The 115,343-nt window shown below is 71.4% G+C and carries 71 protein-coding genes and 2 pseudogenes (1 of these 73 cut by a window edge); 30 read left to right on the top strand and 43 right to left on the bottom strand.

Going from position 1 to position 115,343, the window contains the following annotated elements:
- On the bottom strand, window positions 1-752 hold the 5' portion of the coding sequence (locus tag IOD16_RS22215; RefSeq protein WP_201435974.1) for an HAD-IIIC family phosphatase. 274 nt of this gene lie to the left of the window's left edge; the window shows 752 of its 1,026 coding nt (coding positions 1-752); its start codon is at window positions 750-752; its stop codon lies beyond the left edge, outside the window.
- Between the two features lie 49 nt (window positions 753-801).
- Window positions 802-1,656, bottom strand: a complete 855-nt coding sequence (locus IOD16_RS22220) for a 3-hydroxyacyl-CoA dehydrogenase family protein (protein WP_201435975.1) — start codon at window positions 1,654-1,656, stop codon at window positions 802-804.
- A gap of 987 nt (window positions 1,657-2,643) precedes the next feature.
- Between IOD16_RS22220 and IOD16_RS22225 the strand changes: the two genes are divergently transcribed.
- A complete protein-coding gene (locus IOD16_RS22225; protein ID WP_201435976.1) occupies window positions 2,644-3,384 on the top strand; it encodes a methyltransferase in 741 nt (246 codons plus the stop codon).
- Window positions 3,385-3,506: 122 nt separating this feature from the next.
- Here IOD16_RS22225 and IOD16_RS22230 read toward each other — a convergent pair whose 3' ends face one another.
- Window positions 3,507-6,188 carry a hypothetical protein gene (locus tag IOD16_RS22230; RefSeq protein WP_201435977.1) on the bottom strand — a complete coding sequence of 894 codons (2,682 nt, stop codon included), beginning with the start codon at window positions 6,186-6,188 and terminating at the stop codon, window positions 3,507-3,509.
- Between the two features lie 117 nt (window positions 6,189-6,305).
- On the bottom strand, window positions 6,306-6,884 hold the full coding sequence (locus tag IOD16_RS22235) for a hypothetical protein (RefSeq protein WP_236594277.1): 579 nt from the start codon (window positions 6,882-6,884) through the stop codon (window positions 6,306-6,308).
- A gap of 182 nt (window positions 6,885-7,066) precedes the next feature.
- On the opposite strand from IOD16_RS22235, the gene IOD16_RS22240 reads away from it, so the two are divergent.
- The 3 genes from IOD16_RS22240 to IOD16_RS22250 all read left to right on the top strand — a co-directional run bounded on the left by IOD16_RS22240 (window position 7,067) and on the right by IOD16_RS22250 (window position 10,845).
- Complete coding sequence (locus IOD16_RS22240) at window positions 7,067-7,648, top strand: TetR/AcrR family transcriptional regulator (RefSeq protein WP_201435978.1); 582 nt, start codon at window positions 7,067-7,069, stop codon at window positions 7,646-7,648.
- Between the two features lie 264 nt (window positions 7,649-7,912).
- Window positions 7,913-9,247 carry an NAD(P)/FAD-dependent oxidoreductase gene (locus IOD16_RS22245; RefSeq protein WP_123747168.1) on the top strand — a complete coding sequence of 445 codons (1,335 nt, stop codon included), beginning with the start codon at window positions 7,913-7,915 and terminating at the stop codon, window positions 9,245-9,247.
- Window positions 9,244-10,845, top strand: a complete 1,602-nt coding sequence (locus tag IOD16_RS22250) for an aminotransferase class I/II-fold pyridoxal phosphate-dependent enzyme (RefSeq protein ID WP_201435979.1) — start codon at window positions 9,244-9,246, stop codon at window positions 10,843-10,845. Before IOD16_RS22245 ends, IOD16_RS22250 begins: the two co-directional genes overlap by 4 nt.
- Window positions 10,846-10,944: 99 nt before the next feature.
- On the opposite strand, the gene IOD16_RS22255 is transcribed toward IOD16_RS22250, so the two are convergent.
- The 3 genes from IOD16_RS22255 to IOD16_RS22265 form a co-directional block, all read right to left on the bottom strand.
- Entirely contained in the window at window positions 10,945-11,931 is a 987-nt protein-coding gene (locus IOD16_RS22255; protein ID WP_236594278.1) for a LacI family DNA-binding transcriptional regulator, read from the bottom strand.
- A 492-nt stretch (window positions 11,932-12,423) separates the two neighbouring features.
- Complete coding sequence (locus tag IOD16_RS22260; protein WP_170185357.1) at window positions 12,424-13,767, bottom strand: cellulose binding domain-containing protein; 1,344 nt, start codon at window positions 13,765-13,767, stop codon at window positions 12,424-12,426.
- 38 nt (window positions 13,768-13,805) lie between these two features.
- On the bottom strand, window positions 13,806-15,161 hold the full coding sequence (locus IOD16_RS22265) for an extracellular catalytic domain type 1 short-chain-length polyhydroxyalkanoate depolymerase (RefSeq protein ID WP_201435981.1): 1,356 nt from the start codon (window positions 15,159-15,161) through the stop codon (window positions 13,806-13,808).
- 299 nt (window positions 15,162-15,460) lie between these two features.
- Between IOD16_RS22265 and IOD16_RS22270 the strand changes: the two genes are divergently transcribed.
- The gene (locus IOD16_RS22270; protein WP_201435982.1) at window positions 15,461-16,453 is read left to right on the top strand and encodes a PaaX family transcriptional regulator; all 993 of its coding nucleotides are present in this window, start codon (window positions 15,461-15,463) and stop codon (window positions 16,451-16,453) included.
- Between the two features lie 32 nt (window positions 16,454-16,485).
- On the opposite strand, the gene IOD16_RS22275 is transcribed toward IOD16_RS22270, so the two are convergent.
- The 5 genes from IOD16_RS22275 to IOD16_RS22295 form a co-directional block, all read right to left on the bottom strand.
- Complete coding sequence (locus IOD16_RS22275) at window positions 16,486-18,033, bottom strand: glycoside hydrolase family 43 protein (protein WP_201435983.1); 1,548 nt, start codon at window positions 18,031-18,033, stop codon at window positions 16,486-16,488.
- 24 nt (window positions 18,034-18,057) lie between these two features.
- Window positions 18,058-18,906 (bottom strand): carbohydrate ABC transporter permease, encoded by an 849-nt coding sequence (locus tag IOD16_RS22280; RefSeq protein WP_123747162.1) that lies wholly within the window; start codon window positions 18,904-18,906, stop codon window positions 18,058-18,060.
- Window positions 18,903-19,856 (bottom strand): carbohydrate ABC transporter permease, encoded by a 954-nt coding sequence (locus IOD16_RS22285; RefSeq protein ID WP_170185356.1) that lies wholly within the window; start codon window positions 19,854-19,856, stop codon window positions 18,903-18,905. The genes IOD16_RS22280 and IOD16_RS22285 overlap by 4 nt, the downstream gene beginning before the upstream one ends.
- On the bottom strand, window positions 19,853-21,118 hold the full coding sequence (locus IOD16_RS22290) for an extracellular solute-binding protein (RefSeq protein WP_201435984.1): 1,266 nt from the start codon (window positions 21,116-21,118) through the stop codon (window positions 19,853-19,855). Before IOD16_RS22290 ends, IOD16_RS22285 begins: the two co-directional genes overlap by 4 nt.
- Window positions 21,119-21,445: 327 nt before the next feature.
- Window positions 21,446-22,828: a glycoside hydrolase family 43 protein gene (locus IOD16_RS22295; RefSeq protein ID WP_123747160.1), complete on the bottom strand. Its 1,383-nt coding sequence runs from the start codon at window positions 22,826-22,828 to the stop codon at window positions 21,446-21,448.
- An 833-nt stretch (window positions 22,829-23,661) separates the two neighbouring features.
- Between IOD16_RS22295 and IOD16_RS22300 the strand changes: the two genes are divergently transcribed.
- The 3 genes from IOD16_RS22300 (at window position 23,662) to IOD16_RS22315 (ending at window position 29,130) form a co-directional block, all read left to right on the top strand.
- Window positions 23,662-25,050 (top strand): endo-1,4-beta-xylanase, encoded by a 1,389-nt coding sequence (locus IOD16_RS22300; protein ID WP_236595208.1) that lies wholly within the window; start codon window positions 23,662-23,664, stop codon window positions 25,048-25,050.
- A gap of 149 nt (window positions 25,051-25,199) precedes the next feature.
- Window positions 25,200-27,314, top strand: coding sequence for a family 43 glycosylhydrolase (locus IOD16_RS22310; RefSeq protein ID WP_236594279.1), 2,115 nt, complete (start codon window positions 25,200-25,202; stop codon window positions 27,312-27,314).
- 451 nt (window positions 27,315-27,765) lie between these two features.
- Window positions 27,766-29,130: an endo-1,4-beta-xylanase gene (locus IOD16_RS22315; RefSeq protein WP_201435985.1), complete on the top strand. Its 1,365-nt coding sequence runs from the start codon at window positions 27,766-27,768 to the stop codon at window positions 29,128-29,130.
- 52 nt (window positions 29,131-29,182) lie between these two features.
- On the opposite strand, the gene IOD16_RS22320 is transcribed toward IOD16_RS22315, so the two are convergent.
- The 8 genes from IOD16_RS22320 to IOD16_RS22355 form a co-directional block, all read right to left on the bottom strand.
- Window positions 29,183-31,918, bottom strand: a complete 2,736-nt coding sequence (locus IOD16_RS22320; RefSeq protein ID WP_201435986.1) for a beta-L-arabinofuranosidase domain-containing protein — start codon at window positions 31,916-31,918, stop codon at window positions 29,183-29,185.
- Between the two features lie 700 nt (window positions 31,919-32,618).
- Complete coding sequence (locus IOD16_RS22325) at window positions 32,619-33,626, bottom strand: sugar phosphate isomerase/epimerase family protein (RefSeq protein ID WP_201435987.1); 1,008 nt, start codon at window positions 33,624-33,626, stop codon at window positions 32,619-32,621.
- A gap of 12 nt (window positions 33,627-33,638) precedes the next feature.
- Window positions 33,639-34,778, bottom strand: a complete 1,140-nt coding sequence (locus tag IOD16_RS22330; protein ID WP_201441505.1) for a Gfo/Idh/MocA family protein — start codon at window positions 34,776-34,778, stop codon at window positions 33,639-33,641.
- A 39-nt stretch (window positions 34,779-34,817) separates the two neighbouring features.
- Window positions 34,818-35,852 (bottom strand): substrate-binding domain-containing protein, encoded by a 1,035-nt coding sequence (locus IOD16_RS22335; RefSeq protein WP_201435988.1) that lies wholly within the window; start codon window positions 35,850-35,852, stop codon window positions 34,818-34,820.
- A 37-nt stretch (window positions 35,853-35,889) separates the two neighbouring features.
- The gene (locus tag IOD16_RS22340; RefSeq protein WP_201435989.1) at window positions 35,890-36,909 is read right to left on the bottom strand and encodes an ABC transporter permease; all 1,020 of its coding nucleotides are present in this window, start codon (window positions 36,907-36,909) and stop codon (window positions 35,890-35,892) included.
- A complete protein-coding gene (locus IOD16_RS22345; RefSeq protein WP_201435990.1) occupies window positions 36,906-38,420 on the bottom strand; it encodes a sugar ABC transporter ATP-binding protein in 1,515 nt (504 codons plus the stop codon). The genes IOD16_RS22340 and IOD16_RS22345 overlap by 4 nt, the downstream gene beginning before the upstream one ends.
- Complete coding sequence (locus tag IOD16_RS22350; RefSeq protein WP_123747150.1) at window positions 38,417-39,703, bottom strand: ROK family transcriptional regulator; 1,287 nt, start codon at window positions 39,701-39,703, stop codon at window positions 38,417-38,419. Before IOD16_RS22350 ends, IOD16_RS22345 begins: the two co-directional genes overlap by 4 nt.
- Window positions 39,704-39,801: 98 nt before the next feature.
- Complete coding sequence (locus tag IOD16_RS22355; RefSeq protein ID WP_201435991.1) at window positions 39,802-45,186, bottom strand: ThuA domain-containing protein; 5,385 nt, start codon at window positions 45,184-45,186, stop codon at window positions 39,802-39,804.
- Between the two features lie 769 nt (window positions 45,187-45,955).
- On the opposite strand from IOD16_RS22355, the gene IOD16_RS22360 reads away from it, so the two are divergent.
- The gene (locus tag IOD16_RS22360) at window positions 45,956-46,213 is read left to right on the top strand and encodes a hypothetical protein (RefSeq protein WP_123747148.1); all 258 of its coding nucleotides are present in this window, start codon (window positions 45,956-45,958) and stop codon (window positions 46,211-46,213) included.
- Window positions 46,214-46,430: 217 nt separating this feature from the next.
- Entirely contained in the window at window positions 46,431-46,994 is a 564-nt protein-coding gene (locus tag IOD16_RS22365; protein WP_123747147.1) for a DJ-1/PfpI family protein, read from the top strand.
- 51 nt (window positions 46,995-47,045) lie between these two features.
- Here the strand turns inward: IOD16_RS22365 and IOD16_RS22370 are convergent, their stop codons facing one another.
- Complete coding sequence (locus IOD16_RS22370) at window positions 47,046-49,739, bottom strand: RICIN domain-containing protein (RefSeq protein ID WP_201435992.1); 2,694 nt, start codon at window positions 49,737-49,739, stop codon at window positions 47,046-47,048.
- Between the two features lie 517 nt (window positions 49,740-50,256).
- Between IOD16_RS22370 and IOD16_RS22375 the strand changes: the two genes are divergently transcribed.
- Window positions 50,257-53,139 (top strand): glycosyl hydrolase family 95 catalytic domain-containing protein, encoded by a 2,883-nt coding sequence (locus IOD16_RS22375; protein ID WP_201435993.1) that lies wholly within the window; start codon window positions 50,257-50,259, stop codon window positions 53,137-53,139.
- A 144-nt stretch (window positions 53,140-53,283) separates the two neighbouring features.
- Here the strand turns inward: IOD16_RS22375 and IOD16_RS22380 are convergent, their stop codons facing one another.
- The 4 genes from IOD16_RS22380 to IOD16_RS22395 all read right to left on the bottom strand — a co-directional run bounded on the left by IOD16_RS22380 (window position 53,284) and on the right by IOD16_RS22395 (window position 60,154).
- Entirely contained in the window at window positions 53,284-54,624 is a 1,341-nt protein-coding gene (locus IOD16_RS22380) for a glycoside hydrolase family 6 protein (protein ID WP_201435994.1), read from the bottom strand.
- Window positions 54,625-54,637: 13 nt separating this feature from the next.
- Window positions 54,638-56,422 (bottom strand): glycoside hydrolase family 6 protein, encoded by a 1,785-nt coding sequence (locus IOD16_RS22385; protein WP_201435995.1) that lies wholly within the window; start codon window positions 56,420-56,422, stop codon window positions 54,638-54,640.
- A gap of 450 nt (window positions 56,423-56,872) precedes the next feature.
- Window positions 56,873-58,345, bottom strand: a complete 1,473-nt coding sequence (locus IOD16_RS22390; RefSeq protein ID WP_201435996.1) for a glycoside hydrolase family 43 protein — start codon at window positions 58,343-58,345, stop codon at window positions 56,873-56,875.
- Between the two features lie 162 nt (window positions 58,346-58,507).
- The gene (locus tag IOD16_RS22395; protein ID WP_201435997.1) at window positions 58,508-60,154 is read right to left on the bottom strand and encodes a glycoside hydrolase family 27 protein; all 1,647 of its coding nucleotides are present in this window, start codon (window positions 60,152-60,154) and stop codon (window positions 58,508-58,510) included.
- A gap of 691 nt (window positions 60,155-60,845) precedes the next feature.
- Between IOD16_RS22395 and IOD16_RS40515 the strand changes: the two genes are divergently transcribed.
- Window positions 60,846-62,345, top strand: coding sequence for an endo-1,4-beta-xylanase (locus IOD16_RS40515; RefSeq protein WP_236594280.1), 1,500 nt, complete (start codon window positions 60,846-60,848; stop codon window positions 62,343-62,345).
- A 145-nt stretch (window positions 62,346-62,490) separates the two neighbouring features.
- Here IOD16_RS40515 and IOD16_RS22405 read toward each other — a convergent pair whose 3' ends face one another.
- The 9 genes from IOD16_RS22405 to IOD16_RS22445 all read right to left on the bottom strand — a co-directional run bounded on the left by IOD16_RS22405 (window position 62,491) and on the right by IOD16_RS22445 (window position 74,758).
- Window positions 62,491-63,615 carry a ricin-type beta-trefoil lectin domain protein gene (locus IOD16_RS22405; RefSeq protein ID WP_236594281.1) on the bottom strand — a complete coding sequence of 375 codons (1,125 nt, stop codon included), beginning with the start codon at window positions 63,613-63,615 and terminating at the stop codon, window positions 62,491-62,493.
- Between the two features lie 76 nt (window positions 63,616-63,691).
- Entirely contained in the window at window positions 63,692-65,131 is a 1,440-nt protein-coding gene (locus tag IOD16_RS22410; RefSeq protein ID WP_201441508.1) for an arabinofuranosidase catalytic domain-containing protein, read from the bottom strand.
- Between the two features lie 280 nt (window positions 65,132-65,411).
- Window positions 65,412-67,235: an alpha-galactosidase gene (locus IOD16_RS22415; protein ID WP_201435998.1), complete on the bottom strand. Its 1,824-nt coding sequence runs from the start codon at window positions 67,233-67,235 to the stop codon at window positions 65,412-65,414.
- A 209-nt stretch (window positions 67,236-67,444) separates the two neighbouring features.
- Window positions 67,445-69,802, bottom strand: a complete 2,358-nt coding sequence (locus IOD16_RS22420) for a ricin-type beta-trefoil lectin domain protein (RefSeq protein WP_201435999.1) — start codon at window positions 69,800-69,802, stop codon at window positions 67,445-67,447.
- 241 nt (window positions 69,803-70,043) lie between these two features.
- Complete coding sequence (locus IOD16_RS22425; RefSeq protein WP_236594282.1) at window positions 70,044-70,424, bottom strand: L-rhamnose mutarotase; 381 nt, start codon at window positions 70,422-70,424, stop codon at window positions 70,044-70,046.
- A 56-nt stretch (window positions 70,425-70,480) separates the two neighbouring features.
- Window positions 70,481-71,671: a mandelate racemase/muconate lactonizing enzyme family protein gene (locus IOD16_RS22430; protein WP_201436000.1), complete on the bottom strand. Its 1,191-nt coding sequence runs from the start codon at window positions 71,669-71,671 to the stop codon at window positions 70,481-70,483.
- A gap of 1 nt (window position 71,672) precedes the next feature.
- Entirely contained in the window at window positions 71,673-72,500 is an 828-nt protein-coding gene (locus tag IOD16_RS22435) for a carbohydrate ABC transporter permease (RefSeq protein WP_201436001.1), read from the bottom strand.
- On the bottom strand, window positions 72,500-73,459 hold the full coding sequence (locus IOD16_RS22440) for a carbohydrate ABC transporter permease (RefSeq protein WP_236594283.1): 960 nt from the start codon (window positions 73,457-73,459) through the stop codon (window positions 72,500-72,502). Before IOD16_RS22440 ends, IOD16_RS22435 begins: the two co-directional genes overlap by 1 nt.
- 30 nt (window positions 73,460-73,489) lie before the next feature.
- A complete protein-coding gene (locus IOD16_RS22445) occupies window positions 73,490-74,758 on the bottom strand; it encodes an ABC transporter substrate-binding protein (protein WP_201436002.1) in 1,269 nt (422 codons plus the stop codon).
- Window positions 74,759-74,909: 151 nt separating this feature from the next.
- Here IOD16_RS22445 and IOD16_RS22450 point away from each other — a divergent pair, with 151 nt between their 5' ends.
- A complete protein-coding gene (locus tag IOD16_RS22450) occupies window positions 74,910-75,683 on the top strand; it encodes a FadR/GntR family transcriptional regulator (RefSeq protein ID WP_201436003.1) in 774 nt (257 codons plus the stop codon).
- A gap of 515 nt (window positions 75,684-76,198) precedes the next feature.
- The gene (locus IOD16_RS22455; RefSeq protein WP_201436004.1) at window positions 76,199-77,254 is read left to right on the top strand and encodes a LacI family DNA-binding transcriptional regulator; all 1,056 of its coding nucleotides are present in this window, start codon (window positions 76,199-76,201) and stop codon (window positions 77,252-77,254) included.
- Between the two features lie 30 nt (window positions 77,255-77,284).
- Here IOD16_RS22455 and IOD16_RS22460 read toward each other — a convergent pair whose 3' ends face one another.
- The 8 genes and pseudogenes from IOD16_RS22460 to IOD16_RS22495 all read right to left on the bottom strand — a co-directional run bounded on the left by IOD16_RS22460 (window position 77,285) and on the right by IOD16_RS22495 (window position 89,334).
- Window positions 77,285-78,667, bottom strand: coding sequence for an alkaline phosphatase family protein (locus IOD16_RS22460; RefSeq protein WP_201436005.1), 1,383 nt, complete (start codon window positions 78,665-78,667; stop codon window positions 77,285-77,287).
- A gap of 100 nt (window positions 78,668-78,767) precedes the next feature.
- The gene (locus tag IOD16_RS22465) at window positions 78,768-79,622 is read right to left on the bottom strand and encodes a TatD family hydrolase (protein WP_201436006.1); all 855 of its coding nucleotides are present in this window, start codon (window positions 79,620-79,622) and stop codon (window positions 78,768-78,770) included.
- Window positions 79,622-80,950 (bottom strand): EboA domain-containing protein, encoded by a 1,329-nt coding sequence (locus tag IOD16_RS22470; RefSeq protein WP_201436007.1) that lies wholly within the window; start codon window positions 80,948-80,950, stop codon window positions 79,622-79,624. Before IOD16_RS22470 ends, IOD16_RS22465 begins: the two co-directional genes overlap by 1 nt.
- On the bottom strand, window positions 80,947-81,726 hold the full coding sequence (locus tag IOD16_RS22475) for an SCO3242 family prenyltransferase (protein ID WP_201436008.1): 780 nt from the start codon (window positions 81,724-81,726) through the stop codon (window positions 80,947-80,949). Before IOD16_RS22475 ends, IOD16_RS22470 begins: the two co-directional genes overlap by 4 nt.
- Window positions 81,723-82,868, bottom strand: coding sequence for an inositol-3-phosphate synthase (locus tag IOD16_RS22480; RefSeq protein ID WP_201436009.1), 1,146 nt, complete (start codon window positions 82,866-82,868; stop codon window positions 81,723-81,725). The genes IOD16_RS22475 and IOD16_RS22480 overlap by 4 nt, the downstream gene beginning before the upstream one ends.
- A 438-nt stretch (window positions 82,869-83,306) precedes the next feature.
- Window positions 83,307-84,518: pseudogene (locus IOD16_RS40520) on the bottom strand (RICIN domain-containing protein); the annotation flags it as partial.
- A gap of 172 nt (window positions 84,519-84,690) precedes the next feature.
- Window positions 84,691-86,388 (bottom strand): ThuA domain-containing protein, encoded by a 1,698-nt coding sequence (locus IOD16_RS22490; protein ID WP_201436010.1) that lies wholly within the window; start codon window positions 86,386-86,388, stop codon window positions 84,691-84,693.
- Window positions 86,389-86,514: 126 nt separating this feature from the next.
- On the bottom strand, window positions 86,515-89,334 hold the full coding sequence (locus IOD16_RS22495; protein ID WP_201436011.1) for a PQQ-dependent sugar dehydrogenase: 2,820 nt from the start codon (window positions 89,332-89,334) through the stop codon (window positions 86,515-86,517).
- Window positions 89,335-90,324: 990 nt separating this feature from the next.
- On the opposite strand from IOD16_RS22495, the gene IOD16_RS22500 reads away from it, so the two are divergent.
- The 7 genes from IOD16_RS22500 to IOD16_RS22530 all read left to right on the top strand — a co-directional run bounded on the left by IOD16_RS22500 (window position 90,325) and on the right by IOD16_RS22530 (window position 102,773).
- Window positions 90,325-93,183, top strand: a complete 2,859-nt coding sequence (locus tag IOD16_RS22500; RefSeq protein WP_201436012.1) for a glycosyl hydrolase family 95 catalytic domain-containing protein — start codon at window positions 90,325-90,327, stop codon at window positions 93,181-93,183.
- Between the two features lie 151 nt (window positions 93,184-93,334).
- Window positions 93,335-94,228, top strand: a complete 894-nt coding sequence (locus IOD16_RS22505) for an amidohydrolase family protein (RefSeq protein ID WP_201436013.1) — start codon at window positions 93,335-93,337, stop codon at window positions 94,226-94,228.
- Window positions 94,225-95,505, top strand: coding sequence for a nickel-dependent lactate racemase (gene larA / locus IOD16_RS22510; RefSeq protein ID WP_201436014.1), 1,281 nt, complete (start codon window positions 94,225-94,227; stop codon window positions 95,503-95,505). The genes IOD16_RS22505 and larA overlap by 4 nt, the downstream gene beginning before the upstream one ends.
- Before the next feature lie 358 nt (window positions 95,506-95,863).
- Window positions 95,864-96,637: a FadR/GntR family transcriptional regulator gene (locus IOD16_RS22515; protein ID WP_236594284.1), complete on the top strand. Its 774-nt coding sequence runs from the start codon at window positions 95,864-95,866 to the stop codon at window positions 96,635-96,637.
- A gap of 561 nt (window positions 96,638-97,198) precedes the next feature.
- Window positions 97,199-100,618 (top strand): ThuA domain-containing protein, encoded by a 3,420-nt coding sequence (locus tag IOD16_RS22520; RefSeq protein WP_236595209.1) that lies wholly within the window; start codon window positions 97,199-97,201, stop codon window positions 100,616-100,618.
- 86 nt (window positions 100,619-100,704) lie between these two features.
- Window positions 100,705-101,394 carry a hypothetical protein gene (locus IOD16_RS22525; protein ID WP_201436016.1) on the top strand — a complete coding sequence of 230 codons (690 nt, stop codon included), beginning with the start codon at window positions 100,705-100,707 and terminating at the stop codon, window positions 101,392-101,394.
- 53 nt (window positions 101,395-101,447) lie between these two features.
- Window positions 101,448-102,773, top strand: a complete 1,326-nt coding sequence (locus IOD16_RS22530) for a ricin-type beta-trefoil lectin domain protein (RefSeq protein WP_236594285.1) — start codon at window positions 101,448-101,450, stop codon at window positions 102,771-102,773.
- A 141-nt stretch (window positions 102,774-102,914) separates the two neighbouring features.
- Here IOD16_RS22530 and IOD16_RS22535 read toward each other — a convergent pair whose 3' ends face one another.
- Window positions 102,915-105,794 carry a glycoside hydrolase family 3 protein gene (locus IOD16_RS22535; protein WP_201436017.1) on the bottom strand — a complete coding sequence of 960 codons (2,880 nt, stop codon included), beginning with the start codon at window positions 105,792-105,794 and terminating at the stop codon, window positions 102,915-102,917.
- Between the two features lie 197 nt (window positions 105,795-105,991).
- Between IOD16_RS22535 and IOD16_RS22540 the strand changes: the two genes are divergently transcribed.
- From IOD16_RS22540 to IOD16_RS22575, 9 genes and pseudogenes are all read left to right on the top strand, one after another.
- Complete coding sequence (locus tag IOD16_RS22540) at window positions 105,992-107,671, top strand: extracellular solute-binding protein (protein ID WP_201436018.1); 1,680 nt, start codon at window positions 105,992-105,994, stop codon at window positions 107,669-107,671.
- Window positions 107,668-108,615 (top strand): ABC transporter permease, encoded by a 948-nt coding sequence (locus IOD16_RS22545; RefSeq protein ID WP_201436019.1) that lies wholly within the window; start codon window positions 107,668-107,670, stop codon window positions 108,613-108,615. Before IOD16_RS22540 ends, IOD16_RS22545 begins: the two co-directional genes overlap by 4 nt.
- The gene (locus IOD16_RS22550) at window positions 108,612-109,589 is read left to right on the top strand and encodes a carbohydrate ABC transporter permease (protein WP_123747115.1); all 978 of its coding nucleotides are present in this window, start codon (window positions 108,612-108,614) and stop codon (window positions 109,587-109,589) included. The genes IOD16_RS22545 and IOD16_RS22550 overlap by 4 nt, the downstream gene beginning before the upstream one ends.
- Window positions 109,590-109,658: 69 nt before the next feature.
- On the top strand, window positions 109,659-110,699 hold the full coding sequence (locus IOD16_RS22555; protein ID WP_201436020.1) for a LacI family DNA-binding transcriptional regulator: 1,041 nt from the start codon (window positions 109,659-109,661) through the stop codon (window positions 110,697-110,699).
- Window positions 110,700-110,779: 80 nt separating this feature from the next.
- Window positions 110,780-110,959 (top strand): hypothetical protein, encoded by a 180-nt coding sequence (locus tag IOD16_RS22560; protein ID WP_201436021.1) that lies wholly within the window; start codon window positions 110,780-110,782, stop codon window positions 110,957-110,959.
- A complete protein-coding gene (locus IOD16_RS22565; protein ID WP_201436022.1) occupies window positions 110,956-112,917 on the top strand; it encodes a beta-galactosidase in 1,962 nt (653 codons plus the stop codon). Before IOD16_RS22560 ends, IOD16_RS22565 begins: the two co-directional genes overlap by 4 nt.
- Window positions 112,918-113,001: 84 nt before the next feature.
- Window positions 113,002-114,501, top strand: coding sequence for a glycoside hydrolase family 43 protein (locus IOD16_RS22570; RefSeq protein WP_201436023.1), 1,500 nt, complete (start codon window positions 113,002-113,004; stop codon window positions 114,499-114,501).
- Between the two features lie 30 nt (window positions 114,502-114,531).
- A pseudogene (locus IOD16_RS41545) lies at window positions 114,532-114,645 on the top strand (hypothetical protein); the annotation flags it as partial.
- Window positions 114,640-115,281, top strand: a complete 642-nt coding sequence (locus IOD16_RS22575) for a hypothetical protein (protein ID WP_442978130.1) — start codon at window positions 114,640-114,642, stop codon at window positions 115,279-115,281. The pseudogene IOD16_RS41545 and the gene IOD16_RS22575, both read left to right, overlap by 6 nt.
- The last annotated feature ends 62 nt before the right edge of the window (window positions 115,282-115,343 follow it).

Raw genomic sequence — 115,343 nt, forward strand, 5'->3', positions numbered from 1 at the left:
CGGTCGTCCCGCTTCTCCACCAGCGCCATGCCGATCTTGCCGTACGAGCCGTAGCGGTCGGTCAGCTCGCACACCCACAGGTCGTGGTCCGGGTCGCGCATCAGCTCGTCGAGCTGCTCGTAGGAGTACTGGATGCCGGTGGAGTTCAGCTGGTTGGTGCGCTCGGTCAGCTCTTCGAGGCGCAGCAGGTCGTCGTCCTTGGCCCGGGAGATGGCGAAGATCATGCCGAGGCCGCCGAGGAACTCGTCCGCGGGACCCCGGTGGTCGAGCTCGGCCTCGTGGCGCGCCTGGTCCTCCAGGTACATGAGCCGGCGCCGGCTCGCGTCCTCGGTGACCACCTTGGGGTTCAGGCGGGGCATGGACAGCACGGTGTGCAGCTGCGCCGAGTCGACCGTCTCGACCTCGGGGTGGGCGAAGGCCACCTCGTCGCGCTCGAACGGCTGGTCGTCCACGAACATGATCGTGTCGATGCCGATGTTGAGCTTCTCGCGGATCGCGGCGACGGAGCTGGACTTGCTGTTCCAGTTGATCTGCGGGTACAGGAAGTACTCGGCGAGGCCGAGGCCCTCCAGCACGCGCATCGCGTCGTCGTGGTTGTTCTTGCTGGCGACCGACTGGAGGACGCCGCGGGCGTCCAGGGTCTTGACCAGGTCCACCACGCCGTCGCGCGGGACGAGCTCGTCGCCCGCCGACAGCGTGCCGTGCCACAGCGTGTCGTCGAGGTCCCACACGACGCACTTGACCATCTTCATGAATCGACGTCCCCCAGAGTGATCACTGCCTGTGCCGTTCCCGCGCGGATCAGTGCTGCGCGTACGTGTAGAACCCCTGGCCGCTCTTCCGGCCGAGGAGCCCGGCGGCGACCATCTTCTTCAGCGTCGGGCAGCAGCGGAACTTGCTGTCCTGGTACTCCTCGTAGAGCACGTTCAGCGAGTTGACGACGGTGTCCAGCCCGATGAGGTCGGCGGTCTCCAGCGGACCCATCCGGTGCCCGTAGCCGAGCTTGAAGATCGCGTCGACCTGCTCGGGCTCGGCCACGCCGTCGTGCACCAGGAAGGCCGCCTCGTTCATGAAGAGGTGCGACAACCGGTTGGACACGAAGCCGGGCATGTCGTTGACCACGATGGACCGCTTGCCCAGCGAGCCGACGAACTCCTCGGCCCGCTTGATCGTGTCGTCGGAGGTGTGGAAGCCGCGCACGACCTCCGCGCACTCCAGCAGCGGCACGGGGTTCATGAAGTGGATGCCCACGACGTCGGCGGGTCGGGCCGTGCGGGCGGCGAGCTTGGTGATGGAGATGCAGCTCGTGTTCGCGGCGATCTTCACGTCCTCGCCGCAGACCTCGCGCAGCCGGAGGTACAGCCGCTCCTTCGCGGCCAGGTCCTCCACGATGTTCTCGACGATCCAGTCGGCTTCGGCGAGGTCGCCCAGGTCCGCGGTGAAGCGGATGCGGCCCAGGACCTCGTCGGCTTTCCACGAGCCCGCGGTCGGGGACATCATCCGGAACTTCCGGACCAGCCCGCGGGCGTCCCGGGGAGCCGCGGCCAGCACGTCGGGATCGTGGTCGGTCAGGATGACGTCATAACCGTTGGCGGCGCACGTGATGGCCACGTCCTTGCCCATCACGCCCGCGCCGATGACCCCTACTGTCGCCATGCCCCGGTCGCCCCCGCTAACGAAGAGTGCGCGCAGTGCGCGCGAACGTCCACACATTCTTTTTTCGCGCACGCCGCCCGCCGACGTCGTGCCGAGAACCGGCCGGGCGTCGAAAACAAGCTTCGTACTCGATTGAACCGTCCTTCGGATGCGCGCACCCGAAGAATCAGCCGCAGCCCGCCCGAACCATGCGAGATCAACCCCTACTGACCCTTTCGGCCAGGAGGAGGCTTTCACTACGCCGTTTGCGCGCTACGTCCGGTTCGTACCTTCCGTGCCAGGGACGATACACAGAACGCCGTAGCTGCGTAAAGGTTTCACCAAGGCTACGGAAAGTAGCAGGGTGATCGCGCGGCGTGCCCGACCCGAACATTCCCGTACCTACCGGGAAGTAAAGCCCGAAAACGGGCCGCAGCGCGTTGTCGATCTTGATCGGGGTTAGGACCACCCGCGTGGACTGGACATTCCGGTGCCCACAAGGAATTTCCCGGATCCGTGGAAGCCTCGCATTCGAGCCGGCACAGCCCCTCTCGACCGGCCCGACACCAGAACGGCAGACACCCCGCCCGACCTCATCAAGAGTGGCCTGACCAGCACAAACACTGCCGACTGGACCGACGCCGCACCGCCTCCCCCGCCGACGCGCCACCCACCTGGAGCCCCTTATAGCGGACGACCGCCGCCCTTCTCCGGTGTTTGACAAGAATTTTTCGCGAAGTTAAGAGCGGGTCAAGGGAACCGCCGCCGATCGGTCCCCGACCCGACGGATAGCGGCTGGTCACTACGCGGTGCCGCATCCGGATGATGTCGTCTCAAATGGTAGAAGATTCAACCTGGATGCTGAATCCCGCACCTGTCGGTGCGCGGTCGATACCGCCGGACAATCCATCCGGTGACGGGGTCGAACGCACCCTTGTCGACCTAGGTGGCAACGTCTAACATGCGTCGTTCCGCCTCGACGAAACCACCGACCAGCAAGGAACGACCGTGGACAGAACGTTTGCCGAAGATGTCGGCGACTGGCTGGTCGCCCAAGCCGACGATCTCCTCCAGGTCGGCGGCACGAAACAACTCATGGGGCTCGACTGGACCGTTCTGCCGGAAGTGTGGCCGCCCGATCCCGCGACCGAGGTGTTCACCTCCGCGCTCCCGTTCGGCCCCGGCACGCGCTTCCTGGAAATCGGCTGCGGCGCCGGCGTGACGAGCGTGATGGCCGCCAGGAACGGGTGCGAGCGCGTCGTCGCGGCCGACATCAACCCGGCCGCCGTCGCCAACACCGAGCTGAACGCCAAGGCCCACGGCGTCGGGGACCGGGTGGAGGCGCTGACGAGCGACCTGTTCCACGAGTTCGCGCCGACGGACGTGTTCGACCTGATCGTCTCCAACCCGCCGCTCGTCCGGGCCCGCGAGGACCGCGCCTACGACCGGCCGATCGAGCGGTCGGTGTTCGACCCGGGCTACGGCATCCACCAGCGGTTCTTCGACGAGGTGAAGCCGCACCTCGCCGAGGACGGGCGGATCTTCATGAACACCAGCGACACGATGGGCGACCCGAAGTCGATCGTGGCGCTCGCCGTGCGCATGGGCTTCGCCGTGCGCAAGCACCACTCGAACCGGATCGAGATCCCCGGCTCGCTGATCGGTTGGACCCCGGCGGTCGCCGCCGCCGCGGACGAGCACGGCCTGGTCCACATCGACTCGTCGATCTACGAGTTCCAGCTGATCTGACGGCCGACCGTCCACTGTGGTCAGGACGGGTCGCGCGCGGTGTCCCCGGACGACGCGCGGTGCCCCGGAACGACCGGTGGCCCGCGGACGAAATCGTCCGCGGGCCACCGGTCACGTCCGGGTCAGCCGGCCGGGCCGTCGGTGACCGTGCCGAAGACCGTGGTGCCGATCGAGCCCGGGGTGCGGGTCGCGAGGTCGAAGCGGATCCGCTCGGTGGGCTCGACCTCCGCGTCGGCCACCGTCAGCACGGACACGTCCACGCTCACCTGCCCGCGCTGGAAGTAGGCGGTCACCCCCAACCCGGTGGAGGACAGCGGCCGGGAGGGCAGCGGTTCCTCTCGGGACACGCGTTGGCGGAACCACACCTCGTCGACGTCCGTGGTGGACAGTTCGACGCCGCCCGGTGCGATCGGCCGGCCGGCGACCGTGACGTTCGAGTCGGCGACCGAGGACAGCGTCACCCGCCACGTCAGCGTGCCGCCCTCGGCGACCTCGCCGACGACCGGGGTGGCGGTGACGGTCGGCTCGGGGTCGTCGTTCGGCACGGTCAACCGGTCCGTGTAGCGGCCGACGACCGCGCCCTTCACCGCCTTGGCCAGGACCACCCGCTTGGCGCCGAAGCTCCAGCGGGTGTTCCCGGTGACCTGCACCGGGATCGCGACCTCGTGCTGCCCGGGCTCGATCGCCACCAGCTGCTCGGTGTACGCGCCGTCCTCGCCCTGGACGAGCACCCGCACGGAGCCCGCGCCGTCACCGGTGACCGAGACCGGGAAGTGGACGGTCCGCGTGCCGGAGTCGCCTTCCTCCACGGTCAGCGCGCCCACGTCGACGCGCGGCAGCGCCACCGGGCGCGGGTCCGGCAGGCCGGGCGCCCAGCCGTGGGCGTCGATGAGCCACGCCTCCCCGGAGTCCCCGTGCGGGACGAGTTCCAGCTCGGCGACGCGGCGCAGGTCGATCCCGCGCGCCGGCAGCGGCACGCGGACCTCCTGCGCCCACCGGGCGGAGAGCCGCTCGGTGGCGGGCAGGCCGTCCAGCGCCACCGTCCCCAGCTGCGCGCGCCGCCCGGCGGCGTCGGTGACGGCCACGTCGAAGCGGTTGGCGGTGGTGTTCGGCGGCACGGCCAGCCTCAGCGCCAGGTGCCTCGACCCCGCCAGGGACACCGGCGCACCGGGGCGCACGGTCGAGGACTGGCCGTCGGCGGTCCACCGCAGGGCCACGGCGAACCGGCCGGACTCCGGCACCACGCGGTTGAACCGGACGAAGTGCGGTGACGGGCGGGCGGCGGCCGGGTCGACGCAAGCCGCCGCCGCGTCGGCCGAGACCTGCGCGCACACCCGCGCGGACCCGCTCGCCGACGTCGTCTCGTCGGGCACGACGAACGGTGAGCGCGCGCCGCCGACGGCGTGGGCGAGCACGCGCGCCGGGTCGGCCGAGGGCGCGCGGACGCCCGAGCCGTCGAGCAGGGGCAGCACCCGCCGGTCTCCCGCCACGAACAACCGCGCCGCGGCGGCGATGTAGGTCGCGCCCGCGTTCTGCTGCTGCTCGGCCGTGAGGCGGGTGGGCGTGCCCGGCGAGCACACCGCGTCGGTCCACGTGACGGGGAAGTCGTCGTTGGCCGGCGCCTCCGCCTGACCGGGCGTCCACTCGGTGTTGAAGAAGTTGTGGTTCGCGCCGACGACGTACAGCGCGCTGTGCAGCGCCGCTCCCCGGCTCACGCCGCGAGTGCCGTCCACGGACAGCTGGCCCTGGAGGTCGGACACGTCGCCGTCGCAGCCGGGCAGGATGGTCGCCGACGGGACGTCCGGCGCGGGGTTGTGCCCGAAGATCGTCGGGCCGATGAGCAAGGTGCCCTTGACGGTCCAGCGCACCGGATCACCTTGGGGCGGCGGGGAAACGCTGTCGACCGCGGCCCGGTTGACGCCCTCGCCGCCACGCGAGTGGCCGACCAGGAACACGGCGCCCAGGTCGGCGACGGGCGCGGCGCGGACGACCTCGGGCGCGGCGGCCCGACCGGCGCCCGCCCAGTCGGCCCACCTCGCCAGGTGGGCGCGGACCAGTGCCGAGCGCGCGCCGGCGCCCGACTCGACGTCCAGCGTGTCCTGGGCGTTGACGGAGTTGGCCGACACGGACACCGTCACGTAGCCCTGCGAGGCGAGCAGCCGCTGCGCCTGGAGGTAGCCGCGGTGGCTCGGCACCGGCTCGGCGGGCGCCGGGCAGGGCCACTCCAGCAGGACCTGGGTCCCGTTGTAGCAGGTGACGTGCCTGCCGTGCAGGAACAGCGCCAGCGGTCGCCTGCCCGGCGCGCCGGTCGGCGCGACGACCACGGCCCGCATCTCCAGCGGCACCGCGTAGCCGGGCGCGGTGATCGGGTCGAGCTCGTACTCCCCGGTGCGCGTGGCGAACGGGCCGGGCTTGCCGGGATCGACCTCGCCGGCGGGCGACAACGCGGGTGGCTCGCCGATCGACGCGGTCGACGCGGGCGCGGGCTCCTCCGCGTCCAGCCGTCGGCCCGAGACCCGCACCTGGAGCTCGTCGACGTCGTCGAACCCCGCCCCGGGCAAGGTGTACGTGCGCAGGTCGGCGGACGTGCCGGGCACGCCCAGCAACCGGTCGCCCTCCCAGAACTCGACCGCGGCGCCGCCGGGCGGCACCGGGGCGGGCGCGGTCCACGTCAGCCCCGCACCGGTGATCGCCCACCCCGCGGGCGGCGACGGGTCCGCCGGTCGCGCCTGGGCCGGCGCGGCGACCGGCAGGACGAGAGCCGCCACCGTCAACGCGGGTAACAAGAGTCTGATCGAGCGCATGAGCGATCCCCCTGAATCGACCGACGTGCGACCAGTTCTAGTGGTGGCGGACGGGGCCCCACAAGCGTTGGCGAAACTGTTGCGGGCCGTTCGCCCCGACAGTGCCCGAAAGTCCCTTCACCTCGCAGCGGCCGCGCGGAGGTGCAGGCGGATCGCCGAGATCAGGAAGAAGACGCCGCCCACGGCCGCGTAACCGGCGATGGCGGTGAGCGACGCGTCGGCGCCGCCGGCCTGCAGGACGAAGGTCGAGCCGGCGACGGCGGACAGGCCGCCGCTGAGGATCATCGCCCACTGGCCGCCGAGCCGGCGGCGCTGGATCGCGACGACCAGCTGCACGATGCCGGCGGTGATCGCCCAGGCGCCCCACACCCGCAGCACGCTCGGGATGTCGGAGGTGGCGGCGACGGCCACGCCGATGCCGGCGAGCAGGCTCAGCGCCATGTTGGCGTACAGCGGCGCGCGGGGTCGTGCGGAGCCCGAGGAGCGGAAGTCGACCACGGCGGCGGCGACGTCGAACAGCGGGTAGACCACCAGCAGCGCGATGCCGAACGGGGTGAGCGCGGACGCGGTGAGGGCCAGCAGGCCGGTCCAGACGATGGCGAAGCCGAACCGGGCGTAGTAGAGGGTCCGCAGCCCGTCGGCGCCTCCGGTGGTCTCGGTGGCGACGGGGGTGGCGGCTTCGGTGGAACTGGACATCAGGTCCCTCTTCCGGTGATCGGGGCGGTGGCGGGACGACTGCCCCGGCGACCGCAAGTAGACAGAACGATCGGTACACCCAGAGCGTGCGGCACGCCCGCCGCGCCTGTCAAGACCGACCGTTCTATCTGCTAGCCTCGGTCAGGGAGCGCGAAGGTCAGAGATCCCGGAGGGCTGGGGAAATGTCGGAAGCACGAGCGCGACTGCTCGGCACGGCCAGCGCGCTGTTCTACGCCGAAGGACTCCACTCGGTCGGCATCGACCGCATCATCGCCGCCGCCGGGGTGACCCGGGCCACGCTGTACCGGCACTTCCCGGGCAAGGACGACCTCGTGGTCGCCTACCTGACCCAGGGCGACGAGGCGATCCGCGCGCGAACGGACGCCGCGCGGAGCCGGGACTCGTCCCCCGAGGACGTCGTCCGCGCCGTCGGGCGGTCCATCGCCGACGACATCCGCCGCCCCGGCTTCCGGGGCTGCGCGTTCCTCAACGCCGCCGCCGAGTACCCCGACCCGACCCACCCGGTCCACCGGGCGGTCCTCAGGCACCGGCAGTGGTTCCAGGCCACGATCACCGAACTCCTCGCCGCCACCGGGGAAACCGACCCGGAACCCGCCGCCCGCCACTTCGTCATGCTGCGGGACGGCGCGATGGCCGCCGGCTGCCTGACCGACCCGGAGCCGATCTGCGAGACGTTCCTGCGCGGGATCGAAGAACTGCTCGAACACCTCGGTCACGGCCGTCGGCAACCGCATCCGTCCTGATCGGCGACACCCGGACCGACTGCTTCCCGAAATTATTTCGAATACGCGGGAGGTGAGCGACCCTCTCGACGTCCCGGAGCACTCCGGAACGCCGCCGCAATTGCGCCGGTGAACTGCGGGAACCGCAGGACGGCGCCTCGCACCGCCTTCACCGCATTGATCCCGCGAGCCCATGTCCGAAACCGATGGGCGGTGTCGCGCGCGCCGGGGGGCGCTCGACCGTTCGGCCCTGTACAGGGGGTGGACGTGCGGTTGGATGATCGCATGTACAACGCCATTGTCGTAGGTGGCCGGTGCGCCGGGGCGGCGGTCGGGACGCACCTGGCCCGCCGCGGGCTCCGGGTATTGGTCGTGGACCGGTCGACATTTCCCAGCGACGTCCTCTCCACACATTTCGTGTGGCCGCACGGAGCCTCCTACCTGAATCGGCTGGGGGTGCTGGACCAGATCAAGGCCGTGACCCCCGGGCACACCCACGTCACCATGGTCAACAATGGCCTCCCGTTACGCGGCAGCGTGCCCGAGGAATTGTTGCGCAACCAATTCCGCTTACTGCACGACGACGACCGCGGCATCACCACGGAATACTTCTCGGTCCGCCGGCACGTGCTCGACAAGATCCTGGTCGACAACGCGGTGCGGGCCGGCGTCGAATTCCGCGAGGGCTACACCGTCAAGGAGCTCCTGCGCGACGAGGACGGGACCGTCGTCGGCATCGAGGGCCGGGACGGCACGGTCGAGCACGCCCAGGTGGTGATCGGCGCCGACGGGCGCAACTCCTTCGTCGCCCGCGCGCTCGGGATCGGGAAGTTCGACGAGCGGCCGAGGTGCACCTACGCCTACTGGAGCTACTTCAGCGGCATCCCCGACGCCGAGGCGCAGCTCCACCGGCGGGGCAGGCTGGGGATGGCGATGGCCTCGACCAACCACGGGCAGACCATGGTGCTGACGTGGGGGCCGAGCGAGTGGGCCGAGCGGTTCCGGGCCGACGTGGAGGGCAACTTCCACCGGGCGCTCGGGCTGATCAGCGAAGAGGCGGCGGACACCGTGGCGCGGGCGCGGCGGGAGGAGCGCTTCTACGGGACGCTCGACCAGGCCGCCTACCTGAGGCAGTTGCACGGGCCCGGCTGGGTGCTGGTGGGCGACGCCGAGTCGTTCAAGGACCAGTGCACGGCGCTGGGGATCACCCACGCCCTGCGCGACGCGGAACTGGCCGCCGAGGCGATCGGCCGGTGGCTCGGCGGTGAGACCGACCGCGACACCGCCATGGCCGGGTACGCGGCCAAGCGGCGCAGCCAGACCGCCGCGGCCTACTACGACTACGTGTGCACGCTCGCGGAGATGAAGCCGCTGCGGCACGACGAGCTCCAGCTGTTCGCGATCCTGCGCGGCAACCAGGCCGAGATCGACCGCTTCATCGCCACCCACGTCGACGTGGCGCCGGTCTCGGAGTTCTTCGATCCCTCCAACGTGTTCCTGCTCAACGACACGGCCAAGGAGTCCTCGCGCGACCACAGCGCGTTCGCCGACTTCGAGGCGACCTACCGCGAGCACCAGCGCAACCCGTTCTCGCTCGCAGCGGCGGAGGCCACCCGATGACCGGCGTCCTGGCACACGAGCGCGAGGACGGCGAGGTCGTCGCGTCGCTGATCGCCGCCGCCGACACGGCCGGCGCCGACCCGCTCGCCGCGGCCAAGGCGGTCGCCGAGGCCGCGCGCGAGGTCTCGGACATGATGCGGAACTGGGCGTCGCACATCCCGTGGGAGGACCTGGAGGAGCTCGACACCCTCCCGCCCGACGAGGTCGTCCGCTTCTTCGCGGAGGACTACCCGGCGGTCCGGGCCGACCTGGAGCCGATGTGGGAGCCGGCGACCACGGCCGCGCCCGCGATCGACCCCGACGAGGACTACGCGCTCGACAAGAACGCCTACGACTTCTTCCGGCCCGTCGGGGCCAACCTGCTCGGCCGGACCGAGGAGTTCCACGGCTGGGTGGAAGCACGCCGGCGCACCGAGACCTGGCAGTACTCCCGGGTCCTGGAGGCGGCGCCCGGCGGGGTCGCCACCATCACCAACGACCTGAGCAAACCCGCCCGGGGCATCAACTTCAACTCCCAGGACTACCTGTCGTTCAACGCGCACCCGGAGATCCGGGAGGCGGCGGTCAGGGCGATGCGCGACTTCGGCCCGCACAGCGCCGGGTCGCCGATGGTGCTGGGCAACACCCGCATCTCCGACGAGCTGGAGGCCGCCCTCGGGGAGCTGGTCGGCCTGGAACACGTGACGCTGTTCTCGAACGGGTGGTCGGCGGGGTTCGGCGCCGTCACCGGCCTGGTCCGCCAGGAGGACCACATCCTCATCGACCGCCTCGCCCACTCCTGCCTGCAGACGGGGGCGCGCGCGGCGACCAGGAACATCACCCGCTACACCCACCTCGACGTCGAGGCCGTGCGCGCCCACCTGGCACGGATCCGCGCCGCCGACACCCACAACGGCATCATGGTCATCACCGACGGCCTGTTCTCGGTGGACTCCGACTGGCCGGACGTCGCCGCCCTTCAGGAGGTCTGCCACGCCTACGACGCGACGCTGCTCGTCGACGTCGCCCACGACCTCGGCTCGATGGGCCCCGGCGGCACCGGTGTGCTGGGCATGCAGGACGTGCTGGGCAAGGTCGACCTGGTGATGGGCGCGTTCTCCAAGACCTTCGCCTCCAACGGCGGCTTCGTCGCGGCCAGGTCGCCCGCGGTGAAGCAGTACATCAAGATGTTCGCCGGGTCGCACTTCTTCTCCAACGCCCTGTCGCCCATGCAGACCGCGGTGGTGCTCCAAGCGGCCCGGATCATCCGCACCGACGAGGGCGAGGCCCTGCGCGGGCGGCTGTTCTCCGCCATCCACGCCCTGCGCGACGAGCTGACGACGCGCGGGTTGACCTGCATGGGCTCGCCGAGCCCGATCGTGCCGGTGCTGATCGGCAACGAGAAGCTCGCGCGGACCGTCAACCGGCTGCTGTTCGACCGGGGGGTGCTCGCGTTCATGGTCGAGTTCCCGGTCACCCCGACCGGCGCCTCGCGCTTCCGGTTGCAGGTGCAGGCCGCGCACGAGCCGGCACAGGCGCGGGAAGCGGCCCGCATCATCGACGAGGCCCTGCGCGACGCGAAGGCGTACCTGTCCAGCGCGTTCGGCAACTCGTTCTAGTGGGTCGGGCGCCCGCGGCGGTCGCGAGCGCCCTCCCCCGCCGCGGGTCCCGGGGACGCGGTCAGGCAGGCCCGCACCGTCGAGCAGGCCCGCGCCGGCTCAGCTCGACGGTGGCCGGACGCTGTCCCTCGGCACCAGCGTCGGGCTGGACGCGCGGCGGATCTCGTCTACCGGGTTCCCGTCGATCTGGGTGATCAGGAGGTCGAGGGCGTCGCGGGCCACCTCGGCGAAGTCCGGCCGGACGGTGGTCAGCGGCGGGATGAAGTACGCGGCCTCGGGCACGTCGTCGAAGCCGACCACGCTCACGTCGTGGGGAACCCGCCTGCCGCGCTCGCTCATCGCCCGGAGGATGCCGAGCGCCAGGTGGTCGTTGGCCGCGAAGATCGCCGTCACCTCGGGCATCCGCGCCAGCACCTGGCCCGCCCGGTACCCGGAAGCGGCGCTCCAGTCGGCGGACATGATCGGCGGCACCTCCGCGCCCACGGCCTCCAGCGCCGACCGCCAGCCCTCGATCCGGCCGGCGCTGTCGAACCAGTCCGGCGGTCCCGAGACGTGCCACACCGTGCGGTGGCCCGCCTGCAACAGGTGGGCGGTGGCGGCGAACGCGCCCGCCACCTGGTCCACCGTCACCAGCGGGGTCGAGCGCTCGGCGTCGCCGTCGACCATCACCAGCGGCACGCCGGGCGACACGGCGTCGACCGCGTCGTGGGCCGACGCGGTCGGCGCGATCACGACGATCCCCGCCACCCGCTGGTCGCGGTGCCGCTCCAGGGCCGTGGTGATCGACTCGCGGTCCAGCACGTCCACGCGGTGCGCGGTCACCACGAACCCGGCCTCGACCGCCACCTGCTCGAACGCCGCCAGCAGCGAGACCGGTCCGCAGAGGGTCGTGTTCTGCGCCACCACGCCGATCAGCTGCGAGCGGCCCGTCACCAGTGCCCGGGCGGCCCGGTTCGGGCGGTAGCCCAACTCGTCGATCGCCGCCTGGACCCGTGAGCGCGTCTGCTCCTGGACGTACGGGTGCCCGTTGAGCACGCGCGACACCGTTTGGTGCGAAACCCCGGCGAGCCGGGCGACGTCGGCCATCGCGGGCGCGCTGGATGTCCTGTTCCCCACTAATGTCCCATCTGCGCAGAACCGGCCGCGACGCCCACGACAGCGGGCACCGCGGGACCGGACCGCGGACGGCCGTGGGCCGCCACGGCGAGTCGGGCGCGGGTCGGTGGTCGAGACGGGCACGCCGGAAGCGACCACGCTCATCGGAGATCGGTGCCGAGCAGTCGACATCGGGGCCGATCGACAATGATCAGCAAGTCAATGTAGCCATATTTCAACCGGCCGGTCAACGCGCCCGCACGCTAAATATCGGGGTGCCGGTTTTAGCTCCGCGAAGTGGTCCGCAAGTGTTTCGCAGCCACTGCGGAAGGCGAGCCGACTTCGGCCCTTTGGGGCCGCTTTTCCATTCATGCGAGCCCGGAACGCCGCCGTGCGGCAATGGCCCGCACGGCAAGAGGCGGCCCGGAGAACCGGGCCGCCTCGTCGTGCCGGATCGCGCGCGGGTCGCCCCGGCGGTCGCGGTCAGGCGGTCGTGCAGGTGGCGTTGCCGAGGGTGTAGGTGGCGGGTTCGGCGGTGTTGCCGGTGTGGGTGGCCTGGAAGCCGATCCCCACCGACGCGCCGGGGGCGATGGTCGCGTTGTAGGACACGTTGCGGGCGGACACCTGCCCGGACGTCGGCGAGTAGGTCGCGTTCCAGCCGGAGGTGATGGTCTGGCCGGCCGCGAGGGTGAAGGTCAGGGTCCAGCCGTTGACGGCGGTGGTCCCGGTGTTGGTGATGGTGATGTCGGCGGTCAGGCCGGTGTTCCAGGCGTTGGTCGTGTTGGTGACGCGGCACGCGCCCGGTTCCGGTTGGCCAGTGGTGGTGGTGGTGGTCGTCGTCGTCGTGGTGGATGTGGTGGTGGTCGTGGTCGACGTGGTGGTCGTGGTCGTGGGACCGCTTTGGAACTGGGTGAAGAACCGCCACGTCTCGGCGGGCAACCAGGTCCGGGAACCGCTGTCCCCGGTGGCGCCGTCCTGCGGGGCGGCGATGTGGCCCTCGTCGAACGCCGCCCACACCACCGGGTAGCCCTCGCGGCACCCCGAGTAGGTCGTGATCACGTGGGTCAGGCTGCCCTGCGCCGGTTCGCGCGGGCTCTGGGCGGCGCAACCGTTGTTGGCGACGAAGCGGTCGCGCATCGACCGGCCTCCCGCGATCCCCAGCACGTTGTCCCGGAGGCCGTGCGCCGCGAAGTAGGCGATGGGCCGGGTGCCTCCGCTGCACCCGCTGAGCTGGCCCACGGCGTAGACCGCGACCGCGCGGAAGACGTCCGGCCGGGCGCAGGCGACGGCGTAGCTCATGGCCGCGCCGTAGCTGAAGCCCAGGGCGAAGCGCTGGGTGGTGTCGACGCAGAGGCCGGCGTCGAGCTGCCGGTTGATGTCGTCGACGAGCGTGATGTCCTCGCCGCCGTTGTTGGCCCACCCGTTGTTCAGACCCTGGGGCGCGACGAAGATGGTGCTGTTGTCGGCCAGGCGTTGCAGCCCGTAGTAGGCCCAGACGTCCGTCTGCACGGTCCGGCCGGTGGCGACGTCGGTGGCCGAGCCGTTCAGCCAGTGGAAGCCGAAGACCACCCGGTACGGCCGGTTCACATCGTAGTTGTCCGGCACCCGCAGGATGTAGCTGCGGGACTTGCCGCTGCTCTGGATCGCGATCGTGCCGCTGCGTAGCGACGGCGCCTTCCCGCAGCCGGCGGTCGCCGCGGCGGCGGTGACCTCCGCGGCCGAGGCGCGCTCGCCGAGGTCACCGCTCAGCACGGTGCCGACGGAGGCCACGACGAGCAGCGCCGCCGCCGCGACCGAACCCAGGATCGACCTGCGCCTCGTGGTCACACGACTCTCCTCGTTGTCGGGCCGGGACCGCCCGGCGCTCAGGACGTGGCGCACGGCGTGCCGTTCAGGGTGAAGGACGTCGCCTTGGCGGCGTTGCCGTTGTGGGTGGCCTGGAAACCGATGCCGATCGAGGCGTTGGGCCCGATCGTGGGGTTGTAGGCGACGTTGCGCGCGGTCACCTGCCCGGACGTGGGCGAGTAGGTGGCGCTCCAGCCGGAGGTGATGGTCTGCCCGCTCGGCAGGGTGAAGGCCAGCGACCAGCCGTTGATCGTGGTGGCGCCGGTGTTGGTGATCGTGAGGTTCTCGGTGAGGCCGGTGTTCCAGGCGTTGACCGTGCCGGTGACGCGGCACGAGCCCGAGCCGCCCGGCGTCGTCGTGGTCGTGGTGGTGGTCGTCGTCGTGGTCGACGTTGACGTGGAGGTGGACGTGGAGGTGGTGGTGCTGGTCGGGTCGCCGGGTCGGTCCAGGCCGAAGAACGCGACGGCCTGGGCCGCCATGCCACCGGCGGGCAGGGTGTGACCGGCGCCCTGGATGCTGTACGCCTCGACCCGGGTGGTGCCGGAGGCGTCGTTGTAGCGGCGCCGGTTCCAGTTCGCCTGCGGGGTGTCGGTGGACGACGGCGTCTGGCTCAGCCCGAACACGTCGGTCCACTGCTCGATGCTCTCCTGCAGCAGCGCGTACGGCACGAGGGTGTCGTTCGTGCCGTGCCAGAGCTGGACGCGCGGTCGGACGCCGGTGTAGCCGGGGTAGACCTGGCGCACCGCGTCACCCCACTGCTGCGGTGTGCGGTTCGCTCCCCCGTTGCCCGTGCACTTGCTGCTGCCCGGCGGGTAGTCGGCGGCGTTGGCGAAGCAGTTGAACGGCACGCCCATGAACGCCGCGCCCGCCTTGAACACGTCCGGGTACAGGGCGAGCATGTGGTTGGTCATCATGCCGCCGGAGGACGACCCGGTGGCGTAGACGCGGTTCGGGTCACCGCCGTAGCGCTGCTGGACGTAGTTCACCATCGACACGATGGACACCGGGTCGCTGCCGCCGCCGCGCCGCTTGGCCGCGTCGGACCAGGTGTCGAAGCACTTGCCGAACCCGGCCTGCTGCTCGGCGCTGGGGTAGATGACGACGAACCCGTGCCGGTCGGCCAGCGAGGCGAACTCGCTGCCCGAGTAGAAGCCGGGGCCGGTGCCGCCGCAGCCGTGCATGGCCACCACGATCCCGGGGTTGGCCGGGCGGGCGTCGGGCACGTAGACGTGCATCCGCATCCCACCGGGGTTGGAGCCGAAGTTGGTGACCTCGGTCAGCGACGCCGCCGAAGCGGGGGTGGAGGCGACGGAGACGAGGCCGGCCACGACCAGTGAGGTCGCGGCGGCGAGTAGCAGACTCGGTTTGACCTTCATGCGCTTGACTCCTTTGTTTCGCGCACGGCCGGACGGGGTGTTGGCGGCGGGCCGGTGCGACCCGCGGTGCGGCGGCGGAGATCCACGCGTGGACGTGTCCGGCGGTTGACCAGCCGGGTGCGGTCGAGCGCACGGGTCTCGGCCGGTCGGATCCCGTCCCTAACGTGTGACAGTTAGCCTGCCGCGCGGACAGGAAACTGTCAATCGACTGTCTCGACCGCGGGCGTGGCCCGTGCGGTGGATCCGCGCCCGATTAGGGTCGGTGGCGACGACCTGTCCGAGCCACCGCCGGAGCCGCCGTGACCAGCCCGTACGACATCGAGGAGATCTTCCCGGACGACGCGGTCCGGCTCCCCCGGCGGCAGTCCGGCAACTCGCCCCAGGGCCTGGCGGTGACCCTGCTGGCCGACTACACCCTGCGGACCGGGGCCTGGCTGCCGTCGGGCGCGATCGTGGCGCTGCTCGCCGAGGCGGGCGTCAGCCACGCCGGCGCGCGCACCACCATCAGCAGGCTCGCCCGGCGCGGCGTCCTCGAAGGCAGCAGGCAGGGCCGCAACAGCTCCTACCGGCTCACCCCGCCCGCCGCGCTCAACCTGGCCGCCGGCGGCCGGTCGATCGTCGCCGCCGCGGCCGCCGACGAGCCCTGGGACCACCGGTGGACGTTGATCGCGTTCTCACTACCGCAGGACGAGGTCGCGCAACGCCGCGAGCTGCGCAGCCGGCTGCGCTGGTACGGCTGCGCGCCCCTCTACGACGGCCTCTGGATCTCGCCCCACGACATCACCGAGAAGACCAGGGCGCAGCTGGTCGAGCTCGCCTTCGGCACCATGACCATGTTCCGCGCCCGCCACGTCGACCTCGGCGACGAAACCGGCCGCAACCCCCTCGACGCCTGGGACACGACCGCCATCGCCCGCCACTACGACGCCTTCATCCGGCGCTGGCGCCCGCTGCTGCCCGACATCCGCGCCTCCCGGATCACCGGGATGGAGGCGGTCCGCGCCCGCACCGAGGTCATGGACACCTACCGCCGCCTGCCCATCCTCGACCCGAGGCTGCCCCTCGAACTGCTGCCCCCGGGATGGCTGCGCGCCCCCGCCCGCGACCTGTTCGCCGCCGTCTACGACGGCCTGGCCGGCCAGGCCCAGGACCACGTGCGGGCCGTGGCGGGCCGGTTCACCACCGACCCGCTCACCGACGTGCAGGCGCACACCGTCGCGGACATGCTCGCCGGCCTGCGAGGCGCCGGGGAACCGACCACCGACCGCGCCGGATCACCCACCGGGAGCTGACCGCGCCGACGCCCTGCCCGACGGCGGGGCGGTCAGGGTCCGGCGACGTCGAGAGGACCGTGGTCGAACCAGTCGAACCAGGCGGTGCCCTCGGTGACGTACATGCCGATCACCCGGCCCGTGAAGCCGGTGGCGACCTCCGTCGACAGGTACCGGCCGTCCAGCTCGGCCAGCGGCTCCGGGTCCTCGCCGACGTGGAAGGCGAGGTAGTCCGGCGCGGCGACGTGCAGGCCCGCGGGTTCCTCCCCCTCCGGCCACCGCCTGGCCGAGCGGGTGGTGATCGCGAGGGTCACCGGTCCCGGAGGCACGGAGCGGGTGGCCACGACCTGGCGCAGGGGGCCGATGCGGGCGATCACCGCGGCCTGCCCGTCGGCCACCTCCAGGTCGTAGTGGTGGCCTTCGTCCAAGCGCGCCGACAGGCCGGCGCGACCAGCGGCGGGGTCCAGCAGGACGGCGGTCCGGCTCTCGACGTGCTGCTGCCGCCGGCCGACGAAGGTGCAGCCCGGCCGGTCCAGCGTCGAGCCGGTGGCGTGCAGCGCGAGCCACCCGGGCCGTTGCGCCAGGGACCACGAGCCGTCCGCCCGTGAGCGCGGCGAGATCCACCGCGGGTCGAGGTCGGGTGCGTCGAAGTCGTCCCGCCGCGGCGCCGCGACCGGGGTGCGCGCACCGGCCGGCGCCGGCGCCCTCAGGTCGACGGGTGCGACCCGGGGCCAGCCGTCCTCCCACTGCACCGGGGTGAGGAACGTTTCCCGGCCCAGGACGTGGAACTTGGGGCTGTACCCGACGGGGCGGGTGGCCAGCAGCACCATCCACCACTCGCCACCCGGTGTGGTGACGAGGTCGGCGTGGCCGGTGCTCTGGACCGGCCGGCTCGTGCTCCGGTGCGACAGGACCGGGTTGACCGGCGCCGGCTCCCACGGACCTCGCGGCGAGCGGGCCCGCGCCATGGCCACGGTGTGGCCGCGCTCGGTGCCGCCCTCCGCGATCATCAGGTACCACCACTCGCCGACCCGGTAGAGGTGGGGCGCCTCCGGCCACTGCAACCCGGTGCCCGCCCAGGCGGGCTCCGGTCCTTCCAGCACCTCCCCCGCCTCGGGGTCGATGCGGGCGATCTGCACACCGTGGAAGTCCGGACCGTGGGCCCCGGCGAAGGAGCACCAGCAGTTGCCGTCGTCGTCCCACGCCAGGTCGGGGTCGATGCCGGGCAGGTCGATCCACACCGGGTCCGACCAGGGGCCTTCGGGCCGCTCGGCGGTGACGATGAAGTTGCCGCCGTGCGACACGTTCGTGGTGATCAGCCAGAAGCGGCCGTCGTGGTGCCGGATCGTGGGCGCGTAGATGCCGTCGGACGCCATCGCGTCGGCCGGCAGCGGGAGCTGCGACGGGCGGTCGAGGACGTTGCCGATCTGCCGCCAGCCCACCAGGTCGCGGCTGTGGAAGATCGGCACGCCCGGGAAGTACTCGAAGCTGGAGCACACGAGGTAGTAGTCCTCGCCGACCCGGCACACGCTGGGGTCGGGGTGGAACCCGGGGATCACGGGGTTGTCGTAGAACGACGCCTCGGAGGGCGATGAGGTCATGGTTTCCCTTGTTGTGCGAGGGCTTCAGCCCTTGAAGGCGCCTTCGAGGATGCCCGCGACCATCCGGCGCCCGACCACGACGAACAGCACGACCAACGGGATCGTGGCGAGGAAGGAGCCGGACATGGCCAGGCCGAGGTCGACGTCGAGGCTGTTCTGCAGCGCCTTGATGGCGATCTGGGCGGTGTAGCGCTCGGGGGACTTGAGCACGATGAACGGCCAGAGGAAGTCGTTCCACGCGGTGATGAACCCGAACAGGCCGAGCACGAACGCGGCCGGGCGCACGATCGGGAACGCGATGCGCCAGAACACCTGCGCGGTGCTCGCGCCGTCGATGCGGGCCGCTTGCATCAGCTCGTCGCTGATCGTGGCCGAGATGTGCTGGCGCATCCAGAAGATGCCGAACGCGCTCGCCAGACCGGGCACGATCAACGCCTGGAGGGTGTCGACCCAGCCCAGCTCGGACATGATCATGTACTGCGGGATGACGGAGAGCTGCGTCGGCACCGTCATGGTGAGCACGACGACCACGAACAGGGCGTTGCGGCCGGGGAAGCGCAGCTTGGCGAAGGCGAACCCGGCCAGCGAGCACAGCACCGCCTGGCCGACGCCGATGGCGGTGGCCACGGCGAGGCTGTTGAGCAGCGACTGCACGAACGGCACCGTGTCCAGGACCAGGCCGGCGAGGTGGAAGAAGTTGCCGCCGGGCACGACCTCGGGCGGCATCTCCGTCGCGGTCGCCGTGTCGGTGGTGGCGACGATGAACATCCAGTACAGCGGGAACAGGCAGACCACGGTGGCCGCGGACAGCAGGAGGTAGGTCCACCAGCGGACCCGGCCGGGGCCCCGGCCGCGCGTCGAGGTGCTCGTCATCGGTCCGCCTTGATCCGGGTGGACAGCACGAAGTTGATCGCGGCGATCGCCACGACCATGACGAACAGCGCGACGCCGATCGCCGAGCCGTAGCCGAACTCGAACTGCCCGAAGCCCTGCTCGTAGAGGAACAGCGTCAACGTCTGGCACTGGCGCACCGCACCGCACGTCAGCCCGGAGCCGGTCAGCAGCGGCTCGGTGAAGATCTGCAGACCGCCGATGGTGGAGGTGACCACGGTGAAGATGATCACCGGCCGCAGCGACGGCACGGTGATGTGCCGGAAGCGCTGCCACGGCCCCGCGCCGTCGATGGCGGCGGCCTCGAACACCGACCGGGGCACCGATTGCAGCGAGGCGAGGTAGAGCAGCGTGGTGTAGCCGAACCACCGCCAGGTCACCATCGTGGCGATGAGGACGTGACTGCCCCAAGTGGACTGGACGAAGTCCACCGGCTCGATCCCGACCAGTCCGAGCAGCCAGTTGAGCAGCCCGTAGTCGCGGTCGAACAGCTGCGCGAAGACGACGGCCGTGGCCGCCACCGAGGTGATGTACGGGACCAGCACCGACATCCGGAAGAACAGCGCGAACCGCAGCCGGGCGTGGTTGAGCACGTGCGCCAGCACCAGGGCCAGCAACAGCTGGGGCACGGTGGACAACGCCCAGATGCTGACCGTGTTGCCCGCGGCGTTCCAGAACCGCGGGTCGGCGAACATGCGGGTGAAGTTGTCCGTGCCGATGAACACCTGGTCGCCGATGGGGTTCCAGTCGAACAGGGCCACGTAGAAGGTGAAGAGGAGGGGGAACAGCCCGAACACCCCGAACAGCACGAAGAACGGGGCGATGTAGGCGTACGGCGACAGGCGCTCGGCCAGCCCCCTGCCCCTCGGGGAGGCAGGGGGCGGCAGTGCCGCCGACGGCGCCGGGGTGAGCGTGGCGGTCACGGTGGTCACTCGCCGATGGCGGTCTTGATGTTGCGCACCGCGTCGTCCCACGCGGTGGCCGGGTCGCCACCCGCCTGCTCGACGTTGGTGATGGCGTCGAGGAACTCCTGGCCGATGGCGGCGCTGTCCGGGCCGATGTAGAACGGCTTGAGGCCCAGCAGCGAGTCGGTGTAGATCTTGCCGGTCGGCGCGTCGGAGAAGAACGGGTCCTTGCCGTCGGTGAGCTTGGCGTCCTGGTAGACCGAGGGCGTGGAGGGCAGGGCGCCGACGCGGGTGAAGTGCTCCAGCTGCCCCTCGGGCGACTGCATCTCCTTGATGTAGTTCCAGGCGGCCTGCGGGTTCTTCGCGCCCTTGGGGATGGCCAGGTAGCTGCCGCCCCAGTTGCCGGCGGCGCCGGGGATCTTGGCGATGTCCCACTTGCCCTTGGTGTCCGGGGCGGTGCTGCGGATGCTGTTGAGCATCCACGACGGCGCGGACACCGCGGCGTACGCGCCCTGGCCCATGCCGGCGCTCCACGCGCTCTCGAACGAGGACTGCCCGGCGGTGATCCCGGAGGTGGCCGCCTTGATGCCGAGGTCGAACGCCGCCTTCACCTGCGGGTTGGTGCTGTAGACCAGCTTGCGGTCCGCGCTGTAGTACTTCTCCGACACCTGGTTGACCGCCTGGTAGAACACGCTGGTCGCCGCGTTGTCGGTGAACGCCTTGCCGGTGGTCTGCTTGTAGCGCTTGCCGGTCTCGATGAACGCGTCCCACGTCGGCCACAGCGCGCTCACGGCCTCGCGGTCGGTGGGCAGCCCGGCGGCGGCGAACAGGTCGGTCCGGTACGCCACGGCCATGCCGCCGACGTCGGTGGGGACCCCCAGGACCTCACCGTCCTTGGCGACGCTCTGCTTCCACACCCAGTCCAGGTAGTCGCCCTTGATGTCGTCGGCGCCCAGCGTCCGCAGGTCCACGAAGTTCTGCGGCTGGTCCACGAACTGCGGCAGGTTGTCGCCCTGGATCAGCACCAGGTCCGGCACCTTCCCGCCGGCCAGCGCGGTGGTCAACGACTGGGCGGTCTCGGTGGAGGTGCCCACCTCGGTCAGCTTGATCTGGACGTCCGGGTGCTTCGCCTGGTAAGCGTCGACGGTCAGCTTCTGGTTGATGGCCGAGAACGACCAGAACTCGAAGGACTTGCCGTCCCCTTCCCCGCCGCCTCCGGTGCCGGGTGTGCACGCGGTGAGGAGGGCCAGGACCGCGGCGGCGCTGAGCAGGGGCAAGCGGAGTTTCACGACGCTTCTCCAAGGTGTGCGATAACAGGCGGCACCGCCACCGTGCGGTTGGCCACCGCAGGCAGGCGATCGCGTGAATCGGGCCGAGCCCCGCCGCACCGTGCGGCCGAAAGTTTCGGTCTCAGTTCCGATTGTTAGCGCTCACGACAGTAAGCTGTGTCACAGGAGCCGTCAAGAACCGTTGCCCTGCCCGAGATCCCTCGAGCACAACCTCCCTCAGTGGACTATCGGCAACACACTTTGTGAACGCGAACTATCTAAGGTCGTCGAGCGGTGTCGGCCGCGGTGGCGGGTCCCTGCGGGCCGCCACCGCGACCACCGCGCCTGCTACGCGGTGAACTGCCACCAGTTGAGGTTGAACAAGTAGCCGCTGCCGCCGGTGAACCGCAGGTAGAGGTCGTGGGTGCCTGTCGCGCCGCTGATCGGGCAGGAGACCGTGGTCCAGTTCTGCCAGCCTCCGGTGGCCGAGACGCCGCAGCGACCCACCACCGTGCCGCTCGGACCGTCCAGCCGGACCTCGACGGTGCCGCCGGCGCCGGCCGAGGCGACCCGTGCGCTGAACGTCCTCGCGCCCGAGCCGAAGGCGGCGCCCTTCACCTTGGTGTAGTCGCCGTTCTCGATCCAGCCCACGTTCATCCCGCCCTCGGAGGACGGTTCCGTCTCGATGCCCGAACCCCAGGCGATCGTCTCGGCTTCCTGGCGGACGAAGGGGTTGAGCGTGCCCGCCTGCGGAGCTCCGCCGGTGGTCATGGTGATGGTCGGGATCGTGCCGTCGGCGTTGTAGGTGAACCTCTCCACCGCCACGGAGCGGGTGAACCCGCCGCCGCCGGACAGGGCGCCGTTGTGGTAGAAGAAGTAGGAGCTGCCCTTGAAGTCGACGATCCCGGCGTGGTTGGTGAAGCTCGCGCCCTGGGTGGGCATCACCGTGCCCCGGTAGGTCCACGGCCCGGTGGGGCTGGTCGCGGTCGAGTAGGCGATGAACTCCGAGCAGCACTTCGCCGCGAACACGTTGTAGTACAGGCCGTTGCGCTTGTAGACCCAGGGGCCTTCCTCGTAGAGGGTGGGCCTCGCGGCGTCACCCGCGCGGGAGCCGAAACCGGCCGTGGTGAGCGGGATCTGGGTGGGGCTGCCGGAGAAGGAGGTCATGTCGGCGTTGAGCCGCACGTACCAGAGGTTCGGGTTGCCCCAGTAGAGGTACGCCTGGCCGTTGTCGTCGATGAAGACCGTCGGGTCGATCTCGCCGTTCTCCACCAGCGGGCGGCCGATCGCGTCGCGGAACGGGCCGGTGGGGTTGTCGGCGACGCCCACGCCGATCGCCATCCGACCGGTGGCGCGGTTGACCACGGGCACGTACCAGTAGAACTTGCCGTTGCGCTGGATCGCCTGCCCGGCCCACGCGTCCTTGCTCGCCCAGGAGAAGGTGCCCACGTTCATCGGCGAGCCGTGGTCGGTCCAGTTCACCATGTCGTCGGAGGACCAGACGCGCCACTCCTTCATCGTGAACCAGGTGGAGCCGTCCTCGTCATGCCCGGTGTAGAGGTACACGCGTCCGTTGTGGACCAGGGGAGCCGGGTCGGCGGTGTAGATGTGCTGCACGATCGGGTTGTCCGCCTTGGCCAGCGCGGGCGCGAGGGCCAGGGCGCAGAGGACCGCGGTGAGCAGCGCGCCCACCCGTCGCGCGAGCGCCGAGAGGGACCACGTCGATTTCACAAGAACCTCCGGAGGTGCATCGGTCGGCGGCGCGGGTGGGGCACGGCGCTCTTCGGCGTCGTCGGCAGGGGACGTCGAACCGGGACGGCGGGCACGCGAGGGCGGTCCGGCGGCCGGGTGTGCCGCCGGACCGCGGTGACGGCGCTCGGCGCCATCGGGCTTCGTCGCATCGGCGTCCCCACGTCGTCGTCGGCGGCGCTCACCACGGCGCTCAGCCGGGCGGGTCACGCCCGGGGCGGAGCGGCCTTGGATCTCCCGCCATGTAACTACGCGTTCTCGGCGCCGTCAAAGCTAAAATGTGAGCGCTAACTTTAGCACTCTGCCTCCGTTCAGACCAAAAGCCTTACCGCCCCATTCTCAGCGGCGTTCCGCGAGCTAAAGATGTTTGCGTTAACTTTAGCAAGGGTCGGCAAATATGCTGTCGAACGGCATTCGAACTGACCAGACCCCCGTGACGACTCGACCGAATCGCGGGCCGACTCACTCCCACCTCGACACCGCGCCCTACCTGCACGAAACTTTTTCGTAACGCCTTGACCGAGCGTGTGTCATCCTTCACAGTCGGAGAGGCACGGCGCGCGTTCACCGCGACAACCACGGCACCTCATTGCCAGCCCATTTGCACTGACGTTGTCCCAGCCCGTAGTTGTTAGCGTTAACAGATCTTCGGACGGGCGTCGGCCAGTACCCCTCCCACCGCGGCACAAGACACGCGGTGTGCTGATCCGTGAGGACCCGTGATGAATCATTCGATACGAGCGGTCAATCGGCCGACGCCCGCGCGTCGACCGAGAACAACGGCGTTGCTGCTCGTCGTAGGACTCGTCGCCACCATGATGACGGTGGCGTTCGACGGCCTGGCCCTGGCGGGCACGACGCTGGGCGCCTCGGCCGCGGAGAAGGGCCGGTACTTCGGTGCCGCCATCGCGGCCGGGAAGCTCGGTGACAGCACCTACACGACCATCCTGAACCGCGAGTTCAACCAGGTCACCGCCGAGAACGAGATGAAGATGGACGCGACCGAGCCCAACCAGGGCCAGTTCACGTTCACCAACGGCGACCGGATCGTCAACCACGCCATCAGCCGCGGCATGAAGGTGCGCGGCCACACCCTGGCTTGGCACTCCCAGCAACCGGGCTGGATGCAGCGCATGGAGGGTTCGGCGCTGCGCCAGGCCATGCTGAACCACGTCACCCGGGTCGCCACCTACTACCGGGGCAAGATCCACTCCTGGGACGTGGTGAACGAGGCCTTCGCCGACGGTTCCGGCGGCGGGCGTCGTGACTCCAACCTGCAGCGCACCGGCAACGACTGGATCGAAGCCGCCTTCCGCGCCGCCCGCGCCGCCGACCCCGCCGCGAAGCTCTGCTACAACGACTACAACACCGACGGCGTCAACGCCAAGAGCACCGGCATCTACAACATGGTGCGCGACTTCAAAGCCCGCGGCGTCCCCATCGACTGCGTCGGCTTCCAGTCCCACCTGACCAACTCCGCCCCGTCGGACTACCAGGCCAACCTCCAGCGCTTCGCCGACCTCGGCGTCGACGTCCAGATCACCGAACTGGACATCTCCGGCTCGAACCAGGCCAACGCCTACGCCGCCGTCACCCGCGCCTGCCTCGCCGTCGCCCGCTGCACCGGCATCACCGTCTGGGGCATCCGCGACAGCGACTCCTGGCGCACCGGCCAGAACCCCCTGCTCTTCGACAGCAGCGGCAACAAGAAGGCCGCCTACACCTCCGTCCTCAACGCCCTCAACGAGGGTTCCAACCCCCAGCCCGGGGTCATCGACACGACCGCCTGGTACGTGCTGGTGAACCGCAACAGCGGCAAGGCGTTGGACGTCTACAACCTGGCCACGAACGACGGCGCCCGCATCACCCAGTGGGCGCGCAACGACGGCAACCAGCAGCAGTGGCAGTTCGTCGACTCCGGCGGCGGCTACTACCGGGTGAAGTCGAGGCTGTCGGGCAAGGTGCTGGACGTCTACAACTTCTCCACCGCCGACGGCGCCAACATCGTGCAGTGGGCCGACGGCAACGGCACCAACCAGCAGTTCCGCGCGGTCGACTCGAGCGGCTACGTCAGGTTGGTCAACCGCAACAGCGGCAAGGCCGTGGAAGTGCAGGGCGCGTCCACCGCCGACGGCGGCAACGTCGTGCAGTACAGCGACTGGGGCGGCGCCAACCAGCAGTGGCAACTCGTCCGCGTCGGGTGAGCACGCCACCCGCCACGACGCCCGACCGACCCGGCACGGGTCTGCCGACCCGGCCCTGTCCACCCCGCTGACCGGTTCCGGAGCCCTCGCACGCCGTGCGGGGGCTCCGGCCGTAACGCCGCTGGAAGAGCGGCGGGTAAGGAGCTGTCATGTCTGTCCCCGATCAACTCCCACGGCGCCTCGCGCGCAGACGTGGCCGGTTGTCGCGGATGGCCGCGGTGCTGGCCGCGGTCGTGCTCGGAGGTGTGATGGTCGTCTTCAGCTCGGCGACCAGCTCGGCGGCGACCGTCGACACCAACGCGTGGTACGTGCTGGTCAACCGCAACAGCGGCAAGGCGCTCGACGTCTACAACTTCGCCACCAACGACGGCGGTCGCATCACCCAGTGGACCCGCGGTGACGGCGCCAACCAGCAGTGGCAGTTCGTCGACTCCGGCGGAGGCTACTACCGGCTCAAGTCCAAGCACTCCGGCAAGGTGCTGGACGTCTCGAACTTCTCCACCGCCGACGGCGGCGCGATCGTGCAGTGGGCCGACGGCAACGGCACCAACCAGCAGTTCCGCCTCGCCGACTCCGACGGCGGTCACGTCCGGCTGATCAACCGCAACAGCAACAAGGCCGTCGAGGTCCAGAACGCCGCCACCAACGACGGCGCGAACATCGTCCAGTACAGCGACTGGGGCGGCGCGAACCAGCAGTGGCAGCTCGTCCGCATCGACGGCGGCGGCACCACCACGACGACCACCACCACGACCTCGCAGCAACCGGGCGGGCAGTACACCAACCCCGTGGTGTGGCAGGACTTCGCCGACGTCGAGGTCATCCGGGTCGGGGACGCGTACTACATGACCGCGTCGACCATGCACTACTCCCCCGGCGCGCCGATCCTGCGCTCCTACGACCTGGTCAACTGGGAGTTCGCCGGCCACTCGGTGCCGTCCCTGGACTTCGGCACGAAGTACGACCTGACCAACGGCCAGCGGGCCTACGTCAACGGCATCTGGGCGTCGACGCTGCAGTACCGGCCGAGCAACAAGACCTACTACTGGGCCGGGTGCATCGACTTCAACGACACCTACATCTACACCGCGACCAGCGTCGAGGGGCCGTGGAACCGGCACGCCCAGCTCGACAACTGCTACTACGACGCGGGCATGCTCATCGACGACAACGACACGATGTACGTCGCGTACGGCAACAGCACCATCAGCGTCGCCCAGCTGTCCGCCGACGGGCGCAGCCAGGTCCGCGCGCAGCAGGTCTTCCAGACCCCCTCGAACATCGGGACGCTGGAGGGCGCGAGGTTCTACAAGCGCAACGGCAGCTACTACATCTGGCTGACCCGGCCCGCCAACGGCCAGTACGTGCTCAAGTCGGACAACGGACCGTTCGGCCCGTACACCGTGCGGCAGGTGCTGCTCGACCTGCCCGGCCCGATCTCCGGCGGCGGCGTGCCCCACCAGGGCGGCCTGGTCCAGACCCAGACCGGGTCCTGGTACTACATGTCGTTCGTGGACGCCTACCCCGGCGGCCGGGTGCCCGCGCTCGCCCCGATCACCTGGACCTCCGACGGCTGGCCGACCCTCCAGACGGTCAACGGCCGCTGGGGCGTGAACTACCCCTCGCCGCTGCCGACCCGGGCGGTCAAACCCCTCACCGGCACCGACACCTTCGCCGGCACCGCCCTCGGCCCGCAGTGGGAGTGGAACCACGACCCGGACACCTCGAAGTACTCGGTGAACAACGGTCTGACGTTGCAGACGGCCACGGTCACCAACGACCTCTACGCCGCCCGCAACACCCTCACCCACCGCATCCAAGGACCCACGTCCACGGCCACCATCGAGCTGGACTACAGCACCATGCGCGACGGCGACCGGTCGGGCCTGGCGATGCTGCGCCAGTCGTCGGCCTGGATCGGCGTCAAGCGCGACAACGGCCAGACCCGCGTGTCCATGACCAACGGCCTGGCCATGGACGGCAGCTGGCGCACCACCAGCACCGGTAGCGAGGCCGCGAGCGCCGCGGTCAGCGGGGGCCGGATCTGGCTGCGGATCAACGCCGACATCCAACCGGGCTCCAACCGGGTCGCCCGCTTCTCCTACAGCACCGACGGCGTGAACTTCACCTCGCTCGGACCGACGTTCACGCTCAACAACGCCTGGCAGTTCTTCATGGGCTACCGCTTCGGCATCTTCAACCACGCCACCCAGTCCCTGGGCGGGGCGGTGACCGTCCGCAAGTTCGCCCTGACCACTCCCTGACCCTGGGGAGCAGCACCGTCCCGAGTGGCGGTCCCGGCACGGCCATCCGGCCTACCGGGGCCGCCACTTCTCGTTGCGGCAGAGAGAAATTTGCGAATCTTCTTTCGAATAGTTTCGATACTTTGTCGCCGCAGACCTCCGGGCGGGGAGGCGGAACCCCAGGGTTGGTTGAACCGCTTCACCAGCTCTCATCTGCGGTTTCACCTGCTTGACCGGAACCGATCTCACGCGGTCCGGCCACCCGTCGAGGCTGAACAGGACCACATCGACCGTCGGAGGCAGGCCTTGATAGCGCGAACAGTTTCGGTTAATACTCCTAAAGATTTCAGTTTGCCCGACCGGAGGCGTCGGAACTGCCCGACGCCCGACACCGAGCGCGCCGCAGGCCGCTCGAACCCGATCCGTCCTCCTCCACCCGCGTGGCGCGGGTGCTCCCCAGAAAGCCCCGAACATGACGCTGACAGCGAAGTCAGTCGCACGGGCCGCCCTCGTGTCGACCCTGCTCGCCGCGACCGCGGGCGCCGCCCTGCTGGCCGCCTCCCCCGCCAACGGCGCCGCCTCCACCCTCGCCGCCGCCGCCCAGCAGAGCGGCCGCTACTTCGGCACCGCCGTCGCCGCCAACAAACTCGGAGACTCCACCTACGTCGGCATCCTCAACCGTGAGTTCGACATGGTCACGGCCGAGAACGAGATGAAGATGGACGCCACCGAACCCAACCAGAACCAGTTCAGCTACAGCAACGGCGACCGCATCGTCAACCACGCCCGCAACCAGGGCAAACGAGTCCGCGGCCACGCCCTGGCCTGGCACTCCCAGCAACCCGGCTGGATGCAGAACATGTCCGGCACCTCCCTGCGCAACGCCATGCTCAACCACGTCACCCAGGTCGCCACCTACTACCGCGGCAAGATCTACGCCTGGGACGTCGTCAACGAGGCCTACGCCGACGGCAGCTCCGGCGGCCGACGCGACTCCAACCTGCAGCGCACCGGCAACGACTGGATCGAAGCCGCCTTCCGCGCCGCCCGCGCCGCCGACCCGAACGCCAAGCTCTGCTACAACGACTACAACACCGACAACTGGTCACACGCCAAGACCCAGGGCGTCTACCGCATGGTCCAGGACTTCAAGTCCCGCGGCGTCCCCATCGACTGCGTCGGCTTCCAGGCCCACTTCAACAGCGGCAACCCCGTCCCCTCCAACTACCACACCACCCTGCAGAACTTCGCCGCCCTCGGCGTCGACGTCCAGATCACCGAACTCGACATCGAAGGCTCCGGCAGCAGCCAGGCCCAGCAATACCAAGGCGTCGTCCAAGCCTGCCTCGCCGTCACCCGCTGCACCGGCATCACCGTCTGGGGCATCCGCGACAGCGACTCCTGGCGCGCCTCCGGCACCCCCCTGCTCTTCGACGGCTCCGGCAACAAGAAAGCCGCCTACACCTCCACGCTGAACGCCCTCAACAACGCCGCCACCACCGGCCCCACCACCACCACGACCTCCACCGACCCCACCGGACCCACCACCACCACCACGCCGCAGAACCCCGGCGGCTGCACCGCGACCTACACCGAAGGCCAGAAGTGGAGCGACCGCTTCAACGGCCAGGTCACCGTCACCGGCACCGACAACTGGACCGTCACCGTCACCGTCACCTCACCCCAACGCATCATCGCCACCTGGAACACCACCGCCACCTGGGACACCGCCAACGTCATGACCGCACGCCCCAACGGCAACGGCAACACCTTCGGCTTCACCATCCAACACGGCGGCAACTGGAACTGGCCCACCCTCTCCTGCCGCATCGGCTGAACCGGAACGGCGACCCGCCCGGGGGTTCCGGGCGGGTCGCCGCGCCAATGGCTCAGATGAAGCGCCAGAGGTGGTCGTTGGTGCCGTTGTCGTCCCAAAGGACGATCTGCGCGCCCCGCGCGGTGGAGGCCCCGTTGACACCGAGCACGCGCCCGCCGTTGCCGCACTGGATGCGGAAGTAGCCCCCCGAGCCGTAGCGCAGCCGCCACTTGTGGTCGTTGGTGCCGTTGTCGGCCCACTGGAGCACCCGGGCGCCGTTGGCGTTGGCGGCGTTCTCGACACCGAGAACCTTGCCGCTGTTGGAGTTGCGCAGCCGGAAGTAGCCGTCGGGGTCCACCACGGCGGTCCAGAGGTGGTCGGCGGTGCCGCTGTCGTCCCACTGCACGGCCAGGCCGCCGTCCGCGGTCGACATGTCCTGCACGCCCAGGACCAGGCCGCTGGCGAGGTTCTGGACCCGGCGGGCGCCGGCGGGCACGAACCGCCAGCGGTTGTCGGCGGTCCCGTTGTCCGGGTCCTGCACGGCCTGGGCGCCCGCCGCCGTGGAGCCGTTGAGGATGCCCAGCAGCTTGCCGCTGTTGCCGTTGCGCAGCTTGTGCGTGCCGTCGCCGTTGTCGACGACCGTCCACTTGTGGTCGGCCGCACCGGTGTTGCTCCACTGCAGGACGCGGGCGTTGTCCGCGGTGGACGCGTTCTCCACGCCGAGGACCTTGCCGCTGTTGCGGTTGCGCAGCCGCACGGCGCTGCCGTCGGTGAGCAGCTCCCAGCTGTGGTCGGCCGTCCCGGTGTTGTTCCACTGCACGGCCAGGCCGCCGTCCGCGGTCGACATGTCCTGCACGCCCAGGACCAGCCCGGTGGCCGCGTTGACCAGCCGGTAGCCGGCGTCCGAGCCGCCACCGCCGCCGTTGGTGCTCCAGTAGACGGTGTAGTTGTAGCCGTGGGCGTCGTAGAACGGCCCGAGGTTGACGGTCGCGCCGTCGGCGCGGGCGGTGAACGCCAGGCCCGACGTGCCGGTGCGGGTGATCGAGGCGGTGTCCAGCGCGGGCAGCCTGCTCAGGGCGGTGTTGCCGTAGTTGCCCGCCAGCACGACCGGGCCGTAGGTGATCGCGGCGACGGCGGAGTTGTCGTTGGCGGGTTGCACCACGACCCGCATCGGCAGGCGGAGGGTCACCGCGTCGCCGGCGGCCCACGTCCGGGTCAGGGCGGCGTAGGTGCCGGGCGTCGTGGCGACGTCCTGCGCGACCCCGTTGACGCTGATCGTCGCGCCGGTGGTCCAGGCCGGGATGCGCAGGCGCATCGTCCACGACCCGCTCGCGTTGCCGGTCACGGTCAGCGTGGTGGTGTCGGAGGCCGGGTAGCTCGTGGTCTGCGTGACGGTGATCCCCCGCTGCGCCCAGGTCAGCACCGACGGCGTGTACAGGTTCACCGTCAGCGTGGTGCCGTTCTGGAAGTAGATGGAGTTCGCCAGCGAGGTGTTGACCTCCAGCGCGGTCCCCTGGCAGCACCAGAACGTGCCGTAGTCGGTGCTCCAGTTGCCGCCGCCCCAGGCCGGTCCGGTGTTGCCGCGCCGGTGGCCCGGGTTGAGGCCGGTGAAGTAGCAGATGTGGCCGTGCGGGTCGGCCGTGTTCTGCTGGCCGAGGAGGTGGTTGAGCAGGGCGCGCTCGTAGAAGTCGAAGTACGAGGCGCGGTTCGGGTCGAGCAGCCACAGCTCACGGGTCAGCTTGAGCATGTTGTAGGTGTTGCACGCCTCGGCCGTGTCGGTGTTGAGGTAGGCGGCGATGGCGTTGGGCGCGCGGAAGTGCTCGGCCTGGCTGTTGCCGCCGATGACGTAGGTGTGCGCGCCCACCGTGATGTTCCACGCGTTCGACGCGATGTCGCGGTAGCGGGTCGTGCCCGTGGCCTTGTACTCGCGCGCGGCGCCGATCCACTTCGGCACCTGCGTGTTGGCGTGCAGCCCGCTGAGCCGGTCCTGGTTGGCGGCCAGCGGGTCGAAGACGGAGGCGTGGTCGAACCGCTGCGCCGCCGCGAGCCAGCGCGAGTCGCCGGTCTGCTGGTAGAGGTCGGCCAGCACGGCGTTCATGCCGCCGAACTCGGTGCCCAGCACGCGCTGCATCTGGCTGTAGGACAGCCTGGCGGTGCGCCAGTCCACCCAGCCCGCGAACCGCAGCAGCACGTCGCGCGCCTGCGTGCTGCCGATGTGCCGCCACACGTCCAGCAGACCCGCCAGGGTCTTGTGCAGCGAGTAGTACGACACGGACTTGGGCGAGCCCGCCTCCATCGCGTCGAAGTCCGACTCCGGGAACCCGGACAGGTAGCCGGTGTTGAACCCGGCCGCCGCGTTGTTCGCCTGGCACTTGGCCAGCTCGGCGACCATGTAGTTGGCCCGGTCCCGGGACGTGGTGTCGCCGAGCACCGCCCACGCCTGCGCCCAGGCGCTGAGGAAGTGGCCCTGGCTGTGGGTGCGGAAGGGGAAGTTCGGCGCTTCCCAGCCGCCCAGCGCCGCCGCGCCGTTGGTGGACAGCCGGTGGTTGGCGCGGAAGTTGTAGAGCAGCCGGTCGACGTCGACGAACCGCAGGTACGACAGCGTCCGGCTCTGGTTCTCCATCCACCGGCCGGGGCTCAGGCGCACCTCGCCCAGGTCGAACGGCTGGGCGGAGACACCGAGGTCGCCGCGGACCGGCGGCACCGTCGCCGCGACCGCGGACCCCGAGGTCAGGCCGGGCACGGTCGTCGCGACGGCCGCGACGCCGACGGCTTGCAGCAGCGTGCGACGGCTCAGGGGTGACGACATGAGCTCTCCAGTGAGTTGGGGGGTCGACCGGCCGGGACGTCGTGCCGAGGGCACGGCGGGGCGACCGGCAGGGACCTGTCGGCGGAGGGAGATCGGGCACGGCGGGGCGGCGCGTGAGGAGCGCCGGGGTCCGACGACCGCGGGCAGTCAGCGGTCAGGCGGTCACGACGTGCGGAGGCGGTGGGGATCGCGCTGCGACGGCGACGACCCGCGCCGTGCCGGAACGTGAGCGATGTGCCTTGTGCGTCGCATCGAAGTCCCCATCGTCGTCGTTGACGGGCGGTCCTGCCGGCGGATGCGTGACCGAGTGGGCCCGGTGGCCCGGCTGTCAGCACAGTAGCCATCGCCGGAGCGGGGCGTCAACGCTGCGGAGCGGCTAAATGTTCACGCTCACTTTAGCGACCGCCGGGCATCCGATCGGGCAAACTCGTTCAATGCTGGCTATTTGCCGAGGATCTCCGCCACAGGCCGAGCCTGAGACCGACGGCCGGCACCCCTTCCGGGTTGACTTGTGTGAGCGTGAACATCAGGATCGGTGAGGCGAATGCCTCCGGCGGCGCGAGGGGCGGCCGGTTGTCGTCCCGCGGTCCGCGCGGGCCCGCCGCCACCGGGCGGGGCGGTCGTCGCCGACCGCGCCCCGGACCGGTTCGCGGCGGACCGCGTCGGCGACCACCCCGCGCGGGCCCTCACCGGACCCCGCTCACCCGCCGGTGGAGAACGCGGCGTCGAAGGAGGCCGTCGGCGCCTCGAACGCGTTGCGGCGCACGAACTCCAGCGCCTCGGGCGCGCCGATCAGGCGGTCCATCCCGGCGTCCTCCCACTCGACGCTGATCGGGCCCCCGTAGCCGATGGTGTTGAGCATCCGGAACGCCCGCTCCCACGGCACGTCCCCGCGACCGGTGGAGACGAAGTCCCAGCCGCGCCTCGGGTCGGCCCACGGCAGGTGCGAGCCGAGCCGGCCGTTGCGCCCGTCCCCGACCTGGCGGCGGGCGTCCTTGCAGTCGACGTGGTAGATCCGGTCGCGGAAGTCCCACAGGAAGCCGATCGGGTCGAGGTCCTGCCACACGAAGTGCGACGGGTCCCAGTTCAGCCCGAACGCGGGCCGGTGCCCGATCGCCTCCAGCGTCCGCACGGTGGTCCAGTAGTCGTAGGCGATCTCGGACGGGTGCACCTCGTGCGCGAACCGGACGCCCACCTCGTCGAACACGTCCAGGATCGGGTTCCAGCGGTCGGCGAAGTCCTGGTAGCCGGCGTCGATCATCGACGGCGGCACGGGCGGGAACATCGCGACGGTCTTCCAGATCGAGGAGCCGGTGAACCCGACCACGGTCGACGCGCCGAGCTTCGCGGCGGCCCGCGCGGTCGCCTTCATCTCCTCGGCCGCGCGCTGCCGCACGCCCTCGGCGTCGCCGTCGCCCCAGATGCGCGGGGACAGGATGCCCTGGTGCCGCTCGTCGATGGGGTCGTCGCAGACGGCCTGTCCGGTGAGGTGGTTGGAGATCGTCCACACCTTCAGGTCGTGCTTGGCCAGGATCGCCAGCCGGTCGGCGACGTAGTCGTCGTCCTCCGCCGCGCGCCACGGGTCGAGGTGGTCGCCCCAGCAGGCGATCTCCAGCCCGTCGTAGCCCCACTCGGCGGCCAGGCGGGCGACCTCCTCGAACGGCAGGTCGGCCCACTGGCCGGTGAACAACGTGATCGGACGCGCCATCTCGTTCTCCTCTCAGACGTCTTGCCAGGTGCGGGACGTCGCGCTCGCCTCGACGGCGGCCAGGACGCGCTGCAGCTGGAGCCCGTCGGCGAACGACGGGGCGGGATCGGTCCCGGCGGCCACCGCGCGCACGAAGTCGACGGCCTGGTGGGTGAACGCGTGCTCGTAGCCCAGGCCGTGACCCGCGGGCCACCAGGCGTCCACGTAGGGGTGCTGCGGCTCGGTCACGACGATGCGCCGGAAGCCCGCCACCGCCGCGTCGTCGCCGCCGTCGTAGTAGTGCAGGACGTTCATGTCCTCGAAGTCGAACGCCAGGCTGCCCGCCGAACCGTTGATCTCGATGCGGATGGCGTTCTTGCGGCCGTTCGCGAACCGGGTCGCCTCGAACGCGCCGAGCGCGCCGCCGGAGAACCGGGCCAGGAACAGGGCGGCGTCGTCCACGGTGACCGGTCCCGTGCGGTCGGACACGGCGGTGCCCGACAACCCGGAGTGCTCGGCCGCCAGGGGCCGCTCGGACACGAACGTCTCCAGCGTCCCGGACACCTCGCGGATGGTGTCGCCGAGGATGAACTGGGTGGCGTCGACGATGTGCGCGCCGATGTCGCCCAGCGCGCCGGAGCCGGCCCGCTCCTTCTGCAGCCGCCAGGACAGCGGCGCGGCCGGGTCGACGATCCAGTCCTGGAGGTACTGGGCGCGCACGTGGTGGACCCGGCCCAGCCGGCCCCGCGCCACGAGCTCGCGGGCGAGGGAGAGCGCGGGCACGCGCCGGTAGGTGAACCCGACCATCGCCCGCACGCCCGCCGCGGCGGCGCCGGCCGCCGCCTCCGCCATCGCCTCGGCTTCGGCGACGGTGTTGGCCAGCGGCTTCTCGCACAGCACGTGCTTGCCCGCGGCCAGGGCCGCGACGGCGATCTCGGCGTGCGTGTCACCGGGCGTGCAGATGTCCACCACCTGCACGTCGTCCCGGTCCAGCACGGCCCGCCAGTCGGTCGCGGCCTCCGCCCAGCCCAGTCGCGCGGCGGCGGCCTCGGTGCGCGCCCGGTCCCGACCGCACACCACGGCCATGACCGGGCGCAGCGGCAGGTCGAAGAAGCGGGGCGCGACCCGCCACGCCTGGGAGTGGGCGGCTCCCATGAAGGCGTGGCCGATCATCGCGATACCCAGCGTCGCTGTCGTCACAGCGGTGATCTCCTAGGACTCGAAGGCGGTGGGCAGGTAGCGGTCGACGTTGTCCTTGGTGACGACCGGGGCGAACAGCTCGACCTGGCGCGGCACCTCGACCTCGACCAGGTCGCCGAGGCTCTTGCCCTGCACGGCCAGCCGGGCCAGCCGGATGCCGTCCGCGCCCTGTGTGGACGGGTAGACCACGGTGGCCTTGTGCAGGCCGTTGGCGGCCTTGATCTCACGCATGACGTTGGCCGAGCCCGCGCCGCCGACCATGAAGAACTCGCTGCGACCGGAGTTCTTGATCGCCGCGGTCACGCCGACGCCCTGGTCGTCGTCGTGGTTCCAGAGGGCGTCGATGCGCGGTGCGGCCTGGAGCAGGTTGGCCGCGGCCCGTTCGCCGCTCTCCACGGTGAACTCGGCGGCCACGCGGTTGTTCACCTTCAACCCGCAGTCGCCGAGGGCGTCGGCGAAGCCCTTGCTGCGCTCCTGCGTCAGGGGCAGCGAGTCGATGCCGGCGATCTCGGCCACGACCGCGTCGGACTTGCCGCCGAGCTCCTGGCAGACGTAGGTGCCGGCGGACACGCCCATGCCGTAGTTGTCGCCCAGGACGGTGGAGCGCGCCGCGAACGGGCTGCCGAACTCGCGGTCGACGTTGATCACCGTGATGCCGGCCTTCATCGCCTTGAGCGCCACCGGCGTCAGCGCCGCGCCGTCGAACGGCAGCAGCACGATCGCGTCGACCTTGTCGTTGATGAACGTCTCGACCTGGCTGATCTGGAGGTTGACGTCGTTGGTGCCCTCCACCACCTTCAGCTCGACGTCGGAGTACTTCGCCGCCTCCGCCTTGGCGGCGTTGGTGATCGCGGCCATCCAGCCGTGGTCGGCGGCGGGCGCGGAGAAGCCGATGACGACCTTCTCGCCGGGCTCGTCGTTGGCGACCCGGGCGCCGCCCTGGTCGCCGGTGCCGGCGGCGGGCTCCGGGGTGTTGCCGGTGCAGGCGGTGAGGGCGAGGCCGACCGACAGCGCGGCGATGAGACGGGTTGTTGCCTTGCGAGACATGAGGTTGCTCCTCGATGTGGCGGCGGTGGTGGCGGGGTCAGGCGCCGCTGCGGCGGGCGAGCCGCTGCTGGAGCAGGACGGCGATCACGATGATCGCGCCCTTGGCGACGGCCTGGGCGGAGATGGAGAGGTTGTTCAGGGTGAACACGTTCGACAGCGTGGTGAAGATCAGCACGCCGAACACGGTGCCCGCGATCGTGCCGCGACCGCCCGACAGCAGCGTGCCGCCGATGACGACCGCGGCGATGGCGTCCAGCTCGTACAGGCCGCCGTGGGTGGAGCTGCCGGTGGTGGTGCGGGCGATCAGCATGACCGCGGCGATGCCGCAGCACACGCCGAGCAGCGTGTAGAGCAGCACGGTGTGCCGCCGCACGTCGATGCCGGCCAGCCGGGCGGCCTCGGGGTTGCCGCCGACGGCGAAGGTCCGCCGGCCGAACGTGGTGCGGTTGAGCACCACCCACCCCACGGCGGCCACCAGCGCGAAGATCACCACCAGCACCGGCACGCCGAGCACCGACGCGTCGAAGAACGAGGAGAAGCCCGGCACGTCCACGATCTGGGTCTTGCGGTTGGAGATGATCTCGGCCAGGCCGCGGGCGGCGGCGAGCATGGCCAGCGTCGCGATGAACGCCACGATCCGCCCGTAGGCGATGAGCAGGCCGTTGACCACGCCGCAGCCGGCGCCCACGGCGAGCGCGGCGAACACGACGACGAGCCAGTGGCTGTCGTTGGCCATCGCCTGGGTGGCGAGGGTGGTGGCCCAGACCGAGGACAGCGCGACGATCGCGCCGACGGACAGGTCGATGCCGCCGCCGGTGATCACGAACGTCATGCCGACGCTGACCACGCCGATCACCGAGGCGAGGCGCAGGATGGTGAGCACGTTGTCCACGTCGGCGAACCGGTCGCCCGCGGTGGCCACGCCGACCAGGCACAGCAGCACCAGGGCGACGACGAGACCGGTGTTGCGGCCGGCCGCGGACCCGAGCAGCGCGGTGACGCCGCCCTTCGCGCGGTCCGCGGCCGGCGGCCTGACCGCGGTGGTGTTCTCGCTCATGCGGCGGTTCCTTCCATGACCAGGTCGAGGACCCGGGATTCGTCGATCTCGTCGGCCGGCCCTTCGTGGACGACCCGGCCTTCGCGCACCACCAGCACCCGGTCGGCGAGCCCGAGCACCTCCTCGACCTCGCTGGACACGACCACCACGGCCACGCCGCGGCCGGCCAGGTCCCGGATCAGCTCGTAGATCTCGCTGCGCGCCCCCACGTCCACGCCCCGGGTCGGCTCGTCGAGCAGCAGCACGCGGCACTCGCGCAGCAGCCACCGCGCCAGCACCACCTTCTGCTGGTTGCCGCCCGACAGGGTGCGCACCGCCCGGTCCACCCCCGGCGGCCGGACGTCCAGCGCCGTGGTCAGCTCCCGCGAACGCGCGCGCTCCGCGCCGCTGTCGAGGAAGCCGAAGCGGGAGAACGCCGACAGCGTGGACACCGTGATGTTGCGGTACACGGCCTGGTCCAGCAGCAGCCCCTGGCTCTTGCGCTCCTCCGGGCACAGCCCGACACCCGCGCGCACGGCCGCGCCGACGCTGCCCCGCCGCAACCGCTTGCCGTCCACCTCGACGGTGCCGGCGGTCAGCTTGCGCGCGCCGTAGACGGCTTCCAGGATCTCCGACCGCCCCGACCCGACGAGCCCGGCGAGCCCGACCACCTCGCCCGCGCGGACGGTCAGGTCGACACCGGCGAACCGCTCCCCCGCGGCCAGCCCGCGCACCACCAGCACCTCCGGCGCGGTCGGGTCGACCGGCTCTCGGGGCGGGAAGGCGTACTCCACGTCGCGGCCCGTCATCAGCCTGATCAGGTCGGCGGTGCGGGTCTCGCGGGCGGGCAGGCCGGTGGCCACCGTGCGGCCGTCCTTGAGCACGGTCACCCGGTCGCCGATCTCGCGGATCTCCTCCATCCGGTGCGAGATGTAGACGATCGCCACGCCCTGCGCGGTCAGCTCCCGGATGACCGCGAACAGCTTGCGCACCTCGTCCTGGTCCAGCACCGCGGACGGCTCGTCCATGATGAGCAGCTGCCCGTCGCGGGACAGGGCGCGCGCCATGCTGACGATCTGCTGGTTCGCCGCGGACAGCCGGCCGACGTCGCGGTCCGGCGGGATGTCCGGGTGGCCGAGCCGGTCGAGCAGGGCCCGGGTGCGGCGGCGGACCTCGGCGCGGCGGGTGAAGCCCGCCGTGGACAGCTCGTGGCCGAGGAAGACGTTGTCGGCGACGGACAACCCGGCCACCAGGTCCAGCTCCTGGTAGATGGCGGCCACGCCGCTGCGCATCGCGGCGGTCGGGTTGTCGAACGACACGACCTCGCCCCGCCACCGGATCTCGCCCTCGTCCGGGCGGTGCGCGCCGGCCAGCACCTTGATCAGCGTCGACTTGCCGGCGCCGTTCTGGCCGAGCAGGCAGTGCACCTCGCCGGCGCGCACGTCGAAATCGACCCCGCCCAGGGCGGTCACGCCCGGGAAGCGCTTCACCACGCCCCGGACGGACAGCAGCGGGGCTGTCGTGGCCGTCATACGGTTTCCTCCTGTGCCAAGGGCTTGTCGACCGGCTCGACGAGAACGGGGTCGCGGAAGACGCGGTCGAGGATCTGCGACGCCCCGCCGCGCACGGGGCCGGAGAAGCCCAGGGGCGAGAACGCGACGCGCGTGCCGCCGATGTCCCGGGCGAAGACGTGGCCGCGCAGCTCCTCGCGGAGGGACCCGGCGATCCACGGTCGCAGCGCGGCGAAGTAGCCGCCGAGCACCAGCAGGTGCGGGTTGAAGGCGTTGACCAGGATGCCCGCGCCGATGGTGAGCCACCGGTCGATGTCGGCGATGGCGGCCAGCACCCGCTCGTCACCCGCCGCGGCCCGCTCGCCGATGTCGGCCAGCCGGCGCTCCAGGTCCGGCAGCGGGTCGTGCTCCGGTTCGTGCGCCGACGTGCGCGCCGGCTCGTGCTCCGGGGCGGCGGCGAGCAGCGCGTTGAGTCCCACGGCGGCCTCCCAGCAACCCGTGCGGCCACACGCGCACGGCGGGCCGTCGTCGCGCACGCGCATGTGCCCGACCTCGCCGGCGAACCCCTGCGCGCCGCGCAACAGCCGCCCGCCCACCACGATGCCGCTGCCGACGCCGGCGGCCGCGGTGAGCAGGATGAGGTCGCCGCCCCGGTCCAGGCCCTGCGCCTCGACCTCGGCCAGCGCCGCGAGGTTGGCCTCGTTGTCCAGCAGCACCGGGTACGGCGGCTCGCCGAGCAGCCTGCTGATCTCGGCGACCACCGGGATGTCGGTCCACCCCAGGTTGGGCGCCGCGCGCACCACCCCGGTGTCGGCCTCGACCAGGCCGGGCACGGCGATGGCCACGCCGACCGGCCGGGCCGTGACGCCGACCAGCGCGGAGTCCAGCAGCCGGGCCAGCCGGGCCAGCACCAGCGCCGGCTCCAGCGCGGTGGTGTCCAGCGCGATCCGCTGCCGCGCCACGACCTGACCGCGCAGGTTGAGCGCGAGCACCGACAGGTAGCCGACGTTGACCTCGGCCCCGACCGCGACGACGTGCTCGCCGTCGAGCCGGATGATCTGGCCCGGCCGCCCGACGGTGGCCCGCTCCGTCTCACCCTCGCCCACCAGGCCGCGGTCGACGAGCTCGGCGACCAGGCTGGACACGGTGGCCTTGTTCAGCCCCGTCTCCCCGGCGAGCCGGGCCCGCGACCTCGGCCCGTGGTCGCGCAGGTGCGACAGCACGACGGAGAGGTTGTGCCGGCGGACCGTGGCCTGGTCCGCGGTCGAGCCGCCCGTGCGCGGGCGAGTCGGCCCGTTCCTCATGGCACTCCTCGGTTCTCGGGCGGGTGGGGGCGGGGCGTGGCACCGCGAGGAAGGGCGGGTCGAGCGGGTGAGGCCCGGACGGGCCTCACCCGCGACCGTCAGACGTGCTGCCAGCAGCCGTCGTCGCGACCCGGCCGGGGCGTGTACCGGCCGGTGGCCTCGACGTTGCCCGCCACGTCGATCGAGCGGTACTCCAGGTACTCCTTGCCGTTGGGCCGGAGGTGGATCTCCCCGTCCCGGTGGACCTGCCACTTGCCGCCGGAGATGCGGTACTCCGTGCGGGCGACGCCCGAGGTGGCGTCGGAGGCGGTGAGCCGGACCCTGGCCGCGGACTTGCCCGGCTTGGCCTTCGTGACCGGCGGCGCGGTGTCCACCTTCACCTCGACCGACTGCTCGGCGGAGGTGTTGCCCGCCGCGTCGGTCGCCCGCACCGCCACCCGGTGGACGCCGTCGCCCACCCGCACGACGCCGGTGTAGGGCCGCCACGGGCCGCCGTCGAGCCGGTGCTCCAGCACCGGTCCGCCGGACGCGTCGTCGGTGGCCGTCGCCGAGACCAGCGCCTGCCGCGTCCACCAGCCCTCGGGGCCGGGTGCGTTGTCCACCTTCACGGTGAGCCGAGGCGCGGTGCGGTCGATCTTCACCGTCGCCGTCTTCTCCTCCGAGACGTTGCCCGCGGCGTCGGACGCGCGGAACGCGACCACCCGCTCACCGTCGTCGGCGAACGACAGGGGCGTCGTGTACGCCGTCCAGTCGCCCGTGCCCACCCGGTACTCGACGCGCACCGGTCCCGCCTGGTCGTCGGTCGCGGAGGCGGTGAGGGTCACCGGACCCGTCCACCACCCGCCCGTGCCCGGCGACGCCGGGTCGCTGACGACCGACAGCACCGGGGCGGTGCGGTCCGTCACCACCCGGAAGTGCGCGAACTTCGCGGGCTTCGACGCGGTCTGACCGCCGCCGAGGGCGAACAGCCCGATCCTCGCACCGGCCAGGTTCTCGTTGACCACGGCCGCCAGCGACGTCCAGGTCCGCCCGTCCGCGCTGTAGGAGCCGGTGTAGGTGGAACCGGACTTGGCCAGCCGCAGGTGCCACACCCCGCCGGTGAGGCCGTTGGCGCCGGGCTGCGGCTCGCCCACCACGTCGCCGCTCTCCGTGCGCAGCTCCACGCCGCGCTGGACGGGCGTGCCCGCCTCGTTGGTGGCGATGTGGTCGAGCTTCACGTAGTTCGCGTCGTCCGCGTAGGCGATCAGGCCGGCCTGCTGGTAGCGCTCGTCGAACGCCGACGCGTCCACCTCCGTCTCGATCACCCAGTCGCCCTCGGGGGCGCGCTGGAGGATGAAGTTGGCCGGCTCGTCGGCCGCGCCGCCGTAGATGTCGCCGGCGCTCGTGTCGATGCGCAGGCTGCCGTCGGCCACGCCGTAGCGGGCCGGGTCGGGTCGGACGACGGCGTTCCAGCGGCACCCGTCCAGCGCCGTGCCGGCGAAGTCGTCGTCCGGCGCCACCGACGCCCGGTCGTCGGGCGTGAGGGTGAACCAGTCGAACTCGGCGTCGACCACCGGGCGGTCACCGCCGCCGCCCACGAGCGAGAGCAGGCCGATCTTCGGGTTCACCATGCCCGCCAGCGCCTTGGTCTGCGGCATGTCGGTGAACGCCTGCCCGTCCGCGCTGTAGGACGCGGTCAGGTTCTGCCCGTCGCTGGTGAAGCGGACCCACACCGAGTCGGGGAACCCGGCGCCCAGCGCCGCGGTGTTGGACTCGGCGACCTCGTTGGGCTGCCCGGCCTCCTCGCGGATGAACTGGAAGATCCGGCTCGCCGCGTCGTCGGTGTCCGACCGGCCTTCGAGCACCATCTTCGCGTAGTTGTCGTCGTCGCCGTAGATCACCAGGCCCGCCTGCTGGTAGGCGCGCCGCACGGGCACGCGCACCTTGGCCGTGGCCTGGAACGGCCCGGACGGCAGGTCCTGGAGCACGATGTTGGGCGTGGTGTTGGTGGTGCCGTAGATGTCGGACGGGGCGGTCGGCAGCACCAGGCGGCCGTCGCGCACCGCGAGGTCCTGGTTCTCCCGCACCACGGTGGTCCACCGGTCCCGGTCGAGCGCGGCGCCGAGGAAGTCGTCCGAGCGGCCGGCGAAGCAGGTGACGTCGGGCGCGCGGACGGTGATCGGGATGGTCTTCGTCCCGCTCGCGCCCCGCGCGTCGGTCGCGGTGACCTTGGCGTTGAAGGTGCCCGGGGCGGTGTAGGTGTGGCTGACCGACGCGCCCGTGGCGGTGCCGCCGTCGCCGAACACCCAGGTGTAGCCGATCGGGGTGTCGCCGTCCGGGTCGGTGGCCGACGCGGTGAAGTCGACCTTCAGCGGCGTGGTGCCCGTGGTCGCGGTGGCCGAGGCCTCGACCGCGGGCCGCTGGTTGTGCGTCACGCCGCGACCGGCGAACTCCAGCCAGTTCACGTTGGCCAGGTAGCTGGTCGTCGTGCTGCCCTGCGGCCTGCGGGTGACGAAGTACAGCTCGGACCCGGCCGGGACGTCGTCGGCGATCTCGGCGGTGGCGGTGGTCCAGTTCTGCCAGCCGCCCGTGCCGGCGAAGGTCGCCGTGCCCGCGAGCGGGCCGTCCGGCGCGCCGACGCGGACCTCGAGCCGGCCGCCCTCGGACCCCGAGGCCACCCGGAACCGCACCTGCTCGATGCCCTCCAGGGTCGCCGGGCGCAGGGAGAACCAGTCGCCGTCGGTGATGAACCCGATGTTCCTGCCGCCACCGGTGTCGGTGGTCTCCTCCTGCTGCACGCCCGCCGTGTCGTCGCCCACGCCGTCCGCGGTGCGGCCGGTCGCCGTGTAGAACTCGGCTTCCTTGTGCTTGGGCTGGAGCACCAGGATCGACTCGCCGGTCAGCGGGGACGCGCCGGCGCCGCCCTTGTCGGTGTACTTCGCGGTGAGGACGCCGAAGATGTTCGCGCCCACGTGGCCCTCGTCGCCCGACATCAGCGCCAGGCCCTCGCAGCCGCGGTACTGCTCGTAGCCGTGGGAGTGCTCGTCGTGGCCCAGGGCGGGCTGCACGACGACGTCCTGGCAGTCGACCGCGCCGTCCTCGGCGTCGGTGACCGTGACCCGGTAGGAGACCTGGTCGCCGAAGTCGATGAAGCCGCCGTCGGCCGGCGCGGTCAACGTGACCACGGGGGGCGTGTTGCCGACGACGATGCGCACGTTGGCGACCGCGGACCGGCCGCCCTGGTCGGTGACGGTGAGCCGCGCGGTGTAGTCGCCGTTCGCGGTGTAGGTGTGGCTGGGCGCGGCCTCCGTGCTGTCGGTGGCGCCGTCGCCGTCGAAGTCCCACGCGAAGGTCAGCTCGTCGCCGTCGGGGTCGCGCGACCCGGCCGAGTCGAAGCGCACGGTCAGCGGCGCGTGCCCGGAGGTCTTGTCCGCCTTCGCGGCCGCGACCGGCGCGCGGTCGCCGCGCACGTAGTCGATGCGGTAGACGCCGCTGTCGGCGTTGTTGCCGCCGAAACCGGAGCCCCACTCGATCAGGTACAGCGCGCCGTCCGGGCCGAACTGCATGGCGTGCGGCCGGTTGAACGCCATCCCCGGCAGCATCCGGCTGATGTCGGCGACGCCCGTGCCCTCGGCGTCGAGCTGCAGCGAGAACAGCCGGTTGTCGTTCCAGTCGCCCCAGATCGCCTTGCCGTCCCAGTAGGCGGGCCACTTGTGCTCGGAGGCGAGCTCCGCGTCGTACCGGTAGGTGCCGCCCGCCATGGGCGCGCCGCTGCCGCCGATCTCGGGGTTGCCCGTGCTGGTCTTGCCCTGCCAGATCTTGGTGCCGATCGCGGCGGGCAGCTGGGTGATGCCGGTGTTGTTCGGCGAGTTGTTCACCGGGGCGGCGCAGTCGAACTGCGCGCCGGAGGCGCCGGTGGCGAAGTCGTAGTCGACGTACGGGGTGTTGTCGCCGACGCAGTACGGCCAGCCGTAGAACCCGGGCCGGTCCACCACGTTCCACTCCACGCGGCCGTCCGGGCCGCGCTGGGGGTTGGCCTGCCCCGCGTCGGGGCCGTAGTCGGCGACCTGGAGCTTGTTGGTCCGCGGGTCGAGGCCGATGCGGAACGGGTTGCGGAAGCCCATGGCGAAGATCTCGGGCCGGGTCTTGGCCGTGCCGGCCGGGAACATGTTGCCCGCCGGGACGGTGTAGGTGCCGTCGTCCTGCGGCGTGATGCGCAGGATCTTGCCGTTGAGGTTGTTGCTGTTGGCCGCGGAGCGCTGCGAGTCCCAGGCCGAGCGGCCGGCGGTCTCGTCGAGCGGCGAGTAGCCGTCGGAGGCGAACGGGTTGGTGTTGTCGCCCGTGGTGATGTAGAGGTTGCCGTCGTTGTCGAACTCCAGCGCGCCACCGGCGTGGCAGCACTGCTCGCGCTGGGTCGCGACGGTGAGCAGGACCTTCTCGCTGCCCGCCACGATCGTGTCGCCTTCCAGCGTGAACCGGGAGACCCGGTCGACGGCCTCGGCGCCCGCGGGCGAGTAGTACAGGTAGAGCTGGTTGTTCGTGGCGAAGTCGGGGTCGAGCGCGATGCCGAGGAGGCCGAACTCCTGTCCGGTGTAGACGTTCAGCGTGCCGGCGGTGACGACCGCGCCGTCACGCCGGATCACGCGCACCGCGCCGTTGCGGTCGATGTAGAACACGCGGCCGTCGTCGGCGATCGTGAGTTCCATCGGGTTGGCGGTGGTGTCGTCGAGGGTGACCTTCTCGAAGGCGTTGGTCCGGGTGGCCGAGCAGTCCGCCTCCACGGCGCCCGCCGCGGTCTGGATGCCCTTGAGCAGGTGGTCCAGGAAGGCGGGCTCGGCGAAGGACTCGTCGGCGTGGCCGAGGCCCGTGTACCAGGACCGCCCGCCGTCGTAGTCCTGGCACCAGGCGATCGGGTGGCTCGACCCCATCGTGCCGCCGCGGTAGCTGGTCTCGTCCAGCTCGGCGAGCACGTGCACGTCGGCGGAGGGGTCGGTGCGGTAGTTGTACCACTCGTCGAAGCGCCGCCAGGACTGCGGCAGGCCGGCCGTGGACGGGTGCGCCGGGTCGACGACCTTCACCGTCGCGTCCTGCGGTTCGGGGTGGCCCGCGAAGTAGGCGCCCACGAGGTCGCCGTACCAGGCCCAGTCGTACTCGGTGTCGGCCGCGGCGTGCACGCCCGCGTAGCCGCCGCCTGCCTTGATGTAGCGCTCGAAGGCGGCCTGCTGGGTGGCGTCGAGGACGTCGCCGGTGGTGGAGAGGAAGACCACGACCTCGTACTCGGCGAGGTTGGCGTCGGTGAACGCGGCGGCGTCGTCGGTGGCGTCCACGGTGAAGCCGTGCTCGACGCCGAGTTGGCGGATCGCGGCGACGCCCGCGTCGATCGACGGGTGGTGGAAGCCGGCGGTCTTGCCGAAGACCAGTGCCTTGAACGTCTCGTCGCCGTGGCCCGGGTGCGCCTGGGCCGGTGCGGCCAAGGAGACCAGCGACCCGAGCAGCGCGGCCACGACCGCGACGACCGACCACCGTCTCCTACCGCGTCTGGACGAGCTCACCATTGAGGCCTCCAAGCCGATAAACACGCCGAACGGCTGATGACAGGATTCGTCTGTCGGGTAAACAAACTAATGAGGCGTTTTCCAGGGGGTCAAGGTCGCCGGATGTCCACAACCCGCCAATCCGCGACCTGCCGGAAGCCCGCGGATACCGCGTTCGGCGGCTTTACTCCGCCGCCGCGCCGCCGCAGACTGCGCGCGCACGCGCCGGGCGCCCGCGCGGAAAGTTCGGCAACCGGCCGAAGTCATCCGGACGTCCGAGCGGTCCGCGCGCGCTCGGGCCGGTCCGTCGCGAGTGGACGGTGCCGTGCGTCCGATCGCCGCGACGGGGTAGGCCTCCCGGCGGCGGCCGGCCGGCGCCGTCGGCCGCCTGTCGGCTGTGCACGTTCACACCGACCCGACCGAGCCGGACCGACCGGATGAGTACGACTCATCAGCTCCGCCGAGGCACCCCGACCCACCGATCGAGGGCACCGGCAGCACCTCGACCGAGCCGGCCGAATCCGGACATTTTGAGATCGACGGCCCTCTTCCCTTGACTTGAACGGCTTCGGGACGCTGTCATTGTGTGCCGGACACGCTCGGAGACCGGTCGGCTCCAGGCGGACGTCGGACACGGGCTGTCCGGTCGCGCCGGCCAAGAGTAAGACCCATCTTCGACGAGTCCCGCCTGCTCCCTTGACGTCCACACCCGTGCGAGGTGTCTTCGACATGTGCCGCCATGACCACGCTTGAGCCGGCGCGACCGACCATGTCGGCCGCCGGGCGGGACGTGGGCGAGGTGGACCTCGAACCCACGGACGAGACCCGGCGGCTGCTGCTGCTCATGCGCACCGGCGCGATCGACGAGGCCATCGCCCGGGAGCTGGGGGTCAGCCTCCGCACCCTGCACCGCCGGATCACGCGCCTGCAGAACCTGCTGGGCGTGCGGTCGCGCTTCCAGCTGGGCGTGATCGCCTGCGAGCGCGGCTGGGTGTGACGCGGCGCCGACACCGTCCACTTCGGACCGGAGCGGGGCGCGTCCCCCCGCCGGCGGCGGCCGGGCACCTGTCCGGCCGATTGTGCGGGCGACCGTCGACCCCGTACGGTCCGATGTGTTGATCGAACCGGTTCGACATCTAGTCCGCTCAAGCGTTCCGATGCCGTCCGCGAGCCTCGGGGCACGGCGGCGCGTCGAGCGGGGACGAGGAGCGAGCATGGCTCGGGTGCTGGTCCTGACGGCGGACGCCGCCGAGGAACTCGACTCGATGTACCCGGTGTTCCGACTGCGCGAGGGTGGTCACGAGGCGGTCGTGGCCGCTCCGACGACGCGCGCGGTCAAGCTGGTGGTCCACGACTTCGAGCCCGGTTGGGACGCCTACACCGAGAAGCCCGGCCACCTGCTGCCGGTGGACCTGGCGTTCGGCGACGTCGACCCGGAGGAGTACGACGGGCTGGTGATCCCGGGCGGGCGGGCGCCGGAGTACATCCGGACGAGTCCCGACGTGGGGCGGGTGGTGCGCCACTTCTTCGACCGGGGGCTCCCGGTCGGCACGATCTGCCACGGCCCGCAGGTGCCCGCCGCGCTGGGGTTGTTGAAGGGCCGCAGGACCGCCGCCTTCCCACCGCTGAGGACGGACGTGGAGCTGGCCGGCGCGACGTTCGTGGACGAGCCGGACGTGGTGGACGGGGCGATGGTGTCGTGCCGCGGCTGGCCCGACCTCCCCCTATGGTCGCGCGCGTTCATGGCGGTGCTGGAGAAGTCGCAGATCCCCGCCTGACGGCACGGCGCGGTGGGCCGGCGCGGTGGATCCGCGCCGGCCCGGGTCGGCTCAGCCGCGCAGGCTCCACTGCTGGTTGGCGCCGCCGCCGCAGGACCACAGGATGATCTTGGTGCCGTTCGCGGTGGCGGCCCCGTTGGCGTCCAGGCACAGCCCGGACTGCACCCCGGTGATGGTGCCGTTGGCGTTGACGTTCCACTGCTGGTTGGTCTGCCCGTTGCAGTCCCAGACCACCACCGCGGTGCCGTTGGCGGTGCCCTGGTTGTTGGCGTCGAGGCACTTGGTCCCGGACACCTGCAGCTGCTTGCCCGAGGTGTGGGTGAAGCGCTGGTTCGTGCCGCCGTGGCAGTCCCACAACTGGGCCTGGGCCCCGTTGGTGACGGTCGTGCCGGGGATGTCGACGCACCGGCCGGACTGGCCGCCGACGATCGTGACGCCCTGCTGTCCGCCGCCGCCCTGGCGCCGGACGATCGACTTCGACTCGGCCGACCGGTTGCCCTGCGCGTCCACGACGTAGAGCCGGTAGTCACCGGACGTGGCCGGCACCTCGATGGTCGTCGCGGCGCCGCTCGCCCTGGTCATCGTCGGACCGACCGCGAAGGTGGTCGTGCCCTGCGGGGCCAACCACACCGTCCTGGTCGCGTCGCCGGTGCTCCGGACGGGGATCGACGAGCTGCCGGCGCCGACGAACGTGCTCGCCGGCAGGGCGTGGTCGGGCGCGGAGTGGTTGCCCGGCGGGACGATGTCCCGGTAGGCGTCCTCCAGGCCGGAGCTCACCGCGATGCCGTAGGCCGCCGCCGGCCAGACGTAGTCCGAGGAGACGAGGATGTCCTGGACGGTGCTGTTCGGCAGGTTCTTGTTGGAGACCTTGTTGATCGGCCCGTAGGTCTGGGTGATGCTCAGATCGTGCTTGCGCCCGAAGTCGTCGGAGTTGATGAGCCACGTGACGTTCTTGTCCACGCTCAGCACGTTGTCGCGGAAGGTGATGTAGGCCGAGCCCTCGTCCGGGTGGAGCCCGTACTTGTGGCCCGCCGGGACGCCCTGGAGGTAGTTGTTCGTGATCGTGGTCCCCGGCTGGCTGCCCAGCGTGTAGATGGGGGCCGTGTCGCTGAGGCGCTGCACCGTGTCGATGATGTGGTTGTAGCTGATGTTGTTGTTCTTCGCCGTGGTGGTCGGCCGGTTGGGCGCGATCGAGCCCGACGACCCGTCGAAGTTCCACCAGCCCCAGCCGAGCGTGATGCCCGACCACGGGCTCTTCTCGATCCGGTTGTGCTGCACCGTAAGGCCGTCGGCGAAGTAGGCCGAAATGGGGCTGTGCCCGTTGAACAGCACGGCGCTGTCGTAGAGGTAGTTGTTCTTGATCTCGATGTTCTTGGGCAACCCCTCCACCTGGGCGGAGTACTTCTCGCCGTTGGTCGACGTGTGGTCCCCGATGTAGACGTGCTGGGGGTGGCCGACGGTGATGGCGGAACCCGCGATGTCGTTGGTGTGGTTCCCGGTCAGCTGGGTGTCCTGCACGTCGTTGACCATGTTGATGCCGTCGGCGCCGGTGTGCTGGACGCGGTTGCGCTGCAACTGGACGTGGTCGGCGTTCTCGATCTGGACGATGCCCGGCGCGACGTCGACGTTGCGGTAGTAGTAGACGTGGAAGTTGCCCTTCACGTACACGGTGTTGCCCAGGTTGCCCTGCTGGGCCTGCTTGAACGAGGACCCGGCGACGGTGAACAGGTTCCAGTCGGAGTGCTGCACCGTGAGGCCCGCGAACGTGATGTTCCGGACGTGGTTGGTCGTGGACGTGCCGGCGATCCGGAGCACGGTGGCCACGTTGTTCGGGGCGTGGACCGTCGCCGTCGCCATGTTCTCGGAGTCGGCCTTGTAGTAGTACAGCGTCTTGGCGGTCTTGTCGAAGTAGAACTCGCCCGGCGAGTCGAGGAACTCGTAGGCGTTCATGAACTTGTGGCTCCCGCCGACCTGGTGGTTGCCGTTGAACGCGCCCTGGGCGATGGCCGCGCCCGGTTGCTGGAACAGCGCCACGCGGCTGGCGCCGTCGCTGCTCGTGGTGACCTGGCGGACGCCCGCGATGGCCGTCGTCCAGGTCGTCGCCGTCTCGATCTCGATGTCGTCGGCGTTGCGCGAGATGGCGGGCAGGTCGGCCGGGGAGTACTTGGCGCCGTCGCACTGCGAGCCGGACTCCCGGGCCCAGGACGCCTGCCCGGCGGTGATGTTGTACGTGCCGTAGCACCCCTGCGAGCTGATCGTCTTGGTGGCCATGAACGCGCGCTTGTCGTTGACGTAGAGCGCCCGCAGCTTGGTGGCGCGGTTGAGCGGGGCCTTCCAGATGTTGCCGCCGTGCTGCGTCCACCCGGTCACCTGCACGCCGCCGCTCAGCACCGGGGTCTCGTTCTGGTAGGCGGAGTACACGACCCGGTGGCCGTTCGTGCCCGAGTCCCCGGGCGCGAACTCGATGGTGCTGCTCACCGGGTAGTTGCCGCCGCGCAGGTACACGTAGATGTCGCCGGTCATGTTCGCGTTCGTCGTGCGGACGACGTCCCGCGCGCGCTGCACGGTCTTGAACGGCGCCGTGATCGTCCCGGGGTTGGCGTCGTTGCCGTCGGGTGCGACGTAGTACGTCGCCTGGGTGGCGGCCGAGGCCTGGAAGTGGTCCGCGAAGGACGGCAGCAGCGCGGCGGACACGAACACCGCGATCGCCACCAACGACCTCGTGGCGGTGTGGACTGGTCTCACCTTCTTCTCCCTTTCGCTTGGTTTCCGATCAGACGTGTTCGCCGAGCGCGCCGCGGTCGCGCGCCCGTGCGTCGACGGGTCCGCGCACGGGCGGGGTTCCAGGGCACTTCGCCGCTTCCGGACGGGTGGACCTGCGCGAGATGTGTGCTACTGATCCCGGCCCGTCGCAAGGGATCTGCCGCCCGCGGGCCCGCGATGAGGACGCGGGGCGGGGGATCAAGGGCATCGACAGGCTAACAAGACATCCCATCCCCCCGGAAGGGTTTCGGCACCCGGAGCTGCGGTGGCGAGTACTGGCCCGAGGTCTTGACCAGCTTGGTCGACCGACCCGACCCACCGCTTGGCCGTGCGGTATGGACACCGACCCGCCGGTGGTCCTATAAATCCATCCCATGTCGGTCCGCCGGTCGTCATCGCGCGGACACGCCGCCGACACGCCACGAGAGGTGGTCCGCCCGCCGTGCACCCGGCGGCCGGGCGGCCTCCTCCCCCGCGATCGGACGAAGGAGCGTGCGCCGTGGACGGCCCAGTGGACCGGCGGGGTTTCCTCGCCCTCACCGCGTTGGCGGCCGGAGCCGCCGTCGGCCTGCCGGGTGGGCGGGCCGACGCCGCCGTGCCACCGCAGGTGACCTTGCCGGAGCGCGGCATCCACGACACCGCGCCGGCGACGGCGTGGACCGACGGGTTCCTCACCGGGAACGGCGAGTACGGCGCGGTGCTGCACGGCGCGCCCGCCCTGGAGAAGGTGATCTTCAACTACCACCGGCTGGTGCTGCCGAACGGCACCCGCTCCGTCACCCCGCCGGTGACCGCCGGACGGTTGGCAGCCGCGCGGGACAAGGCCCTGGCGGGCGACTACGCCGGCGCGAACCGGGACTTCGCGGCCGGGTGGACGTTGCGGTGGACGCAGACCTACCACCCGGCCTACGAACTCCGCATCGCCACTCCCGGCGCGACGGCGGTGGACGACTACGCGCGCGTCACCGACTTCCGCACCGGCGAGGTCACCTCGGCCTGGACCGACGGCTCCGGCGCCTGGACCCGGCGGGCGTTCGTCTCGCGGACCGACCGGGTGATCGTCCACGAGCTGCTGCCGGCGACCGGCCGGACCGTGGACACCACGCTCAGCGTGAACACCGCGCTGGAGGGCCGGCCCGACACCGTGGGCTACACCACCGCGGCCACGATCAGCGGCGGCTCCGGCTACCTGACCCTGCGCGGCACGTACCCGGCCGGGCAAGGGGCCTTCGGCTACGAGGGCGTCACCCGGGTCGTCCCGACCGGCGGCACCGTGACCGCGAGCGGGTCGACCGTCGTCGTGGCCGGCGCGACCCGGCTGCTGCTGCTCACCAAGCTGGAGCGGTACGAGTCGCCGACCGCGTGGGACTCCCGGCCGCTGCACGCCCAGCTGGCCGCCCTCGGCGCCGACTACGCCGCCCTGCGCTCCCGGCACGCCGCGGTCCACACCGGGATGTACGACCGGTCGCGGCTCGACCTGGGCGTGCCGGAGGCCGACCGGCGGCTGTCCACCGGCCACCTGATCGCCCGCCAGAACGCCGACCGCGGCGTCATCGACCTCGCCCTGCTGGAACGCCTCTACGACTCGGGCCGGTACCTCTTCATCAGCTCCAGCGGCGTCCTGCCGCCACGCCTGACCGGCATCTGGACCGGCACGTGGTCCGGCGCGTGGGCCGACGACTTCACCACCGACGCCAACGTCAACCTCCAGGTCGCCGGCGGCAACACCCTCGACACGCCCGAGGCCATGCGGGGGTACTTCAGCCTCGTCCTCGGCCAGCTCGTCCATTGGCGCACCAACGCGCGCAACCTCTACGGAGCCCGCGGCTTCCTCGCGCCGTCCCGCACGGACGGCGAGCACGGCCACATGCTGCACTTCGACCCGGGCTTCCCCGGCCAGACCTGGACCGGCGGCGCCGACTGGCTGCTGTACCCGTTGGTGGAGCACTACGAGGTCACCGGCGACCACGCGTTCCTGCGGGACGAGCTCGGGCCCGCCCTGATGGAGCTCGCGCTGTTCTACGAGGACTTCCTGACCCGGACGGATTCGAGCGGCAAGGTCGTGTTCGTGCCGTCGTTCTCGATGGAGAACAGCCCCGGCAACACCGGTGTCCTCCTGGCGGTCAACGCGACGGGCGACATCATGGCGGGCAGGCACGCCCTCCAGGCCGCGATCTCCGCGGCCCGCGCCCTCGGTGTCGAGCAGGGCGCCGGCCAGGGCGTCGCGCGGTGGACGGCGCTGCTGGCCAAGCTGCCCGACTACCGGATCAACGGCGACGACGCGCTCGCCGAGTGGTCCTGGCCGAGCTTGAGCGACCGGTACGACCACCGGCACGTCCACCACCTCTACGGCGCCTGGCCGCTGCACGAGATCAACCCCGAGGAGGAGCCCGCCCTGGTCCGGCCGGCGCTGCGCGCGTTGGAACTGCGCGGCGACCAGAACGTCTCCGCCCACGGCAGCCTGCACCGGGCGCTGGCGGGCGCGCGGCTGAAGGACGGCGGCCAGGTCTACGCCAACCTGCGCAAGATCATCGGCAACAACATGCTCTTCCGGTCGCTGATGACCTCGCACAACCCCGACCTGGACATCTACAACGCGGACGCCGCCAACGCGATCCCCGGCGTGCTGGCCGAAGCGCTCGCCTACTCCCGTCCCGGGGTGCTCGAGATCCTCCCGGCCCTGCCCGCGCAACTGGCCAGGGGCACGATCACCGGCGTGCGGGCGCGCGGCCGGATCCACGTCCACACCTTCACCTGGGACCTCGCCGCCCGCACGGCCGCGTTGTCCGTCACCTCGGCCGTCGACCAGGACGTGACGCTCATCAGCAGGCCGGGGATGGCGTCGGTGGCCACCTCGGCGCCGGTGGCCGCGTCGCCCCTGGGCGGCCACGCCCGCGAGGTGACGCTGGTCGCGGGGCGGCGCACGGACCTCACCGTGTCCCTGCCGGCCACCTCCCTGCCGACCGGTTGGCACCGGCTGGTCAACCGGGCCAGCGGCAAGGCCCTGGACGTCGCCGGCGCGAGCGTCGCCGACGGCGCCGAGGTCGTCCAGTGGAGCGCGACGGGCAGCCTCAACCAGCAGTGGCGGTTCCTGCCGAACGCGGACGGCTCGTGCCGGCTCGCGGCCCGGCACAGCGGGCGCCTGCTCGACAGCCCGGGCGGGTCGGGCCAGGGCGCCCGGCTCGACCAGTGGCAGGACACCGGGAGCGACAACCAGTGGTGGCGGCTCGTCGACGCGGGCGGCGGCTACCACCGCGTCGTCAACGTGCGCACCGGGCTGTGCGTGGACGTGGAGGGCGGTTCGACGGTCGACGGCGCCCGCGTCGTGCAGTGGCCCGTCACCGGCGGCGCCAACCAGGAGTGGCGGATCGTCGCCGGGTGAGCGGCACGCCCTGTCGAACGCCCGGGGGCCGTCGGACCCGGCCGCCGCACCGCGCCGCCGGGTGTCGCGGACGCGCCGAAGCGGTTCCCCGTCCCGCGGAGGCGAATCGGGACGGGGAACCGCTTTTCAGGGCCGGTTACGGGGTCAGGAGCACGCCGTGCCGTTGAGGGCGGGTGAGCCGAACGGCGGTGTGGTCCCGTTGTAGTTCGCGTTGTAACCGATGGTCGTCGTGCCACCGGTCGGCAGCGACCCGTTCCAGGACGTGTTGGAGACCCGGACCACGTCGCCCGTGTCCGTCCACGTCCCGTTCCAGCCCTGCGCGACGGTCACACCGGGCGCCGAGAAGGTCAGGGTCCAGCCGTTGAGGGCCGCACCCCGGTTCCCGATCACGATCTCGCCGGTGTACCCGCCCGTCCACTGGCTGACCACGCGGTGAGTCACCGTGCAGCCGCCACCCGGGTTGTTGCCCGTGGTCGTGGTGGTCGTCGTTGTCGTCGTAGTGGTGCTGGTCGACGTCGGACCCGCCGCGATCGCCAGGTCGTACGCGCGCTGCGGCACGAACTGGCCGGCCGGCGCGATGCAGCCGTCCGCCTCACCCGGCAGCTTGACCCACAGGAACGCGGCGATCTTGGAGTCGCCCGTGTTGGTCGTGCTGGGCGTGCCGATCGCGCGCCCGGCCGGGTCGCACCACTCGGTGCCCAGCGGGCCGTTGCCGTTTCGACTGGTGTCGATCACGGCGGTGAGCCTGCCGTCGCCGAGGGCGTTGAGGATGTTCTTCGTGTAGGCGACCTCGTCGGACGTGCTGCGGTAGTTCGACACGTTCGAGGCGATGCCGTCGGCGCTGTTGGAGATGTCGGCGGCGCGGAGCCTGTTGGCGGCCTCCGACGGGCTCAGCCACGCCGAGTTGCCGATGTCGAAGTACACCTTGGCCTGCGCGGAGCCGGACTTGAGCTTCTTGCCCGCGTAGGCCATCGACGCCCTGGTCTGGCTCTGCTGGTCGGCGCTCTGGCAGTTGCTCATGATCGGCAGCACGTCGGGCTCGAGCACGATCGTCGCCGGTCGACCCGCCAGACCCGCCGCGACCTCGTCCACCCACGCCCGGTAGGCCTGGTGCGAGGGCGCGCCGCCGCCGCTGGCCCCGCCGCAGTCGCGGTTGGGGATGTTGTAGACCACCAGGATCGGCACCTTGCCCGCCGAGGCGGCCGCGCCGACGAACGAGCTGATCTCCGAGCGCACCGTCGAGGTGTTGGTGGTGGTGTACCACCGCGCCTGCGGCACCGAGGCGATGCGGTCGCGGATCACCGCGGCCCGGGAGTCGCCGGAGTTGGCGGCGACCCACTTCGCGCTGGAGCTCGACGGGTCGACGTAGAACGCCGAGTCCGCCGCCTGCGCCGTCGCGCCGCCGCCGACCGCCAGGGCCACCGCCCCGGCCAGCAGCGCGCTCGAGAGGAGGCACGCGGCCGTGGTCTGCTTCCTGCGGGTCATCGGGTCACCCCCTTCACAGGGCCGGGTAGGCGTTCTGCACGAGCGAGGTGAACCCGGCGGGGAACCACGAGCCCGCGTGCGGGGCGCCGGCCATGGCGCCGGTCAGGTTGCCGCCGTTGGCCTGGTCGTCACCGCGGAAGGTCGGGTCGCACATCGGGTCGTGCTGCTTGCCCTCCTCGTTGGGGCCGTCGGTCTTGGTCGCGATGCCGTCGGACTCGCCCGGGGGCTTGATCCAGACGTAGGCGTCGAAGCCCGAGCGCGGCGCGGCGGTGGGCCGTGCGCCGATGCCGGCGCCGCTCTGGTTGCACCAGTTGCCCCGGTGCAGCTTGCGGTCGATGCGGCCGGAGTTCACGTACGCGTCCACGGTGGACCCGCTGGCGCCGGTCGGCCGGTTCGGGCCGCCCCAGCCGTTGCGGGAGGTGTCGATCAGCATGCCGATGCCGCTGGGGAAACCGGCCGAGATGAACCGGTTGCGCATCTCGGTGCCGAAGTCGGCCTCGTCGAAGTACGGGTTCCACTGGTAGAAGCTCGCGGACCGCAGCTGCTGGCTGCCGACGGTGAGGTTCGGGTCGGGCAGGTTGACCTCGTCGGTCGGCGAGGTGTTGGCCAGGTTCGACACGAAGCCGTCGATGCTGTTGACGCCCTTGGTGGCGCCCTTGATGGTGTTGGCGATCAACGTGACCGAGGGACCCATGTTGGTGTCCCAGCCGAGCCAGCCGGCGTGGCCGATGTCGATGTAGTTGTAGACGTTCGAGATCGCGCTGAGCTTGCTCAGGGCGTACTGGATGCCCTGGACGTAGGCGCCGCTGGTGTTGGCCTCGGCGCACTTCGGCTTGCTCAGGTTCGTCACCAGGTTCGGCAGCGAGTCGGGCTCGACGATCGCGACGATCCGCAGGGAGCGGTACTTCGGGTCGGCCAGGATCGCGGCGATGGGGTCGATGTACTCAGCCTTGTAGCGGGCCAGGCCGTTCTCGCTGACCTTGAGCTCGCCGTTGGACGCGAGCGCGGCGCAGTCGCGGTTGGGCAGGTCGTAGACGACGACCTGGATCACCACCGGCGTGCCGCCCGCGGACTGCCGCAGCGCCTCGTCGAGGTGGCCCGTCAGACCACGACCGGCGGTGATGGCGCCGATGCGGTCCATCCACACGGCGGTGGAGTTCTGGGCCACCTTGCGCATGGACGTGCCCAGGGCGCCACCGGTCGCGTCGGCCAGGCTGTTGACGTTCGTGACGTAGTCGGGGTTCAGGTACCCCTTCGCGCCCGCGTACGGGTTGGCCACGTGGTCACCGGGGTTGTCCGGCGTCGTCGTGGTCGTCGTGGTGGAGGTGGTCGTCGAGGTCGAGGTCGACGTGGAGGTCGACGTCGACGTCGTGGTCGACGTCGGGCCGCCGCCACACGTGTTCCCGTTGAGCTTGAACGACGTGGGCAGGGCGTTCGTGCCCGAGTACGAGGCGTTGAAACCCATGGTCGCGCTTCCACCCGTGGGCAGCGACGACGCCCACGAGGGGCTCTTCGCGCTCACGTGCTGACCTGACTGGGCGTAGGTCGCGCTCCAGCCGTTGGTGATCTTCTGGGTGCCCGGGAAGTCCCATTCCAGGGTCCACCCGCCCGAGATGGGGTCGCCGAGGTTCTTGAGCGTGACGTTGGCCGTGAAGCCGCTGTCCCACTGGTTGACCTGGTAGTCGACCGAACAGCCGGGTGCCGCGCTGGCCGAGGTGCTCGCCAGCGTCAACAACCCCGCGCACAGGGTCAGGGCCGCGGCAGCGGCGCCGCCGCGTGCCAGTTTCGTTGCACTCATTCAGGGTCCTCGCAGCGTCGGTGCTGTGGGTTGGGGGTGAAGCTTTCCGGGAGCGCTCCCAGAACTGGGTTCGCCCGACTGCTCGTCCACCGCGGGTTTTCGGCACGGCAACTGCCGTCGGGCGAGGTCGCGAACCGGTCGTCGTTGACGGTGGTCACGGCAGGGCCGCGCAGCGGGTTCAGCCCCCGCCGGAGAGGGTTCACTTCGGGTCGAATGTAACCAGGCGAAGCAGTGCCGTCAATTGCCGGAAATGCTAAAGGTGTTAGCGCTAACTTTAGCGCAACGGGTTACGAAACCCTTTCGCGCCACAGATGATCACGCCTGTCAAGTGCGGTTTTGGCTACTTTGTCGGTCAAGTTCGCCCATCTGAACCAATAGGGTGATTGGTTTTGACCAATTTTGTTAGCGCGCACAATACGGTGGCGCGCCGTGCGCCACCGTCGGTGAGGATCAGTTGAAGCCGCGGTAGTCGAACCAGTCGAACGCCGCGACGCCACGCGTGACGTACATGCCGACGACCCGCCCGGCGAGGCCCGCGGTGACTTCGGGCGACAGGTACCGGCCGTCCAACTCCGCCAAGGGGCCCGCGTCGTCGCCGACGTGGAACGCGATGGTGTCCGGCCCCGAGGGCTCGACGCCCGCCGGGTCGTCGGTCGGCCGCACGAACGACGGCGGCACCAGGTCGGTCGTGCGGGTGACGACGGTGAGCGTGATCGGCCCGGGAGGTCTGGTGCGGCTGGCCACGACCTGGCGCACCGGCCCGATCCTGGCGACCACGTCCACCCGACCGGGCACGACCTCGAAGTCGTAGCGGTGCGCCTCGTCGCGCCGGATGCTCAGCCCCGCCCGCGCCGTGCCGGGGTCGAGGCGGACCGAGACCCGCGATTCGAGGTGCCGCAGCCGGCTGCCCACGAAGGTGCAGCCGGGTCGGTCGAGGGTGTCGCCGGTCGCGTGCAGCGTCAGCCAGCCGGGGCGTTCGGTCAACGACCAGGACCCGTCCGGCAGCCCGCGCGGCGAGATCCAGGACGGCGCCAGCACGAAGTCGTCGAAGTCGTCGCGCGCGAACTGCGTCGGCGGCACGTGCGGCTCCGCCGGCATCGGCGCGGCCTCGGCCACCCCGACCACCTCGGGCCACTCGTCCCGCCAGCGCACCGGCGTCAGGAAGACCTCCTGCCCCAGCACGTGGAAGCCCGACGGGTGCTCCCGGGTCCCGGGCCGCACCAGCCACCAGGCGCCGTCCGGAGTCGTGACCAGGTCCGCGCGACCGCTGCCCCGGGTCGGCCCGGCGGTGTCCACGAAGGTGCCCGGGGCGGGCTCGAACGGCCCGCGCGGCGTGCGCGCGCGGGAGACCATCAGCGACTGGCCGCGCTCGAACAGCAGGTACCACCAAGCTCCGACGTGGTACAGGTGGGGCGTCTTCGGGCTGGAGGTGTCGCCACCGCTCCACGTCGGCCACGGCCCTTCCAGCACGGTTCCCCGGTAGGGGTCGATGCGCGCCGTGCGCCCGTCGGCGGTGACGCACCAGCAGTCGCCGTTCTCGTCCCAGGCCAGGTCGGGCACGACACCGGGCAGGTCGAGCCACACGGGGTCCGACCACCGCCCGGCGAGGCGGTCCGTCGTGACGACGAACGTGCCACCCGCCGACAGGTCCGTCGCGGTCACCCAGAACCTGCCGCCGTGGTGGCGGATGGTGGGCTGGTGGATGCCGCGCGAGGTGGGCGTGCCGGCGGCCGGCCGCAGCTGGTCCGGCCGCTTGAGGACGTTGCCGACCTGCCGCCAGCTCACGAGGTCGCGGCTGTGGAAGAGCGGCACGCCCGGGAAGTACTCGAAGCTGGAGCACACGAGGTAGTAGTCCTCGCCGACCCGGCAGACGCTCGGGTCCGGGTGGGAACCACCGATCACGGGGTTGCGGGCGGTGCGCACGGTGCTCCTTCCCTGGTTGTCGTGGGGGCGTCGGGGATCGACGCGGGGCGGACCCGGTCCGCTCGCGGGGCTGTGCGCGAGGGGACCGGGTCCCGGGGAGCAGCGCTCACGTGGTGCGTGACGCGGCGGCGCCGCAGGGCGGGCGCGTCGCACGGGTCACCGTCAGACGCGGCTCCACTTCTGGTTGCCCTGGCCGTTGCAGGTCCACAGGATGAGCCGGGTCCCGTTGGCGGTGGCGGCCTGGTCGGCGTCCAGGCACAGGCCGGCGCGGGTGTTGCGGATGGACCCGTCGGAGCCGAGGGTCCACTTCTGGTTGTCCTGCCCGTTGCAGGACCACGTGATCACCCGGGTGCCGTTGGTGGTGCCCTGGTTGTAGGCGTCGAGGCACTTGTCGCCGAACACCCGGATCTCGCCACCCGCCCAGGTGGTCCACAGCTGGTTGGCGGCCGTGTGGCAGTCCCAGAGCAGCACGGTCGCGCCGGCGGCGGTGGAGCCGTTCTCGATGTCGGCGCAGCGGTTGGAGCCGGCGCCCCGCAGGCGGGAGGTGGTGGCGGAGATCGGGCTCCCGCCGGAGACGCGGAACGCGGCCACGCCGTGCGCGGGCACGCTCGCCGAGATCGTGCCCGAGGTGGTGGACGTGCCGCCGGTCCACAGGTCGGTGAGGGTGAACGAGCTGCCCGACAGGCCGGCCTGGGCGGCCGTGGTGGACACCGTGGCGGTCCCACTGCCCCGGTTGAACAGACCGACCGCGACCGAGCCGTCGGACAGGGTCTTGGCGAAGACCTCGGTGTTGCCGTCGTCGCGCACCCGGCGCCCGCCCGCGCCCAGCCGGTCCTGGTTCACCGCGATCAGCCGCGGGTTGCGCAGCACCGCGCTCACGTCACCGGACATCGTGCGGATGTCGTTGCCCGCCATCAACGGCGAGGCCATCAACGCCCACAACGCGAAGTGCGCGCGCGACTCGGTCAGGCTCAACCCCGGACGGCCGACGACGAGCATGTCGGGATCGTTCCAGTTGCCCGGACCGGTCTGCGCCGCCAACGGCGCGGTGACGTCCAGGACGTTGCCCACGCCCATCGGGTAGCTGTTGGTGTTGCCGTTCTGCCAGATGTCCAGCAGGTCCTCGGTGGTCCGCCACAGGTCGGCGACCTCACCCCAGTCGTACTTGTCCCCCGTCGGCGCGTGGAAGCTGTTGGAGTTGATGCTGTAGACGATCGGACGACCGGTCGCGCGCAGGGCGTCGCGCATGATCGTGAACCGCGCGATCTGCTCGTCCCGCGTGCCGCTGCCTGAGCACCAGTCGTACTTCAGGTAGTCCACGCCCCAGGAGGCGAACGACCGGGCGTCCTGCACCTCGTGGCCCTTGCTGCCGGTCGAGCCCGGATGCGTGCCCACCCCCTGGGCGCAGGTCTTCTCGTTGGGCGCCTGGTAGATGCCGAACTTCAGGCCCTTGCCGTGGATGTAGTCCCCGAGCGCCTTCATCCCGCTGGGGAACTTCGTCGGATGGGCACGCAGGTTGCCCGACGAGTCGCGCTGCGGGTCGAACCAGCAGTCGTCGACCACCACGTACTGGTACCCCGCGTCGCGCATCCCCGACGACACCATCGCATCCGCGGCCTGCCGGACCTGCGCCTCGGTGATGCCGCACCCGAAGCTGTTCCAGCTGTTCCACCCCATCGGCGGGGTCAGCGCGGGGCTTCCCGGCGCGGCCTGGGCGGCGGGCGCGGTGGGCCCCGCGGTGACCACGCCCAGCGCCGCGACGGCCGCCATGGCGAGGTGGAGCAGTCGTCCACGTGTACGGGTGGGCATCGTCGCCCCTTCGGTTTCGGCTCAAGGGATGCGGTCCGACTCGGCTCACCTCGTCGCACCGCGCACAGCGGTCGTGGCGGCGCTCCGGGCGGATCACACCCGGGACGACGCGGCCTGATGTCACGCCCATGAAACTATGGCCAACCAAGACGGGTCAAAGCTAAATGTGAGCGCTAACTTTTGAGCTGCCGGACGACAGCCGAGCCGGACCAGGTCTTATCGGGGACCACGCGGCGGGGCAACGGACGGCAAGTTGCCCCGTTCGGACCAACGACCGACCGGGTCCGGCCGGCGCGGCACGCGAAACCCCGCCCTGCCCGTTCGCCGCCGCAGCCGGGCAGGACGACCTCGCTCCACATCAGACAGCGGGTAAACGCCGCCGCTGCCGGAAGCCCCGACAGGACATCCGGGTGATCCGACGAAGGCCCGACCCCTTCGCCTCCCCGTCCGAAACAGTTGCGTCACATCTTGACCGACCGTGTGCCATCGTTCACAGTCTGAAGGGCGCCGACCGACGTCCGTGGCCATGTTGCCGCACCCTGATGCGCCCTTTTCGCACCAAGTGGCCCTCCAGCCCTGGTGTTAGCGCTAACACACGCGCACCCGGTGGCGGTCCGGCCCTGCGGCCGTCGACGGCGTCCCCGCCACCGCGGGCACCCGAGCCCGCGGTGGCCGACCCGAAGGGCATCTGATGGAACACTCGACACGAGCGGTCATTCGACCGGCGCTCGCGCGCCGGTCGAGAACAACGGCGTTGCTGCTCGTCACCGGACTGGTCGCCAGCGTGCTGTCGTTGGCGGCCGCCGGTCCGGCCGGCGCCGCGGGCGCGACCTTGGGCGCCGCGGCGGCGGAGAAGGGCCGGTACTTCGGCACCGCCGTGGCCGCGGGCAGGCTCGGCGACTCGACCTACTCCGGGCTCCTGCAGCGCGAGTTCGACATGGTCACGGCCGAGAACGAGATGAAGATCGACGCGACCGAGCCTAACCAGAACCAGTTCAGCTACGGCAACGCCGACCGGATCGTCAACCTCGCCCGGTCCCAGGGCAAGCGGGTGCGCGGCCACACCCTGGCGTGGCACTCCCAGCAGCCGGGCTGGATGCAGAACATGTCGGGCAGCGCCCTCCGGTCGGCGATGCTCAACCACGTCACCAAGGTCGCCACGTACTACGCCGGCAAGATCTACGCCTGGGACGTGGTGAACGAGGCGTTCCAGGACGGCAGCTCCGGCGCGCGGCGCGACTCCAACCTCCAGCGCACCGGCAACGACTGGATCGAGGCCGCGTTCCGCGCCGCCCGCACGGCGGACCCGAACGCCAAGCTCTGCTACAACGACTACAACACCGACGACTGGTCCCACGCCAAGACCCAGGCCGTCTACCGGATGGTCCAGGACTTCAAGTCCCGCGGCGTGCCCATCGACTGCGTCGGCTTCCAGTCGCACTTCAACGCCCAGAGCCCGGTGCCCTCCAACTACCAGACCACGTTGCAGAACTTCGCGAACCTCGGCGTCGACGTCCAGATCACCGAGCTGGACATCGAGGGCTCCGGCTCCGCGCAGGCGTCGAACTACGAGCGCGTCGTGAACGCGTGCCTGGCCGTCACCCGCTGCGCCGGCATCACCGTCTGGGGCATCCGCGACACCGACTCCTGGCGCTCCTACGGCACGCCGCTGCTGTTCGACGGCTCCGGCAACAAGAAGGCCGCCTACACCTCCGTCCTCAACGCCCTCAACGCCGGCTCCAACCCCCAGCCCGGGGTCATCGACCCGAGCGCGTGGTACGTGCTGGTGAACCGCAACAGCGGCAAGGCGTTGGACGTGTACGGCCTGGCCACCAACGACGGCGGGCGCATCACCCAGTGGACCCGCAACAGCGGCGCCAACCAGCAGTGGCAGTTCCTCGACTCCGGCAGCGGCTACTACCGCGTCAAGTCGCGCCACTCCGGCAAGGTGCTCGACGTGCCGAACTCGTCGACCGCCGACGGCGCCGTGATCCAGCAGTGGACCGACCACAGCGGCGTCAACCAGCAGTTCCGGGCGGTCGAGTCGGGCGGCTACGTGCGCTTGGTCAACCGCAACAGCAACAAGGCCGTCGAGATCCAGGGCTCGTCCACGGCCGACGGCGCGAACGTCGTGCAGTACGGCGACACGGGCGGCAACAACCAGCAGTGGCAGCTCGTCCGCGTCGGCTGACCCTCCCCCGCCCCGGGTAGGGGCCCGCGGCGCGGCGGCATCCCAGCCGCCGCGCCGCGCGGAACGCGAACCAGCGCCCACCGGGAACGGTGATTCCGCGGAATCGCCGTCGAACTGCCCGGTGGGCGCTGGTTCGATGTCGTGATCAGGCCGCGGCGCGCAGGGTCCACTGCTGGTTGGCCTGCCCGGAGCACGCCCACAGGACCAGCTTGGTGCCGTTGGCGGTGCCGTAGTTGGACGCGTCCAGGCACAGGCCGGACTGCACGTTGGTGATCGTGCCGTTGGCGTTGACGTTCCACTGCTGGTTCGTGTCGCCGTGGCAGTCCCAGATCGCCACCTGCGTGCCGTTGGCGGTGCCGCGGCCGTAGGCGTCCAGGCACTTGGTGCCGTAGACGACCAACTGCTTGGCCGAGTTCTGCGTCCACGACTGGTTGGGCTGGCCGTGGCAGTCCCACAGCTGCAGCTGCGTGCCGTTGGAAGTCGTCGAACCCGGCACGTCGAGACAACGGCCCGACGCCGTGCCGACGATCTGCCTGCCCTGCGAGGCGACCGGGTCCCCGATGCTCCCCGGCACGGCGCGCAGCGCGTTGTACCAGGTCGCGGCCATCTTGTCGTAGCCGGTCGCGGTCGGGTGGACGCCGTCGATCAGGTCGGCCGTGGTCAACGCGGCGTGCATGTCCACCAGCCGCACGCGCTTGCCCGCGTTGACCTTGCTCTGCACCATGCCGGGGATCGTGGCGTTGAAGGTCCGGGCGGCGGCCTCCTGGCCGGAGTTGGCCAGCGGGATGATCGTCGCGACGAACACGTCGGCGTTCGGCACGGTCGCGGTGATGCGGTCGACGAGCGCCGACAGGCGAGCGGGCGCGTTGGCCACGTTGTAGTTCTGCAGGATGTCGTTGGTGCCGATGTGCAGCAGCACCGTGCGCGGCGTGGTGTTGCGCAGCCACGTGACGACGTTCGCGTCGATCTGGTCGATGCGCCAGCCCGGGTGGCCCTGGTGGTCGTGGTCCCCGAGGGACCCGGGGCCGTTGAACTGCGAGCCGACGAAGTCCACCCGGTAGTTGCCGGACCCGAACCGCTGCCACAGCCCGATCCGGTAACCACCGGGCACCTGCGTGCCCTCGGTGATCGAGTCGCCCAACGGCATGACCCGCACCCCGCCGTTGGACTCGGCGGCGGCCTGGCCGGCCGGCAGCAGCGCGGCGGTGACCAGCGCGGCGGTGGTCAGGGCCGCGGCACGCGCGGCGAATCTGCTGAGGCGTTGTCGCACTTGCACTCCTCGGGGTTGAGCCGCGGTCCGGCACGGCGTGCCGGACCGCTGTCGAGTCACGAACTCGTGGTGGGGATCAGCTGACGCCCCACTGCTGGTTGGCGCCGCCGTTGCAGGTCCACAGCTGCACCTGGGCGCCGTTGGCCGTGGACGCGCCGGACACGTCCAGGCACAGGCCGGACTGCGCGCCGGTGATCGTGCCGTTGGCGTTGACGTTCCAGCGCTGGTTGGCCTGGCCGTTGCAGGACCAGAGGACCGCCTTCGTGCCCGCGCTCGTCCCCTGGCCGTAGGCGTCGAGGCACATCTGGGCGGAGCCGGTGTACACGGCCAGCTGGCCGGAGGAGGTCCGGGTCCAGGTCTGGCCGGCGCTGCCCTGGCAGTCCCAGATCCGGGCCTGCGTGCCCGCCGTCCCGTTCGGCACGTCGAGGCACTTGCCCGCGCCCACGGCGCGCACCGCGCCACCGCCCGGGTTCGGGTTGCCGCCGGTGGTGTACCCGGCCGCGACGACGTTGGCCTGCACCGCGCTCTCGGTCGCGTCGGACGGGTAGCCCGCGACCATGGCCCCTTCGTAGAAGGTGCCCGCGCTGAGGTTCGCGCCGCCGTCGGGCTTGCAGCAGTCGCCGCCGCTGCCCAGGATGATGGCGCCCTGCTTCTTCATCGGGCTGTACCCGTTGGGCAGCGCGCCGTCGTACAACGTGGTCAGGCCGCCTGCCTGCGCGTCGCTGCCCTTGAGCGCGAACCGCGTGGTCCCGTTGTTCTTCAGCATGGCCGTGACGAACCTGTTGGGGAAGGCGCGCTGGTTCGGGTTCCACTGCTGGCTGCCGCCGGGGAACAGGCCCCACTCGAGGTCCGCCTGCACCCACGGTCCCGTGCCGGAGCACCCGCCGAACCAGCACTGCGTGCTGAAGTTGATCGCGTCCATCGCGCCGGCCGCGTCGGCCTTCCGGGTCGTCTCGCTGTTGCCGTAGTCGAAGCAGCAGCCGCTGTTCACGTGCGTGCCGCTGGTCACCATGTACATGCCTTCCGGCGCGGCGCCGGTCGGCACGCCCGTCAGGTGGCCGTCACGCCAGTAGCTGTTGCCCGGGTTGATGTAGAGCGAGTACGCCTTGCTGCCGCCGACCGCCACCGATTCCGACGTCGCGACCGCCGGCCTGCTCTGGGGCGAGCCCGGGACCACGGACGAACCCTGGTACCACAGGTCGTTGCCCCGCCCGGACTGGTCGTAGACCACCGTGATCACGCAGGTGGAGCCCGCGCAGAACGAGTCCTGCGCCGCCGCGTTCGCGGTGCCGCCCGCGGTCAGCACGCCGACGTCCCTCGTCGTGCTGTCCGAGGAACGCCTCACCTGGTAGAGGTTCCCGGCGTACGAGCCGTAGAGCGCCCGCGTGGTGCTGTGCGCGGCCACGCAGGGCGTGCCGCCCGACGCGTAGATGTCGCACGGCCCCGTGCCGGCCGCCGACGCGCTCACCGGCGCGGACCACGTCAGGAACGCCGCGGGCAGCAGGGCCAGCGCCATCACGACGCGCGAGCGCACCGCGGCCGGCGAGCGCCACCACCGCTGCACTGGCCCCGCCGGGGAAACGGGTGAAGGCTGCATTTTCTCTCCTACGACGATGTGGGAGGGCAGGGCGAGCGGCGACGGTCGCGCACCCGGCGGCCGGGCGCGCGGAATGACGAGCGGATCGCGGGCAGAATCGCGAATCGCCTCGAATCGTGCCGACGGTAAGCGCTAAAAGAGCGCTAAAGCAACGGTTCCGACTCCCTCGCCACCGCCGCGACCACCCCTCCCGGGGCGGTCACGCGTTCTGCCGCCGCCAGTGCTGGGCGGTGCTGCCGTCGCAGGTCCGCTGGACGAGCTGGGCGCCGTCCGCGGTCGAGCCGTCGGCCACGGTCAGGCACTTGCCGCTGTGCTGGGCGACCAGTCGCGCGTAGCCGTCGCCCGCGTCCTCGAACCGCCAGCGCTGGTTCGCGCCCGAGTTGCACGTCCACTGGACGACCCGGACCCCGTCACCGGTGGCCGGTGCGCCGCCGTAGACGTCCAGGCACTTCCCGCTGCCCACGTTGACGACCTCGTGGTGGCCGCCGCCGACGTCGCGCACCCGCCAGCGCTGGTTGGCCTGGCCGTTCGCGCCCCACTGCACCACGGTGCCGCCGTCGGCGGTCGAGGCGTTGTAGACGTCGGCGACCTTGCCGCTGTGCCGCGCGGTGAACGTCTCCGCGGTCGGCACCGGCACGGTGGTCTGCGGGGTGAGCCGGTAGAGGCCGGAGCCGTGCGCCGGCAGCGAGCGGGACAGCGTGCCGCTCACCGTGCCCAGGCTCGCGCCCGACCACAGGTCCACCGCGGTGGCGGAGCCGATGCCCAGGTCGGCCAGCGTCGCCGACACGGTGGCCGTGCCGCTGCCCCGGTTGAACAGCGCGAGGTACTTGTCGCCGCCGCTCGGCGCGTTCGCCGTCCACGCCGTGTGCGTGCCCGAGAAGAGCTGCCGGTTGCCGGTGCTGTGCTGGTCGACCGCCAGCACGGCGGCGTTCGTCATCAGCGCCAGTTCCGCGGCCCGGTTCTGGGTCAGGTCCCCGCCCCACATCAGCGGCGAGCGCGTGATGGACCAGAGCGTCATCAGGGTGCGCTGCTCGTCGGGGGTCAGGTTGGAGTAGCGCGGCGAACCCACCGGTCCCTGCTGCGACAGGCGGCCGATCGGGATCATGTCCGGGTCGGGCCACGCGCCGGGCCTGCGGTGCGGCGTCCACGCGTGCAGCCGCTCGAACAGGGCGTCCAACGACGACCAGTTGTCCCACAGGTCGTTGACGACGCGCCACATGTTGGCGTTCTCGGCGACGTGCGCGCCGTTGCCGGTCGACGTCGGGCCCGGGGACAGGCTGAGCACCATCGGCCGGCCGCTGCGCTGGATCGCCAGCTTGTAGCCCTCGATCTCGGCCTGCCGGTAGGTCGGGGCGGCGATGTCGTCGACCTTGACGTAGTCGACGCCCCACGAGGCGAGCAGCGTGAACTGGGCGTCCAGGTAGGCCTGGGCGCACGGGTTGGCCATGTCCAGGCCCCAGTTGAGGTTCAACCAGGCCGCCGTGGTGTTGTTCTCGATCTCGTTCGCCCGGCAGCTCGTGCCCGGCACGGGGAGGTTGTCGGCCACCACCTGGCGCGGGATGCCGCGCATCAGGTGCACGCCGAACTTCAGGCCGCCCGCGTGGATGTAGTCGGCCAGCGGCTTGAAGCCGTTGGTACCCGAAGCGGAGGGGAACCTGGTGGTGTCGGGCAGGAGCAGGCCGTTGGCGTCGGTGCGCAGCCGGGGCTGGAGGTTGGCGTCCTGGCTCGGCGCGCCCGAGCCGCTGCCGGGGCGGTACCAGGCCCAGTCGACGACGATGTACTGCCAGCCGTGCTGCTTGAGGTTGTCCCTCATGTAGTCGGCGTTCGCCTTGACCTGCGCCTCGGTCACGTTCCAGTTGAACGAGTCGTAGCTGTTCCACCCCAGCGGCGGGGTCGTGGCGACCCCGTTGTCCCACGCCATCGCCGGCTCCTCCGATCCCGACGTGAACGTGGTGGCCAGCAGGGCCGCGGCGGCGAGCACCACGCCCGCCTTGCGCGAGGCTGACGTCCGGACTCCACCCACGGTGCCTCCTGCTCGTCGTCGAGAGGGCGCTCCGCCGATCGCCGGACTGATTGTTCACGCTCACATGTGGGCGTCAGGCCGGCGACCTGCTTCGCCGAGTCTGCTGATGCCCGCGAGAGTAGTCAAGGCCAGGCCCGTAGTTAGCGCTCACACGGCCCAGCGATCAGATGGGCGCGCGGGGACCGGCGGACCGGCCCCCGCGCGGTCGGTCAGCTGCGCACGCCCCACTGCTGGTTCGTGCCGCCGTGGCACGACCAGAGGTGGAGCAGGGTGCCGTTCGCGGTCCCGTTGCCGCTGGCGTCCAGGCACAGCCCGGACTGCACCCCGGTGATGGTGCCGTTGGCGTTGACGTTCCACTGCTGGTTGGTCTGCCCGTTGCAGTCCCAGATGATCGCCGCGGTGCCGTTCGCGGTTCCCGCGCCGCTGGCGTCCAGGCACTTGTTGCCGTTGACCACCAACTGCTTGCCCGCGGTGAGGGTCCACCTCTGGTTGGCGCCGCCGGCGCAGTCCCAGAGCCGGGCCTGGGCCCCGCCGGCGCTCCCGCTCGCGACCTCGGCGCAGCGTCCCGACTGGGCGCCCACGAGCATCGCGTTCTGCGGACCGGTGCTCGTGCCGCCGCCCGGACCGGCGTTGGCCATCACGGCCTGCGCGCCGGCCGGCCAGTTGCCGTTGGTGACGACCGCGTTGCCGGACACCACGTTGCCGCGGTCGCCGTTGGTGACGTTGGTGCTGCTGTTGGTCGACCAGTTGTTGGTGACCGTCCAGTTGCCCATGTTCTCGCCGCCCCAGTAGTTGGCGGTGGCCCACGTGCCGGTGTTGTTGAAGACGTTGCCCGTGACGGAGTAGTACTTCGAGCCCTCGTCGAAGTAGACCCCGAAGTAGCCGTTGGTCCGCTGGCAGTGGTTCCCGCTGATCGAGGCGCCCGGGTTCCACGACAGCGTGTAGATGCACCCGCCGTCGTTCATCTGCTGCATGACGTCGTGGACGTAGTTGTTGATGAGCCGGTTGTTGGACGCGGTGGTGGGCGTCGTGTAGCGCGGCTGGTAGTTGTACAGGCCGCGGTTGGCGTAGTTGGTGTTGCCGCCGGTGTCGTTGGCGCCCCAGCCGTAGCCGATCGACATGCCCGAGTACGGCATGTTGTAGACCTCGTTGTGGGCGACGGTGGCGTTGGTGACGTAGGTGTTCAGCACCGAGACGTTGCCCCGGTACTCGACGCCGAGGTCGTGGATGCGGTTGTAGCTCACGGTGATGTCCCGGTTGACCATCCGCTGGTCGCTCGGGTGGTGCGCGTCGGCGCGCACGCCGCCGACCACGATGCCGCCGGCCGAGCTGCGGGCGATCTCCGACCGCGTGATCGTGATGTTGCTGGCGCCGAGCCCGACACCGCCGGCGTGCGCGTTGGCGTCGTTGCCGATGCCGATGGCCGTCTGGCCCAGGTTGACGAACTGCGACTCGCTGAAGGTGATGTTGTTGGCGGCGGAGACCTGCACGGCGGCGGGCATCTGGTTCCAGTGCGGTCGCGCCGCCTCGAACTGGGTGCAGCCGTTCTGGCACGAGGTCAGCCGGTCGCCCGGCCAGTTCCAGTTGCCCGCCAGGTACGAGCCGGTCTGCTGGTCCGCGTACCCCTGGTTGCTGCTGGGTCCGAGCCAGCTGGTGCCGGTGAACGTGATCCCGGTGAACGAGATGTGGTGCGCCGGCGCGTCATAGGTGCCACCGACGTCCACCAGCGACTGCAGCACCGGCAGCTCCACGCCGACCGTGCTCATGTTCTGCCCTGCCAGCGGGATGTAGGACAGCGCGCCCGTGCCGGGGTTGAGGTACCACTCCCCCGGCGTGTCCAGGAACTCGTAGGCGTTGGCCAGGTAGAACGGCCCCGCCCGGTGCGGCTGGGTCAGCGTGTCGTACCCGAAGGTGTTGTTGTTCCACGCGGGCTGCTGCATGGTGAGGAAGTTCCCGCTGATGGACTGCACGGGCGAGTACCGGTCGGTGAACGAGTTGACGCTCTCCACCTCGACCCGGTTCTGGTTGCCCACGCTGTTCAGGTAGTTCAGCGCGGTGTTGGAGAACCTCATCCCCGTGCTGGTGAACGTGAAGTCGGCCCGGTTCACCTGCGTGCGCGCCCGGGTCGCGATCGCGCCGTTGACGTAGAGCTGGCGCGAGTCGGTGCCGGCGGGGACGGTGGCCCGCCAGATGTTCCGGCCGGCGTCGACGACCGACCACCCGGTGACGGCCCGGGCGCCGCTGATGACGGGACGCGCGGACGGCGCGGCCTGCCACTGCACGCGGTAGCCGTTGGTGCCGGAGTCCGCCGCGGTCAGCCGCAGCGGCTCGGAGAGCCGGTACACCCCGTCGGCCAGCTGCACGACGATGTCACCGGACATGCCGCCGGTGCGCGACCGCACCGCGGCCTGCGCGCCGGGCAACGAGCACGGCTGGGTGGCGGAACAACTGGTGCCGGAGCCGGACGGCGAGGCGTAGAGGGTGGTCGTGGCGGCGGACGCGGTGGGTGCGAGAACCACCGCCGCGATGGCGGCGGTCGTGACCGCGGCGGCAACGCCGACCGACATCGGCCTTCGCACCGCGGAAGAGGACGCGAACAAGGGGACCTCCTGACTTGGAGTGTGGTGCGACGCCCGGTCGAGGTGTCGAACGGCACTTCGTGGTGGCGCGGGCGTGCCGGCCGCGACCGCGGACCCGGTGGACGGGGACGTGGCCGGCCGGGACGCCTCGCGTCGAGCGGCGCCGGACGGAAGAGGCGGCGGGTCGGGGCGGCGCCGGGCGGGAGCGGCGCGGTGGGGGGAGCGGTGGCTAGCGGGACAGCGGTGGCTCGGCGCCCGGCGGCGGCACGGCGGCGTCGGGGGTCAGGTGCCACACCTCGCGCATCGGCTCCCAGCGGACCGGGGACTCCGGGGCGGTCGGCGACTCCTGGCACGGGTCGGTCAAGGCCCACCAGCGCTGCGACTCCGGATCGGCCGCGATCCGCGCCTGGTCGGCGTCGTGGTCCTCGCCGGTGTACTCGTAGTAGCCGAAGAGCAGGTCGCCGTGCAGGAAGATGGTGAAGTTGCGGATGTTGGCCTCGATCAGCATCCGCTCGACGGACGGCCAGACCGCGGCGTGCAGCCGGAGGTAGTCGTCGCGCCGCTCCGGTCGCAGCCGGGTGACCATCCCATAGCGTTGCAAGCGGTCCACATCGGACTCCTAGAGGGGAGGTGCGGCCGGCTCGACATCGTTGTCGGGCCGGACGATCAGGAGTGCAGGGGGTGCAGCGGCTCCGGTGGCGTGCCGACGCCCTGGACCACGGCCAGCAGGCGCTGCCCGGCGCGTTCCGGCCGGACGTGCGGACCCTCGGTCACCGGGACGGCGAGCCGGCGGCGGGACGCGCCGATCGCCTCCTCGTCGACGCGGATGCCCAGCCCCGGGCTGTCGCCCAGCACGAAGGCGCCGTCCTCGACGTGCAGGTCGATCGAGATCCCCGAGGGCGGTTGCAGGTCCTGCAACTCGCTGACCAGGTGGTTCGGCACGGACGTGGCGGCGTGCAGCAGCCCGACCGGGGTGTTGCCGATGGGGCTGACGGGCAGGTCGTGGGCGTGGGCGAGCACCGAGACCCGCAGGAAGTGGGTGATGCCCCAGCCCGCCGCCGCCTGGACGACGTCGATCGCCCCCGTCGAGATCAGCGGGCGGTACTGCTCGATGCCGGTCAGGTTCTCGCCGCTGGCGACCGACGCGCGGACGCCGCGGCCGACGGCCGCGTGGCCCTCCGCGTCCCACCGCCGGACCGGCTCCTCGATCCAGATCAGGTCGAGCGTGCGCTCGAGCTCGCTGACGTGGCGCACCGCCTGCTTGCGGGTCAGGGCTTCGTTGACGTCGAGCATCAGCCCCGGCCGGGTGCCCCCGCCGGCGGCGGTGAGCACGTCGCGCACCAGGATGAGGCGGTCCCGGTCCCGGTCGACGTCGAGGCCTCCCTTGAGCTTCGCCACCCGCAGGCCGTGGGCGGCGTAGTTCTCGTACAGCGCCACGAGCTCGTCGTCGCCCAGCCCGATGTCCACCCCGGAGGCGTACGCGGGCACGCGGCGGTCGCGCCCGCCGAGCAGCCGCCACAGCGGTTCGCCCGCGGCCTGAGCCTTGATGTCCCACAACGCGGTGTCGAGGGCGCCGATGGTGCCGAAGACCGCGCCCGCGTGACCGGCCTTGAACGTCTGGCGCAGCATCCGGTCGTAGAGGGCGGTGACGCCGCGCGGGTCCTCACCCTCCAGAGCGGCGAAGATCGACTCGATCTCCACGTGGGAGCCGAGCCCGACGCCGGTGATGCCCACGTCCGTCTCGACGAGGACGATCGGCACCCGGACGACGCCGTCGGCGAAGACGCCGTTGGCGTCGCCGATCGGGCGGCCCCAGTCCTGGACGGTGGTGAGGGTCCGGTAACCAGTGATGCGCATGTCAGCCCTTCGTGGCCCCTGCGGTGACGCCGTCGGCGATCTGGCGCTGCAGGAACAGGTAGACGACGAGGACGGGCACCGCGGCGATCAACACGCCGGAGGCGAACACGGGAATGTCATCCGAGTACTGCCCCCGCAACGAGGTGACCCCGACCATGAGCGTGCGATGGTCTGCCGACGGCATCATGAGCAAGGAGATGAGCACGTCGTTCCAGCAGAACAGTGCGTTGAGCACACCGACCGACAGCAGTGCCGGCCTGCCCAGCGGCAGCATGATCCGCCAGAACACGCCGTACACCGTGTTCCCGTCGATCCGCGCGGCGTCCACGATCTCCGCGGGCACCGTCGAGTAGTAGCTGGTCATCAGGAAGACCGTGAACGGGAGGAACTGCGCCACGTACGCGAGGACGAGCCCCGGGTACGTGTCGACGAGACCCGCGTCGGCCATCACCCTGGTGAGCGGGATCATGATCACCTGGAAGGGGATGAACAACGCGGCGAGGCAACCCAGGAAGAGCACCGAAGAGCCGCGGAACCGCAACCGGGCGAGCGCGAACCCGGCCATCGACCCGAACAGCAGCAGCAACGCGACCGAGCACGTCACCACCAGCGCCGAGTTGAGGAAGTAGCGGGACATGCCGACGCTGGTCCACGCCGCGGCGATGTTGTCCCACCGCAGTGCGTCCGCCAGCGAGAACCGGTCGAGCACGTACTCGCGCCGGGTCTTCACCGCGACGTTCGCGGTGAACACCAACGGGTAGACCGTCGCCAGCGCGAGCAGCGCCATCGGCACCGCGACGACCCACTTCGACACCCGTCGGCCGGCCATCAGCCCTCCCTGCCCGCGCGACGCAGGACGGCGACCTGGGCCAGCCCCACGACGAGCATGATCAGGAACAGCGCCGTCGACGCCGCGGACGCGAGCGCGGGCTGGTTGAACTGCCCCTGTTGGACCCAGATGTAGTACTCGGGCAGGTAGGTCGACGCCTCCGGACCGCCGTTGGTCATCACGTACAGCAGGCCGAACATCGACGTCAGCATGCCGATCATCGTGGTGACGAAGACGAACTGGATCGTGCGCGTGAGGCCCGGGACGATCACGTGCCAGACGGTCTGCGGCAGGGACGCGCCGTCCACCCGGGCGGCGTCCAGCAGCGAGGGGTCCAGGGTCGAGAACCCGGCCAGGAAGACGACCAGCGCCATGCCGAACGTCGCCCAGACGTGCACCCCGACCACGGCGAAGATCGCCACGTCCGGGTCGCCCAGCCAGTCCACCGGCCCGAGCCCCACCACGCCCAGGACCGCGTTGACCGGGCCGTCGTAGGCGAGCAGCAGGTTGAAGATCGCCCCGACGATCACCGGGGAGAGCACGGCCGGGAAGAAGTAGACGCCGCGGTAGATCCGGTGGCCGGGCACGCGGAGGTAGATGAACGTGGCGAGCAGGCCAGGGATCGCCACGGCCACGGGGAGCAGCAGCACGAGCAGGCCGACGTTGCGCAGCGCGGTCCGGAACAGCGGGTCGCCGAACAGGGTCAGGTAGTTGTCCAGGCCGACCGAGGTGCCGTTGCGGTCGCCGTCACCGGTGAAGGAGAAGTTCACCCCGAGCGCCAGCGGCCACAGGCGCAGCGCCACGATGATCAGCACGGCGGGCGCCACCAGGACGAACGGCGCCAGGCGCTCGGCCCGCGACCCGCGACGGGATCGCCGCGGGGACGACCGCGCCGGTCGCCGGGCCGGCGCTCCGGCGACCGCCTCCTCCGCGCCCGGCCCCACGACGGCCGGGCGCACCGAGGACGGAGAACCCCCGGACGGCACGGATCAGCTCGCCTTGTCGGAGTCGGCCAGCTGCGCGACGGCCTCGTCCACCGTGATCGAGCCGCTGAGCAGCTGCTGCGAGAGGCGGCCCATCAGGTCGATCGTCTTGCTGGACAGGGCGACGTGCAGGGCCGGCTTGCCGGTCTTGATCCCCGCGACGATCGCGGTGACGGCCGGGCCGGCGGCGGAGACGTCGATGGTGGTGTCGGACGCGATCGCGCCCGCGTCCGCGTAGAAGGCCTTCAGCGCCCCGGCCGACGTCAGCGACCGGACCAGGTCGGCGGCCGTCTTCGGGTCCTTGGTCCACTTGGCGACCGCGTAGCCGATGCCGCCGTCGAAGGGCAGGCCCGGCGTCGCCGCGGGGTTGACCACCGGCGGCGCCATGACGCCCACGTCGCCCGGGTCGAGGAACTCGGCGAAGTCCTTCCAGTGCCCGATGTCCGACATCAGGCCGATGATGTGCGCGGCCTTGGCCGACTGGAAGACCGCGAACGCGTCGTTGAACATCGCGGTGGAGTTGACCCCGTCGTTGTTCAGGCCGTTGTCGTTGACCTGCTTCCAGAGCTCGAAGACGCGCTTCACGTCCGGCGAGGCCCAGTCCCGCTTCCCGGCGATCCAGTCGTCGTACTCCTGCGGCGTGAGCACCGCCGAACCGATGCTGGACAGGAAGAACTGGATGCCGATGCCTTCCTTGTTGCCCACGCCGAAGCACTTGGCGCCGGTCTTGCCGGTGATGACGCCGCAGTCCTCGACGAAGTCGTCCCACTTCCCGGCGGGCGCCTCGGGATCCAGCCCCGCCTGCTCGTACAGGGCCTTGTTGTAGTAGAGCGGGTGGCCCTGCAGCGTCACCGGCGAGGCGTAGGTCTTCCCGTCGCGGGTGAACGCCTCCCAGCCGGCCAGCCGTTCCTTGTCCTGGGCCACGTACTCGTCCAGCGGCACCAGCGCGTCGACCCGGTCGCGGAGCTGGCCGCCGCCGTTGAAGAGCATGACGTCCGGGCCCTTGCCGGCCTGGATCGCCGCCCCGAGCAACGTGTAGTACTGGTCGAACGGCTGCGCCACGAACTCGACGGCGACGTCCGGGTGGCTCTTCGCGAAGTCGGCCTTCGCCTGGTCGAGGTAGGCGGCCACGTTCGCGTCGCCGGACTTCCAGTCCCAGACCACGAGCTTGTCACCGGAGCTGCCGGAGGATCCCGGAGCCGTGGCACTCCCGCAGCCCGTTGCCAGGGCCAACCCGAGGACCACGGCAGCCGACCACAGTGCGCGCTGCTTCATTGCTGCTCACTTCCCAGACGGCGGCCGGGCGTCGACGCGCTCGGCGCGATTGGTGCACAAACCTAACTCGTATGACGTCTGACGTCAACGGTCCTACGTATACTCGGAGCAGCCCTGGAACCGTGGGGCGCGTGGCACAACCGGAGGAAAGATGACCGCAGCGGGCCGCCGACCGACCGACGACTCCCCCGCACCTCCCGAGTGGGCGCGTCGACCGACCAACCTGGCCAAGGCGGTCACCGCGGAGCTCGTGGGGCGCATCGTCCGCGGCGTCCACCCGCCCGGCACGTCCTTGCCGCCCGAGCCCGCGCTGGGCGAGACCTTCTCGGTCAGCCGGACCGTCATCCGCGAGGCGGTGAAGATCCTCCAGGAGAAGGGCCTGGTCCAGGTGCGCCAAGGCGCCGGCACCATGGTCACGCAGCCGACGACGTGGAACATGCTGGACGAGCTCGTCCTCTCGGCCACCATCGCCGAGGACGAGACGCTGGCCGTGCTCGACGACCTCGTGGTCACCCGGCGCCTCCTCGAATCGGACATGGCCCAGGTGACCGCGCGCACCGCCGACCAGGACACGGTCGACCGGCTACGCGCGCTCGTGGACCGGATGGACCTGCTCGTCGACGACCCCGAGGCCTACCGCGAGCAGGACCGCGCCTTCCACGACACGATCATGCAGGCGTCGGGCAACCGGATCGCCCGCGGCGTCGTGCGCTCACTGGAGAGCCAGGTCATCAACACCGCCCGCTACATGGGCCGCAGCGAACGGGCGTTGTGCGTGTCGTCCAACCAGGGGCACCGCCGGGTCTACGAGCGGATCGCGGCCCACGACCCGGCCGGCGCGGCCGACGCCATGTTCACCCACATCACCGAAGCGTGGTTGGTGCGCCGCACCGACAACGGGGACCCGAGCCGCCTGGAGCGCTAGGTGGTCACCCGACGACATCACCCCCTCCGCGCAGCCACTCCGCTGAGCGTCGTCGCCTCGCGGCCGACGACTTCGGTCAGCATACCGATCCGCCGCCCTCCTGGGAATGATGAGTAGTACTTACCTGATCATTCACTGCGGACTTCGGGGCACAGCGGACCGGATGGTCGCCCGCACGCTGCCGTGACGGGAAATAGGCAGGGCGATTCCCTTGACGACACAGGCATGCACAGGCTGTCATGAGTAGCTAGGACACGGCCCGATGAGTCTGACTCATCGACAGGAGATCCGGCTCGCGGACTCCGGCCCCGAGCACCACGACGTAGTGGAGCGGCTCATGCCACCACGGCCGAACGGTCGCGCACCCTGCGCGCACCGGACCGGCGGCCCCGGCTGACGCGCGGGCGGGCCGTCCGGCGATCCCGGTGTTCCTCGATGTCGAACGACCCCCTTGTGTCGTGCACGCACCGGTCGCGGCGCGCCGACGACCGGATTCGGAGAACGGGAGGTCCACGTTGGGCGCACGACGGGTGACCCTCGCCGACGTGGCCAAGGTCGTCGGCGTCTCCCAGACCACCGTGTCGCTGGTGTTATCGGGGCGCGGGCGCGACCTGCGGATCTCCGAGGAGATGCAGCGCCGGGTCCGCGAGGCGGCGACGGAGCTGGAGTACCGCCGCGACCGGGTCTCGATGGGGCAACGCGGGCCGCGGACGCAGACGATCGCGTTCGTGTCCGACTCCGTGGCCAGTTCCCGGCTCGCGGGCCACATGATCAAGGGCGCGCTCGGGGCGGCCCGCAGGCACGGCGTCACGCTGCTGTTCGGCGAGACCGAGGGCGACGCCGGCTTCCAGCGCACGCTGATCGAGACGATGCACGACTACCAGGTCGACGGCATCATCCTCGCCGCCGTGCACACCAGGACCATCAGCATCCCGGCCGAGCTCGCCACCGGCCCGGCGGTGCTGCTCAACGTGCTGCCCCGGGAGCCGTCACGGCTGGTCTCGGTGCTGCCCGACGAGGTGCAGGCGGGCCGCGCCGCCGCGCGCGTGCTCCTCGACGCCGGGCACCGCGAGGGCATCCACCTCATCGGCGTCGGCTCGTCCGGGGACGACGTGCCACCGGGCCGGACCGCCGCTTTCGACCGGCTCACCGGCATCCGCCGGGAGCTGGGCGAGGTGGGCGTCGAGGTGGAGAGCGGGCGCGCCTGCCGCTGGTGGCTGCCGAAGTACGGCTTCGAGGCGACCCGGGCCCTGCTGGACGAGGCCCGCCCCCGTGCGCTGATCTGCCTGGACGACCGGCTCGCGCTCGGCGCCTACCAGGCGTTGCAGGACGCGGGCCTCACCGTGCCCGACGACGTCTCCGTCGTCTCCTTCGACGACCACCCCGTCGCCTCGTGGCTGCGTCCCGGCCTCACCACCGTCGCCCTGCCGCACCACGACCTCGGCGCGACGGCCGTCGACCTCCTCTTCGCCGACGCCGACCGCCCCGAACCGCACCGCGCGCGCCGGGGCGGCACCCACCGCGTGCCCATGCCGGTGCGCCACCGGGACTCCGTCGCGCCACCTCGGTGAACCCGGGAGCGATGACGCCCGGACGTCCTCTCAGCCCCGGGCGGGCGGTGCGCTGATTCCCTGCAGTGCCAGCAGGAAGTCGCGGACGTCGGTGGCGGCCATCCGACCGTCCCGCTCGACCGACAGCGGCACGGTCGGGTCGGAGCACAGCAGCACCGGGCCGTCGGCGGCGGTGTCCGGGAGCCTGCCGTGGGTGCCGCGCACGCACGACGGGTCCAGTGGCACCACGTTCATCGCGTAACGCAGGCCGACCTTCTTGCGCACCAGGTTCATCCCCGCCTTGACCTTGGCCAGCGGGTCGGCCGGGTCGAAGAACAGCTCGGCGGGGTCGTAGCCGGGTTTGCGGTGGATGTCCACGCCGCGCGCGAAGTCGGGGGCGCGGCTGTCGTCGGTCCAGTAGTAGTAGGTGAACCAGGCGTCCGGCTCGGCGACCGCGATCAGCTCGCCGGAGCGCTCGTGGTCCAGGCCCGCCTTCGCCTGCCCCTCCCGGTCGAGCACGACGTCGACGCCGGGCAGTTCGCGGAGCACCGCGCGGGTCCTGGCCAGGTCGGCGGGATCGGCGACGTAGACGTGCGCGACCTGGTGGTCGGCCACCGCGAACGCGCGGGACGTCCACGGGTCCAGGTACTCCATGCCCGCCTGCGCGTAGACCTCCAGCAGCCCCGCCGCCCGCAGCGCCCGGTTGACGTCGACCGGCCTGCGCGCGTCGGTGATGCCGTACTCCGACAGCGCCACGATCGTCGCGTCGGCGTCCAGGAGCGGCTTGAGCGCCCGGTCCACGTCGGCCGCGGCCTTGACCGCCTGCGGTGACGTGGGACCGAACCGCTGCAGGTCGTAGTCCAGGTGCGGCACGTAGACCAGCAGCAGGTCGGGCCGGTGGTCGGCCAGGACCTTCAGGGCCGCGCCGACGATCCACTCGCTGGAGGCCAGGGAGGCGGTGGGGCCCCAGTACCGGAACAGCGGGAAGTCGCCCAGGGCGCCGGTGAGCCGGTCGTGCAGCTCGGGCGGGCGGACGTAGGCGTCGGGCGACTTGCGGCCGTCGGCGTGGTAGATCGGCCTCGGGGTCACGGTGATGTCCGTGGACGCGCCCATCGCGTACCACCAGCAGATGTTGGCCGCCGTGTAGCCCGGGTGGACCCGCCGCGCGGTCTCCCACAGCTTCTCGCCGCCGACCAGCCGGTTGTGCTGGCGCCACAGGTGGATCTCGCCGAGGTCGCGGAAGTACCACCCGTTGCCCACGATGCCGTGCCGGGCGGGGGTGAGGCCGGTGAGCAGGGTCGCCTGGGCGCTGCACGTGACGGCGGGCAGCACCGTGCCCAGCTCGGCCCGCCAACCCAGGCCGGCCAGGTTGGGCATGTGTTCGAGCAACGCCGGCGTCATGCCGACCACGTCCACGACCACCAGTGGTTTCACGCCGGTACTCCCGTCCGGAGGTGTTCGCGGGCCCACCGCGGTTCGGCGGCGGACCCGTCGGTCGGGTCGTCGGCCGGGTGGGCGGTCGCGCGGCGCGCGATCACCGCTCGCCCCTGAGGACCGAGTTCCCGGTGGCGGTGTCGGTCGCGCCGGCGGTGGCCGGGTCGAGCAGGAGCCGGCCGCTCCGGCCGTAGAACCGAACCGGGTTGCGCCACAGCACGGTGTCGACCTCGGTCTCGTCGAACCCGGCTCCGAGCATCGCGAGACCGGTCGACCGGGTCTTCAGCGGGTCCGAGCGCCCCCAGTCGGCGGCGGAGTTCACCAGCACCCGGTCGGTGCCGTGCTCGGCGAGCAGCGCCACCATCCGCGCCTCGTCCATCTTGGTGTCCGGGTAGATGGAGAACCCCATCCAGCACCCCGAGTCCGCGACCAGGCGCACGGTCGTCTCGTTGAGGTGGTCGACCAGCACCCGTTCCGGCGGGATGCCCGACTCCCGCACCACGTCCAGGGTCCGCCGGGTGCCGGCCAGCTTGTCCCGGTGCGGGGTGTGCACGAGCACCGGGAGCTCGTGCACGACGGCCAGTTCCAGTTGGCGGGCGAACGCGGCGTCCTCCTCGGGGGTCATCGAGTCGTACCCGACCTCCCCGACCGCGACGACCCCGTCCTTGACCAGGTAGCGCGGGAGGTGGTCGAGCACTTCGACGCACCGCGGGTCGTTGGCCTCCTTGGGGTTCAGCGCGATCGCGCAGTGGTGGGCGATGCCGAACTGCGCCGCGCGGAACCTCTCCCACCCGACCAGGCCGTCGAAGTAGTCGAGGAACGAGCCGACGTTCGTGCGCGGCTGCCCCAGCCAGAACGCCGGCTCCACCAGCGCTCGCACCCCGGCCGCGTGCATGGCCTCGTAGTCGTCGGTGGTGCGCGAGGTCATGTGGACGTGGGGGTCGAAGATGCGCATCAGGCGGCCTCACCGAGCAGGTCGAGGGCATCGGCGGGCACCGGCCGGCCGGCCGCGCGGCGTTCGTCGGCGAACGCGGACACCATGCGCCGCAACTCGTCGTCCGCCCGCCGGTCGAGGTCGCTCACCACGGTCAGCGGGATGCCCGTGAACAGGCACTTCAGCACGCCGTGCCGCCAGGTGTGCTGGTCGAGGTGGCGGGCGGCGAACGCGCCCATGGCCGCCGCGACGAGCCCCGTCTCGTTGCAGCGCAGGGCGTCCTTCACCAGTTCCACACCCGTGTCCGGCACCCGGTCGCCGATCTGGGCGAGCCCTCTGAGCACCCCGAGGCGTTCGGCCGACGTGCCCTGCCGGTAGAGCGTGGTGAGCCCTTCGGCCGGGTCGCCCGCGTGCTCGACGTAGGCGACGAGCAGCCGCGTCCGGGCCTCGCGCTCGCCGGAGGGCACCGCCCGTCCCACGACGGGGAAGAAGGTCCGGATCGAGGAGGGGTCGGCCCGCAGCGACTGCTCCGCCCCGGCCAGCCACTTCGCGGCGCGCAGCGCCTCGAACGACCGGCCGGCCACCACCGGCGCGGCGTGGCTGTGCCGGGGCAGCTCCACGGCCGCGACGCCGGTGTAGCCGAGGTCGGTCAGCGCCCCGAGGGTGTCGGGCAGGTCCAGCTGCCCCTCCCCGAACTCGAGGTGCTCGTGCACGCCCTGCGCCATGTCGTCCAGCTGCACGTTCATCAGCAGCCCGCCCGCCTGCCGGAGGCACGCCGCCGCGTCCTGCCACTCCACCGCCACGCAGTGCCCCACGTCCACGGTGATCCCCAGCAGGCCCGGGTCGCCGAGCTCCTCGCGCAGCCGCAGCGCCTGGTCCAGCCGCTCCACCACCATGCAGGGCTCGGGCTCCAGCGCGAGCGGCACCGCCGGTCCGCCCGCCAGCGCCGCCTCGACGCCGGACTTCAGGTGCTCCCAGCTGTCCGAGGACCCGACCCCCGACCAGAACGACACGCAGTCCGCGCCGAGGTCGGCCGCGATGCGCTTGGCGCGCACCAGGAAGTCGACCCGGACCTCCTGGTTCTCGCTGACCAGCGTCGGGTGGTGCTTGCGCCGCGGGTCGAGCAGGTACCGCGCCCCGGTCTCCACGACGACGCGCAGCCCCAGCGCCGAGAGGCGGGTCGCGAGCCGTTCGGTCCGCGCGCCGACGTCGGCGGCGTACGGGTCGAGGTGGTGGTGGTCGAGCGTGAGCGCGACCGCCGTGTAGCCGAGGTCGGCGATGATCGCGAGCGCGTCGTCCAAGCGGTGGTTGGCGAACCCGTTGGTGCCGTAGCCGAGGTCGAACGTCATGTCGGGCCCACCTTGCGGCTCAGCGCCCTGGCCAGGGGCAGGACCAGCGCTATCGCCGCGCCGTGCCGGGCGAGCGCGGACTGCAGCAGCACCAGGCCGTGGATGCCCGCCTTGGTCGCCGCGCGCACGCGTGCGGCGGACGGGTCGCCCACCACGGCCCACTGCGCGCGGCCGACGGAGACGGCGTAGGCCGCGGCCGCCGCGACGGCAGCCGGTCGGCCGCCGCCGGCCGAGGCGGCCACGGCGGTGACCGCCGTCCCGCCGACGACCGCCTTGGCGACGGCCGGCGACGTGCCGTGCACCTCGCCGCGCGACAGCGCCGTCACGCCCAGCGTGTGCAGGGCCACCAGGGCGGCGGGCAGCGGCGCCCGGCCGCCGAGCAGCACGTCGAGCCCCCGGCACGCGGCCATCGCGAGCGGACCGGCCGGGGTGCTCTTCAACACCGTGTCGTAAGCCCACACGGCGACCGCGAGCGGCACCGCGTTGCGCCCGGCCGCCGCCGCGAGCCCGATGCCGGCGGCGGTCAGGCCGACGGCGGTGGCCAGGGCGGCGTCCGGGCTGATCCGCCCCGACGGGATGGGCCGCTCCGGCCGTTCCGCGGCGTCCAGGTCGCGGTCCGCCCAGTCGTTGAGCGCCATGCCCGCCCAGTACAGCGCGGCCGACGCCGCCGGCAGCAGCAGTCGCCTGCCCCGGAGCGGGGCGGCGGACCCGACGAGGGTGTCGCCGAGCGCCGTCAACGCCGCGGGCGCCCGCACGAGTTCCAGGTACGACCTCATCCCAGGCCTCCCGCCCACTCGTGCAGCGCGCGGGTCTGCTCGGCGAAGCGGTGCTCGTCGCTGCCCAGCGGGTCCTTGAAGAAGAACGCCAACGCGCCCAGCGCGCCGCTCTCCCCCGCCGCGTGGGCCGCGGCGACCAGCCGGGCCAGGTCGAGCACCAGCGGCGCGGCCAGCGCCGAGTCCAGGCCGGTCCAGGTGAGCTGGAGGCTCATCCGCGCGCCCAGGAACCCCTCGAACGACACGTGGTCCCAGGCGGTCTTCGTCTCGCCGAGGTCCGGCACGTTGTCGATGTGCAGGGGCGCCGTCACGTCGCCGCCGAGCAGCGCCGCGAGGCCGTTGGCCTTGGACCGCAGCTTGCTGTCGGCGTGCGCCGGGTCCTCCAGCGTCGCGCCGTCACCGCCGCCGAGCAGGTTGGTGCCCGCCCACGACCGGACCGACAGCGCCCGAGCGGTGAACATCGGGGCGAGCACGGTGCGCAGCAGGGTCTCGCCGGTCTTGCCGTCCCGCCCGGCGTAGGGCAGCCCTTCCCGCCGGGCCAGCTCGTCCAACGCGGGCAGGGCGATCCCGGTCGAGGGCGTGAACTCGACGAACGGGCAGCCGGCGGTGAGCGCGGCGTAGGCGAACAGCGAGCTCGGTGGCAGCACGCGCCGGTCGGGATCGGCCATCGCCCGTTCCAGCGCGGCCAGGTCGGCGTGCTCCGGCAACGACGGCACGGGAGCTTCCGTCGAGGACACGTTGATCACGACGACCCGCGCGAGCCGCCGCCGTGCGCGGAACTCGGCGATGTCGGCGGCCAGCCGCCGGGCGACCTCGGCCTGGACGCCGTCGAAGTCCGCCGTCCGGATCTCGCCGTCGACCTCGCGCAGACCGGGCCTGACGCTCTCCAGCAGGTGGTGCGGCAGCACGCCTCCCTCGGCGAGCAGCTCGGCCCGCTTCTCCAGGGGTGTGTGCGCGATGTCGTGGCCGCCGACGACGAGGTCCGACCACCCGGGCAGCGTGACGCCGGCCAGCTCGGGGCGCTCGGTCACGCAGCCGGTCACCGGTGTCAGGCCCGCGCGCAAGGCCAGCAACCCGCTCACCGCGGTCGTCGCGACCGAGCCGCGCGCGCCGATCAGCCAGAGCCCGGTGGACTCATCCGCCATTGGTCATCCCTCCGAACTGGGTGCCGCGGTCGGCTCGGCCGGGCCGCTCCCGGGAGAACCGGGGAGCCCGGCAGCGCGCCTGCCCGCCGAACGGCCGCGCTCTCCGGGGAATTCGGTCCGCCGCTGTTCGGCGGATCACGGCCTGGAGCGAACCGTAGAAGCGCCGTCGGGCACCTGTCAATCAAAACCGTTGGCAGCACTGCGCATGTGCTTCATCCCGGGGGTGGTGGCGACCCACCTTTCTTCCACTGTGGACAGTCTGTGGCCACTTCCGGGGGGAGGACCGCCGCGGTGCGGGAGCCCGTCCGGGCGGCCTCGTCGACACACGTCGAGGCGCCTCGGCTCCGCCGCTGCGCTGCCGGCCGCTCTGGCCGGTTGATCGCGCAGCGGGAAGCCGAGGCGCCCCGTCCGCCGTGCCGGTGGACCGGTCCGGGGTCAGAACTGGGAGATGAACTTCCAGGCCTCACCCTTGGTCCAGGTCCGGACGCCGTCCTCGCACGAGCAGCCGTCGACCGGACCGGGACCGTGGCCCCCGTCGAACGCGGCCCACTGCACCGGGTACCCGGCGCGGCACGAGTACGTCGTCGTGATGTGCGTGCGGCTGCCCGCGGCCGGTTCGCGCGGGCTCTGCGCGGCACAGCCGTTGTTCGCCACGAACCGGTCGCGCAACGACCGGCCCGCCGAGATGTTCAGCACGTTGTCCGAGATGCCGTGGATGCCGAAGTAGGCGACCGGCTGCGTGCCACCGGAGCACCCGCTCAGCTGCCCACCCGCGTAGACCACCACCGCGCGGAACACCGTAGGCCGCGAGCAGGCCAGCGAGTAGCTCATGCCGCCGCCGTAGCTGAACCCCATCGCGAAGCGCAGCTTCGGGTCGACGCAGAGGTCCGCCTCGATCCGCTTGACCATGTCGTCGACGAACACCACGTCCTCGCCGCCGGAGTTGGCCCACCCGTTGCCCAGGCCCTGCGGCGCCACCAGGATCGCGCTGTTGTTCGACTGCTCCTGCATCCCGTAGTACGACCACGCCGTCCCGCTCGTCCCACCGCCCGACACGTCGTTCATCGTGCCGCCGTTCCAGTGGAACCCGAAGATCAACCGGTAAGGGCGGGTGTTGTCGTAGCCGTCGGGCACCCGCAGGACGAAGCTGCGGCTCTTGCCGCTGCTCTGGATCGTCTGCGCGCCGCTGCGCAGCGTCGGCGCCTTGCCGCAGCCGGAGCCGCCCGGGTCGCCGCCGCCCGACACCTTCGCCAACTGCCACTGCTGGTTGTTGCCGCCCGTGTCGCCGTACTGCACGACGTTCGCGCCGTCGGCCGTGGACGAGCCCTGGACCTCGACGGCCTTGTTGCTGTGCCGGGCGATCAACCGGACGTTGCCGCCGTCGGAGTCGGCCAGCCGGAACTGCTGGTTGGTGCCGCCGTGGTCGGTCCACTGCTGGATCGCGGCGCCGTCGGCGGTCGACGAGTTCGGCACGTCGAGCACCTTGCCCGAGTGGCGCGACTTGAGCCGGTAGTAGCCGCCACCGGAGTCCAGGAACTGCCACTGCTGGTTGGCCCCGTCGTTGCGGGTCCACTGGGCGATGCGCCCGCCGTCGTTGGTGGCCAGGCCGTACACGTCCAACGCCTTGCCGCTGTTGCGGTTCACCAGCACGTACCACGCGCTGGTGTCGACCGTGGCGGCCGAGGCCGGCGTCGCGGCCACCGCGGTCACCGTGCCGGCCGCGAGGAGCACCGCCACGGCGGCGGCGGTCACCGGCCGGCGGCGTCGGGTCTGTGGGGAGGCGAGGGCCTCACCGCTGGCTGTCATCGAGCACTCCTTCGGTTCAAGGCAGGGTCCAGCGCTGGTTGGTGCCGCCGTGGCAGCTCCAGACGATCAACTGGGTGCCGTCCGCGGAGCTGCCGCCGTTGGCGTCCAGGCACTTGCCCGACTGCGGGTTCACCAGCGAGCCGTTGGCGCCGGTGGTCCAGTTCTGGCCACCGCTGCCGTTGCAGGTCCACAACCGGACCGCGGCGCCGTTGGCCGTGCCCGACACCTCCATGCACTTGTCCAGCGCGCGCAAGGTGGACCCGTTGACCGTCCAGCGCTGGTTCGTGCCGCTGTTGCACGTCCACAGCTGCACCTTCGCGCCGTCGGCGGAACTGCCGCCGCTGACGTCCACGCACTTGCCGGAAGCGCCGGTGATCGGCCCGGTGCGCGTGACCACGCCACCCAGCTCCTTGATCCGGATGTTGCGGAACGACACGTCGTCGCCCGTGCCGTGGTTCTGGATGCCGATGTGCCCGGACGTCAAGGAACGGGCCGGGTCGGTGTTGGTGAAGTCGTTGACCCGCGTGCCGTTGAGGAACACCTGGAGGCGCTCGCCCTCGACCAGCAGCTCGAAGGTGTTCCACTCGCCGGGCGGGTTGAGCGCGGCGTCCCGGGCGGTCAGGTCGGCGCCCTTGAACCCGTAGACGGCGCCGGTGGTCCGGTCCGCGGTGTCGGTGGCGTCGATCTGCACCTCGTAGCCGTTGGCCATCGCCGAGTTCGGGTCGCTGCTCGCCGGGAAGCCGACGAAGACGCCGGAGTTGTCGTCACCGGGCATCCGCCAGTCCAGCTTGAGCGAGTAGGAGCGGTACTCGCGCGCGCTGTTCCACAGCAGGCCTTGGCCGTCGAACGAGGTCAGCGTGTTGTCGCTGTTGGTGAATCCGCCCGGGCCCGCCTGCGACCAGCCGGTCGTGGAGCCGTTGTACAGCGTGGTGTACCCGTTCTCGGGTCGGCAGTCGGCGTCGGCCCGGTTGGCCGTGTAGCGGATGCCGCCGAGCACCATGGCGCGGAACCCGGCCTCGGTGTAGCTCGACTGGGTGTGGCCGCTGCCGGTGTAGAACGAGCGACCGCCCTGGATGGTCTTGCACCAGGTGTGGGGGTGGTCGGCGCCCATCGAGCCGCCGCTGTAGCTCGACTCGTCCAGGGTCGCGAGGACCCGGGCCGTCGACCGGACGCTGCCGCGGAAGTTGTACCACTCGTCGGTCCGGGTCCACGCCGGCGCGAGGTGCGCGGTGGCCGGGTGCGCCCGGTTCTCCACCCGGACCGTCGCCTGCTGGATCGCCGGGTGCGAGGTGAAGTACGTGCCGACCAGCTCGCCGTAGAACGACCAGTCGTACTCGGTGTCGGACGCCGAGTGGATGCCGACGTACCCGCCGCCGCCCCGGACGTAGGACTCGAACGCGGTCTGCTGCGTCGCGTTGAGCACGTCCCCGGTGGTGTTGAGGAACACCACCGTCTCGTACTTGGCCAGGTTGGTGGTGGTGAACTGGCTGGAGTCCTCGGTGGCGGTCACCGTGAAGCTGTTGGCCGCGCCGAGGTCGCGGATCAGCTGGATGCCGGCCGGGATCGAGTCGTGGCGGAAGCCCGCGGTCTTGGAGAACACCAGCACGTCGTAGGGCGCGTCGGCCGCGACGGCCGGCGGAGCGGAGTTGAGCGCGGCCGCGGTCAGGGCGGCCGCGGCCACACCGATCACGCGCCGGGCGAGGGAAGATCTCATCTCTTTGCCTCCTGGGAGGAGGGCGACGTGGCGTCGCTCCGGTGGTGGGAACGACGCCACGTCGCGGTCCTTGCCGATTTCACCCGGGCGGCTTCCGCCCGGACGGGTTCGCCGGGTCGGCGTCGGTCAGGGCAGGGTCCAGCGCTGGTTGGTGCCGCCGTGGCAGCTCCAGATGATCAACTGGGTGCCGTCCGCGGAGCTGCCGCCGTTGGCGTCCAGGCACTTGCCCGACTGGGAGTGGACCAGCGAGCCGTTGGCGCCGGCGGCCCAGTTCTGGGCGCTGCCGCCGTTGCAGGTCCACAGCCGGACCAGGCTGCCGTCGGACGTGCCGGCGCTCTCCATGCACTTGTCCAGCGCGCGCAGGGTGGACCCGTTGACCGTCCAGCGCTGGTTCGTGCCGCTGTTGCACGTCCACAGCTGCACCTTCGTGCCGTCGGCGGAGCTGTTGCCGTTGACGTCCACGCACTTGCCCGAGACCCCGACGATCGGCCCGGTCCGGGTGCCGCCCGTCGTCGCGCCGAACGTGTAGGCGTCCACGTCGAACAAGGTGCCCGTGCCGCCCGCGAACGTCAGGTACAGCGTCACGGTCCCGCTCGGCACGTTGGACAGGGTGGTGGACACGTCGGTGAAGGTCTCCCACCCGCCGGTCACCGGCACGGTGACGGAGCCGAGCACCGTCCCGGTCGGCGAACCGGTCCGCACGGACAGGGTCCCGCCGGAGCCCGCGGACGACACCCGCGCGGTGAACTTCGTGGACGTGCCGAGCGCGTACGGCTCGAACGCGATCCAGTCGCCGTTCTGGATGTCGCCGACGGTCCGGCCGCCCTCGGCGGCCGCCTTGTCGTAGAGCGCGGTGCCGGACTGCGTCGAGTAGTGCTCGGCCTGGCGGTGCCGCAGCTGCAGCACGTGCTGCGTGTGCGTGGTCACCGGCGGCTGGCCGTTCGCGCCGGAGTCGGTGTACTCGGCGTCGAACACCGCGAACAGGTTCGCCGCCGTGTCGTGCTCGCCGTCCACCGGGATCTGGAGCGTGCCCGAGCAGCCGGTCTGCGTGGTGATCGGGTGGCCGTGGCTGTCGTGGCCGAGCAGGTAGCTCAGCTTCACCCGGCCGCAGTCGATCGTGCCGTCCTCCGCGTCCGACGCCGTGATCGTGTACGGCACGGTGTCGCCGAAGCTGAACAGCGACCCGTTCGCGGGTGTGTCCAGCTTGACGACCGGCGCGGTGTTGCCCACCGAGATCGACACGTTGGCGGCGCCGGACCGGCCGCCTACGTCGGTCACCGTGAGCGTCACCGAGTACTGGCCGTTGGCCGTGTAGGTGTGGCTCGGGTTGGCGGCCGTGGACGTCGTGCCGTCGCCGAAGTTCCACGAGTAGGCCAGTGCGCCGCCCTCGGGGTCCGAGGAGCCGGCCGAGGAGAAGTTCACCGTCAGCGGCGCGCTGCCGGAGACGCGGTCGGCCGCGGCCCTCGCGGTCGGCGCCTTGTTCCCGGCCGGGTTGTACTCGATGCGGTAGAGCGCGGAGCTGGCGTCGCCGCTGCCCCAGCCGGTGCCGTAGTCCAGCACGTACAGGGCGCCGTCCGGACCGAAGGTCGCGTCCATGACCTGCGTGCCGCGCCACGGGAAGTCGCTGACCTGGCCGGCCGAGCCGTCGGCGTTGACGTCGATGGTCTTGATCCAGCGCCGGCCGAACTCGGTGGCGAAGACGTGCCCGTCCAGGGCGGCCGGGAACTTGATCGACGACGGGTTGGCCGCGTCGTAGCGGTACACCGGCGCCGCCATCGGGGACTCCGAGCCGCAGCCGAACGCGGCGAAGGAGCAGTTGTCGTACTTGATCCACGCCGAGCGCGCGGCCGGCAGCGTGCCCAGCCCGGTGTTGCGCGGCGAGTTGTTGACCGGCGCGGCGCAGTTGAACCGGCTGCCGGACGGCCCGGACGGGAACGTGAAGTCGACGTACGCCTCCGCCGTGGTGTTCGAGCCGACGCAGTACGGCCAGCCGAAGTTGCCCGCCGAGGTGATCCGGTTGAACTCCACCAGGCCGGCGGGGCCGCGCGTGCTGCTGCTGGTGCCCGCGTCCGGCCCGTACTCGCCGAGGTAGATCGCACCGGTCTGCTTGTCGACGTTGAAGCGGAACGGGTTGCGCAGGCCCATGGCGTAGATCTCGGGCCGGGTGTTGGCGGTGCCGACCGGGAACAGGTTGCCCGCCGGGATCGAGTACGACCCGTTGGCGTTCACCTTGATCCGCAGCACCTTGCCGCGCAGGTCGTTCGTGTTGCCGGCGCTGCGCTGCGCGTCGTAGACCGGGTTGCGGTTGGTCCGCTCGTCGATCGGGGCGTAGCCGCCGGAGTCGAACGGGTTGGAGTCGTCGCCGGTGGACAGGTACAGGTTGCCCGCCGCGTCGAAGTCGATGTCGCCGCCGACGTGGCAGCAGTTGCCCCGGTCGGTCCCGACCTCGAGCACGGTCACCTGGCTGGCCATGTTGAGCGTGTAGTCGGCGTTCAGGGTGAACCGGGCCAGCCGGTTGACCCCCTTCCACGCCGAGAAGTCCGACCCGGTGGCCGGCGCGTCACCACTGGGGGTGGACAGCGGCGGCGCGTAGAACAGGTAGATGAACCGGTTCGTGGCGAAGCCCGGGTCCACCCCGATCCCCTGCAGGCCTTCTTCGTCGTGCGTGTAGACCGGCACCGTGCCGATCACGCTGGTGACACCCGCGGCCGTGGTGCGGCGCAGCGTCCCGTTGCGGGCGGTGTGCAGCACCGAGCGGTCCGGCAACACGGCGAGCGTCATCGGCTCGCCCACTTCGGCGACCCCTCGGGCCAGCTCGACCTGCTGGAAGTCGGCGGCGTTGACCGCGTGCGCGGAGGCCGGTGACGAAGAGCCGATCACCGTCGCCACCACACCGGCGGCCACGAGGAGAGCGGCGGTCATCGCCGCCCTGACTCGGTATCTCATGGCAGGCTCACACCCTTTGTTCTCAGCTGACAGGGGGCTTCGACGCGGACGGTGCGCGGGGGCGGCGACGCACCGGTGGAACGCGGTCGCGGGGTGGTCGTCGCCTGCGCCGGCACGACCCCCTCGACCGTTCGCTCTTCCTGCCCGACTGGTGCCCGGACCTGCCCGGGAGCGCTCCCAGTCGAAGTCGGGAAGAATTGGAGAGCGGGACGGTTCGGCACGCGATCAGCCGGTCGACCGGCCGGCGCCGAATGGCCGCGGCGGACCGACTCCGCACGCGATCGCCAGGGCGGCGGGCACGACCGGGACAGTTCGCCGTTGAACCATGGGTACTCCGAACGAATCGGGTGGTGCGCGGTCCGAACCGATTCGAACCAAGGGGAGGCTAGGTGCTAATAATCGGCTAAAGCAACGACTTCGCCGATCGCCCGCCGGACATCCGCGCGACGCGATTCGCGCTGTCCTCAATGGATGGTGCGACGAGAGGGGCGTGACCGGCCACCTGACCTCGTTCCGGCGGATGAGCCGATCGGGGCACGACACCCGGTCGACCCCACGGTGTTCCTCGCATCGAAAGAGCCCCCTCGTCATCGTTGACGGGTACGACCGGGCCACCCACCTCGAGCCGAACCGCGGGTCTCACCGGAGCCTTCCGCACCGTAACCACCGCCGACCCGGGGCGTCAACGTTCCGCGTTGCTAAAATTGTTAGCGCTAACCGTTTAGCTGACCGGACCTCGCCTGCGCTTTCCGATTACCGCAGCACGGTCCGGCGAATGCCGACGAGCCGGGATCGAAGGGCCCGCCAGCTCGTGTTATCGCTAACACCGATCGTTCGCCCGGCATTGACGGCGACGTTCGGCGGTGGCTACGTTGCCCGAGGGCTTCGGTTGAGCTGTGGACGTCGCGACCCGATCCGCCGGTCCACCAGCCACTGAGGACAGTCGCGTCCCGCTCCCGGTCCACCACCGTCCGCTTTGGAGGGTCCAGCATGTCGGATTTGCCCCGTAGGCGACTCATGAAGCTCGGCGCGGTGAGCGCCGGCGCCGTGCTGGTGCCGGGCGGTTGGACGGCGGTGGCCCGGGCCGACTCGGCCGCGCCGCCGGAGGTGCGCGCGGTCGACGACCTGGCGCTGTGGTACGACCGGCAGGCCGGCACGGAGTGGCTGCGCGCGTTGCCGATCGGCAACGGCCGCCTGGGCGCGATGGTCTTCGGCAACGTCGACACGGAGCGGTTGCAGCTCAACGAGGACACGGTGTGGGCCGGCGGTCCCCACGACTACACCAACACGCGGGGCGCGGCGGCCCTGGCGGAGATCAGGCGCCTGGTGTTCGCCAACCAGTGGTCGCAGGCGCAGTCCCTCATCGACCAGGCGATGCTGGGCAGCCCGGCCGCCCAGCTGGCCTACCAGACCGTGGGCGACCTCAGGCTCACCTTCCCCACCCCGAACGGGGTGTCCGGCTACCAGCGGTGGCTCGACCTGACCACCTCGACGACCGTCGTGACCTACGTGGCGAACAACGTGCGCTACCGGCGTGAGGTGATCGCCAGCGCCCCCGACCAGGTGATCGCGGTGCGCCTGACGGCCGAGACACCCGGGTCGGTCTCGTTCACCGCGTCGTTCAGCACCCCGCAGCGGGCGACGGCGTCGAGCCCGGACGGCACGACGATCGGGCTGGACGGCCGCTCCGGCGACCACCGGGGCATCGCCGGCGCCGTCCGGTTCCTCGTGCTGGCCAAGGCGATCGCCTCGGGAGGGAGCACCAGCAGCTCCGGCGGCACGCTGCGGGTGACCAACGCCGACAGCGTCACCCTGCTGATCTCGATCGGCACCAGCTACGTCGACTACCGCAACGTGGGCGGCGACTACCAGGGCATCGCCCGCGGGCGCCTCAACGGCGCGCAGGGCACGGCGTACGACGTGCTGCGCAGCCGGCACGTGGCCGACTACCAGCAGCTGTTCGGGCGCGTCACCCTCGACGTCGGCCGGACCGCGGCGGCCGACCAGCCGACCGACGTCCGGATCTCCCAGCACAACTCCACGAGCGACCCGCAGTTCTCCGCCCTGCTCTTCCAGTACGGCCGGTACCTGATGATCTCGTCGTCGCGGCCGGGCACCCAGCCCGCGAACCTCCAGGGGATCTGGAACGACCAGCTGACGCCGTCGTGGGACTCGAAGTACACCCTCAACGCCAACCTGCCGATGAACTACTGGCCGACCGACTCGACGAACCTCGCCGAGTGCTACGAGCCGGTGTTCCGGATGATCGCCGACCTGACCGTGACCGGCGCCCGCACCGCCCGCGCGCAGTACGGCGCCGGTGGTTGGGTCACCCACCACAACACCGACGGCTGGCGGGGCTCCTCGGTCGTGGACGGGGCCCTCTGGGGCATGTGGCAGACCGGCGGCGCGTGGCTCGCCACCATGATCTGGGACCACTACCAGTACACCGGCGACGTGGCGTTCCTGCGGACGTACTACCCCGCGATGAAGGGCGCCGCCCAGTTCTTCCTCGACACCCTGGTCGAGGAACCGACGTTGAAGTGGCTGGTCACGAACCCCTCGAACTCCCCTGAGCTGCCGCACCACGCGAACGCCAGCGTGGCCGCCGGCCCCACGATGGACATGCAGATCCTGCGCGACCTGTTCGAGGGCTGCGCCCGCGCCTCGGAGGTGCTCGGCGTGGACGACGACTTCCGGACGCGGGTGCGCGCGACGAGCCAACGACTCGCCCCGACGCGGGTCGGCTCGCGCGGCAACATCATGGAGTGGCTCTACGACTGGGTGGAGACCGAGCCGAACCACCGGCACGTCTCCCACCTGTACGGCCTGCACCCCAGCAACCAGATCACCAAGCGCGGCACGCCCCAGCTGTTCGAGGCCGCCCGCCGGACCCTGCAGCTGCGGGGTGACGACGGCACCGGCTGGTCGCTCGCCTGGAAGATCAACTACTGGGCGCGGATGGAGGAGGGCGGCCGGGCGCACGACCTGATCCGCTACCTGGTGACGCCGGCGAGGCTCGCGCCCAACATGTTCGACCTGCACCCGCCGTTCCAGATCGACGGCAACTTCGGCGCGACCTCGGGCATCGCGGAGATGCTGCTGCACAGCCACAACGGCGAGCTGCACCTGCTGCCCGCGCTGCCGTCCGCCTGGCCCGCCGGCAAGGTGGACGGCCTGCGCGGCCGGGGCGGTTACACGGTGGGCGCCACCTGGAGCGGCGGTTCGGCCAGGGAGCTCACCATCACCCCCGACCGCGACGGCGCGGTCAAGGTCCGCGGCCGGGTGTTCACCGGGACCTACGAGCTGCGGGACGTGACCAGCGGCGCCGTGGTCCAGCCGGAGCGGCCGGAAGCCGACCTGATCCGGTTCACCGGGCAGGCGCGGCACACCTACCGCGTGACCGCGCAGGGGCAGCCGGCGCTGGTCGTGCCCGGGGTGAACTACCACCTCGTGGCGCAGCACAGCTCGAAGCGGGCCGACGTCAACGGCGCCTCGACCGCCGCCGGCGCCGCGCTGGTCCAGTGGTCGGCCACCAGCGGCCTCAACCAGCAGTTCGACTTCCTGCCCTCCGGCGACCACTACCGCATCCGGGCCCGGCACAGCGGGCTGGTGCTCCAGGTCGCGGGCACCGCCACCGGCACCGACATCACCCAGCAGCGTGATGCGGGCACGTCGAACCAGCTGTGGCGGCTGGTCGACCACGGCGGCGGCGTGGTCAGCGTGGTCAACCAGCTGAGCGGCCTCGCGCTGGACGTGTGGTCCGCCTCCACGGCCGACGGCGCGCGCATCTCGCAGTGGACCCTCACCGGCAACCCGAACCAGCGCTTCCTGCTCCAGCGGGCCTGACGCCGCGGACCCACGTGCCACGGCCGTCATCGTTCCCGGTGGCGGCCGTGGCGCGGTCCGGTGGCGTGGGACGTCTTGCTAGCCTTCGCCCCGCCCGGGCCCCGCCGGACCGCGATGCGGCCGAAGAACTGCCGACCGAGGTGGAGACGACATGACCCGGATCGACGCGCACCACCACGTCTGGCGGCTCCTGCCCGGCCCGCCGGACCGGACGGGACCGAGCCCGCGCGCCCACGACTGGCTGGACGGCGCGGACCTCGCCCCGATCCGCCGCGACTTCGCCCTGGACGACCTGTCGGCCGTCGCCGCGGTGGCGGAGGTCGACCGGACGATCCTGGTCCAGGTCGTCCCCGAGGTCGAGGAGACCGCCGACTTCCTGGCCCTGGGCGCCGACGAGGGCAAGGGCCTCGTGGCCGGTGTCGTCGGGTGGGTCGACCTCACCGACCCCGGCGTCGACGACGTGCTGGCCGCCCTGCGCGCGGGTCCCGGCGGCGAGCTGCTGGTCGGCGTGCGGCACCTGGTGCAGGGCGAGTCGGACCCCCGCTGGTTGACCCGGCCGGACGTCCGGCGCGGCCTGCGCGCGGTCGAGGCGGCGGGCCTGGCCTACGACCTGCTCACCCTCATGCACCAGCTGCCGGCGGCGATCGAGACCGTGCGCGCGCTGCCCGGGGCGACGTTCGTGCTGGACCACCTGTCGAAACCCCCGATCGCCTCCGGCGAGCTCGAACCCTGGGCGTCGCACCTGCGCGAGCTCGCCGCCGAGCCGAACGTCACCTGTAAGTTGTCGGGCATGATCACCGAGGCCGACCCCGTCGGGTGGACCGTGGCCGACCTGCGCCCGTACGCCGACGTGGCGCTGGACGCGTTCGGCCCGTCGCGGGTGATGTTCGGCTCCGACTGGCCGGTCTGCCTGCTCGCGGGCTCCTACGAGGAGGCCGTGGCGGCGGCCGAGGGCCTGACCGCCGGGCTCTCCGCCGCCGAGCGCGACGAGGTCTTCGGCGGCACGGCCGCGCGCGTCTACCGACTGCCGGGGGAACGACTGTGAAGGTGCGCCTCGCCTACGGGGAGTCCGGGCTCGACATCGACCTCGACCCGGCGGCCACCACCGTGGTCCAGCCCGTGCACCACGACGCCGCCGCCGACCAGGTCGGCGTCCTGCGCGCGGCGCTGCGCTCCCCCGTCGCCGGGCCGCCGCTGCGCGACCGCGTGCGCCCCGGCCAGACGGTCGCGATCTCGGCGTGCGACGGCACCCGGCCGCAGCCGCGCCGGCTGATGATCCCCGCCATCCTCGCCGAGCTCGACGGGGTCGTGCGCCTCGAGGACGTGGTGATCCTGGTCGCGACCGGGACGCACCGCGGCAACGACGAGGACGAGCTGCGGCGGATGTTCGGCGACGAGGTGGTCGACTCCGTGCGGATCGTCAACCACGACGCGCGCGACCGCGACCGGTTGACGTGGGTCGGCACGCACGGCAACGGCGTGCCGGTGTGGCTGAACCGCGAGTGGGTCGACGCGGACGTCCGCATCACCACCGGTTTCGTGGAGCCGCACTTCTTCGCGGGCTTCTCCGGCGGCCCGAAGCTGGTCGCGCCGGGGCTCGCCGCGCTGGAGACCGTGCTGGTCCTGCACGACGCGGCCCGGATCGGCGACCCGCGCGCCACGTGGGGCATCACCCACGGCAACCCGGTCCACGACGACGTCCGGGCGATCGCCGCGGCCACCGGGGTCACCTTCGCGCTGGACGTGGTCCTGAACCGGGACAAGGACGTCGTCGCGGCGTTCGGCGGCGACCTGGCGCCGATGCACGCCGCCGCCACCGCCGTGGCGAAGCGGATGGCGATGCGGCCCGTGGACGCGCCGTTCGACGTGGTCGTCACCACGAACTCCGGCTTCCCGCTGGACCAGAACCTCTACCAGGCCGTCAAGGGCATGTCGGCGGCGCACCAGGTGGTGCGCCCCGGCGGGACGATCGTGTGCGCGGCGGAGTGCCGGGACGGCTTCCCCGACCACGGCTCCTACCGGCAGGTCCTCGCGTCCGCCCCGTCGCCCAAGGCGTTGTTCGAGGACATCAGCGCGCGCGTGGACACCGTCCCGGACCAGTGGCAGGTGCAGATCCAGGCCCGCATCCAGTCCACCAGCCGGGTGGTCATGCGCACCTCGTACCTGAGCGACGCCGACCTCGCCGCGGCCCACCTGGAGCAGACCGGGGACATCTCGGCCACCGTGGCCCGGGCCCTCGCCGACGCCGGCCCCGGCGCCCGCGTGTGCGTCCTGCCGGAAGGTCCCCAGACCATCCCCTACCTGGCGGCCGGGTCCCGGTGAGCGACGGGAGTGCGGTCCACCTCTCACCTCAAGGAGTGAGTCCTATCCATCGCCGCGTGGGCCGGTGCGGCGGCGACGTCGCCCGCTACGCCTTCTGACCAGGCGTTACATACTAGAACTGCTCGGTTTCGACGGTAGTGGTGGTCTCGACACCATCACCGTCGTGACCAAAATGAGCATGCTTATCCAGTGACCGGTCGACCGGGCATCGTTCGCTCCGCGTACGATCACGCCTGCGACGTCGCGGCGCCATGCGGCGCGGCGCGCGCTCGGCGCTGGTCGTCCTACCCGGATGTAGTCTGGGCGGGCAGCGGTGAGCCGTCATACCCTTCAGGCGACCCGTCACTAAGGAGCGGCGTTGACGGATGGCGCACTAGTGCCGGAAGGCCCCGCGGGCCAACCGGACACCACCCCGGCGCCCGGTCCGTACCGGCCGGGCTACGAGCTCGTCTCCGAGCAGATCCTCCAGCTGATCGCCGAGCTGGACCTGCGGCCGGGCGACCGGATGCCGACCGAGAACGAGCTGGCCGCGCGGATGGGGACCAGCCGGACGGTGGTGCGGGAAGCCGTCAAGATCCTCTCCGCGATCGGGCGGGTGCGGGCGCACAAGGGCCGCGGGCTGTACGTGGCCGACGACGAGGGCATGCTCGGCTCCTCCCGGTGGGGCGGGTTCTTCCTGCCGACCAACCTCGACCACGTCTACATGCTCTTCGAGTTCCGACGCGTCCAGGAGACCGCCGCCAGCCGCCTGGCCGCGACCCACGCCACCCCGGCCGAGCTGCGCGCCATCGCCGCCGCCGCGGACACCTGCCGGCAGGGCCACCTGACCCACCAGCTGCCGCTGTTCGAGCGCGGCGACGACGACTTCCACCTCGCCGTCGCCGAGGCGTCGCACAACCAGTTCCTCGTGGCCGCCGTGCGCGAGGCCCGCCGCCTGCAACACCAGTCGAGCACCATCGGCCTGCACGGGACCGTGGGCGGGCACGCGGCCGAAGCGGTCGAGGAGCACCTCGCGATCTACGAGGCGATCCGCGACGGCGACCCCGAAGCCGCCGCCACCGCCGCCGGTCTGCACATCGACAACACCCTGCAGGACTACCGCAGCGAGATCCAGCGCCGGCTCTTCGGCTGAGAGGCCCTTCGTCCGCCACGGGAAGAGTGCCGTGGCGGTCTCGCGCGTCTGGACTCGTTCGGCGGATGTGTGCTACAAATCGCGGCGGATACACGAGTACATGTATGACATCCAGCACCCGGGCAACGACGCACCGAGGGAGCGCTCATGTCAGCTCGTCGTTGGACTCGATCATCGCCGTCGGCGAGTGTGGACGGGTCCGACTCCCCCGCTGAAACGCCCTGAGTCCCACGGCGGCCGGCACCTGGTGGTGTGCCGGCCGGACCGACTTCGAACCCGAGCCGGTGCGGCGCCGTGCGCCACGCCGGCCGGACCCTCGTGCGCCGGGCTCGACCAGCACGCGCACACCGCCCACCGGGCCCGGTGACGACCCACCGGACCGCCGCACCTGCCGCACACCGGTCCCGGTGACGACCACCGGGCCGCCGCACCTCCCGCGTACCGCCGCACTTCCGCACACCGCCGCCGCGTAATCCAGTCAGTCGCCTCAAGCGCCCCAGAGGAGTGGCAATGCGACACAGATTCGCGCGCCTGTTTTCGATCATAGGTTGCGTGGTGGTGATGATGGGCCTGGCTTCCGCGCCTGCGCCCGCACACCCCGAAGGGTTCCACGTCCTGCTGTTCAGCAAGACCGCGGCCGGCGCCTACCGGCACGACTCGATCCCCGCCGGGATCACGATGTTCGAGCAGCTGGCCGCCCAGAACAACTGGGAGCTGACCAAGAGCGAGGACTCGTCGGTCTTCAACGACACCACCCTCGCCACGTTCGACGTGGTCGTCATGCTCCAGACCTCCGGCATGGTGTGGGACAACGACGCGCAGCGCGCCGCGGCGCAGAAGTACCTGCGCGCCGGCGGCGGCTACGTCGCGATCCACAACGCCACGGACATGAACGTCGAGCAGCAGTTCCCGTGGTGGGACCAGGCGCTCGGGATGACCATGACGGCGCACTCGGCGACCGTGTCCGGCACCGCCAAGGTCGCCGACCGCAAGCACCCCTCCGGCGCGGCGCTGCCGGACCGGTGGACGCGCACCGAGGAGTGGTACAACTTCAACCGCTCCGCACGCGGCAACGCGCACGTGCTGGTGACCGCCGACGAGACGACGTACGACCCCGGTTCGAGCCGGATGGGTTACGACCACCCGATCTCGTGGTGCCGCAACTACGAGGGCGGCCGGTTGTGGGCCACCGCCATGGGCCACCAGGCCTCCAGCTACTCCGAGTCGCTGTTCCGCGAGCACATCAAGGGCGGCGTGGAGTCGGCGGGCGGCAAGGTGCAGGCCGACTGCGGGCCCACCGTGTGGAGCAGCTTCGAGAAGGTGACGCTGGACGACAACACCGTCGGGCCGGCCGCGCTGGACGTCGCCAAGGACGGTCGCGTGTTCTACGCGGAGTACGGCGGCAAGGTGAAGATCCACAAGCCGGACACCCGCACCACCGTCACGGCGGCCACCCTCAGCGTCTACACGGGCGGTGAGGACGGGCTGACCGGGCTCGCGCTCGACCCGAACTTCGCCACCACCAAGTGGATCTACCTGATGTACTCGCCGTCGGGCGGCGGCGAGGACATCGCGCGCGTCTCCCGGTTCACCGTGAACGGCGACTCGCTGGACCTGTCCAGCGAGCGGATCCTGATGAAGGTCCCGTCCTCGCGGCAGGCGCCGGAACCGGGCCACACCGGCGGCTACATCGCGTTCGGCCCGAACGGCAACCTCTACATCGGCACCGGCGACGACGTGCAGCCGCACCGTTCCGACGGCTACGCGCCGATCGACGAGCGGCCGGGCTGGTCGAACAACGACGTCCAGGCGACCGCGGCCAACACCAACGACCTGCGCGGCAAGATCCTGCGCATCCACCCGGAGACCAACGGGACCTACACCGTCCCGTCGGGCAACATGTTCGCCCCGGGCACGGCCAAGACGAAGCCCGAGATCTACGCGATGGGCTTCCGCAACCCGTTCCGGTTCTCGGTGCACCCGACGTCGGGCACGATCTACGCGGCCGACTACGGCCCCGACGCGGCCAACGACAACGCGAACCGCGGACCCGGCGGGACGGTGGAGTGGAACGTCATCACCTCGCCCGGCTTCTACGGCTGGCCGTACTGCATCGGCGACAACATCCCGTTCAACGACTACAACTTCGCCACCGGGCAGTCGGGCGCCAAGTTCAACTGCGACCAGCCGGTGAACAACTCGCCCAACAACACCGGCCTGACCACGCTCCCGGCCGCGCGCAAGGCCGAGGTCTGGTACGGCAACGGCGCGAACGGCAACAAGTTCCCGGAGATGGGCAGCCCGTCGGGCGGCGAGGCGCCGGGCGCGTTCCCGATCTACCAGTACGACGCGAACAACCCCTCCCCCACCAAGTTCCCGGCCTACTTCGACCAGACGCCGTTCTTCGGCGAGTGGTCGCGCAACCGGATGTGGGAGTTCCGGGTCGGCCAGGACGGGAAGCTGTTGAAGATCAACGACTTCCTGTCGAATCTGAGCTTCAAGTCGCCGCTGGACATGAAGTTCGGGCCGGACGGAGCGATGTACCTGCTCGAATGGGGCTCCGGCTACGGTCGGGACAACCCCGACTCCGGGCTCTACCGCATCGACTACAAGAGCGGTGACCGCAGTCCGACCGCGACCGCGACGGCCACGCCCACCTCGGGTTCCTCACCGCTGACGGTGCGCTTCTCCAGCGCCGGCTCCGGTGACCCGGAAGGCGGCCCGGTGACCTACCGGTGGGAGTTCGGCGACGGCGGCACGTCCACCGAGGCCAACCCCTCGCACACCTACACCGCCAAGGGCCAGTTCAACGCCAAGCTGACCGTCACCGACGCCGGCGGGAAGTCCGGCGTGGGCAGCGTGGTCGTGACCTCGGGCAACACCGCTCCGACGGTCAACCTCAGCATCCCGGACGGCGGCATGTTCGGCTGGGGCGACTCGATCCCGTACACCGTCGCGGTCACCGACCCCGAGGACGGCACGATCGACTGCTCCCGGGTGACCACCACCCCGGCGCTGGGACACGACCAGCACGGGCACGACCTCTCGCCGATCCCCGGCTGCACGGGCACGTTCAAGGCCGAGACCGACAGCGCGCACGCCAACCTGAACTCGTTCTGGGTGGCGGCGAGCAGGTACACCGACAACGGCACGAGCGGCGTGCCCGCGCTGGAGGGCAGCCGGAAGGTCCTGCTGCAACCCAAGCGCAAGCAGGTGGAGTACTTCACCGGCTCCTCCGGCGTGCGGGTGGTGTCGCAGTCCGGGGCCGAGTCCGGCGCCCGGGTCGGTGACATCGGCACCAACGACTGGGTCTCGTTCACGCCGTACAACTTCACCGGCATCAACCAGGTGTCCGTCCGGCTGTCCTCGCCGAGCGGCGGTGGGTCGATCGAGTTCCGGACCGGTTCGCCGACCGGGGCGCTGATCGCCACCGTCCCGGTGCCGAACACCGGCGGCTGGGACAACTACGTGAGCACGTCCCCGGTGAACGTCACCAACCCCGGTGGCACCACCGAGCTGTTCATGGTGTTCCGGACCGGCACGAGCTCCTTCGACGTCGACTCCATGACGTTCGGCGGGAACGGGGTCGGCACACCGGGCACCGGCGGTGGGACCGGGCGCATCGTGGGCATCGGCGGCAAGTGCGTCGACGTCAACGGCGCCAGCAGCACCGACGGCGCCAAGGTCCAGCTGTGGACCTGCAACGACGGCGCGAACCAGACGTGGACGCGCACCGGGCAGACGCTCCAGGCCCTGGGCAAGTGCCTCACCGTCAACGGCGGCAGCACCGCCGACGGCGCGCTGGTGCAGCTGTGGACCTGCAACGGTTCCGCCGGGCAGAGCTGGTCGTCGCAGTCCGACGGCACGCTCCGCAACGGCTCCAAGTGCCTGGACGCCAACGGCGGCAGCTCCGCCGACGGCACCCAGCTGATCATCTGGACCTGCAACGGCGGCACCAACCAGCGGTGGACGCTGTCCTGAGCGGGCGGCCCGCGGCGCCGGCACGCGCCGGCGCCGCGGGCCTCCACCGCCGGGTTCCTTCTCACCGCACGGCAAGGAGGAAGGTCATGGGCAGGACCACGTCGGTGGGGCGGGCACGACCGGGCAAGCCCCTCCCCCGGGCCGCGGGGCCGCGGCCACCGTGGAAGTCGGCCACCGCGCTGGTCACCACGTTCGCGCTCGGGTTCGCCGTCGCGTTCGTGACCGGCTCGTGGACGTCGGGGCCGGACGCGACGGAGCGGCGGATCGCCGAGCTGACGCAGGCCGAGGCGCAGCGGGACGTCGAGCAGGTCGGGACGTTGATCGACCTCGCCAAGGGCGGCCGGGAACGCCTGACCCCGGTGCTCCAGGCGATGGCCGGGGCGTCTCCCCCGAAGGGCACGGCGACGCCCACGATCGAGGACGTGCGCGGCTGGCGCGAGGTCGTGTCCGCGGAGGTGCAGCGGTACGCCGAGACACCGTCCGCGGGCAACGGGGTCAACGTCGCCCGCACCGGGATGCGGACCGCCGTCGAGCAGCTCGCCGCCGCCGTCGACGGTTTCGCCGCCGCCGTCACCGCTCCCGCGCCGCTGGCGGGGGACCTGCTGACCCTGGCCGGCGCGCAACGCGCGTTGGCGCTGCGCACCTGGTCGGTCGCCGCGCTCCAGCTCGACGTCATCAGCATCGACGCCGGCAAGGGGCACGTGCACGTGTACCTGCCGTCCGGGCCGGACTCCGGCGCGATCCCGGCCGACACGGCCCCCGAGGGCAGCGGGTGACCGCCCGAACCGCCCCATCACCGAGCCACACCGGACAGAACGGAAGCACTCACGTGTCAAAGGACAACCGCCCCCGCCGGCGTTGGGCGCTGATCGGCGCCGCCGCAGCGCTCCTGCTGACCGGCGCGGGCGCCGACGTCGCCGGCGCCGCACCCGCACCCGCGCCGGCACCCGCCTCGTCCGACGTCGCCGCCGCCGCCGCGACCCCCGGGTGCGGCAAGGCGCCCACCCTGCGCAGCGGCACGCACACCATCCAGAGCGGCGGCAAGACGCGCAGCTTCATCCTGAGCGTCCCCGACAACTACGACAACACCCGTCAGCACCGGCTGGTCTTCGGCTTCCACTGGTTGGGCGGCACGATGGACCAGGTCGCCTCGGGCGGGAGCGACGGTGACGTCTACGCCCACTACGGGCTGCGGCGGCTGGCGAACAACACCGCGATCTTCGTCGCGCCCCAGGGCCTCAACAACGGCTGGGCCAACTCCGGCGGCGAGGACGTCACCTTCGTCGACAACATGATCAAGCGGATCGAGGACGACCTCTGCGTGGACACGACGCAGAGGTTCGCCCTGGGCTTCAGCTACGGCGGCGCGATGAGCTTCTCGCTGGCGTGCTCGCGGCCGACCGCCTTCCGCGCGGTCGCGGCCATCGCCGCGCCCGGCTCGATCAGCGGGTGCAGCGACGGCACCCAGCCAGTCGCCTTCATGGGCATCCACGGCATCTCGGACAACATCGGCGCGGGACGCGGGCTGCGGGACCGGTTCGTCCGGAACAACGGCTGCACGACGCAGAACCCGCCGGAGCCGGCCCGGGGCAGCAACACGCACATCAGCACCACCTACTCCGGGTGCCGCACCGGGTACCCGGTCGTCTGGGCCGCGTTCGACGGCGGTCACCAGCAGGGACCCGTGGACGGGTGCGCGGGCTGCGAGAGCGGCGCGAGGAGCTGGGTCAAGAACGAGGTGTGGCGGTTCTTCACCGGGGAGCAGCCGCCGACGCCGACCACGTTCCGCCTGCGCGGTGAGGCCGCCGGCCGGTGCCTGGACGTCAACGGGGCGAACTCGGCCAACGGCACCCCGATGATCATCTGGGACTGCAACAGCGGCACGAACCAGCAGTTCAGCCAGAACGGCAAGGCCCTTCAGGTGCTGGGCAAGTGCCTGGAGGCGCCCGCCAACGCCGCCGCGGGCGCGCGGGTGCGGATCTGGGACTGCCAGGGCGGCACGAACCAGCAGTGGAACCTCAACACCAACGGCACGATCAGCAACGCCCAGAACGGGCTGTGCCTGGACATCACCGGCGCCGGCACGACCAACGGCACCGCGGTGATCCTGTGGAACTGCCACACCGGCGCCAACCAGCGGTGGGCGCGGGCCTAGCAGCCGGGTTCGGGGCGGCCCGCGAACGCGCGGACCGCCCCGACTCGTCACCACCGACCGATCGCCACCCGGCCGGCCGGCACGCGGCCACCCGGCACCCAACCCGCCGGCACGCGGCCGGCCGGTGTGTCCTGGTCGAGGTCAGGCGGGATCCGGTGCTGCCGCGGTCGCTTCACCGTCGGCGGCCGGGGGCGAGGTGGTGAGGCGGAACCCGGCGAGCCGGAAGTCGCCGTGCAGGCTCAGCCGCAGGTCGTGGACCCCGTCCACCGCCCCCCGCAGCCGCGTCGCCGCCTTCGTCCACGTGTAGAGGTCGCCCGTCACCGGCACGTCGACCACGCCGAGTGACCGGTCGGCCAGGTGGAACTCCAGCCGTGCCTGCCCCGAACCGGCCACTCGCGCCACCTCGACCTCGACGCCGACCGCGCCGGTCAGGTCCGCGGCGCGGAACAGCAGCGTCGCGGGCAGCGCCGGGTCGACCGGGGCGACCGCGTCACCGGTGGCCCGGGTCGCGTCGACGAGCACGACCCCGGAGTAGTCGTCGAAGTCGACGGCGCGGGTGTCCCGGTCGAGCACAGCGCGGGGCGCGGGGTCCTCGCCGGTGACGGTGAGCCGCGCGACCAGGACGTGGTCCTCGGCGGACCGGGCGACGACGATCTCGTAGTCACCCGGGTCGACGGTGAAGGCACCGCGGTCGACGTCCCAGTGGGCGAGCCGGTCGACGGGCAGCCGGAAGGTCAGCGCCTCGCTGTCCCCCGCGTCGACGCGGACCTTGCGGAAGTCGACGAGGCGCAGCCTGGGCGCCTCGTAGCGGGCGGCCGTCGCCCGGGCGTAGACCTGGACCACGTCGCTGCCCGGCCGCGCGCCGGTGTTCGCCACCGTCACCGAGACGTCGAGCGCCCCGTCCTGCGCCACGACCTCCGACGACAGGCGCAGGTCGCGGTAGGCGAAGTCGGTGTAGGACAGCCCGTGGCCGAACGGGTACAGCGGCGCGGTCCGGTGGTACTGGTAGGTCCACCCCGCCTTGATGACGTCGTAGTCGAGCGGGTGGGGCAGGTCGTCGTCGCCCCGGTACCAGCTCTGCGGCAGCCGGCCGGCGGGCTCGGCGTCGCCCAGCAGCACGGCGGCGAGCGCGTGACCTGTCTCCTGCCCGCCGTGGGATGTCCACACCACGGCGGGCAGGTGCTCATCGGCCCAGTCCAGGGCGTAGGGGTAGCTGCTCGTCACCACCAGGGCGGTGGCCGGCCGGACCTCGGCGACGGCGCGCAGCAGCGCCTCCTGCGCGGCGGGCAGCGAGGTGCCGGTGCGGTCCTGGGTCTCGCGACCGTTGATGAGCGGGTGGTTGCCCAGCACGACGATCGCGACGTCGGCGGCGGCCGCCGCGGCACGGGCCTCCTGCGCGCCGTCGCGCACGACCTCCCGCGACCAGCGCTCGGCGGCCCCGGGCGTCTCGGCGGTGACGACCACCCGGCCGTCTGCCTGGTCGACCGCCGCGTAACGGCCGGTCAGGACGTTGCGCAGGAGCACAGCGCCGTCGTCGTCCGCGACGGGCTCCAGCACGAACGTCTCGTGCACGTCCCAGCTCTTGACGCGCTCTTCCTCGACGACCAGCGAGCCGTGCTTGGCGCCGAGGTGGCGGCCGGTGTCGGCGGACCGCAGGGTCACCACGTCGTCGCCCCAGTCGGTGACGTCGAAGGCGGTGTCCCCGAGCAGCCGGCCGGTGGTGCGGGAACGCAGCTCGACGCGGTCCTCGCCCGACACCCGGACCACCTCGCCGACCGCCTCGGCCAGCCCGGCGGCGACGGTGACCCGGTACGGCATCGTGCCGCTGTACCAGTCCTCGTGCAGCACGTCGGCGAGCGGGCCGATGACCGCGACGCGGGGCGACGCGGCCCGGTCCAGCGGCAGCAGCCCGTCGTTCTTGAGCAGCACCACGGACTCGGTGGCCGCGCGGGCGGCGAGCGCCCGGTGGTCCGGGTGGTCGATCACGTCGGGACCGATCGAGGCGTACGGGTCGAGGTCCGGGTCGAACTCGCCGAGGCGGAACCGCAGCGCCAACTGCCTGCGCACCGCGCGGTCGACGTCGGCCTCGGTGATCAGGCCGCGGTCCAGCGCCTCCCGCAGCCGCCCGACCGGGGTGCCGCTGTCCAGGCCGTGGTCGGTGAAGCTGTCGATGCCCGCCTTGAGCGCGGCGGCGTGCGACTCCACGTGGTCGTCGAAGTAGTGCTCCAGGTCGACCAGGTTCGACGGCGCCTCCGCGTCGCTGACCACGAACAGCTCGTGCCCGGTCGGCTCGGCCCAGCGGCGCAGCTCGTCCTCGATCAGCGGGCTGACGTGGCACGGGCGGCCGTTGACCAGGTTGTAGGCGGCCATCGCGCCGGTCGCCGCGCCGGAGGCCACCACGGGCCGGAACGCCGCCAGGTCGTACTCGTGCAGCACGCGCGGTCGCACGCCGGAGGAGGTCGTGCAGCGGTCGTCCTCGTTGTTGTAGGCCAGGAAGTGCTTGAGCACGGGCGCGGCGCGCAGGAACCGGGGGTCGTCGCCCGCCATGCCCCGGCAGAACGCCTCGGCCAGCCGTGCGGTGTGCACCGGGTCCTCGGAGTAGCCCTCCTCGTTGCGCCCCCAGCGCGGGTCGCGCAGCAGGTTCACCACCGGCGCCCACGCCTGGAGGCTGGTCGGGGCGTCCCCGTCGGCCGGCGGGCGGTGCCGGTGGAAGGCGCGCAGCTCGACCGAGGTCGCCTCCGCCACCCGGCGCACCAGGTCCTCGTCCCAGGTCGCGCCCAGGCCCACCGCCTGCGGGAACGCCGTGGCGACGCCGAGCCACGACACGCCGTGCAACGCCTCGGAGCCGGTGCGGAAGGCGCCGACGCCCAGCCTCGGCACGGCCGGCGCGTGCTGGTGCAGCATCGCGATCCGCTCGTCGAGCGTGAGCCGGTCGAGCAGGTCGTCGACGCGCTTGCGCACGTCCAGGCCGGAGTCGTGGAACGGCAGCCGCTCGGTGGCGGGCAGGGAGGAGGAACTCACGCGGCACAACCCCTTGAGTCTGATCAGGTGAAGCGCTTCAACGCTGACATGGTGCCCGTGAGGCTGTCAATCAGGACGAACGGTCCGCATCTCAGCAGGGAACTGGCTCTTGCCGTGCGCCACGTCACATGATTAGTCTCCGGCATCGTCTAAGCGCTTCGACACACCGCTTTCAACGTAGAAGGGTGGACCCTGTCATGGGGATTGAGCTGAATCGCCGGAGGTTCCTGAGCGTCACGGCCTCGGTCGCGGGACTCACGGCCATGGGTGGCCTGCTGTCCGCTTGCGGCGGCGGCGTGGAGCAGAAGACCGGCGCGAACAGCGAAGCCCTCAGGTCCGCGCTGCCCAACTACGTGCCCAGCACCTCGATCGACCCGGACATCGCCTCCATCGCCGGCGGCCCGGACGTCCTGACCGACCCCGGCTTCCTGTCCTACCCGTCGAACCGGGTCGCCACCGTGTCCGGTGTGCCGGGCAAGGGCGGCAGGTACACGACCGTCACGCCCCTGTGGGGCACGATCCCGCCCTCGGACAACTCGTTCTACCAGGCGATGAACAAGGCGCTGGGCGTCACGCTCGACATGAAGCCCGCCGACGGCAACAACTACGCCACGATCATCCCCACGATGACCGCCGCCAAGCGGCTGCCCGACTGGATCCAGCTGCCGACCTGGTGGAACTCCAACTTCAGCGTCGGCGAGCTGGCCGGGTCGCAGCTCGCGGACCTGACGCCCTACCTGTCCGGCGACAACATCAAGCAGTACCCCAACCTCGCGGCCATCCCCACGGGCGCCTGGCGGGCCGGCGCCTGGGGCGACAAGATCTACGGCATCCCGTCGTTCTCCAGCGGGTACGTCGTCGCCGGCACCACGTTCTACCGCCGCGACGTCCTGGAGGCCAGGGGCATCACCGCGGACCAGGTGAAGTCCGCCGAGGATCTGATGGACCTGGGCAAGGAGCTGACCGACGCCAAGGGCGGCGTGTGGGCCTTCGACGACGTGTGGACCTACCTGTTCCCGTCGTGGAACGTGCCGCTCAAGTGGCGGGTGGAGAACGGCAAGCTGATCCACAAGTACGACCTGCCGGAGCTGCTGGACGCCCTGGAGTGGCACCACCGGCTCGCGACCTCCGGCTACCTGCACCCGGACGCGCTGGCCGGCAACAACGCCGACGGCAACGTGCGCTTCTACTCCGGCAAGGTGCTCATCAGCGGCGGCGGCACCGGCGCCTGGAACGCGGCCGACCACCAGTCCGGCACGGCCGCCAACCCGAACTTCCGGCGGGGCTCCCTCGACTACTTCACCGCGGACGGCAAGGGCGACCCGCTGGTCGAGATGGGCTCCTCCACCAGCATCATGAGCTACCTCAACAGCAGCCTGAAGCCGGAGCAGGTCGAGGAGCTGCTGGCGGTCGCGAACTACCTGGCCGCGCCGTTCGGCTCGGTGGAGTACACGCTGGTCAACTTCGGTGTCGAGGGCGTGCACCACACCATGGTCGACGGCGTGCCGACCGCCACCGAGGAGGGCAAGAAGAACGTCCAGGCGCAGACCTTCCCGTTCCTGGCCTCGCCGCCCGCCGTGGTCAGCAACCCCGGCTCGGACACCGTCACCAAGGACCTCACCGCCTGGCAGGCCGCGAACGTCAAGCACCTGCGCAAGCCGGTGTTCTGGAACATGAACATCAGCCTGCCGCGGTCGATGGCCACCGCCGACGCGGCGCAGGCCGTCGAGGACGCCATCAAGGACTGCTACCACGGCAAGAAGAAGGTCGCGGAGGTGAAGGAGGCCATCACCACCTGGAAGTCCAGCGGCGGCGGCGACAAGCTGGTCCAGTGGATGGACGAGAACGTGCTGCAGAAGTACGGGACCGGGCAATGAGCTCCGTGACCACGGAGCCGCCCGCGCGCAGGAACAAGCTGAGCCTGCGGGCGAGGCTGCGGCGGGACCGGTCGTTGCTGCTGATGACCGTGCCCGCCGTCGTCCTGCTCCTGGTCTTCAACTACGTGCCGCTGTTCGGGCTGCTGACCGCGTTCCAGGACTACAACCCGCTGGTGGGGGTGTGGAACAGCGAGTGGGTGGGCTTCGACCAGTTCACCACCCTGTTCGGGGACTCGCTGTTCTGGGGCTCGCTGACGAACACGCTGTACCTCAGCTTCGTGCAGCTGATCCTGTTCTTCCCGATCCCGATCGCGCTGGCCCTGCTGCTCAACTCGGTGCTCAGCGAGCGGTTGCGCAACCTCATCCAGTCCATCGCCTACCTGCCGCACTTCTTCTCGTGGGTGCTCGCGATCACGATCTTCCAGCAGATGTTCGGCGGTGCGGGGCTGCTCAACCAGTTCCTGCGCAGCAACGACGTCGGCACCTGGGACATCATGACCAACCCGGACACCTTCGTGCTGCTGGTCACCTCGCAGGCGATCTGGAAGGAGGCCGGCTGGTCGATCATCGTCTTCCTCGCCGCGCTCGCCGCCATCAACACCGACCTGTACGAGTCGTCGGCGGTGGACGGCGCCGGGCGGTGGCGGCGGCTGTGGCACATCACCCTGCCCGGAATGGCCGGCGTCATCATGCTCATGCTGGTGCTGCGCCTGGGCAACGCGCTCACCGTCGGGTTCGAGCAGTTCCTGATCCAGCGGGAGGCGGTCGGCCACGAGGCGGCCGACGTGCTCGACACCTTCGCGTTCTACTACGGCATCGCCACCAACAACTACAGCTACGGGGCGGCGGCCGGGTTGTTCAAGAGCGTCATCTCGCTGCTGCTCATCTGGGGCGCGAACAAGCTGGCGCACGCCTTCGGCGAAGACGGGTTGTACCGGAAATGACCGAGACGCTCAGCATCGAACGCACCGAGGACCGGCGCGAGACCGCCGGGCGCAGGCCCGTCCGGCAGCGCAAGCGCGCCACCCGGCCGGCCTGGGAGGAGCCCCCGACCGCGGCCGGTCAGACCGCCAAGGGCCTGACCCTGGGCGTGGTCGTGGCGGTGGTCCTGGTGCCGTTGTGGATCATCGTCGTGACCAGCCTGTCCACCCAGGCGGCGGTCAACCGCGCGGGCGGCCTGGTGCTCTGGCCGACCGACGTGACCTTCGAGGCGTACCGCGTGATGCTCGGCGACTCCACGGTGCGCAACGCGCTGCTGGTCAGCCTCGGCATCACCGCGGTCGGCACCGCGGTGTCCATGGTCGTGTCGATCCTGTGCGCCTACGGCCTGTCCCGGTCCGGCTCGGTGGCCCACCGCTTCATCCTGGTGCTGCTGATCCTCACCATGTTCGTCAGCGGCGGTCTGATCCCGACCTTCCTGGTCGTCACCGAGCTCGGCGGCTACGGGCAGTGGTGGGCGCTGATCCTGCCCAGCGCGGTGTCGGTGTTCAACATCCTGGTGCTGCGGGCCTTCTACTCGGACACCTCGGCGGACCTGATCGAGGCGGCGCGGATCGACGGCGCCGGCGACTGGCGGATCCTGTGGTCGATCGTGCTGCCGACGTCACGGGCGGTGACCGCGGTCGTCGCCCTGTTCTACGGCGTGGGCTACTGGAACTCGTTCTTCAACGTGATGCTCTACATGCCGACCGACAGCGAGAAGTGGCCGCTGCAGTACGTGCTGCTGACCTACGTCAACCGGGGCAACGGGCTGCCCGGGTCGGTGAACTCCGGCTTCGGCTCGCAGTTCGCGCAGACCGCGCCGCTGTCGTTGCAGATGGCGGTGGTGGTGCTGACGATCGTGCCGCTGCTGCTGGTGTACCCGTTCATGCAGAAGCACTTCCGCGTCGGCGTGCTCACCGGGGCGGTCAAGGGCTGACCCGGCACACTAGGCGCACGCGGGCGCCGCAGCGGGCCCGGGAAGAACGAGAAAGCAGGAGCATCACGCATGGTGACACTCGCCGATGTGGCCAGGCACGCGGGCGTGTCCGCCAGCACGGTCAGCTACGTGCTCAGCGGCAAGCGCTCGATCTCCGAGGAGACCCGACGCCGCGTCGAGCGTTCGGTGGCCGAGCTCGGCTACCACCCCAACGCCGGCGCCAGGGCGCTGGCCGCGAAGCGCTCCCACATAGTCGCCCTTGTGGTCCCGCTGCGCGCCGACGTGTACGTGCCGATCATGATGCAGATCGCCATCTCGGTCACCGTGACGGCCCGCCAGCACGGCTACGACGTGCTGCTGATCACCAACGACGAAGGACCGGAGGGCGTGCGCCGGGTCGCGCTGAGCGGGCTGGCGGACGGCGTGATCCTGATGGACGTCGGGTTGGCCGACGAGCGCATCCCGGTGCTGCGCGAGCTGCGCACGCAGGCCGCGCTCATCGGCCTGCCCGACGACCCGAGCGGCCTGTCCTGCGTGGACCACGACTTCGCGGCGGCGGGCGCGTCGTGCGCGGACCACCTGGCCGACCTCGGTCACCGGGAGGTCGCGTTCATCGGGTACGGCTCTGGGGTGTACCAGCGGCACGCCGGGTACGCCGAGCGCACCCTGATGGGCTTCCGGGAACGCGCCGAGGAGCGCGGCCTGAGGTTCGTGCACCGGCCGTGCGAGGGCACCTACGAGAGCACCGCCGGGACGTTGGCCCGCATCCTCGCCGACCGGCCGGACACCACGGGGTTCGTGGTGCAGAACGAGGGCGCGATCGGCCCGCTGCTCAGCCTGCTGCGCATCAGCGGGCGGACGGTGCCCGAGGACGCCTCGGTGATCGCGCTGTGCCCCGAGCTGCTCGCCGAGCAGTACGCGCCCGCGCTGACGGCGGTCACCGGCCCGGCCCAGGAACTCGGCCGGGTCGCCGTCGAGCAGCTCCTGCGGCGGATCGCCGCCGCCGGCCGCGACGAGGTGCCGGACGACGAGCTCACCCTGCTCCGCCCCGTCCTGACCGTCCGGGAGAGCACCAGCCAGCACCGCAGCCGGACCCCGAGCTCGTCCTGAGACCCGCGAGCGGGCTCCTCCCGCGTCCGCCGCCCCGGCCTCCGGGCGCGACGGACCACCACCACCGCCAGGAGCGCCGAATGCACCTCCGCGAGCTCGGCGACGCCCTCGAACGGCGCGTCGACGACCTGCCCGGCGGCACGCCGGAGATCGGCCTCGCCGAGCACCGCGCGACCCCGGTCGACGGCATGCCGACCGAACGCATCCCCCTGGTCGTGCGCGACGGCGCACGGCTGCCACGGCACGAGGAGCAGGCATGACGACCCGGAAGCTGACCGGACGGCTCGACGGGCTCGCGTTCGGCGGCGACTACAACCCCGAGCAGTGGGACGAGGCGGTCTGGGCCGAGGACGACGAGCTGATGCGCCGCGCGCGGGTCAACCTCGCCACGGTCGGCGTGTTCTCCTGGGCCCTGCTGGAACCCGAGGAGGGCCGCTACGACTTCGCCTGGCTCGACGCCCACCTCGACCGGCTGCACGCGGGCGGCGTCGCCGTCGACCTGGCCACGCCGACCGCCTCCCCTCCCCCGTGGTTCACCAGGGCGCACCCGGACGCGCTGCCGGTGACCGCCGAGGGCGTCCGGCTCGTGCACGGCAGCCGCGACACCTACTGCCTCGCCGCGCCGGCCTACCGCGACGCGGCCCGCCGGGTCGCCGCCGCCCTCGCCGAGCGCTACGGCCGGCACCCGGCGGTCGCGCTGTGGCACGTGCACAACGAGTACGCCACGCTCTGCTTCTGCGACCACGCCGCCGCCGCGTTCCGCACCTGGCTGCGCGACCGGCACGGCACGCTGGACGCCCTCAACGAGGCGTGGGGCACGGCGTTCTGGAGCCAGCGCTACCACTCGTGGGACGACGTCCTGCCGCCGCGCGCCACGCAGTGGCACCACAACCCGGGGCAGTCGCTGGACTTCCGCCGCTTCTTCTCCGACGTGGCGCTCGCCGCCTACCGGGAGCAGCGCGACGAGATCCGCGCGCACAGCGACCGGCCGGTGACCACCAACCTGATGCTGCCCGGCTACCAGAACCTCGACCTGTGGGCGTTCGGCCGCGAGCTGGACTTCGTGACCATCGACCACTACCCGGACCGGCCCGGCCTCGACGCGGCGGCGGACACCGCGTTCGGCGCGGACCGCGCCCGTTCGCTCGGCGGCGGCCGGCCGTGGTTGCTCATGGAGCAGGGCGCGAACACCGTCTACGCCGAAGGCCGGGTGCTGCCGAAGGACCCGGGCGACATCTTCCGGCACACGCTGGGCCACATCGCGCGCGGCTCGGACGGCGCGTTGTTCTTCCAGTGGCGCCAGTCGAAGGCGGGCGCGGAGACGTGGCACTCGGCGATGGTGCCGCACGCCGGACCGGACAGCCGGATCTTCCGCGAGGTGCGGGCGCTCGGCGAGGCGGTCGCCCGGCTCGCCGAGGTGGCCGGGTCGACCGTGACCGCCGAGGTGGCCGTGCTGCACGACGCCGAGGCGTGGTGGGCGTCGGAGGCGGACGGCCTGCCCTCGCCGGAGCCGGGCTACCACTCGATGCTGCGCCGCGCGCACCGGGCGTTGTGGGACGCGGGGGTGGTGACCGACTTCGCCCACCCGGAGCACGACCTGAGCCGCTACCGGCTGGTGCTGGCGCCGGCCCTGCCGCTGGTGACCGACGCGGGCGCGGCGAACCTGCGGCGTTACGTCGCCGGCGGCGGCACCCTGCTCCTGCAGCACTTCGGCGGCGTGGTCGACGAACGCCCCCACGCCCGTCTCGGCGGCTACCCGGCCGGGCCGCTGCGCGAAGCCCTCGGCGTCCGGGTCGAAGAACCGCGCCCGCTGCGGCAGGGGGAACGCGTCGCGCTGTCCGACGGCTCGCACGGCACCACTTGGAGCGAGTACCTGCGCCTCGACGGCGCCGAGGCCGTCTCCGCCTACACGCACGGGATGCTCGCCGGCCACCCGGCGCTCACCCGCCACTCCTTCGGCGACGGGCGCGGCTGGTACCTCTCCACCGTCCTCGACACCGACGACTACGGCGCGCTGGTCCAGCGGCTCCTGGGCGAAGCCGGCGTGGTCCGCGAGTGGCCGCCCGGCGTGGAGGCCGTCACCCGGGGCGGGTGGTGCTTCCTGCTCAACCACGGCGGTGACGCCGTCCCGCTCCCCCGGGCCGCGCACGACCTGCTCACCGGCGGCCCCCTGACCGAGCTGCCGCCGCACGGCTGCGCCGTGCTCCGGATGCCCTGACCCCCGCCCGACCCGTCGACCACACCGTGCGCCGCGCCGCACCGGTGCGCTGGAGCGCGCCCCGACCACGAAGGACCTGATGGGATGTCACCGGACCGCAGCACGTTCGCCAACCCCGTGATCGCGGGCTTCCACCCCGACCCGAGCGTCTGCCGCGTCGGCGACGACTACTACCTCGTCTGCTCCAGCTTCGAGTACTTCCCCGGCGTGCCGATCTTCCACAGCCGCGACCTGGTGCGCTGGACGCAGCTCGGCAACGTGCTCGACCGGCCCGGGCAGCTGCGCCTCCCGCTGGACTCGCCGTCGTCCGCCGGCGTCTACGCGCCGACCCTGCGCCACCACGACGGCCGGTTCTGGCTCATCACCACGAACGTGAGCGGTGACGGCAACCTGCTGGTCAGCGCCACCGACCCCGCCGGACCGTGGTCGGACCCGGTCCTGCTGCCCGACCTGCCCGGCATCGACCCCGACCTCGCGTGGGACGACGACGGCAACTGCTGGTGCACGGTCGCCGGGGTGTCCCAGGTGCGGATCGACCCGCTCACCGGGCAGGTGCTCGACGCGCCGCGGCGGATCTGGTCGGGAGCGCCCGGCGCGAAGGCCCCGGAAGCGCCGCACCTGTACCGGATCGGCGAGTACTGGTACCTGCTGATCGCCGAGGGCGGCACCGAACGCGGCCACGGCGTCTCGGTCGCCCGCGGCCGCACGCCCACCGGCCCGTTCGAGCCCTGCCCGGCCAACCCGGTGCTGACCCACCGGGGCACCGACCACCCGATCCAGAACACCGGGCACGGCGACCTCGTGCGGGGGCCGGACGGCTCGTGGTGGCTGGTGCTGCTGGGCGTGCGGCCGGGTGGCGGGACACCCGGCTGGCACGTGCTGGGCCGCGAGACGTTCCTCGCCCCCGTCACCTGGGTGGACGACTGGCCGGTCGTCGGACCGCTGGAGCCGGAGGGGACCGTGCCCTGGCCGTTGGGGGCGGAACGGGGCGCGTCGGGCCGCGACGACTTCGACCTCCCGGTGCTGCACCCGTCCTGGATCTCGCTGCGCGACCGCCGGGAACGGCACTGCACCACCGGGGAGCGCGCCGGGTGGCTGACCCTCCACGCGCGCGGCGAGTCCCTGGACGAGCGCGACGTCGTGTTCGTGGGCCGCCGCCAGCGCCACCGGTCCTGCCGGGTGCGCACGCTCGTGGACGCCACCGGCGGGACGGGCGGTCTCGCGGTGCGGCTGGACGAGGAGCACCACTACGAGATCGAGGCGACCGCCGGCGAGGTGCGGGTGCTCGCCCGCGTCGGCTCGCTGAAGGCGGTGGTGGCGTCCCAGGCGGCGCCGGCCGGACCTCTGGTCCTCGGCGTCGAGGTGCGCGAGGAGAAGACCCTCCGGGACGCGCGCACCGGACCCGACACCCTGTCCTTCGGCATCGACGGACCGGACGGGACGTTCACCGCCCTCGCCACCCTCGACGGCCGCCACCTCTCCACCGAGGTCGCCGGCGGCTTCACCGGCCGGGTCATCGGCCTGTACGCCACCTCGGGCGCCGTCCACTTCGACTGGGCCGACGACGAGCCGCTCGACAGCTGACCGGCGTCCCGCACGGGCGGGTCCACCGTCGTCCGGGTCGGCGATTCCGTGTGGTCCACCTGGGAGCCGGAGAACGGCCGGTTCGACCTCGACCGGGTCCGGCCGGTGCTCGACGGCGCGAACGAGCGCGGCATCCCGGTGGTCCTCGGCACCCCACCTACGCGGTGCCGCCGTGGCTGTCCCGGCAGCACCCCGAGATCGCCGCCGAACACGCCACCGGGCAGCGCGAAGTTCTTCGAGCACACCGCGAAGTCCGGCGCCATCACCGCCAAGACGATCCTGCTCAACCTCAACGGCACGTCGTTCACCGGCCTGTACCAGGGCAGCACGAAGCTGGTGCGCGGCCGGGACTACGCGGTCGAGGGTGACCGGGTCCCCCCTGACCGCCGCGGCGCTGACCAGGCTGAGCGGCTCGCGGGGCTCCGGCACGAACGCGGTGCTGACGGCCCGCTTCTCCCACGGCGTGCCGTGGCGGTTCTACGTCATCACCTACGACACCCGGTGCTGTCCGACGCCACCGGGACGACGTCCTCGTTCGCCATCCCGACGGCCTTCCGCGGCGACCAGCTCGCCACGATGGAGGCCGGGTACGACGACGGCGCCGACGCGGGCCCGAACGACTGGACGTCCTGCAAGGAGTACGACCGGACGTTCACGCCCGACTACCCGGGCGGTCGGACCGCGCTGACGCCGGAGTTCTTCGCCTCCGTCAGGGACGACTCCCGGGTGACGTACCACGTCACCAAGTCGGGCGGGGCGGTCACCGGCACGACGGCTTGACCCGGGGGCGCGTCGACGAGGAGGACCGCCGAAGGCCGTGACCGGCCTTCGGCGGTTCCCTC

This window comes from Saccharothrix sp. 6-C (assembly GCF_016695385.1).
Taxonomy (GTDB): domain Bacteria; phylum Actinomycetota; class Actinomycetes; order Mycobacteriales; family Pseudonocardiaceae; genus Actinosynnema; species Actinosynnema texasense.

Excerpts from the sequence above, each read along its gene's own strand:
- IOD16_RS22220 (WP_201435975.1), bottom strand. The coding sequence starts at position 1,656 with ATGGCGACAGTAGGGGTCATCGGCGCGGGCGTGATGGGCAAGGACGTG.
- IOD16_RS22230 (WP_201435977.1), bottom strand. The coding sequence starts at position 6,188 with ATGCGCTCGATCAGACTCTTGTTACCCGCGTTGACGGTGGCGGCTCTC.
- IOD16_RS22235 (WP_236594277.1), bottom strand. The coding sequence starts at position 6,884 with ATGTCCAGTTCCACCGAAGCCGCCACCCCCGTCGCCACCGAGACCACC.
- IOD16_RS22240 (WP_201435978.1), top strand. The coding sequence starts at position 7,067 with ATGTCGGAAGCACGAGCGCGACTGCTCGGCACGGCCAGCGCGCTGTTC.
- IOD16_RS22245 (WP_123747168.1), top strand. The coding sequence starts at position 7,913 with ATGTACAACGCCATTGTCGTAGGTGGCCGGTGCGCCGGGGCGGCGGTC.
- IOD16_RS22250 (WP_201435979.1), top strand. The coding sequence starts at position 9,244 with ATGACCGGCGTCCTGGCACACGAGCGCGAGGACGGCGAGGTCGTCGCG.
- IOD16_RS22255 (WP_236594278.1), bottom strand. The coding sequence starts at position 11,931 with ATGGCCGACGTCGCCCGGCTCGCCGGGGTTTCGCACCAAACGGTGTCG.
- IOD16_RS22265 (WP_201435981.1), bottom strand. The coding sequence starts at position 15,161 with ATGAAGGTCAAACCGAGTCTGCTACTCGCCGCCGCGACCTCACTGGTC.
- IOD16_RS22275 (WP_201435983.1), bottom strand. The coding sequence starts at position 18,033 with ATGACCTCATCGCCCTCCGAGGCGTCGTTCTACGACAACCCCGTGATC.
- IOD16_RS22280 (WP_123747162.1), bottom strand. The coding sequence starts at position 18,906 with ATGACGAGCACCTCGACGCGCGGCCGGGGCCCCGGCCGGGTCCGCTGG.
- IOD16_RS22300 (WP_236595208.1), top strand. The coding sequence starts at position 23,662 with ATGATGACGGTGGCGTTCGACGGCCTGGCCCTGGCGGGCACGACGCTG.
- IOD16_RS22310 (WP_236594279.1), top strand. The coding sequence starts at position 25,200 with ATGTCTGTCCCCGATCAACTCCCACGGCGCCTCGCGCGCAGACGTGGC.
- IOD16_RS22315 (WP_201435985.1), top strand. The coding sequence starts at position 27,766 with ATGACGCTGACAGCGAAGTCAGTCGCACGGGCCGCCCTCGTGTCGACC.
- IOD16_RS22320 (WP_201435986.1), bottom strand. The coding sequence starts at position 31,918 with ATGTCGTCACCCCTGAGCCGTCGCACGCTGCTGCAAGCCGTCGGCGTC.
- IOD16_RS22325 (WP_201435987.1), bottom strand. The coding sequence starts at position 33,626 with ATGGCGCGTCCGATCACGTTGTTCACCGGCCAGTGGGCCGACCTGCCG.
- IOD16_RS22330 (WP_201441505.1), bottom strand. The coding sequence starts at position 34,778 with ATGATCGGCCACGCCTTCATGGGAGCCGCCCACTCCCAGGCGTGGCGG.
- IOD16_RS22335 (WP_201435988.1), bottom strand. The coding sequence starts at position 35,852 with ATGTCTCGCAAGGCAACAACCCGTCTCATCGCCGCGCTGTCGGTCGGC.
- IOD16_RS22340 (WP_201435989.1), bottom strand. The coding sequence starts at position 36,909 with ATGAGCGAGAACACCACCGCGGTCAGGCCGCCGGCCGCGGACCGCGCG.
- IOD16_RS22345 (WP_201435990.1), bottom strand. The coding sequence starts at position 38,420 with ATGACGGCCACGACAGCCCCGCTGCTGTCCGTCCGGGGCGTGGTGAAG.
- IOD16_RS22350 (WP_123747150.1), bottom strand. The coding sequence starts at position 39,703 with ATGAGGAACGGGCCGACTCGCCCGCGCACGGGCGGCTCGACCGCGGAC.
- IOD16_RS22360 (WP_123747148.1), top strand. The coding sequence starts at position 45,956 with ATGACCACGCTTGAGCCGGCGCGACCGACCATGTCGGCCGCCGGGCGG.
- IOD16_RS22365 (WP_123747147.1), top strand. The coding sequence starts at position 46,431 with ATGGCTCGGGTGCTGGTCCTGACGGCGGACGCCGCCGAGGAACTCGAC.
- IOD16_RS22380 (WP_201435994.1), bottom strand. The coding sequence starts at position 54,624 with ATGACCCGCAGGAAGCAGACCACGGCCGCGTGCCTCCTCTCGAGCGCG.
- IOD16_RS22385 (WP_201435995.1), bottom strand. The coding sequence starts at position 56,422 with ATGAGTGCAACGAAACTGGCACGCGGCGGCGCCGCTGCCGCGGCCCTG.
- IOD16_RS22395 (WP_201435997.1), bottom strand. The coding sequence starts at position 60,154 with ATGCCCACCCGTACACGTGGACGACTGCTCCACCTCGCCATGGCGGCC.
- IOD16_RS40515 (WP_236594280.1), top strand. The coding sequence starts at position 60,846 with ATGGAACACTCGACACGAGCGGTCATTCGACCGGCGCTCGCGCGCCGG.
- IOD16_RS22410 (WP_201441508.1), bottom strand. The coding sequence starts at position 65,131 with ATGGCGCTGGCCCTGCTGCCCGCGGCGTTCCTGACGTGGTCCGCGCCG.
- IOD16_RS22420 (WP_201435999.1), bottom strand. The coding sequence starts at position 69,802 with ATGTCGGTCGGCGTTGCCGCCGCGGTCACGACCGCCGCCATCGCGGCG.
- IOD16_RS22430 (WP_201436000.1), bottom strand. The coding sequence starts at position 71,671 with ATGCGCATCACTGGTTACCGGACCCTCACCACCGTCCAGGACTGGGGC.
- IOD16_RS22435 (WP_201436001.1), bottom strand. The coding sequence starts at position 72,500 with ATGGCCGGCCGACGGGTGTCGAAGTGGGTCGTCGCGGTGCCGATGGCG.
- IOD16_RS22445 (WP_201436002.1), bottom strand. The coding sequence starts at position 74,758 with ATGAAGCAGCGCGCACTGTGGTCGGCTGCCGTGGTCCTCGGGTTGGCC.
- IOD16_RS22450 (WP_201436003.1), top strand. The coding sequence starts at position 74,910 with ATGACCGCAGCGGGCCGCCGACCGACCGACGACTCCCCCGCACCTCCC.
- IOD16_RS22465 (WP_201436006.1), bottom strand. The coding sequence starts at position 79,622 with ATGCGCATCTTCGACCCCCACGTCCACATGACCTCGCGCACCACCGAC.
- IOD16_RS22470 (WP_201436007.1), bottom strand. The coding sequence starts at position 80,950 with ATGACGTTCGACCTCGGCTACGGCACCAACGGGTTCGCCAACCACCGC.
- IOD16_RS22475 (WP_201436008.1), bottom strand. The coding sequence starts at position 81,726 with ATGAGGTCGTACCTGGAACTCGTGCGGGCGCCCGCGGCGTTGACGGCG.
- IOD16_RS22480 (WP_201436009.1), bottom strand. The coding sequence starts at position 82,868 with ATGGCGGATGAGTCCACCGGGCTCTGGCTGATCGGCGCGCGCGGCTCG.
- IOD16_RS22490 (WP_201436010.1), bottom strand. The coding sequence starts at position 86,388 with ATGAGATCTTCCCTCGCCCGGCGCGTGATCGGTGTGGCCGCGGCCGCC.
- IOD16_RS22495 (WP_201436011.1), bottom strand. The coding sequence starts at position 89,334 with ATGAGATACCGAGTCAGGGCGGCGATGACCGCCGCTCTCCTCGTGGCC.
- IOD16_RS22500 (WP_201436012.1), top strand. The coding sequence starts at position 90,325 with ATGTCGGATTTGCCCCGTAGGCGACTCATGAAGCTCGGCGCGGTGAGC.
- IOD16_RS22505 (WP_201436013.1), top strand. The coding sequence starts at position 93,335 with ATGACCCGGATCGACGCGCACCACCACGTCTGGCGGCTCCTGCCCGGC.
- IOD16_RS22520 (WP_236595209.1), top strand. The coding sequence starts at position 97,199 with ATGATGGGCCTGGCTTCCGCGCCTGCGCCCGCACACCCCGAAGGGTTC.
- IOD16_RS22525 (WP_201436016.1), top strand. The coding sequence starts at position 100,705 with ATGGGCAGGACCACGTCGGTGGGGCGGGCACGACCGGGCAAGCCCCTC.
- IOD16_RS22540 (WP_201436018.1), top strand. The coding sequence starts at position 105,992 with ATGGGGATTGAGCTGAATCGCCGGAGGTTCCTGAGCGTCACGGCCTCG.
- IOD16_RS22545 (WP_201436019.1), top strand. The coding sequence starts at position 107,668 with ATGAGCTCCGTGACCACGGAGCCGCCCGCGCGCAGGAACAAGCTGAGC.
- IOD16_RS22550 (WP_123747115.1), top strand. The coding sequence starts at position 108,612 with ATGACCGAGACGCTCAGCATCGAACGCACCGAGGACCGGCGCGAGACC.
- IOD16_RS22555 (WP_201436020.1), top strand. The coding sequence starts at position 109,659 with ATGGTGACACTCGCCGATGTGGCCAGGCACGCGGGCGTGTCCGCCAGC.
- IOD16_RS22560 (WP_201436021.1), top strand. The coding sequence starts at position 110,780 with ATGCACCTCCGCGAGCTCGGCGACGCCCTCGAACGGCGCGTCGACGAC.
- IOD16_RS22565 (WP_201436022.1), top strand. The coding sequence starts at position 110,956 with ATGACGACCCGGAAGCTGACCGGACGGCTCGACGGGCTCGCGTTCGGC.
- IOD16_RS22570 (WP_201436023.1), top strand. The coding sequence starts at position 113,002 with ATGTCACCGGACCGCAGCACGTTCGCCAACCCCGTGATCGCGGGCTTC.